General features: G+C 44.7%; 120 protein-coding genes (2 of these 120 running past the window's edge). 75 read left to right on the top strand and 45 right to left on the bottom strand.

Going from position 1 to position 113,904, the window contains the following annotated elements; all coding sequences use genetic code 11:
• The 3 genes in view from LJ707_RS16095 to LJ707_RS16085 are tightly spaced (at most 8 nt apart) and all read right to left on the bottom strand, a layout consistent with a single transcriptional unit that may run on beyond the window.
• Positions 1–369, bottom strand: partial view of a TolC family protein gene (locus LJ707_RS16095; protein WP_228952885.1) — the 5' end (the start) only. It extends 945 nt beyond the left edge of the window; the window shows 369 of its 1,314 coding nt (coding positions 1–369); the start codon lies at positions 367–369; its stop codon lies beyond the left edge, outside the window.
• 8 nt (positions 370–377) lie between these two features.
• Positions 378–3,506: an efflux RND transporter permease subunit gene (locus LJ707_RS16090; protein WP_228952884.1), complete on the bottom strand. Its 3,129-nt coding sequence runs from the start codon at positions 3,504–3,506 to the stop codon at positions 378–380.
• Positions 3,503–4,582, bottom strand: a complete 1,080-nt coding sequence (locus LJ707_RS16085) for an efflux RND transporter periplasmic adaptor subunit (RefSeq protein WP_228952883.1) — start codon at positions 4,580–4,582, stop codon at positions 3,503–3,505. Before LJ707_RS16085 ends, LJ707_RS16090 begins: the two co-directional genes overlap by 4 nt.
• Positions 4,583–4,760: 178 nt before the next feature.
• Here LJ707_RS16085 and LJ707_RS16080 point away from each other — a divergent pair, with 178 nt between their 5' ends.
• The gene (locus LJ707_RS16080; protein WP_228952882.1) at positions 4,761–6,557 is read left to right on the top strand and encodes a M61 family metallopeptidase; all 1,797 of its coding nucleotides are present in this window, start codon (positions 4,761–4,763) and stop codon (positions 6,555–6,557) included.
• Positions 6,558–6,702: 145 nt separating this feature from the next.
• Positions 6,703–6,858, top strand: coding sequence for a lmo0937 family membrane protein (locus tag LJ707_RS16075; protein WP_228952881.1), 156 nt, complete (start codon positions 6,703–6,705; stop codon positions 6,856–6,858).
• Between the two features lie 145 nt (positions 6,859–7,003).
• On the opposite strand, the gene LJ707_RS16070 is transcribed toward LJ707_RS16075, so the two are convergent.
• The 3 genes from LJ707_RS16070 to LJ707_RS16060 all read right to left on the bottom strand — a co-directional run bounded on the left by LJ707_RS16070 (position 7,004) and on the right by LJ707_RS16060 (position 9,975).
• Positions 7,004–7,555, bottom strand: a complete 552-nt coding sequence (locus tag LJ707_RS16070; RefSeq protein WP_228952880.1) for a ferritin-like domain-containing protein — start codon at positions 7,553–7,555, stop codon at positions 7,004–7,006.
• Between the two features lie 188 nt (positions 7,556–7,743).
• Positions 7,744–8,514: a Ku protein gene (locus tag LJ707_RS16065; protein ID WP_228952879.1), complete on the bottom strand. Its 771-nt coding sequence runs from the start codon at positions 8,512–8,514 to the stop codon at positions 7,744–7,746.
• A 60-nt stretch (positions 8,515–8,574) separates the two neighbouring features.
• A complete protein-coding gene (locus tag LJ707_RS16060) occupies positions 8,575–9,975 on the bottom strand; it encodes a glycosyl hydrolase 53 family protein (protein ID WP_228952878.1) in 1,401 nt (466 codons plus the stop codon).
• A 205-nt stretch (positions 9,976–10,180) separates the two neighbouring features.
• Here LJ707_RS16060 and LJ707_RS16055 point away from each other — a divergent pair, with 205 nt between their 5' ends.
• The gene (locus tag LJ707_RS16055; protein WP_228952877.1) at positions 10,181–10,978 is read left to right on the top strand and encodes a prolyl oligopeptidase family serine peptidase; all 798 of its coding nucleotides are present in this window, start codon (positions 10,181–10,183) and stop codon (positions 10,976–10,978) included.
• 2 nt (positions 10,979–10,980) lie between these two features.
• Here the strand turns inward: LJ707_RS16055 and LJ707_RS16050 are convergent, their stop codons facing one another.
• Positions 10,981–11,361 carry a VOC family protein gene (locus LJ707_RS16050; protein ID WP_228952874.1) on the bottom strand — a complete coding sequence of 127 codons (381 nt, stop codon included), beginning with the start codon at positions 11,359–11,361 and terminating at the stop codon, positions 10,981–10,983.
• Between the two features lie 181 nt (positions 11,362–11,542).
• On the opposite strand from LJ707_RS16050, the gene LJ707_RS16045 reads away from it, so the two are divergent.
• On the top strand, positions 11,543–14,404 hold the full coding sequence (locus tag LJ707_RS16045) for a pitrilysin family protein (RefSeq protein ID WP_228952872.1): 2,862 nt from the start codon (positions 11,543–11,545) through the stop codon (positions 14,402–14,404).
• Positions 14,405–14,458: 54 nt separating this feature from the next.
• On the opposite strand, the gene LJ707_RS16040 is transcribed toward LJ707_RS16045, so the two are convergent.
• Positions 14,459–15,043 (bottom strand): hypothetical protein, encoded by a 585-nt coding sequence (locus LJ707_RS16040; protein ID WP_228952864.1) that lies wholly within the window; start codon positions 15,041–15,043, stop codon positions 14,459–14,461.
• A gap of 57 nt (positions 15,044–15,100) precedes the next feature.
• On the opposite strand from LJ707_RS16040, the gene LJ707_RS16035 reads away from it, so the two are divergent.
• From LJ707_RS16035 to LJ707_RS16020, 4 genes are all read left to right on the top strand, one after another.
• A complete protein-coding gene (locus LJ707_RS16035; protein ID WP_228952863.1) occupies positions 15,101–17,713 on the top strand; it encodes a ligase-associated DNA damage response DEXH box helicase in 2,613 nt (870 codons plus the stop codon).
• A gap of 321 nt (positions 17,714–18,034) precedes the next feature.
• Positions 18,035–20,449: a TonB-dependent receptor gene (locus tag LJ707_RS16030; RefSeq protein WP_228952862.1), complete on the top strand. Its 2,415-nt coding sequence runs from the start codon at positions 18,035–18,037 to the stop codon at positions 20,447–20,449.
• A 375-nt stretch (positions 20,450–20,824) separates the two neighbouring features.
• Positions 20,825–21,442, top strand: a complete 618-nt coding sequence (gene pnuC / locus LJ707_RS16025; RefSeq protein WP_228952861.1) for a nicotinamide riboside transporter PnuC — start codon at positions 20,825–20,827, stop codon at positions 21,440–21,442.
• Positions 21,443–21,451: 9 nt separating this feature from the next.
• On the top strand, positions 21,452–22,543 hold the full coding sequence (locus tag LJ707_RS16020; RefSeq protein ID WP_228952855.1) for an acyl-CoA dehydrogenase: 1,092 nt from the start codon (positions 21,452–21,454) through the stop codon (positions 22,541–22,543).
• Positions 22,544–22,568: 25 nt separating this feature from the next.
• On the opposite strand, the gene LJ707_RS16015 is transcribed toward LJ707_RS16020, so the two are convergent.
• The 7 genes from LJ707_RS16015 to rpmB all read right to left on the bottom strand — a co-directional run bounded on the left by LJ707_RS16015 (position 22,569) and on the right by rpmB (position 28,288).
• A complete protein-coding gene (locus tag LJ707_RS16015) occupies positions 22,569–23,045 on the bottom strand; it encodes a hypothetical protein (RefSeq protein WP_228952853.1) in 477 nt (158 codons plus the stop codon).
• A gap of 60 nt (positions 23,046–23,105) precedes the next feature.
• Complete coding sequence (gene bshC, locus LJ707_RS16010; protein WP_228952850.1) at positions 23,106–24,707, bottom strand: bacillithiol biosynthesis cysteine-adding enzyme BshC; 1,602 nt, start codon at positions 24,705–24,707, stop codon at positions 23,106–23,108.
• A gap of 45 nt (positions 24,708–24,752) precedes the next feature.
• Positions 24,753–26,090, bottom strand: a complete 1,338-nt coding sequence (gene rimO / locus LJ707_RS16005; RefSeq protein WP_228952847.1) for a 30S ribosomal protein S12 methylthiotransferase RimO — start codon at positions 26,088–26,090, stop codon at positions 24,753–24,755.
• A 111-nt stretch (positions 26,091–26,201) separates the two neighbouring features.
• On the bottom strand, positions 26,202–27,167 hold the full coding sequence (gene ftsY / locus LJ707_RS16000) for a signal recognition particle-docking protein FtsY (RefSeq protein WP_228952845.1): 966 nt from the start codon (positions 27,165–27,167) through the stop codon (positions 26,202–26,204).
• A 409-nt stretch (positions 27,168–27,576) separates the two neighbouring features.
• Positions 27,577–27,738 carry a DUF4295 domain-containing protein gene (locus LJ707_RS15995; RefSeq protein ID WP_228952843.1) on the bottom strand — a complete coding sequence of 54 codons (162 nt, stop codon included), beginning with the start codon at positions 27,736–27,738 and terminating at the stop codon, positions 27,577–27,579.
• 64 nt (positions 27,739–27,802) lie between these two features.
• A complete protein-coding gene (rpmG, locus tag LJ707_RS15990; protein WP_228952841.1) occupies positions 27,803–27,985 on the bottom strand; it encodes a 50S ribosomal protein L33 in 183 nt (60 codons plus the stop codon).
• 69 nt (positions 27,986–28,054) lie between these two features.
• Complete coding sequence (gene rpmB / locus LJ707_RS15985; RefSeq protein WP_194101732.1) at positions 28,055–28,288, bottom strand: 50S ribosomal protein L28; 234 nt, start codon at positions 28,286–28,288, stop codon at positions 28,055–28,057.
• 201 nt (positions 28,289–28,489) lie between these two features.
• Between rpmB and acs the strand changes: the two genes are divergently transcribed.
• Positions 28,490–30,394 carry an acetate--CoA ligase gene (gene acs, locus LJ707_RS15980; RefSeq protein WP_228952839.1) on the top strand — a complete coding sequence of 635 codons (1,905 nt, stop codon included), beginning with the start codon at positions 28,490–28,492 and terminating at the stop codon, positions 30,392–30,394.
• A 604-nt stretch (positions 30,395–30,998) separates the two neighbouring features.
• Here the strand turns inward: acs and LJ707_RS15975 are convergent.
• Positions 30,999–31,469 carry a DUF4293 domain-containing protein gene (locus LJ707_RS15975; RefSeq protein WP_228952837.1) on the bottom strand — a complete coding sequence of 157 codons (471 nt, stop codon included), beginning with the start codon at positions 31,467–31,469 and terminating at the stop codon, positions 30,999–31,001.
• Positions 31,470–31,606: 137 nt separating this feature from the next.
• Between LJ707_RS15975 and truA the strand changes: the two genes are divergently transcribed.
• The gene (gene truA / locus LJ707_RS15970; protein WP_228952836.1) at positions 31,607–32,377 is read left to right on the top strand and encodes a tRNA pseudouridine(38-40) synthase TruA; all 771 of its coding nucleotides are present in this window, start codon (positions 31,607–31,609) and stop codon (positions 32,375–32,377) included.
• A gap of 31 nt (positions 32,378–32,408) precedes the next feature.
• Positions 32,409–34,268 carry an ABC transporter ATP-binding protein gene (locus LJ707_RS15965; RefSeq protein WP_228952835.1) on the top strand — a complete coding sequence of 620 codons (1,860 nt, stop codon included), beginning with the start codon at positions 32,409–32,411 and terminating at the stop codon, positions 34,266–34,268.
• Positions 34,269–34,277: 9 nt separating this feature from the next.
• Here the strand turns inward: LJ707_RS15965 and LJ707_RS15960 are convergent, their stop codons facing one another.
• Positions 34,278–34,514 carry a hypothetical protein gene (locus LJ707_RS15960; RefSeq protein ID WP_228952834.1) on the bottom strand — a complete coding sequence of 79 codons (237 nt, stop codon included), beginning with the start codon at positions 34,512–34,514 and terminating at the stop codon, positions 34,278–34,280.
• 225 nt (positions 34,515–34,739) lie between these two features.
• Between LJ707_RS15960 and LJ707_RS15955 the strand changes: the two genes are divergently transcribed.
• The 6 genes from LJ707_RS15955 (at position 34,740) to LJ707_RS15930 (ending at position 39,662) form a co-directional block, all read left to right on the top strand.
• The gene (locus tag LJ707_RS15955) at positions 34,740–35,618 is read left to right on the top strand and encodes an ABC transporter permease (RefSeq protein ID WP_228952833.1); all 879 of its coding nucleotides are present in this window, start codon (positions 34,740–34,742) and stop codon (positions 35,616–35,618) included.
• Positions 35,619–35,659: 41 nt separating this feature from the next.
• On the top strand, positions 35,660–35,929 hold the full coding sequence (locus LJ707_RS15950) for a DUF3098 domain-containing protein (protein WP_228952832.1): 270 nt from the start codon (positions 35,660–35,662) through the stop codon (positions 35,927–35,929).
• The gene (locus LJ707_RS15945) at positions 35,929–36,723 is read left to right on the top strand and encodes an undecaprenyl-diphosphate phosphatase (protein ID WP_228953154.1); all 795 of its coding nucleotides are present in this window, start codon (positions 35,929–35,931) and stop codon (positions 36,721–36,723) included. Before LJ707_RS15950 ends, LJ707_RS15945 begins: the two co-directional genes overlap by 1 nt.
• Before the next feature lie 72 nt (positions 36,724–36,795).
• The gene (gene truB, locus LJ707_RS15940; protein ID WP_228952830.1) at positions 36,796–37,512 is read left to right on the top strand and encodes a tRNA pseudouridine(55) synthase TruB; all 717 of its coding nucleotides are present in this window, start codon (positions 36,796–36,798) and stop codon (positions 37,510–37,512) included.
• A 69-nt stretch (positions 37,513–37,581) separates the two neighbouring features.
• Complete coding sequence (locus tag LJ707_RS15935; RefSeq protein ID WP_228952828.1) at positions 37,582–38,508, top strand: bifunctional riboflavin kinase/FAD synthetase; 927 nt, start codon at positions 37,582–37,584, stop codon at positions 38,506–38,508.
• 80 nt (positions 38,509–38,588) lie between these two features.
• Complete coding sequence (locus LJ707_RS15930; RefSeq protein ID WP_228952825.1) at positions 38,589–39,662, top strand: DUF2157 domain-containing protein; 1,074 nt, start codon at positions 38,589–38,591, stop codon at positions 39,660–39,662.
• Positions 39,663–39,715: 53 nt separating this feature from the next.
• Here the strand turns inward: LJ707_RS15930 and LJ707_RS15925 are convergent, their stop codons facing one another.
• Positions 39,716–40,279, bottom strand: coding sequence for a type 1 glutamine amidotransferase domain-containing protein (locus tag LJ707_RS15925; protein ID WP_228952823.1), 564 nt, complete (start codon positions 40,277–40,279; stop codon positions 39,716–39,718).
• Positions 40,280–40,392: 113 nt separating this feature from the next.
• On the opposite strand from LJ707_RS15925, the gene LJ707_RS15920 reads away from it, so the two are divergent.
• On the top strand, positions 40,393–40,575 hold the full coding sequence (locus tag LJ707_RS15920) for a hypothetical protein (RefSeq protein ID WP_228952817.1): 183 nt from the start codon (positions 40,393–40,395) through the stop codon (positions 40,573–40,575).
• 74 nt (positions 40,576–40,649) lie between these two features.
• Here LJ707_RS15920 and LJ707_RS15915 read toward each other — a convergent pair whose 3' ends face one another.
• Complete coding sequence (locus tag LJ707_RS15915) at positions 40,650–41,657, bottom strand: aspartate-semialdehyde dehydrogenase (protein WP_228952815.1); 1,008 nt, start codon at positions 41,655–41,657, stop codon at positions 40,650–40,652.
• 213 nt (positions 41,658–41,870) lie between these two features.
• Here LJ707_RS15915 and LJ707_RS15910 point away from each other — a divergent pair, with 213 nt between their 5' ends.
• The 3 genes from LJ707_RS15910 (at position 41,871) to LJ707_RS15900 (ending at position 47,009) form a co-directional block, all read left to right on the top strand.
• The gene (locus LJ707_RS15910; RefSeq protein ID WP_228952812.1) at positions 41,871–42,818 is read left to right on the top strand and encodes an NAD-dependent epimerase/dehydratase family protein; all 948 of its coding nucleotides are present in this window, start codon (positions 41,871–41,873) and stop codon (positions 42,816–42,818) included.
• 128 nt (positions 42,819–42,946) lie between these two features.
• A complete protein-coding gene (locus LJ707_RS15905; protein ID WP_228953151.1) occupies positions 42,947–44,749 on the top strand; it encodes a DEAD/DEAH box helicase in 1,803 nt (600 codons plus the stop codon).
• A 220-nt stretch (positions 44,750–44,969) separates the two neighbouring features.
• Complete coding sequence (locus LJ707_RS15900) at positions 44,970–47,009, top strand: S8/S53 family peptidase (RefSeq protein WP_228952811.1); 2,040 nt, start codon at positions 44,970–44,972, stop codon at positions 47,007–47,009.
• Here the strand turns inward: LJ707_RS15900 and LJ707_RS15895 are convergent.
• A complete protein-coding gene (locus LJ707_RS15895; RefSeq protein WP_228952809.1) occupies positions 47,006–47,494 on the bottom strand; it encodes a hypothetical protein in 489 nt (162 codons plus the stop codon). The two genes, LJ707_RS15900 and LJ707_RS15895, sit on opposite strands and share 4 nt — an antisense overlap.
• 102 nt (positions 47,495–47,596) lie before the next feature.
• Here LJ707_RS15895 and ggt point away from each other — a divergent pair, with 102 nt between their 5' ends.
• On the top strand, positions 47,597–49,273 hold the full coding sequence (gene ggt / locus LJ707_RS15890; RefSeq protein WP_370632409.1) for a gamma-glutamyltransferase: 1,677 nt from the start codon (positions 47,597–47,599) through the stop codon (positions 49,271–49,273).
• On the opposite strand, the gene LJ707_RS15885 is transcribed toward ggt, so the two are convergent.
• On the bottom strand, positions 49,274–50,854 hold the full coding sequence (locus tag LJ707_RS15885; RefSeq protein ID WP_228952808.1) for a hypothetical protein: 1,581 nt from the start codon (positions 50,852–50,854) through the stop codon (positions 49,274–49,276).
• 341 nt (positions 50,855–51,195) lie between these two features.
• Here LJ707_RS15885 and LJ707_RS15880 point away from each other — a divergent pair, with 341 nt between their 5' ends.
• From LJ707_RS15880 to LJ707_RS15870, 3 genes are read left to right on the top strand one after another with little or no spacing between them, the layout of a single operon-like run.
• Positions 51,196–51,384 (top strand): hypothetical protein, encoded by a 189-nt coding sequence (locus tag LJ707_RS15880; RefSeq protein WP_228952806.1) that lies wholly within the window; start codon positions 51,196–51,198, stop codon positions 51,382–51,384.
• A 30-nt stretch (positions 51,385–51,414) separates the two neighbouring features.
• Positions 51,415–51,567 carry a hypothetical protein gene (locus LJ707_RS15875; RefSeq protein WP_228952804.1) on the top strand — a complete coding sequence of 51 codons (153 nt, stop codon included), beginning with the start codon at positions 51,415–51,417 and terminating at the stop codon, positions 51,565–51,567.
• Between the two features lie 34 nt (positions 51,568–51,601).
• A complete protein-coding gene (locus LJ707_RS15870) occupies positions 51,602–51,763 on the top strand; it encodes a hypothetical protein (protein ID WP_228952801.1) in 162 nt (53 codons plus the stop codon).
• A 79-nt stretch (positions 51,764–51,842) separates the two neighbouring features.
• On the opposite strand, the gene lpxB is transcribed toward LJ707_RS15870, so the two are convergent.
• Together lpxB and surE are read right to left on the bottom strand one after the other, a co-directional pair.
• Positions 51,843–52,955, bottom strand: a complete 1,113-nt coding sequence (gene lpxB / locus LJ707_RS15865; protein WP_228952795.1) for a lipid-A-disaccharide synthase — start codon at positions 52,953–52,955, stop codon at positions 51,843–51,845.
• Positions 52,956–52,972: 17 nt separating this feature from the next.
• Positions 52,973–53,743: a 5'/3'-nucleotidase SurE gene (gene surE / locus LJ707_RS15860; RefSeq protein WP_228952793.1), complete on the bottom strand. Its 771-nt coding sequence runs from the start codon at positions 53,741–53,743 to the stop codon at positions 52,973–52,975.
• A 90-nt stretch (positions 53,744–53,833) separates the two neighbouring features.
• Between surE and hisS the strand changes: the two genes are divergently transcribed.
• The gene (hisS, locus tag LJ707_RS15855; RefSeq protein ID WP_228952791.1) at positions 53,834–55,210 is read left to right on the top strand and encodes a histidine--tRNA ligase; all 1,377 of its coding nucleotides are present in this window, start codon (positions 53,834–53,836) and stop codon (positions 55,208–55,210) included.
• A gap of 18 nt (positions 55,211–55,228) precedes the next feature.
• On the opposite strand, the gene LJ707_RS15850 is transcribed toward hisS, so the two are convergent.
• Positions 55,229–56,410, bottom strand: coding sequence for a TlpA disulfide reductase family protein (locus LJ707_RS15850; protein ID WP_228952789.1), 1,182 nt, complete (start codon positions 56,408–56,410; stop codon positions 55,229–55,231).
• Positions 56,411–56,445: 35 nt separating this feature from the next.
• Positions 56,446–57,627, bottom strand: a complete 1,182-nt coding sequence (locus LJ707_RS15845) for a formimidoylglutamase (protein WP_228952787.1) — start codon at positions 57,625–57,627, stop codon at positions 56,446–56,448.
• A gap of 86 nt (positions 57,628–57,713) precedes the next feature.
• On the opposite strand from LJ707_RS15845, the gene LJ707_RS15840 reads away from it, so the two are divergent.
• The 5 genes from LJ707_RS15840 to rpsJ all read left to right on the top strand — a co-directional run bounded on the left by LJ707_RS15840 (position 57,714) and on the right by rpsJ (position 62,386).
• Positions 57,714–58,676 carry an NAD-dependent epimerase/dehydratase family protein gene (locus tag LJ707_RS15840; RefSeq protein ID WP_228952785.1) on the top strand — a complete coding sequence of 321 codons (963 nt, stop codon included), beginning with the start codon at positions 57,714–57,716 and terminating at the stop codon, positions 58,674–58,676.
• 138 nt (positions 58,677–58,814) lie between these two features.
• Complete coding sequence (rpsL, locus tag LJ707_RS15835) at positions 58,815–59,228, top strand: 30S ribosomal protein S12 (protein ID WP_079717716.1); 414 nt, start codon at positions 58,815–58,817, stop codon at positions 59,226–59,228.
• An 18-nt stretch (positions 59,229–59,246) separates the two neighbouring features.
• Positions 59,247–59,714, top strand: a complete 468-nt coding sequence (rpsG, locus tag LJ707_RS15830) for a 30S ribosomal protein S7 (RefSeq protein ID WP_194101706.1) — start codon at positions 59,247–59,249, stop codon at positions 59,712–59,714.
• A gap of 94 nt (positions 59,715–59,808) precedes the next feature.
• The gene (gene fusA / locus LJ707_RS15825) at positions 59,809–61,920 is read left to right on the top strand and encodes an elongation factor G (protein ID WP_228952782.1); all 2,112 of its coding nucleotides are present in this window, start codon (positions 59,809–59,811) and stop codon (positions 61,918–61,920) included.
• 160 nt (positions 61,921–62,080) lie between these two features.
• A complete protein-coding gene (gene rpsJ, locus LJ707_RS15820; protein WP_022830652.1) occupies positions 62,081–62,386 on the top strand; it encodes a 30S ribosomal protein S10 in 306 nt (101 codons plus the stop codon).
• Positions 62,387–62,467: 81 nt separating this feature from the next.
• On the opposite strand, the gene LJ707_RS15815 is transcribed toward rpsJ, so the two are convergent.
• Entirely contained in the window at positions 62,468–62,665 is a 198-nt protein-coding gene (locus LJ707_RS15815) for a hypothetical protein (RefSeq protein ID WP_228952780.1), read from the bottom strand.
• Between the two features lie 163 nt (positions 62,666–62,828).
• Here LJ707_RS15815 and LJ707_RS15810 point away from each other — a divergent pair, with 163 nt between their 5' ends.
• Positions 62,829–62,996 carry a hypothetical protein gene (locus LJ707_RS15810; RefSeq protein WP_228952778.1) on the top strand — a complete coding sequence of 56 codons (168 nt, stop codon included), beginning with the start codon at positions 62,829–62,831 and terminating at the stop codon, positions 62,994–62,996.
• A 14-nt stretch (positions 62,997–63,010) separates the two neighbouring features.
• Here the strand turns inward: LJ707_RS15810 and LJ707_RS15805 are convergent, their stop codons facing one another.
• Together LJ707_RS15805 and LJ707_RS15800 are read right to left on the bottom strand one after the other, a co-directional pair.
• On the bottom strand, positions 63,011–64,156 hold the full coding sequence (locus tag LJ707_RS15805; protein ID WP_228952776.1) for a family 20 glycosylhydrolase: 1,146 nt from the start codon (positions 64,154–64,156) through the stop codon (positions 63,011–63,013).
• Between the two features lie 93 nt (positions 64,157–64,249).
• A complete protein-coding gene (locus LJ707_RS15800; protein WP_228952774.1) occupies positions 64,250–64,876 on the bottom strand; it encodes a hypothetical protein in 627 nt (208 codons plus the stop codon).
• Positions 64,877–65,008: 132 nt separating this feature from the next.
• On the opposite strand from LJ707_RS15800, the gene LJ707_RS15795 reads away from it, so the two are divergent.
• Both LJ707_RS15795 and LJ707_RS15790 read left to right on the top strand, forming a co-directional pair.
• Positions 65,009–66,268 (top strand): prephenate dehydrogenase, encoded by a 1,260-nt coding sequence (locus LJ707_RS15795; RefSeq protein ID WP_228952772.1) that lies wholly within the window; start codon positions 65,009–65,011, stop codon positions 66,266–66,268.
• A gap of 290 nt (positions 66,269–66,558) precedes the next feature.
• Positions 66,559–68,166 carry a rhomboid family intramembrane serine protease gene (locus tag LJ707_RS15790; protein ID WP_228952770.1) on the top strand — a complete coding sequence of 536 codons (1,608 nt, stop codon included), beginning with the start codon at positions 66,559–66,561 and terminating at the stop codon, positions 68,164–68,166.
• Positions 68,167–68,168: 2 nt separating this feature from the next.
• Here LJ707_RS15790 and LJ707_RS15785 read toward each other — a convergent pair whose 3' ends face one another.
• Positions 68,169–68,774: an energy transducer TonB gene (locus tag LJ707_RS15785; RefSeq protein WP_228952769.1), complete on the bottom strand. Its 606-nt coding sequence runs from the start codon at positions 68,772–68,774 to the stop codon at positions 68,169–68,171.
• A 235-nt stretch (positions 68,775–69,009) separates the two neighbouring features.
• Between LJ707_RS15785 and rplC the strand changes: the two genes are divergently transcribed.
• The 30 genes from rplC to dnaK all read left to right on the top strand — a co-directional run bounded on the left by rplC (position 69,010) and on the right by dnaK (position 86,478).
• Entirely contained in the window at positions 69,010–69,627 is a 618-nt protein-coding gene (gene rplC, locus LJ707_RS15780) for a 50S ribosomal protein L3 (protein WP_228952768.1), read from the top strand.
• Position 69,628: 1 nt separating this feature from the next.
• On the top strand, positions 69,629–70,258 hold the full coding sequence (gene rplD / locus LJ707_RS15775; protein WP_228952767.1) for a 50S ribosomal protein L4: 630 nt from the start codon (positions 69,629–69,631) through the stop codon (positions 70,256–70,258).
• 2 nt (positions 70,259–70,260) lie between these two features.
• A complete protein-coding gene (gene rplW / locus LJ707_RS15770; RefSeq protein WP_228952765.1) occupies positions 70,261–70,551 on the top strand; it encodes a 50S ribosomal protein L23 in 291 nt (96 codons plus the stop codon).
• An 8-nt stretch (positions 70,552–70,559) separates the two neighbouring features.
• A complete protein-coding gene (gene rplB / locus LJ707_RS15765; protein ID WP_228952763.1) occupies positions 70,560–71,384 on the top strand; it encodes a 50S ribosomal protein L2 in 825 nt (274 codons plus the stop codon).
• The gene (gene rpsS, locus LJ707_RS15760) at positions 71,384–71,650 is read left to right on the top strand and encodes a 30S ribosomal protein S19 (RefSeq protein WP_166586580.1); all 267 of its coding nucleotides are present in this window, start codon (positions 71,384–71,386) and stop codon (positions 71,648–71,650) included. The genes rplB and rpsS overlap by 1 nt, the downstream gene beginning before the upstream one ends.
• Before the next feature lie 6 nt (positions 71,651–71,656).
• Positions 71,657–72,085 (top strand): 50S ribosomal protein L22, encoded by a 429-nt coding sequence (rplV, locus tag LJ707_RS15755; protein ID WP_228952762.1) that lies wholly within the window; start codon positions 71,657–71,659, stop codon positions 72,083–72,085.
• Positions 72,086–72,091: 6 nt separating this feature from the next.
• Positions 72,092–72,976, top strand: coding sequence for a 30S ribosomal protein S3 (gene rpsC / locus LJ707_RS15750; RefSeq protein ID WP_228952760.1), 885 nt, complete (start codon positions 72,092–72,094; stop codon positions 72,974–72,976).
• Positions 72,977–73,026: 50 nt separating this feature from the next.
• A complete protein-coding gene (rplP, locus tag LJ707_RS15745) occupies positions 73,027–73,449 on the top strand; it encodes a 50S ribosomal protein L16 (protein WP_228952758.1) in 423 nt (140 codons plus the stop codon).
• A gap of 130 nt (positions 73,450–73,579) precedes the next feature.
• Entirely contained in the window at positions 73,580–73,792 is a 213-nt protein-coding gene (gene rpmC, locus LJ707_RS15740; protein ID WP_194101690.1) for a 50S ribosomal protein L29, read from the top strand.
• A gap of 19 nt (positions 73,793–73,811) precedes the next feature.
• Complete coding sequence (gene rpsQ / locus LJ707_RS15735; protein WP_127704050.1) at positions 73,812–74,066, top strand: 30S ribosomal protein S17; 255 nt, start codon at positions 73,812–73,814, stop codon at positions 74,064–74,066.
• A 1-nt stretch (position 74,067) separates the two neighbouring features.
• Entirely contained in the window at positions 74,068–74,436 is a 369-nt protein-coding gene (gene rplN, locus LJ707_RS15730; RefSeq protein ID WP_067059744.1) for a 50S ribosomal protein L14, read from the top strand.
• A 1-nt stretch (position 74,437) separates the two neighbouring features.
• The gene (gene rplX, locus LJ707_RS15725; RefSeq protein ID WP_228085011.1) at positions 74,438–74,785 is read left to right on the top strand and encodes a 50S ribosomal protein L24; all 348 of its coding nucleotides are present in this window, start codon (positions 74,438–74,440) and stop codon (positions 74,783–74,785) included.
• Complete coding sequence (gene rplE / locus LJ707_RS15720) at positions 74,785–75,345, top strand: 50S ribosomal protein L5 (RefSeq protein ID WP_194101689.1); 561 nt, start codon at positions 74,785–74,787, stop codon at positions 75,343–75,345. Before rplX ends, rplE begins: the two co-directional genes overlap by 1 nt.
• On the top strand, positions 75,338–75,607 hold the full coding sequence (gene rpsN / locus LJ707_RS15715; protein WP_228952756.1) for a 30S ribosomal protein S14: 270 nt from the start codon (positions 75,338–75,340) through the stop codon (positions 75,605–75,607). Before rplE ends, rpsN begins: the two co-directional genes overlap by 8 nt.
• Positions 75,608–75,769: 162 nt before the next feature.
• Entirely contained in the window at positions 75,770–76,168 is a 399-nt protein-coding gene (gene rpsH / locus LJ707_RS15710) for a 30S ribosomal protein S8 (RefSeq protein WP_228952754.1), read from the top strand.
• A gap of 17 nt (positions 76,169–76,185) precedes the next feature.
• Positions 76,186–76,743 (top strand): 50S ribosomal protein L6, encoded by a 558-nt coding sequence (gene rplF / locus LJ707_RS15705; RefSeq protein ID WP_228952751.1) that lies wholly within the window; start codon positions 76,186–76,188, stop codon positions 76,741–76,743.
• Complete coding sequence (gene rplR / locus LJ707_RS15700) at positions 76,740–77,099, top strand: 50S ribosomal protein L18 (RefSeq protein WP_370632410.1); 360 nt, start codon at positions 76,740–76,742, stop codon at positions 77,097–77,099. Before rplF ends, rplR begins: the two co-directional genes overlap by 4 nt.
• Positions 77,100–77,111: 12 nt before the next feature.
• The gene (rpsE, locus tag LJ707_RS15695; RefSeq protein WP_194101685.1) at positions 77,112–77,630 is read left to right on the top strand and encodes a 30S ribosomal protein S5; all 519 of its coding nucleotides are present in this window, start codon (positions 77,112–77,114) and stop codon (positions 77,628–77,630) included.
• Positions 77,631–77,635: 5 nt separating this feature from the next.
• On the top strand, positions 77,636–77,815 hold the full coding sequence (gene rpmD / locus LJ707_RS15690; RefSeq protein ID WP_194101684.1) for a 50S ribosomal protein L30: 180 nt from the start codon (positions 77,636–77,638) through the stop codon (positions 77,813–77,815).
• A 4-nt stretch (positions 77,816–77,819) separates the two neighbouring features.
• Positions 77,820–78,266: a 50S ribosomal protein L15 gene (gene rplO, locus LJ707_RS15685; RefSeq protein WP_228952749.1), complete on the top strand. Its 447-nt coding sequence runs from the start codon at positions 77,820–77,822 to the stop codon at positions 78,264–78,266.
• Positions 78,267–78,272: 6 nt separating this feature from the next.
• Entirely contained in the window at positions 78,273–79,616 is a 1,344-nt protein-coding gene (gene secY, locus LJ707_RS15680; protein ID WP_228952748.1) for a preprotein translocase subunit SecY, read from the top strand.
• Positions 79,617–79,622: 6 nt separating this feature from the next.
• Entirely contained in the window at positions 79,623–80,414 is a 792-nt protein-coding gene (gene map / locus LJ707_RS15675; RefSeq protein WP_228952747.1) for a type I methionyl aminopeptidase, read from the top strand.
• A 63-nt stretch (positions 80,415–80,477) separates the two neighbouring features.
• Positions 80,478–80,696: a translation initiation factor IF-1 gene (gene infA / locus LJ707_RS15670; protein ID WP_074487406.1), complete on the top strand. Its 219-nt coding sequence runs from the start codon at positions 80,478–80,480 to the stop codon at positions 80,694–80,696.
• A gap of 13 nt (positions 80,697–80,709) precedes the next feature.
• Positions 80,710–80,826 (top strand): 50S ribosomal protein L36, encoded by a 117-nt coding sequence (rpmJ, locus tag LJ707_RS15665; RefSeq protein ID WP_074487407.1) that lies wholly within the window; start codon positions 80,710–80,712, stop codon positions 80,824–80,826.
• Between the two features lie 73 nt (positions 80,827–80,899).
• Positions 80,900–81,277: a 30S ribosomal protein S13 gene (rpsM, locus tag LJ707_RS15660; protein WP_228952746.1), complete on the top strand. Its 378-nt coding sequence runs from the start codon at positions 80,900–80,902 to the stop codon at positions 81,275–81,277.
• A gap of 145 nt (positions 81,278–81,422) precedes the next feature.
• Complete coding sequence (gene rpsK / locus LJ707_RS15655; RefSeq protein WP_194101679.1) at positions 81,423–81,812, top strand: 30S ribosomal protein S11; 390 nt, start codon at positions 81,423–81,425, stop codon at positions 81,810–81,812.
• Between the two features lie 67 nt (positions 81,813–81,879).
• On the top strand, positions 81,880–82,488 hold the full coding sequence (rpsD, locus tag LJ707_RS15650; RefSeq protein ID WP_228952743.1) for a 30S ribosomal protein S4: 609 nt from the start codon (positions 81,880–81,882) through the stop codon (positions 82,486–82,488).
• A 116-nt stretch (positions 82,489–82,604) separates the two neighbouring features.
• Entirely contained in the window at positions 82,605–83,597 is a 993-nt protein-coding gene (locus LJ707_RS15645; RefSeq protein WP_228952741.1) for a DNA-directed RNA polymerase subunit alpha, read from the top strand.
• Positions 83,598–83,750: 153 nt separating this feature from the next.
• Entirely contained in the window at positions 83,751–84,314 is a 564-nt protein-coding gene (rplQ, locus tag LJ707_RS15640; protein WP_228952739.1) for a 50S ribosomal protein L17, read from the top strand.
• Between the two features lie 253 nt (positions 84,315–84,567).
• Complete coding sequence (gene dnaK / locus LJ707_RS15635) at positions 84,568–86,478, top strand: molecular chaperone DnaK (protein ID WP_228952733.1); 1,911 nt, start codon at positions 84,568–84,570, stop codon at positions 86,476–86,478.
• Between the two features lie 75 nt (positions 86,479–86,553).
• Here the strand turns inward: dnaK and LJ707_RS15630 are convergent, their stop codons facing one another.
• On the bottom strand, positions 86,554–88,815 hold the full coding sequence (locus LJ707_RS15630) for a glycoside hydrolase family 31 protein (protein ID WP_228952731.1): 2,262 nt from the start codon (positions 88,813–88,815) through the stop codon (positions 86,554–86,556).
• A 200-nt stretch (positions 88,816–89,015) separates the two neighbouring features.
• On the opposite strand from LJ707_RS15630, the gene LJ707_RS15625 reads away from it, so the two are divergent.
• The 3 genes from LJ707_RS15625 to hflX all read left to right on the top strand — a co-directional run bounded on the left by LJ707_RS15625 (position 89,016) and on the right by hflX (position 92,177).
• On the top strand, positions 89,016–89,396 hold the full coding sequence (locus LJ707_RS15625) for a VOC family protein (protein ID WP_228952729.1): 381 nt from the start codon (positions 89,016–89,018) through the stop codon (positions 89,394–89,396).
• A 36-nt stretch (positions 89,397–89,432) separates the two neighbouring features.
• Positions 89,433–90,602: a Na+/H+ antiporter NhaA gene (gene nhaA / locus LJ707_RS15620; protein WP_228952722.1), complete on the top strand. Its 1,170-nt coding sequence runs from the start codon at positions 89,433–89,435 to the stop codon at positions 90,600–90,602.
• A gap of 390 nt (positions 90,603–90,992) precedes the next feature.
• Positions 90,993–92,177, top strand: coding sequence for a GTPase HflX (hflX, locus tag LJ707_RS15615; RefSeq protein ID WP_228952720.1), 1,185 nt, complete (start codon positions 90,993–90,995; stop codon positions 92,175–92,177).
• Positions 92,178–92,225: 48 nt separating this feature from the next.
• Here the strand turns inward: hflX and LJ707_RS15610 are convergent, their stop codons facing one another.
• Positions 92,226–92,780, bottom strand: coding sequence for a hypothetical protein (locus LJ707_RS15610; protein WP_228952717.1), 555 nt, complete (start codon positions 92,778–92,780; stop codon positions 92,226–92,228).
• A 16-nt stretch (positions 92,781–92,796) separates the two neighbouring features.
• Complete coding sequence (locus LJ707_RS15605; protein ID WP_228952715.1) at positions 92,797–93,735, bottom strand: SPFH domain-containing protein; 939 nt, start codon at positions 93,733–93,735, stop codon at positions 92,797–92,799.
• An 85-nt stretch (positions 93,736–93,820) separates the two neighbouring features.
• Here LJ707_RS15605 and LJ707_RS15600 point away from each other — a divergent pair, with 85 nt between their 5' ends.
• The gene (locus LJ707_RS15600) at positions 93,821–94,009 is read left to right on the top strand and encodes a hypothetical protein (RefSeq protein ID WP_228952713.1); all 189 of its coding nucleotides are present in this window, start codon (positions 93,821–93,823) and stop codon (positions 94,007–94,009) included.
• On the opposite strand, the gene LJ707_RS15595 is transcribed toward LJ707_RS15600, so the two are convergent.
• The 5 genes from LJ707_RS15595 to LJ707_RS15575 all read right to left on the bottom strand — a co-directional run bounded on the left by LJ707_RS15595 (position 94,006) and on the right by LJ707_RS15575 (position 98,750).
• Positions 94,006–95,163: a CapA family protein gene (locus tag LJ707_RS15595; RefSeq protein WP_228952711.1), complete on the bottom strand. Its 1,158-nt coding sequence runs from the start codon at positions 95,161–95,163 to the stop codon at positions 94,006–94,008. The genes LJ707_RS15600 and LJ707_RS15595 overlap by 4 nt on opposite strands.
• Positions 95,164–95,180: 17 nt before the next feature.
• Positions 95,181–95,756 (bottom strand): C40 family peptidase, encoded by a 576-nt coding sequence (locus LJ707_RS15590; protein ID WP_228952709.1) that lies wholly within the window; start codon positions 95,754–95,756, stop codon positions 95,181–95,183.
• Between the two features lie 289 nt (positions 95,757–96,045).
• Positions 96,046–96,741 (bottom strand): PAS domain S-box protein, encoded by a 696-nt coding sequence (locus tag LJ707_RS15585; RefSeq protein ID WP_228952707.1) that lies wholly within the window; start codon positions 96,739–96,741, stop codon positions 96,046–96,048.
• 86 nt (positions 96,742–96,827) lie between these two features.
• A complete protein-coding gene (locus LJ707_RS15580; protein WP_228952705.1) occupies positions 96,828–97,517 on the bottom strand; it encodes a pseudouridine synthase in 690 nt (229 codons plus the stop codon).
• Between the two features lie 30 nt (positions 97,518–97,547).
• Positions 97,548–98,750 carry a hypothetical protein gene (locus tag LJ707_RS15575; protein WP_228952703.1) on the bottom strand — a complete coding sequence of 401 codons (1,203 nt, stop codon included), beginning with the start codon at positions 98,748–98,750 and terminating at the stop codon, positions 97,548–97,550.
• Between the two features lie 136 nt (positions 98,751–98,886).
• On the opposite strand from LJ707_RS15575, the gene LJ707_RS15570 reads away from it, so the two are divergent.
• Positions 98,887–99,891, top strand: a complete 1,005-nt coding sequence (locus LJ707_RS15570) for a hypothetical protein (RefSeq protein WP_228952701.1) — start codon at positions 98,887–98,889, stop codon at positions 99,889–99,891.
• Between the two features lie 2 nt (positions 99,892–99,893).
• Positions 99,894–100,505 carry a DUF1684 domain-containing protein gene (locus LJ707_RS15565; protein ID WP_228952699.1) on the top strand — a complete coding sequence of 204 codons (612 nt, stop codon included), beginning with the start codon at positions 99,894–99,896 and terminating at the stop codon, positions 100,503–100,505.
• Here LJ707_RS15565 and dinB read toward each other — a convergent pair whose 3' ends face one another.
• Both dinB and pepT read right to left on the bottom strand, forming a co-directional pair.
• A complete protein-coding gene (gene dinB / locus LJ707_RS15560) occupies positions 100,506–101,606 on the bottom strand; it encodes a DNA polymerase IV (RefSeq protein ID WP_228952697.1) in 1,101 nt (366 codons plus the stop codon).
• Between the two features lie 10 nt (positions 101,607–101,616).
• Positions 101,617–102,864, bottom strand: a complete 1,248-nt coding sequence (gene pepT / locus LJ707_RS15555; protein WP_228952695.1) for a peptidase T — start codon at positions 102,862–102,864, stop codon at positions 101,617–101,619.
• Between the two features lie 79 nt (positions 102,865–102,943).
• Here pepT and LJ707_RS15550 point away from each other — a divergent pair, with 79 nt between their 5' ends.
• Entirely contained in the window at positions 102,944–103,297 is a 354-nt protein-coding gene (locus LJ707_RS15550) for an MmcQ/YjbR family DNA-binding protein (protein ID WP_228952689.1), read from the top strand.
• A 13-nt stretch (positions 103,298–103,310) separates the two neighbouring features.
• Here the strand turns inward: LJ707_RS15550 and LJ707_RS15545 are convergent, their stop codons facing one another.
• The 3 genes from LJ707_RS15545 to LJ707_RS15535 all read right to left on the bottom strand — a co-directional run bounded on the left by LJ707_RS15545 (position 103,311) and on the right by LJ707_RS15535 (position 107,736).
• Positions 103,311–104,609, bottom strand: coding sequence for a M20/M25/M40 family metallo-hydrolase (locus tag LJ707_RS15545; RefSeq protein WP_228952688.1), 1,299 nt, complete (start codon positions 104,607–104,609; stop codon positions 103,311–103,313).
• Positions 104,610–104,613: 4 nt separating this feature from the next.
• Positions 104,614–106,518, bottom strand: coding sequence for a M61 family metallopeptidase (locus tag LJ707_RS15540; RefSeq protein ID WP_228952686.1), 1,905 nt, complete (start codon positions 106,516–106,518; stop codon positions 104,614–104,616).
• A gap of 99 nt (positions 106,519–106,617) precedes the next feature.
• Positions 106,618–107,736, bottom strand: a complete 1,119-nt coding sequence (locus LJ707_RS15535) for a DUF4407 domain-containing protein (protein ID WP_228952678.1) — start codon at positions 107,734–107,736, stop codon at positions 106,618–106,620.
• Between the two features lie 255 nt (positions 107,737–107,991).
• Here LJ707_RS15535 and LJ707_RS15530 point away from each other — a divergent pair, with 255 nt between their 5' ends.
• Together LJ707_RS15530 and LJ707_RS15525 are read left to right on the top strand one after the other, a co-directional pair.
• Positions 107,992–108,306, top strand: a complete 315-nt coding sequence (locus LJ707_RS15530; protein WP_228952676.1) for a rhodanese-like domain-containing protein — start codon at positions 107,992–107,994, stop codon at positions 108,304–108,306.
• A gap of 2 nt (positions 108,307–108,308) precedes the next feature.
• Complete coding sequence (locus LJ707_RS15525) at positions 108,309–108,497, top strand: DUF6358 family protein (RefSeq protein ID WP_228952673.1); 189 nt, start codon at positions 108,309–108,311, stop codon at positions 108,495–108,497.
• 2 nt (positions 108,498–108,499) lie between these two features.
• Here LJ707_RS15525 and LJ707_RS15520 read toward each other — a convergent pair whose 3' ends face one another.
• Positions 108,500–109,507, bottom strand: coding sequence for a dipeptide epimerase (locus LJ707_RS15520; protein ID WP_228952672.1), 1,008 nt, complete (start codon positions 109,505–109,507; stop codon positions 108,500–108,502).
• 55 nt (positions 109,508–109,562) lie between these two features.
• Here LJ707_RS15520 and LJ707_RS15515 point away from each other — a divergent pair, with 55 nt between their 5' ends.
• A complete protein-coding gene (locus LJ707_RS15515) occupies positions 109,563–110,552 on the top strand; it encodes a hypothetical protein (RefSeq protein WP_228952669.1) in 990 nt (329 codons plus the stop codon).
• Here the strand turns inward: LJ707_RS15515 and LJ707_RS15510 are convergent.
• The gene (locus LJ707_RS15510) at positions 110,549–111,166 is read right to left on the bottom strand and encodes a rhomboid family intramembrane serine protease (RefSeq protein WP_228952667.1); all 618 of its coding nucleotides are present in this window, start codon (positions 111,164–111,166) and stop codon (positions 110,549–110,551) included. The two genes, LJ707_RS15515 and LJ707_RS15510, sit on opposite strands and share 4 nt — an antisense overlap.
• Positions 111,167–111,240: 74 nt before the next feature.
• On the opposite strand from LJ707_RS15510, the gene crtD reads away from it, so the two are divergent.
• Positions 111,241–112,725, top strand: a complete 1,485-nt coding sequence (crtD, locus tag LJ707_RS15505) for a 1-hydroxycarotenoid 3,4-desaturase CrtD (RefSeq protein WP_228952665.1) — start codon at positions 111,241–111,243, stop codon at positions 112,723–112,725.
• A 226-nt stretch (positions 112,726–112,951) separates the two neighbouring features.
• Here crtD and LJ707_RS15500 read toward each other — a convergent pair whose 3' ends face one another.
• Positions 112,952–113,904 carry the 3' portion of a M20/M25/M40 family metallo-hydrolase gene (locus LJ707_RS15500; RefSeq protein WP_228952663.1) on the bottom strand. 610 nt of this gene lie beyond the right edge of the window, so the window shows 953 of its 1,563 coding nt (coding positions 611–1,563); the start codon falls outside the window, past its right edge; the stop codon is at positions 112,952–112,954.

Raw genomic sequence — 113,904 nt, 5'->3', positions numbered from 1 at the left:
TAACTGATCGTAATTGGCAAACATGGCAAAACCGTCAAAAATGGTCCAATCAAGGTTTACACCATAGGTAATGCCGGTGTTTTTGGCATTGGTGATATTGTTTATCGTACCATCCGCACGGGTTTGGCGGGTGGTTTGTATGCTGTTGCTTGAGGTAACATCACCGGTTAAATAAGGCAGCATACCGGCATTGCCCAGGCTTACATTATTTTTAGCTATGGTAGCGTTATTTTGTGATAGCTTGATGTTAAAATTATTTTGCAGCGCCAACTCAACCGCCTCCTGCAAGGTAAGGCGGGGCGGGGTTTGCTGCGCATGTAAACTGCCTGCAAAAAGTATATATAACAAAAATATGCCTAATCTCTTCATCGTTATCATTACAGGTTCTCTATCAGTTTAGGTTTATGCACTTCGGGCTCATCTTCGGGTTCATGGTCAGGGTCGCGGCGTTTTTTAGGCGCCATCAGCAGGTACATGGTAGGAATAACATACAGCGTAAGTATGAGCGAGAACAGCATACCACCCATAATTACTATACCCAGTGAAACACGGCTTTTAGCACCCGCGCCCAGCGCGAAGGCTATTGGCACTACACCTAAAACTACGGCAAGGCTCGTCATCAATATGGGGCGCAGGCGCGAAGTTGCCGCCTCAACAATGGCCTCGTATTTTGACAGGCCGTGCTCCATACGCTGGTTGGCGAATTCCACAATCAGGATACCGTTCTTGGTAACCAAACCAACCAGGGTGATGATACCTATCTGCCCGAAGATGTTGTACGTTTGGTTAAACAGCCACAGGCATAGCATGGCGCCGGCCAAAGCCATTGGCACGGTGAACATCACAATAAGCGGATCAAGGAAGCTCTCGAACTGCGCGGCAAGCACCAGGTAAATAAGTACCAGCGCAAAGCCGAACGCGAATATAATGCCCGAGCCCCCCTCGGCATAATCCCGTGATGGGCCGCTAAGTGCAGTGCTGAATGTAGGGTCGAGGTATTTTTTGGCGATGCGGTCCATCTCATCCAAACCATCGCCAATGGTTTTGCCCGGCGCTAAGCCTGCCTGTACCGTGGCCGACTTATAACGGTTAAAGTGATACATGGCCGGTGGTGCCGAGCTTTCAGCCACCTTTACCACGTTATCCAACTGTACCAAATTGCCGCGTGTGCCGCGAACATATATCGATTTCATATCCAGCGGCTGGTCGCGGTTGGCGCGGTCAACCTGGGCTATGATCTCGTATTGCTTGCCGTTCATCAAAAAATAATCGAGCCTGCCGGCACTGTAATAAAGCTGCAAGGTTTGCGCTATATCAGCAACAGATACACCCAGATCACGGGCGCGGTCACGGTCGGTAGTTACGCGCAGTTCGGGCTTGGTAAATTTCAGGTTAACATCTGTGCCCTGAAAAACGGGACTGCGCTGTACTTCGCTAAAAAAGTCGGGCAGTACCTTACGTATCTTTTCAAAATCCTGGTTTTGGATAACATATTGTACGGGCAGTGAGTTACGAGCACCGCTGCCGCCGCCGCTTATGGTTTGCTCCTGCGATACCAATGCACGGGCATCAGGCATTTTGGCCAGCTTGGCATTCAGCCAGTCGGCAATTTCCTGCTGCGATCGTTGCCGTTCATCAGGCAACACCAAACCAATTCTGCCAAAACCTGAGTTGGCTGAACCTGCACCGCCACGCGAGGGCGAAATGATCTCCAGGTTTACATTAGCCTCGGGTATTGAGTCTGTGATGATCTGGGCAACTTGATCCATGTAGTGCGTCATGTATTCGTAGGTAGCACCCTCAACGCCGGTAACATTGTAGCGGAGCATGCTGCGGTCATCCAAAGGGGCAAGCTCTGAGGGGATGGTTTTCGAGGTGAAAAAGAATGTCGCTATTCCTACTGATACCACCAAAATAACTACGGCTACCCACTTGCGCTTCATAAAGTTGATAAGCGTTTCGGTATAGCCGCTGGTCATCTTCACAAAAAATGGCTCGGTCTTTAAATAAAAGTTTGATTTTTTCTGATCCTTACGTATCATAATCACGCTCAGCATCGGCGTTAATGATAGCGATACGAAGGCCGATATCAATACCGCGCAAGCTACCACTACCGCAAACTCACGGAACAGTCGCCCTGTAAAGCCCTGTAAAAATATGATGGGTAAAAAAACCGCGGCTAAAGTGATAGATGTTGAAATAACCGCGAACAATATCTCTGCTGATCCCTCAAACGCGGCCTTACGCACCGCCATGCCCTCCTCTATCTTTTTAAAGATGTTTTCAGTTACTACAATACCGTCATCCACCACCAAGCCGGTTGCCAGTACAATACCCAGCAAGGTTAGGATGTTTACCGAGTAACCCAGGGTATACATTACAAAAAAAGTACCTACTAATGATACCGGAATATCAATCAGCGGGCGGAAAGCGATCAGCCAGTCGCGGAAGAAAAGATAGATAATGATTACCACCAGTATGAACGACAGGATCAGCGTTTCCTCCACCTCTTTGATGGATTGCTTGATGAACTTGGTATTATCCATCGTAACCTTGAGCTGGATATCGGGCGGTACATCTTTTTTTATCTGCTCTAAACGGCGGTAAAACTCGTCGGCTATCTCCACATAGTTAGCGCCGGGCTGCGGTACCAGGCCAAGGCCCACCTTAGGTACGCCATCCTCTTTCAAGGCGGTTTGCTCATTGGCCGATCCTAATACGGCGTAGCCAATATCACGCAAGCGTATTACCCTGTTGCTATCGGCACGAATGATCATGTTGTTAAAATCATCCTGCGTGCGTAATTTACCAATGGCACGTATGGTAACCTCGGTGTTATTGCCCTCAAGTTTACCGGCGGGCAGCTCCACGTTCTCCTGTGCGAGTGCGGTGCTGATATCAGTAGCGGCAAGGCCCATCGCGGTAAGCTTGTTAGGATCAATCCACAAGCGCATGGCGTACTGGCGCTGGCCCAGTATGTTAATGGAGCTTACACCGGGTATAGTTTGTAAAGCTTCCTGAAGGTCGTTCTCCGCATAATCATTTATCTGCATAATGTTACGCGTGTTGCTGCTCACAATCAGGGTAATGATATTGTCGGCATTAGCATCGGCTTTGGTAACAACCGGCGGGGCGTTAATATCCTGCGGTAGCTGGCGCTGGGCTTGCGATACCTTGTCGCGCACATCATTGGCGGCAGTTTCCAGGTCGGCATCCAGGTCAAATTCCACCGTGATATTACTTGAACCTACCGAACTGGTTGATGATATGTTACGGATGCCCTGCACGCCGTTGATGGCTTTCTCGAGCGGCTCGGTGATCTGCGATTCAATAACATCCGAGTTGGCACCCGAGTAAGAGGTAGATACCGATATGATCGGCGGATCAACCGAAGGAAAATCGCGCACGCCCAGGTAACGATAGCCTACAATACCGAATATTACAATGGTTACCGACATTACGGCCGCCAGTACGGGCCTTTTAATACTTACCGACGATAAACTCATTTCCTGCTCACCTTTTGTACCTTAACAGGCGCTTTTTGCCTTAATTGTATAATACCCGATACGATCACGCTGTCGCCATTTTTCAAGCCCTCCGTTATCTCAATCTGCGTATCGGTACGCAGCCCGGTTTTTACTTCGCGCTGCACGGCCATGCCGCTGTCAACCACAAAAACGTAATTGGTTTTTATATCAGGTATTACGCTTTGCGTAGGTACCATAATGGTTTTGGGTATCTGATCGAGCGCGAGGCTTATTTTAGCGAAGCTGCCCGCGGTAAGTTCATTATTGGGGTTGGCGGCACGGGCACGCACGGTAATAGTACGCGAGTTAACATCAACCGATGGTTCAATGGCGTATACCGTAGCGCTGAATTTTTTGGACGAACTCTCGGTAGTGAAATTTACCCTGCCACCCGCCTTGATCAGCGAGAGGTATTTTTCAGGAACAGCAAAAGTTAGTTTAGCCGGATCAATATTTACCAGCGTAGCGATAGGCGTTTGCGGAGATATATAACCACCCGGACTAATATTGCGTAAACCAATAGTGCCCGAAAACGGCGCGCGAACTTCGGTACGGGTTATTTGTGCCTTAACCGCGTTGCTTTGGGCTTTTAAAGCATTGTATGATGCCAGAGAGGTTTGGTATTCCTGCTTACTGATGGCTTCTTTCTCCAGCAACTGGCGGTTGCGGTTCTCGTTCTCTTTGGCCAGCGCCACATTATATTCGTTTTGAGCTAATGAGGCTTGCAGGTCCTGGTTATAAATTTTTACCAGCAGTTGCCCTTTCTTTACACGGCTGCCCTCGTTAAAGTATATGCCTGTAATATCGCCTGATGCCTGGCTTACCAGGTTAACCTGCTCATTGGCGCTGATGGTGCCGGTAATATCAATCACAGTATTCAGTGTAGTATCATGCGCAAGTAGTACATTAACAGGTACCGGTCCGCCTCTGCGGCCGCCCTTACCTCCACCGCCTGCGGCATCGTTCTTAGTTGCGCCTTCGCCAAAAAATTTGTTGTACAAAAGGTACCCTACCAGCAGTACCAGCAGGGTGTAAATAATATATCTGATCTTCATAATTTACAATATGCCTCAAAGGCTTAGCGAAAGCTACAGGATGTGTATTTGATACCTGTAATATCTGCAACAAAATAATCGTAATTGGCTCACAAAAGGTTTTATGTATCAACCATTTTACATCTTATTTGTGTTACAAAAACTTTATTGCTCAGGGCAAATTTTTATAAATTGCCGGATGAAAAAATTTCTATCATTAGTTTATACTTTTTTAACACTGAATTTAATGAGCATTACGGCCAACGCGGCACCCGCTGCCAGGATCAGCTACACGGTAACTTTCCCTGAAGCGCAGGCGCACTACGTTGATATTGAGATGAAACTCAGCGGACTGACGCAAAAAACAACCAACCTTAAAATGCCTGTTTGGACACCCGGATCATACCTGGTGCGCGAGTTTGCTAAAAACGTTGAGGGTTTTACCGCATGGAATAACGGCAAGGCTATTGACGCGGGTAAGGTTAATAAAAACACCTGGCGCATAAATACTACCGGCATAAGTGAGCTTACGGTTAAATACCGCGTTTATGCTAATGAGATATCGGTACGTACCGCTTTTATTGACGCGTCGCACGCGTTCCTGTCAACATCGGGTTTGTTTTTGTACCCGCAGGGTATGCTCGATCAGGCATCAACTATCAAGATTGTACCTTACAAAGGCTGGACGACCGTATCAACCAGCCTTAACCCGGTAGGTGGCGACCAGTTTACAGTTACCGCGCCTAACTATGATATTTTGTTTGACTCGCCTATTGAAGTAGGTACGCAGGACGTTTTCGGCTTTAAGGCAGCCGGTGTTAACTACGAGGTGGCCATGTACGGCGGCGGAAATTACGATAAGGAACGCCTTAAAGCGGATATGCCGAAGGTAATTGAACAGCATACCAAAATATTTGGTGAAAACCCTAACAAGCGTTATGTATTCATCGTGCATAACTTTTTGCGTGGAGGCGGGGGCCTGGAGCACCTTAGCTCTACTGTATTAGGCGCTTCGCGCGATGGTTATGGTACCGAGCGTGGTTACCTGGGCTTTTTAGAGCTGGTATCGCATGAGCATTTTCACCTGTGGAATGTAAAGCGCCTGCGCCCGATAGCGCTTGGTCCGTTTGATTATGAGAACGAGAACTACACCACCAACCTGTGGATAGCCGAAGGCTTTACCGCTTATTACGAAGCAAAAGCAATGCGCCATGCCGGTTTGTTACCTGCGGACGGATATGTAAATACATTGGCAGGCAGCCTGAGCAACCATGATAATCAGCCGGGCAGCAAAATACAATCAGCCGCCGAATCAAGCTTTGATGCCTGGATCAAGTTTTATCGCCCTAACGAAAACTCGAATAACTCAACCATTTCATACTACGGCAAAGGCGCCATCATAGCCTATATGCTCGACCTGGAGATCATTAACAGCTCAAACGCCAAATACTCGTTGGATGATGTAATGAAGCACATGTATAACGAGTACTACAAGGTAAAAAAGCGCGGTTACACCGATGCCGAGTTTAAGCTTGGCCTGGAAAAGTTCGCAGGCAAAAAGCTTGACGATTTTTATAAGAAATATGTAACCGGGGTTGAATTTCCGGACAACGAAACTTATTTAGGTTATGCCGGATATAAGGTAAGCGATGAGTTAGCGGGAAGCAATACGCCATCATTAGGCATTGCTACATCAAACGCCGGTAACCGCATCATAGTAACGGCCGTAAGCCGCAATAGCTCGGCCTGGGTTGATGGTATTAATGTAAACGACGAGATTACCGCTGTTGACGGTAACCCGGTTACTGATCCGGCCAACCTGATTGTAAATAAAAACGCGGGCGACAAAATAAACGTTACAGTTATACGCGATGGCAAGCAACTGGTGCTACCAGTTACCCTGCTTAAAAGCACACGCGTAAAATACAAAATTGAACAGGCTGATAACGCTACCGATAAACAGTTAGCTGTACGTAAGAAATGGCTCAACCTGTAATTCAGGGCAAATATGTTTGCTAAAAAGGCCGTTAACCATAGGTTGGCGGCCTTTTTTAATTTATATATCAGTGTAATGTCACTTTCGGCACAGTTTATGGTATGTAAGGGTATCTATCAATGTTTAACTATAAAATAAAAAAACTATGAGATCTCTACTGTATATTATTGCTGTGATCATGATAATTGGTTGGGCAATTGGCGTATTCGCTTACACTGCAACAGGTTTAATCCACGCGTTACTGGTAATTGCTATTATAGCATTGTTACTGGGTATTCTCCGCAGAGATACGGCGGTATAAATTATTTATATCCATACTAAGGGGAACAGCAATGTTCCCCTTTTTTGTTGTAGGCTATTTAATTTGGATAGGTAATAAGCACTAAATAAAAAAACCGCCCCTGTTACGGGAGCGGTTCACTCACAAATTGAATTAATCGCTAAAACTATTTCTTTTCGCTTTTGGCATTCTGGTTAATGCCGGCTTCAGCAAGCTCGGTCAGTAAACCATCGGTTTTCTTTTCTTCCTGTAGGGTTGCATCAAGCAAGTCAGCAGCTTCGGTATAACCTAAAGTTGCCGCAAGGGTTTTTAGGGTACCATAGGATGCGATCTCGTAATGCTCAATTTTTTGAGCTGCTGAGATCAGGCCTGCATCACGGGTTATGCTGCCATCTTCGGTATCTTCAATAATTGATTCGCCTTCTTTAAGCAAACCTTCCATTGCCTCGCATTTTTTAGCTGATGCTTTTTCGTCTATTGATTCAAATACTGATTCAAGACGGGTGATCTGATTTTCAGTTTCTTCACGGTGCGTTTCAATAGCCGCGCGCAATTCATCTGAGGTAGCCGCTTTTGCCATTTTAGGCAATGCTTTAGCCAGGTGTTTCTCAGCCCAGTAAATATCCTTTAACTCGTCAATAAATAACTCGTTCAATGCTGATTCTTCCGCGATCTCAGTAGTTTCGGTTTCAGCCTTTTTTGCTTTTGTAGTTGCCATAGTGGTAAATGTGTTTACCCATTATAGCCAAAACGTATGCCAGTAATTTAATTATTAGGGTAAATATTAAATTATTATTTAAATATACTATCATGAGCATCCTACTCAAGATTTAATAAATACCGGTTAAAAACGTAAACAGTTGATGTAGGTTTTATTCTACATAGTTGTAAACATAGTGTCTATTATTAAGCGCCCTTTTTGGCTTTAAGGCTACCCATTAACTGCTCATACAAATCGGTACCTTTGGAGGTATGTGGTTTAAGTTTTTTAATGGTGGGCCTTTTACCTTTCGCCTTCGCTTGTATGATCTTTAAAAGCTCATCGTGATATTCATCCTTAAATTTAGATACATCAAAATCCTCGGCATATTGGTTAATAAGGGCCAGGCCTACATCCAGCTCCTTTTTACTGATTTTTACATCATCGGCAATGTTAAGGTCTTCCGTGCTGCGTATCTCCTGCCCGAAACGTATTTTAGTTACTACTAATACATTTTCAACCGGGTGAACGATACACAGTGTTTCGGTACTGCGCAGCACAAAGCGGGCGAGCCCGGCCTTTTTTGATTTAATGAGCGCCTGCATAAGCAAGGCGTAAGCTTTATTGTTTTTGGTATCGGGCTCGGTGTAATACGATGTTTCGTAAAACATCGGGTTTACGTCAGCAATATCCACAAAGCTTTCTATCTCTATCACCTTGCTTTTCTCGGGTGCGGCATCCTCAAAATCGCGCTCCTCAAGTACAATGTAATCTTCGTCAAGCTTATAGCCTTTTACTATTTTATCGTAAGGTACTTCCTTGTGGGTTTTCTCGTTAACGCGCTGATATTTTATGCGCGAGTGATCGCGCCCATCGAGCATATCCAGATCAAGCGAACTGCTTTGCACGGCCGAATATAATTTAACAGGGATACTTACCAGCCCGAACCCTATTGAGCCTTTCCATATTGATCTCATAACAAAGCGATTAATGCTTAGTTATAACTATCGTAATGCACAAAGGGTTTGAGGGTATGCTTATTTCATTACACCGGGCAATAGGGTAATATGGTATTTCTTAGCTATCTCCGGGTATACCCTGATCAAATCATTGGCTTTGCCATCCTTTTCAAATATTGCCTCCCAGGTACTCAATGGTTCCCAAATGAATGAACCTATGCCTTTGCCATTGGGTACATTAAAAGCGAGGTCATTTACTTCGCGTTTAAGCATGGTGTATTCGGCTACCATAATTTGCTTGTTGTATTTTTTAGAGAGCAGGGCAAGATTGTTCTTCAGGTCGGCAAGGGTGCCGTGCCATTTTGGGTAGTATGACAGGCCGATAACATCATAAGGTACATTACGGTCGCGCATGGCATCATAAAAAAACTGCGATTCCAGTTCTTGTCCGCCAAGTGCCACATGCAGCATAATAATGGATTGAGGGCTTACCTGCTGCACACCTTTTATGCCGGAGTATAGCAACTGTGCCAGTGTATCAAGATTACCTATATGCGCATCGGGCCATATCATGCCGTGGTTTATTTCATTCCCTACTTGTACCATATCGGGCGTAGTGCCCTGGGCTTTAAGTTGCTGCATCACGTCAACCGTAAAATCATGTACGGCGGTTTTCAGTTCTTCAAAGTTTTTGCCTTCCCAGGCTTTGGGTTTGTATTGCTGCTGCGGATCGGCCCAGTAATCGCTGTAATGAAAATCAAGTAAAAGTTTTAGTCCGGCGGCTTTTACACGTTTGGCCATTTGTTTGGTATGTTCCAGATCGCAAAAGCCAGCGTTAGGCGAGTATCCCTTCGGCTGCGCCGGATCATTAAAAATACGCAGGCGGATGTAATTAAAACCATGCTCTTTCAAAATGGTGATAGCATCCTTCTCCACTCCATCAACTGAAAATTTAACGCCTTTGGCTTCCAGTTGTGGTAAAAAAGATATATCGGCCCCTAAAATTTTATCGGTAGTGGTTTTGGCAGTATATACAGCAGCAATAACCTTATGGGGCTTGCCCGGCTTAACAGCATGTATCTCGGTAGCACCAGGTAACAGGCCTTCAGCTTTCGCCTCAAATTTTATATGCTCTATGTTGTTGCCGGCTTTAAGGATGATGCGCGTAACACCACGCAAATTGGTTTTCCAGGTACTATCGCTTGTGCGCAGCTTGTTAATACCGGTATTGCCGTTTATGCTGGCTATACGGGCATCGCCAACAACTTTATACACAACAGGTAAATTCGCGGCTGGCTGATAGTTGCCATTTTTATCAATGATCTTTACTACCAGCACGGCCTCATCCTTACCGTTGGCTATAAAGGTAGTTTTGTATGGCGTTACCTGAACTTCGGTAGGTTTTGCATCCTGCGCCAGGCTGCTAAAGGCAGGAAGCAGGAGCGCGATAGATGTAATATATTTTAGTAAATTCATCATGAGGCAAAATGATTAATGACTGTAAATGTACCATCATCAAACCTATATTAAACACACTATCGTTGTAAAATTATTTTGTGGCATTGGCGATGGCAAACCAATTTTGCTATGGCATGTTAAGCAGTATCGTTTGCTAATAGCAATTTTATTTACCATTATTACGTTTACCTGTTGATCTCCGGATCATCCAACTTAATACCATAACATGATCAAAAAACTAAGTACGCTATTATTTATATTGACCGTATTAACTGCCGCCATTGGCCGGGCGCAGGATAAAACAGCGTTTGATAAAGGCTTGTATGCCGAAAAGGGCGATACCCTTAAATACCGCATATTATTCCCCGTACAGTTTGACCCGAATACAAAATACCCGTTGATAATAGTATTGCATGGTGCTGGCGAGCGCGGCAATAATAACGAGGCGCAACTGGCGTATGGTACTAATTTGTTTTTGTCGCAGGAGGTGAGGCAGCAGTACCAGGCTATTGTGGTGTATCCGCAATGCCCGGCAGATAGCTATTGGTCAAACGTTGATATTCAAAAGGATTCATTATCCGGCAAGCGTAAGTTCTATTTTCAGGAAGCTAAGGCCGAACCTACCAAGGCCATGAAGGCCCTGATGGGTTTAACCCAGGAATTGCTGGATAAGCCTTATGTAAATAAAAAGCAGGTATATATCGGCGGCCTGTCTATGGGCGGTATGGGTACATATGAGATGCTGCGTCGCAAAACCAAGGTATTTGCCGCGGCATTTGCTATTTGCGGTGGCGATAATACGCTTAACGCTAAAATATACGCTAAAAAAGTGCCGCTATGGATATTTCATGGTGCCAAGGATAATGTAGTGCCTGTTGATCACTCAGAGGTAATGGTAGCCGCCATACGCGAAGCAGGCGGCGACCCACGCTATACCGTATATCCTAAAGCATTGCATGACAGTTGGACCCAGGCCTTTGCCGAGCCCGACCTGCTGCCCTGGCTATTCTCACACAAAAAATAATTTTACAGGGCTGATGTTATCCACCAGGTATTGCCAAACGGATCGGTAACGCCCGCGCTGCGGCCATAGCTTTGGTCGGCCGGAGGCATTATACTTTGTGAACCTGCATCAAGTGCCAGTTGGTAGGCATTGTCGCAATCGGCAACGTACACAAACATGCCTGCATTTTGCACTTTGTATTCTTCGGTAGCTTCGGCAAACATAATGGTGCTGCCTACAATGCTTACCTCGCCATGCATCAGCGTTTGGTCATCGCGCAGGGTGCGGGTCTTCTTTTCAGCATTAAAAACAGCCGAGGCAAAATCGAAAAATTTTAAGGCATCCTTTAAGATCAGATAAGGCATAACAGCCTGGTAGCCTTCGGGCATATTTACTTCTTTCATAACAGGTGGTTTATAAGGTTTAACAGCGGTAGTGGTATACTGTTGTGTTAAATTTTTATGAGCAATGTGTTTTAGGTTTGTTAAAAGGTAACTTTTTTGGTTTTCGTTTCAATATAGCGTTTAATTTACTAATTTTCGGAACTAAGTTTTTCGTTGTTAGATACATGTCCCTTAATTAAATATGCGTATTGATTTTAAACTATCGGTTGCGGCGCTGGCCCTATGCGTTGCTTCAACCGGAGCCTTTGCACAGGTAAAGAAAAAGCCTGCGCCATCGCCCAAACAAAAACCCGCCGACCCCGCCGCACAGGTAAAAGCAAGTACCCTGCCTATTGATAAAGATGTTATTATAGGTAAGCTGCCAAACGGGCTAACCTATTACATCAGGCAAAACAGCCAGCCGCAAAACCGGGCTGAGTTATACCTGGTTAACAAAGCCGGATCAATTTTAGAGGCTGATAACCAGCAAGGCTTGGCACACTTTACCGAGCATATGGCCTTTAATGGCACGCGCGATTTTCCGAAGAACGCGCTGGTAAATTACCTGCAAAGCTCGGGTGTAAAGTTTGGTGCCGACCTGAACGCCTTTACCTCGTTTGATGAAACTGTTTATCAATTACCCCTGCCTACTGACAGCGCCAAGGTGTTTGAGCGCGGGTTTGATATTTTGGCTAACTGGGCAGGTTATGTATCGTTCGATCAAACTGAACTGGATAAAGAGCGCGGTGTGATACTGGAAGAGCTGCGCCTGCGTGGTAAAAACGCGCAGGAGCGCCTGCAACAGCAGGTATTGCCAACCATGCTGAGCAACTCGCGCTATGCTACCCGTTTGCCAAAGGGCAAGGAGGATATCATCAAGAATTTTAACCTGGCTACCATCAAAAGTTTTTATGACGATTGGTACCGCCCCAACCTACAAGCGGTAATTGCCGTGGGAGATTTTGATCCGAAACGTGTTGAACAGCTTATTAAAGAAAAATTTTCACCGCTTAAAAATCCGGCATCGCCAAAACCACGCGTTGAATATCCTGTGGCCAGCACACCGGGTACCAGTGTGAAATTCGCTACCGACCCGGAGTTTCCGTACACTGTAGCCCAGATTATTGTAAAGTTACCGGGTACCGAAGTCCGTACCACAACTGATTATATGCAAAGCATGCGTACCGGCTTATTTAACCAAATGCTGAACGCGAGGTTAAACGAGCTGCTGCAAAAATCAAATCCGCCGTTTTTGTACGGCAGCGCCAGTTATGGCAATTTTATCGGCAAACAGGATGCCTTTACATCTGTAGTAGTGGCCCGCCCCGGGGAGTTGGAAGTTGCCGTTAAAACCCTGGTGGGCGAAACAGAGCGCGCCCGCAAGTTCGGCTTTACACTTACAGAGTTTGAGCGTGCTAAGCAAAATGCACTGGTGCAAATGGGCGATGCCTACAAGGAACGCGACAAAACCCGTTCATCAAACTTTGTGAGCGAATACCAGCAAAACTTTTTAAATGGTACCGGTATTCCCGGTATAGCATGGGAGTACCAGTTTTACCTGGATAACCTGGATAAGATCACCCTGCAGCAAATGAATGCCATGGCCGCCAGGTATATTGCCGGCCAAAGTCGCGCGGTAGTTGTACAGGCCCCGGATAACGAAAAGCCAAAATTGCCAACCGAAGCCGTTTTATTAGGCTGGATAGCCGAGGCCGGCAAAACCGTTACAGCTTATGTGGATAACGTGAGCACCAAACCGCTTATTGACAAAATTCCGGAAGCTGGTGAGATCGTGGACGAAACCCGTGACGATTCTATCGGCGTAACAACACTTACCTTTAAAAACGGTATAAAAGCCATATTAAAGCCTACCGATTTTAAAAACAACCAGGTGATATTAACTGGTTACAGCTATGGAGGTACCTCGCTGGTAAGCGATGCCGATTATACCTCGGCTAATATGGCATCAGGCGTAGTAGGCAGCAGTGGTGTAAGCGAGTTTAACCAGATCCAACTGCAAAAAATGATGACCGGCAAAAGCGTATCCGTTGAACCATACATAAGTGATTATACACAAGGTTTTAGCGGTAACGCCACTACTAAGGATCTGGGTACGGCTATGGAACTGGTTTACCTGTATTTTACCCAGCCACGTAAGGATAAGGATATATGGGAATCAACCATGAGCCAATGGCGGTCGTTATTAGTTAACCGCAATTTGGATCCTAACAGCGTATTTCAGGATACCGTATCTGCCGTGCTTAACCGCTACAACACAAGGGCCATGGTGCCAACAACGGAGCGCTTGAACGCGGCTTCGCTTGATAAGGCTTACGATTTTTACAAAAGCAGCTTTGGTAATGCCAATGGCTTTGTGTTTACATTGGTGGGCAGCTTTGATATTGATGCTGTTAAGCCGCTGCTGGCCACTTACCTGGGCAGCCTGCCATCATCCGAAACTAAGAAAACGTATAAAGACCTTGGCCTTTACCCGCCCGCGGGTGTAGTAACCAAAACGGTTAACAAAGGCATCGGCGAAAAAAGCACGGTACAACTGGTGTTTAGCGGCGATTATGAGTATACCGAATCAAACAACATGCAGCTTGATGCCCTGGAGGAAGTATTGAACATTAAACTGATAGAGCGCCTGCGTGAACAGGAAAGCGGTGTTTACGCGCCGGGTGTACGCTCTATGTATCAAAAAATACCTACAGGCCGCTATACCTTTACCGTAAGCTTTGGCTGCGCGCCTGAGAATGTGGATAAGCTGATAGCCGCCACGATGGACGAGATCAATAAGATCAAAACAACCGGTGCGCAGGCTACCGATATCCAGAAATTCAAGGCGGAGGATATGCGCTCAAAACAAGTGCAACTGCGCGAAAACTATTTTTGGGCAGGATACCTGGCCAGCGGGTCGCAATACCAGCTTGACCCTCACCGTATATTACGCTACCCTAAAACAGCCGAAACGGTTACCGTACAAAGCACTAAGGATGCTGCCAATAAATACCTGAGCGGTAAAAACCTGGTGAAACTAATACTGATGCCTGAAAAGAAATAAGGCTTCGATACAGATAAAAAAAGCGGCAGATCTATAAGTCTGCCGCTTTTTTTATTAGTGGATATCGAGGTATGATCCTGATCCGTCATTAGCCGGATGCACTGTGATGGCGACACATTTTTTGCTGGTGCTGTCAATATCAAAGGTTATGCCTTTGGTGTTATCATCAAATACAAGCAATCCCTTTTTTGCGGCGGTGGTATTTTCAACAGGTTTTAACTGATAGCTTTTTTCTATATCAGCAAGTGTTGTACCCGTTGCAACGCCATCCCCGGTTTTAAACCATGGCGAGCTCACCATAATCAGCTTAATGCGGCTCACCTCGTCGTTACCCATATTGCGGCGGGCAAAAACAGCGGTACGGTACTTGTTCGCGTCTTTACTATACCAGGCCATCAGCGCGCTGCCCATTGCCGCGTCAGACGAATCGGGCTTGCCAAGTTTGGCAATGGCGCTATCTGCCGGCAGGCCAATGGTAAGTTGCCCAATACCTTTTCCGGGGCTGATCAGTTGGTCAGGCTTTATCTCAGGCGCATCAGTAAAAGTATCTGTTGCTGTGCTGTCGGTAGCTTTTTTATCTGCCGGACTGTTGCAGGCAAACAGCAGCGGTACGATCAACATTAAAAACGTTTTCTTCATAAAACAATCGAATTGGTGTATAGCTAATAACCATTTACCACTTATTTTGTTATTTGCATGGATATGAGCACGCCCGGCCAAAAGGTAATACAGCAATGGTACAAACAGAAGAACTGGAAACAGTTTCCGTTTCAGAAAGAGATGGAGGCCGTTTACCTTGATGGCTATTCGGGCTTGCTGAACGCCCCTACGGGCAGCGGTAAAACATACGCCTTGTTTTTACCTTTTTTGGCCGGTTATATTAATCAATACCCCCAAACGTGGCAAACCCGTAAGGACAATGGCCTGTTAATGATGTGGATAACACCACTGCGCGCACTTACTAACGATATACGTAAAGCCATGCAGGAGGCCTGTGACGAGATCGGCCTGCCCTGGAAGATAGCCACCCGCACGGGTGATACATCAGCCGCCGAAAAACAGGCCCTCAAAAAAAAGCTGCCCGAAGTACTGCTCACTACCCCCGAAAGCCTGCACCTGATGCTGGCCCAAAAGGAGTATCCTAAAATATTTAAAAGCCTGCAGGTGGTAGTGGTTGATGAATGGCACGAACTGCTGGGCACGAAACGCGGTGTGCAGGTGGAGTTGGGGCTGAGCAGGTTGAAGAACCTTGGCAGTTTGCAATTAGCAGGGGGCATTGAAAATGAGGCATCGAAGAATGTAAATAATACGAGCCAACTGCCAACTGCCAACCGCCAACTGAAAATTTGGGGCATCAGTGCAACCATAGGTAACCTGGAACAGGCCGCCGAAGTACTGTTAGGCAATAGCTTCCCGAAGGAGAACATCCGCATGGTGCGGGCTAATATTGAGAAGAAGCTGGACATACGTTCTGTGATCCCGGAGAATATTGAAAATTACTCGTGGACGGGCCACATCGGCGTAAAGCTGTTGCCGCAGGTGATGGATATTGTAGCCAAGAGCAAAACAACACTGATATTTTGTAATACCCGTTCGCAATCGGAGATATGGTACCATGCCATTTTAGATAATTACCCGGAGTATGCCGGTGTTATGGCAATGCACCACGGCTCGCTGGATAATGAGTTGCGCAACTGGGTAGAGCAGGCCCTGCATGCCGAGGCTTTAAAGCTGGTGGTATGTACTTCAAGTTTAGATTTGGGGGTGGATTTTCGTCCGGTGGATACCGTGGTACAGGTAGGCAGCCCTAAAGGTGTTGCGCGTTTTATGCAGCGGGCGGGCCGCAGCGGGCACCACCCTGGCGCGGTATCAAGGGCTTATTTTGTGCCAACCCATTCATTAGAGTTGTTAGAAGGCGCTGCTTTAAAAGAGGCCATCAAGCGTGGCGTGTTTGAAAGCCGCGACCCGATGTTGCTCACTATGGATGTGCTGGTGCAGTACATGGTCACCCTTGCTGTGTCCGACGGTTTTCGTGCCGATGAATTGTTTGAGGAGGTAAAAACCACCTATGCCTTTGCCGATCTATCACAAAACGAATACGGGCAATTGCTTGACTTTATAACCCGCGGCGGCAAAACTTTGGCCCAGTATGATGAATTTTTAAAAGTAGAGGTAGAAAACGGATTGTACAAAGTTAACAGCAGGCGCGTAGCTATGCGCCACCGGCTAAGCATCGGCACCATTACCAGCGAGATGACGATACGGGTGAGTTGGCTGAGCGGCGGTTCGCTGGGTACTATTGAGGAGGGCTTTATAGCTAAGTTGAAACCGGGCAATACCTTTTGGTTTGCGGGGCGTAGCCTGGAATTTGTGCGGGTTAAGGAGATGACGGCCTACGTCAAAAAATCGAACGCCAAAAAAGGATTGATACCCAGTTGGGCAGGCGGCCGTATGCCGCTATCGTCGCAGTTGTCTGCCGTGTTTCGGGATAAGCTGGATGAGGTATCGCACGGTGTAGAAAAAGATGTAGAGGTAAAAGCGTTGAAACCTTTGTTCGAGCTGCAAAACAAAATATCGCACCTGCCGCAAAGCAATGAGTTTTTGATCGAGTCGTTCAAATCGCGGGAGGGCCATCACCTTATATTTTATCCCTTCGAGGGCAGGCTGGTGCATGAGGGTATGGCCTCTATTTTAGCCTATCGCATCACCAAGGTAAAACCTGCCAGCTTCTCCATCGCCATGAATGATTATGGCTTTGAGCTGCTGGCCGATGAGGATATCGCTATTGAAGAAATACTGGAGGATGCTGATTTTTTCTCCTTAGATAACCTGATGGATGATATTCACAGCAGTTTGAACGCTAACGAAATGGCACGCCGCAAGTTTAGGGACATTGCCCACATTGGCGGCCTGGTGTTTACCGGCTATCCCGGTCAGCAGATCAAGAACAAACATTTGCAGGCATCAACCTCATTGCTGTTCGAGGTATTTACCGAGTATGAGCCGGATAACCTGCTGGTGCGGCAGGCATACAACGAGGCACTTTCCTTCCAGTTAGAGGAATTTCGTTTACGTGCCGCCCTGCAACGCATCGCCGGGCAAAACATCATACTAAAACATATTGACAGGCCAACACCTTTCGCCTTCCCCATCATGGTAGATAACCTGAGCCGTGATAAGCTGACTACCGAAACCCTGGAAGAACGTGTAGCTAAAATGGCCCGCAGGTATGATCTGAGTGGCGATGATGAGCCGCAGGCTAAACGCCCCTCGCGCAGGCAGGGCATCGTCCGTAAAAAAGGCTTTTAGGCGCTCAATAATTCAGTATAGCTGATTTTTGATATAAAAAACTATATTTGCCGCATAAAGAATTCTCAAGGGGTGCCTTGCTTTGGTCAAATAAACTATCTGCAGATAGTTTGCCAAACTGAAAGACAGGCTGAGATCATACCCGTGCCCCGGCCCTGAAGGGAGTTATTGCTGAACTATCAGTTATAACTCACCCCTTCAGGGGCCGGGGGCAGCACCTGATCCGGATAATGCCGGCGTAGGGAGAGGTAATAAGTTAAGTGTACTGCATGTTCGCCCTGACTTGCGGATGGTTTAACGCAATATTTGTACTAAAACACATTGAAAAATTTATTTGTGGCAATCATCGCCCTGCTGTTGCCCTTTGCGGCATCGGCCCAGTTTTCCGTATCCGGAAAAGTAACCAATCAAAACGGCGAGGTATTGCCCGGCGCAACCGTAAGCATTGCCTCTGCACAACAAAACACCGTAACTGATGCGTCCGGCCAGTATAAGGTAAACCTGGCAACAGGTACTTACGCGGTAGTTGTTAATTACATCGGTTATCAGCAAACTACTAAAAGCATTGCGGTTCGCGGTAACCAAACGCTCAATTTTAGTCTGTTGCCATCAAACTATACTACCGAAGAGGTAACGGTTACAGCAACCCGTGCAAGTAAAAACTCGCCTACGGCATTTACCAATTTGAGTAAAAAGGATCTCGAAAAGAACAACTTCGGCCAGGATCTGCCTTTCTTGCTTAATCAAACGCCATCGGTAGTGGTAACGTCTGACGCCGGCGCGGGCGTAGGTTATACCGGCATACGTATCCGTGGGTCTGATCCGTCGCGTATCAATGTAACTATCAACGGCATCCCGTATAATGATTCGGAAAGCCAGGGATCTTTTTTTGTAGACATTCCGGATATCGCCTCATCAGTGAATAACATCCAGGTACAGCGTGGTGTAGGTACCTCAACCAACGGCGCGGGTGCCTTTGGCGGCAGCATCAATGTACAAACCGCCACCCGCCGCGATACTGCCTATGCCGAACTGAATAACTCCGCAGGCTCGTTTAATACCGTTAAAAATACCGTTAGTGTAGGTACAGGCTTGCTGGGCAACCATTTCAGTTTTGACGGCCGCTTATCGCGCATCCATTCTGACGGATATGTTGACCGGGCTTTTTCTAACCTGAAATCGTACTTTTTAAGTGGGGCTTACTATGGCAAAAATACCACCGTGCGTGCCAATGTATTTACCGGTTACGAACGTACTTACCAAGCCTGGAACGGTGTGCCCGATTATGAGATACTGAATAACCGTAAGTACAATGAGTATACCTATAAAGATCAGGTGGATAACTACACCCAAAACCATTACCAGTTACTGGTAGATCAGCGTATATCTGATAAATTATCATTCAGCGGAGCGTTGCACTACACCAAGGGCAAGGGTTATTATGAGGAATTTAAGGAAGCGGATTCGGTAAAGAATTATGGTTTAACGCCGGTTATATACGGTGCCGATACGCTGAGTACCAGCGATATTGTTCGTCGCCGTTGGCTGGATAATGATTTTTATGGGGTTACTTACGCCCTTAAATACTTGCCCACCGATCAGTTGAACATGACGTTGGGCGGTGCCTATAACGAATACAAGGGCGGGCATTACGGCAACATCATTAACAGCAGCAATACCATCAACGTGCCGTATAATTATGAGTACTATCGTGATGATGCCAAGAAGAACGACTTTAACATCTTCGCCCGTGCGGAGTGGAACCTGGATAAATGGTTGTTGTATGCCGATATGCAGTACCGTTATATTTATTACTCATTTTTTGGTTTTGACCGTAACCTGAATAATGTACAGCAAAGCGCTACATTGAATTTCTTTAATCCGAAGGCCGGTGTTACTTATAAGATCAATGATCAAAGCAATGTATACGCCTCTTTTGCAGTAGGTAACCGTGAACCCAATCGCGATGATTATACCAATTCATCACCCCAAAGCCGCCCGAAACACGAAAACCTGAAAGATTTTGAAGCCGGGTATCGTATAGCTACCCCACGGTTTACCGGAGGTATAAATGGGTTTTATATGCTGTATAATAATCAGTTAATTGTTACCGGGCAACTTAATGATGTAGGCTCCGCCATTCGCCGCAACGTGAAGGACAGTTACCGTGCCGGTGTTGAATTTGATGGCCGTGTAAAAATAACCGATCAATTAGCCTGGGGTGCAACAGCTACCGTAAGCACCAATAAGATAAAAAACTACGGCCAGTTCTTCACCAATTATGATGACAATAGCCTGGTTGAATTACAGCTAAAGAAAACCACCATCGCGTTCTCGCCATCGTTTATTGGCTCGAGTGAGATCAGCTATTCGCCAATAAAAGGCGGCGAAATAGCCTTGTTAAGCAAATATATCAGCAGTCAGTTTTTGGATAATACCATGAATACCAACCCGGCGGGCTATACGGTTGACGACGAAAGTGCTTTAAACCCTTATGCTGCCAACCGCCGGATCAGCGGCTACTTTGTAAACGATGTGCGTTTACGCTATAATTTCAGCACAAAAGCGGTAAAAAATATCGGCATCGGCTTGCTGGTGAATAATGTACTTAACAAAAAGTACGAAGCCAGCGGCGCAACCTATCCGGGTTTGAGCGGCAGCAATATTTATAATTATAACTATTACTACGTACAGGCCACCAGGAATTTCCTGGCATCGTTGAGTTTGGCGTTTTAGTAATCCCTCAAGCCCTCCTAAATCCTCCCCGAGGGGGAGGGCTTGGGTTTAGCCTTCTTAGGAGGATGGGGGAGTAAAAAAGTTAAATAAAACCCGTCATTGCGAGGTACGAAGCAATCTGATAAACTAATTCCCTCCTCGGGGAGGGCTTCGCAAACCATCCATCTCCTAAAGAGATTGCTTCGTACCTCGCAATGACGATGTTGATAATTAAAGTCCTCCCTTTGGGGAGGGTTGGGTATTTAGTACTTGTCATTCCGAACGATAGAGAGGAATCTGTCTGCGTTCATAACCGAGCGACAGATTTCTCCTCGTTCGAAATGACAACGATTTTCATAAAAGTCCTCCCCCTCGGGGAGGATTTAGGAGGGGTATATGCAACATTGGATTGAACTATTCATCACACAAATAAAGGAAACCGGCCCGCTGCAATGGATAGCCACCATATTCGGTATGGCCGAGGTGCTGCTGGCTAAGCGTAATAACATATTGCTTTATCCGGCGGGTATCATCGGCATTGTACTTTCACTGTATTTGCTGGTGGATGTGAGGCTGTATGCTGAGGCTGCATTAAATATGTATTACCTGGTAATGAGCATTTACGGTTGGGTGTACTGGATGAAAAAGCGTGATGAACCACCTGTGGAAATTAGCTACGCTAACCGTAATGAGTGGTACGTAACCCTTGCCATAAGTTTAGGTGGATGGGCGGTACTGTACCTGCTGTTAAAATACTTTACACCTTCGGATGTGCCCATATTGGATTCCTTTGTATCGTCAACCGCGTGGGCGGGTATGTGGCTTTTGGCCAGGCGAAAGATTGAGAACTGGGTATTGCTCAACATCAGCAACTTTGTGGCGGTGCCTCTGTTGTTTTATAAGGGATTGCCATTATTTGCCTGCCTTACCATCTTTTTGTTTGTGGTGGCTATCTTCGGTTATTTCGACTGGAAGAAGAAACTGGACGGTAAACTCAACGTAGCTGCTCATTAAACATTGCCTATGCATCCATCTAACTTATTAAAACCCGAATGGGTTGGTATTATACGCCGCCATGTTCCGGAAGCTGAGAAAACCGGCAAACTGCATCCTAATCAGTTAGCGCTGGTGCATGAGCAGGGCTGGTTCAAATTTTTGGTTCCCGCTGTTTATGCAGGCCTCGAACTTAACCTGCCTGACCAGGTACGTTTAGAGGAAAGCCTGGCCTGGGCCAATGGTAGTTTAGGTTGGGTGGTTACCCTGTGCAGCGGCGCGGGTTGGTTCGGTGGTTTTATTGAGCCGGACGCCGCTAAGGGAATATTCGCTCATCCGCAACTTTGCCTGGCAGGTAGCGGCGCGCCAAGTGGTACGGCAACAATTACGGAAGGTGGCTATATTATCAATGGGGAATGGAAATATGCCAGCGGTATTCAGCACGCCACACATGTAACCGCTAATTGCGTAATAAAGCAAGGCGATGAAACTGTTTTGAATGGGGACGGCTCGCCGCTGATACTCCCCTTTGTGTTCAACCGGGAGGATGTTACCATACAATCGGCATGGAAATATGTGGGCATGATGGGTACCGGCAGCGATGCTTACCGGGTGGATAACTTGTTTGTACCATCCAACCGTTGTTTTAAAATAGATGCTTCGGCAGCTAAGGTTGATGGTACGTTGTATTACTATCCCTTTATGCAATTAGCCGAGGCCACCCTTACCGCCAACATGAGCGGCATGGCCATACATTTTACTGATCTGTGCGAAACGCTGTTTGCTGATAAACCCTTTCGTGGCCGATATAATGCCGGGCAGCAGCAAAAGGTTCAGCAGCTACTGAATGATAGTATTGATAAGCTAAATCAATCCCGCGTTGATTTTTACCAGTCGGTTGATGCATCATGGCAGGCGGTAAGCCAAAAAGCAGACAGTGCCGTAGCGTTGAAAGCAGTAAGCACAACATCGCATACCTTAGCTACTCTTGCCCGGAATATAGTAGACGAGTTATATCCTTACTGCGGATTGATAGCCGCCAACCCCGATACTGAAATCAACCAGGTATGGCGCGATCTGCATACGGCCAGTCAGCATAGCTTGTTTGCATTTGCTGAATGAAATTATCGTGATCGAGCTGTATCAATTATTGGAAATTAAATCTAATTATTAAATAAACCTTAAATAAACGATAAATTATCCAAGCTGCAATAACAAAAGAACTTGCAAGTGATATTATAAATATAACATAATAGGTATAATAAAGAATAGAAATTTTATGAGCACCGTTATAAGCTAATAAGAAAAAATATTTCGATCCTGAGCCTATTAAAAATAATATTGCAGCAATTATTGAGTCTAATGCAATCCCCATCACTTTTTTACTATTAATAGTGTCATTGGTTGTATCTAATGCTCGCACCCAGCTAAAACATAGGTTTGATACAGCAATAAAAACCACAAATCCAACACTTGTTAAAGTTGTAGTTTCTATGTCTTTATCACAAAATCTTACGATTGCCGCAACTACGGAAACATATAAGGCTAAAAATATTATAGTTTCAAATACACTTGAAAGAATTACATCTTTAACAAATTTTTTTAGCCAAAAGTATCGCTTCATTTTTGTTTGTAAACTTATCTAACATTTTAGTATAAATATACATCAATAATGTTGGTGTAGTTATTCGGAAAGCACGGTAAACTTAAAATCAAGCGGTTCAAAGTGTTTGATGAGCTCATCAATAAACTGCTGACCCCACTTTACGTAGAATAAACCGAAGTTTTCGGCACGCTCCTGTAAGCTGTTTTTAGGGAATAGCTCCGCCTTGATCTGCTCTATCTGTTCCAGCCGGGTTTGGTAGTTTGATCTTTCGGCTTTTACCAGCTTTTTCTCCAGGTTGTCAATAGCGTGTTTAAGCCTTGAGCTTACCGCCTCGGTTGATGGGGCAAGAGTAGGATCAATCTTTTGCGCGCGTTGTTTGATCTTGTCAAAAACAGCCTGTAGTTCCTGCCATTCCCCGTTAAGGGAGAGGGTATGGTCGCTGTGTTTTTTCACCCAGTCGTTCTTGATCAGGTCGGCAGGTTTAAACAGATCTACCGGCGAAAGCTCCATCTGTTCAATTTTGGCCGATGTTTTTTTAGAGATCACAAGGCCGGAGTTACGCAGTATCAGTATCGGGAAATCAACCCCGTAATGTTCAAAGTTTGATTTTAATTCGAGCCAGTAAACCACTTCGGCACCACCGCCAATGTAGGCAATGTTAGGTAAAATGCATTCCTGGTAAAGCGTGCGCATCACCACATTCGGACTAAAACGTTCAGGATGCAGCGCTATTTCGGCCTTTAGTTCGTCCTCAGTAAACCGTATTTCGGTATTAAGTATTTGATAACTGCTATTTTCAAAAACTATCCGTTCGCGCAAGCCATCCAACAGGTAAAAAAAGTTGATCTCGCGCGGGTTAACTTGTATGCTTACACCCAATTTCTGTAACTCGCTGTTGGTGGCGCTTATCTTATTAAAGCTGTTCTGCTCAATGATGTCGTGCTCAATTATCGGCGCGAATTGTTTTTTAAAGGCAATATCATCAGCATCAATAACCACTAAGCCATATTGCCCGAACAAGGCGTTCACCAGGTAACGGGTAGCATCGGCCAGTTTATCAAAACCGGTGTAGGCTTTTTCAACTATCTGTGCCAGGGGCAAGGCATGGTTTTCTAAACCCAGTACACCTTTATACTGGTTAAGGGCCTGGCGCATACTGTCCGGGTTAATACGCCCGGTAGCGCCCGATGCCTCATACCACCAGTGTACCTTTTTGCCGCCTATGTTGGTATAGTTTATCTCGGCAAAATCATGGTCTTCACTGGCCATCCAGTAAACGGGCACAAAGTTATGAGCCGGAAATTTGGCTTTTAGTTGCTGGGTGAGCTTAATGGCCGTTACTATCTTATAAATAAAGTAAAGCGGGCCGGCAAATATATTAAGCTGATGGCCGGTAGTAACGGTATAGGTATCTGCCGATAAAAGTTCCTTTATACGTTCAAGCGGGGCTTTGGTCAGTTCGCCATCAATATGCGTAATGGCATTGTACTGCTGGTTAAGTACATCAACCAGCACCTGCCTGTCGGCAAGTACATTCTTAGCGGCCAGCAATTGTGCAAAGCCATCCATATCCGGGCGGTAGCCATAAAACGGTCGAAGCGCCGGGGCATCGTCCACGTAATCAATAACCGTTTGCGAAAAAAAACCGGTATCCTTATAGCTGATACAATTTGCATCCATCAGCCCAAAAGTAATTGATTAGGTTAAAAGAACCGAACGTTTAATTTATTTTACAATTTGTCCATAAAGGTCAAAGTCTTCGGCATTGTCAATTTTAACGTTAACAAAGCCGCCTACGGTAGCGTAATCAACGTTGGCATCTATCAATACCTCGTTATCTACCTCGGGCGAATCAAACTCGGTACGGCCAACAAAGTAGCCGCCATCTTTTTTGTCTATAAGTACTTTGTAGGTATTGCCTATCTTTTCCTGATTCTTCTCAAACGAGATACCCTGCTGTATTTCCATAATGGCATCGGCGCGCTCCTGCTTTACTTCATCAGGAACATCATCGATCAGGCTATGGGCATGGGTTTTTTCCTCGTGCGAGTAGGTGAAGCAGCCCAGGCGGTCAAAACGGGTATTTTCAACCCATTGCGCCATTTCTTCAAAGTCCTGCACGGTTTCACCGGGATAGCCGGTTATTAAGGTGGTACGCAAAGCGATATTCGGCACTCTGTCGCGTATCTCGTTCACCAAATCAATGGTTTTTTGTTTGGTAATACCACGACGCATTGATTTTAGCATGTTATCCGTTATATGCTGCAATGGCATATCAAGGTACTTGCAAACGTTCTCACGCTCGTTCATTACGTCAAGCACTTCCATCGGGAAGCCTGATGGGTAAGCATATTGCAGCCTGATCCACTCCACACCATTCACGTCAGACAAGCGGCGGATCAATTCATCCAGGTTGCGCTTGCCATAAAGGTCAAGGCCATAATAGGTCAGATCCTGCGCGATCAGGATCAGTTCCTTGGTGCCATTTCTTACTAATGTTTGGGCTTCGGCAACCAACTCCTCCATCGGTTTGGTTACGTGCTTGCCACGCATCAGCGGGATGGCGCAAAATGAGCACGGACGGTTACAGCCCTCTGCAATTTTAAAGTAAGCGAAATGCGAAGGGGTAGTCAGCAAGCGTTCGCCAATCAGCTCATGGCGGTAATTAGCCCCTATGGTACTCAATACATCCTGCAGATCGTTGGTGCCAAAATAGGCATCAATATTAGGTATCTCGGCTTGCAGCTCGGGTTTATAACGTTCAGACAAGCATCCGGTAACGATAACCTTGCCCACCTTGCCCTGCTCTTTCAGCTCGCTGTATTGTAATATCGTGTCGATTGATTCCTGCTTGGCATTATCAATAAAACCGCAGGTGTTAATCACCACTATATCATTACTGCTTACCTTATCGGCCTCGTGCACCACATCAAAAGCATTGCCTTTTAGCTGCCCCATTAGCACCTCCGAATCGTAGATGTTTTTTGAGCAGCCCAGCGTCACTACGTTTACACGGGGTTTACTTATTGATGGTATCGATCTGTTAATTTCCTTAGTCTTCATATTTCCAACCCGTCATTGCGAGGAACGAAGCAATCTCTTTTACTACTTGTCATTTAGTGCGGGGCTGAGATTGCTTCGTCGTACCTCCTCGCAATGACGTTATATTATTATTTAGCTTTTAAATAAGCTGTCAACGAATGATTTACGATCAAACAGTTGCAAGTGGTCAACACCTTCGCCTACGCCTATGTATTTAACCGGTATCTTGAACTGGTCGGATATACCGATAACCACACCGCCTTTGGCTGTGCCATCGAGCTTGGTGAGGGCTAAGGCGTTTACTGCCGTAGCCTCGGTAAACTGCTTGCATTGTTCAATGGCGTTTTGGCCGGTTGAGGCATCCAATACCAGCAATATTTCGTGCGGAGCACCGGGAACCACCTTTTGCATCACGTTCTTGATCTTGGTAAGCTCGTTCATCAGGCCTACCTTGTTGTGTAAACGGCCCGCGGTATCAATTATAGCCACATCGTCGCCGTTTGATACTGCCGAACGCAGGGTATCATAAGCTACCGAAGCCGGGTCAGACCCCATGGCCTGTGCCACTACCTTTACGCCAACGCGTTCACCCCAAAGCTTAATTTGGTCAACCGCGGCGGCACGAAAGGTATCCGCAGCGCCTAATACTACCTGGTTGCCTGCCTGTTTAAGCTTATGGGCAAGCTTGCCTATGGTGGTGGTTTTGCCTACGCCGTTAACGCCAACCACCATAATTACATAAGGCTTATGGCTGCCGTATTCAAAGCTGGCAAAATCGTTACTGTTGTTTTCGGCCAGCAGTTGTTGTATCTCATCGCGCAGCAGGGTATTAAGTTCAGAAGTGCTTACATATTTATCGCGCGCTACACGTGCCTGTATACGGTCAATAATTTTAAGGGTTGTACTAACACCTACGTCTGATGTAACGAGCACTTCTTCCAAGTCATCAAGTACATCGTCATCAACGGTTGATTTACCGGCGATGGCCTTGGTTATCTTGGAAAAAAAGTTGTCCTTGGTTTTTTCGAGCCCGGTGTCAAGCGCTTCCTGTTCCTGTACGGTATTTTCTTTTTTCTTGAAGAAATCAAATAAACCCATAGTTATGTGCAGATATTGATTATGTGCAAATATGCAGATATGTAAATGTGCAGATTAAAAGCTAAAAATGCGAAACCGGCAAACATCTTTACATTACAGCCATATATTATATACTTTCGAGTATGTCATGCTGAGCCTGTCGAAGCGTTAGCAGACTATTTTCCCATCACACACATCCTTCGACAAGCTCAGGATGACACCGATGCTATTGCCTTTGCTGCTAATTTATTGTCTGAATGTCATGCTGAGTCTGACCAAGCATTAGCGGACTATTCCCTACTACATCCTTCGACAAGCTCAGGATGACACCGATGCTATGGTTTACAAGTCCGCCTCCGGCACAACAAAAAAAGCCCTCTCGTTATATACAAGACGGCTTCTAATAGCTTATCAGAACGAAAGGAGCTAATTAAGCTTTAGCTTCGCTGATAGCGTCCTTAACGTGATCGTTATGAACGATAAGTTCTTTAAAAGTGTAAGCACCTGTTTTTGGTGATTTAACCGCGGTGATCACTTTAGAATATTCTTTGCCTTTACCTGTTTTAAGGGTTGCAACTACTTTCTTTGCCATCTCTTTAAATTTTTATGCTGATGTATGAATGTGGCCTAAAAAGCCTTATCAAACAATAAGCTAATTACTTAATTTCTTTGTGAACTGTTGTTTTACGCAGAACAGGGTTGAATTTTTTTAATTCAAGCCTTTCAGTTGTATTTTTTTTGTTCTTGGTGGTAATGTAGCGAGACATGCCTGGCAAGCCGCTTTCTTTGTGCTCAGTGCACTCCAGTATTACCTGAACTCTGTTGCCTTTTTTAGCCATGGTATTTTTATATTTTGGTTTTTAGCAGCGGCAAATACATGCAGCAGGCTTACTTACCAGTTCAATCTATTAAATGTAACCTTTTTTAACAAACTTGTTTATACAAGCGGTTATACCATTTTTGCTGATGGTTTTAACAGCAGAAGTAGATACCTTTAAGGTTATCCATTTATCTTCTTCAGGGATGTAAAACTTTTTAAGTTTTAAGTTAGGATAAAATTTACGCTTGGTTTTAACGTTCGAGTTTGAAACGTTATTACCGTTCATATATCCTTTACCTGTTAAATCACAAATTCTTGACATGACAATTCGTATTAATTACAACCTCTGTTTTAAAGAGGAGTGCAAATATCAGAATTTTTTGACTAACAGACAATAGTGATGTGGAAAATTTTTAAAAATCTTTATTATCAACACAAAAGCATGTTGAAAACTGTATTTTAGGCGAGTTAGTTAACCCCACGGCTGATAATATTTTATAACCAATTTTAACTTTTTAAATCAATGAAGATCACTTCGTTTGAGCAATACGAACAAGCGTACAAGCAAAGCGTTGAACAACCTGAACAATTTTGGGCTGATGTTGCCGGGAATTTTACCTGGAAAGCTAAATGGGATAAAGTACTGGAATGGAACTTTAAGGACCCGGATGTTAAATGGTTTAGTGGGGCCAAACTTAACATTACCGAGAACTGCCTTGACCGCCATTTGGAGCATAACGCTGATACCCCGGCCATTATTTGGGAACCAAATGACCCGGGCGAAGATTTCAGGATACTTACCTATAAACAATTGCACGATAAGGTTTGCCAGTTTGCCAATGTGCTAAAAAATAATGGGGCCAAAAAAGGCGACCGTATTTGCATATATATGCCTATGGTGCCTGAACTGGCCATTGCCGTTTTGGCCTGTGCCCGTATTGGCTGTATACATTCGGTAGTATTCGGCGGATTTTCAGCCCAATCCATTGCCGACAGGATAAAGGATGCCGATTGTAACATCGTGATCACATCTGACGGGGCTTACCGCGGGAATAAAGATATACAAATGAAAAACGTGATAGACGATGCGCTGGTGCAGTGCCCGTCTGTTAAGCGTACCATTGTACTTACCCGCAGCCGTACCGCCGTATCTATGATAAAAGGCCGTGACGTATGGTGGGAAGATGAGATTAAAAAAGTGGAAACACAAGGTAATCCGGAATGCCCGGCCGAAGAAATGGATGCCGAGGATATGCTGTTCATCCTGTATACATCAGGTTCAACCGGCAAGCCTAAAGGTGTGGTGCATACCTGCGGTGGTTACATGGTTTACGCGGGTTATACGTTTGCCAACGTGTTTCAGTACAACCCCGGTGAGGTGTATTTTTGTACGGCTGATATCGGCTGGATAACGGGGCACTCATATATAGTTTATGGTCCGCTATCGCAAGGCGCTACTACGCTGATGTTTGAGGGCGTGCCAACCTACCCTGATGCCGGCAGGCTTTGGGATATTGTAGAGAAGCATAAGGTCAATATTGTATATACCGCCCCAACAGCCATCCGCTCTTTGATGAGTTTCGGGCTCGATTTTGTGAAGGATAAAGATCTGAGTACGCTCAAAAAGCTGGGCTCGGTAGGTGAGCCTATTAACGAGGAGGCCTGGCACTGGCTTGATGACAACATAGGCCACAATAAATGCCCGATAGTTGATACCTGGTGGCAAACAGAAACAGGTGGCATAATGATAACGCCAATTGCGGGTGTTACACCAACCAAACCGGGCTACGCCACCCTCCCACTGCCGGGTATACAGCCGGTATTGGTTGACGAGAACGGGCAGGAGATAGAAGGCAATGGTGTAAGCGGTAACCTGTGTATCAAATTCCCTTGGCCGGGTATACTGCGTACCACCTATGGCGACCACGAGCGTTGCCGCACCACTTATTTTGCTACATACGATAACCTGTACTTTACCGGCGATGGCTGCCTGCGCGATGAGGATGGTTATTACCGCATTACCGGCAGGGTTGATGATGTGCTCAATGTATCCGGCCACCGTATAGGTACCGCCGAGGTAGAGAACGCTATCAATATGCACAGCAGCGTGGTGGAGTCAGCCGTTGTAGGTTATCCGCATGACATTAAAGGACAGGGTGTTTATGCTTACGTGGTGAGCCCTGATATGCACGAAAATCCTGAGCTTACCCGTAAGGATATTATCATGACTGTATCGCGCATTATCGGCCCTATTGCCAAGCCCGATAAAATTCAGTTTGTGAGCGGATTGCCAAAAACAAGGTCAGGTAAGATCATGCGCCGCATTTTGCGCAAAATAGCTGAGGGCGATACATCCAATCTGGGTGATACCTCAACGCTGCTTGACCCGGCAATTGTGGAAGAAATAAAACAGGGAGCTTTAAAGTAACCCCTTATAAATCTTCCCGAGGAGGAGGACTTATACATTTGCGTCATTGCGAGGTACGAAGCAATCCTCGAGCGATTTCGATAGGATTATCCTAAAGAGATTGCTTCGTACCTCGCAATGACGCGTCTTTTCAATAATAATCCAAAATAAAAAGCGCGCGGGCCTGCCGGAAAACCGGGCCAGGGAGTATGGCCTGTGGGTGGAAGGTTTTTTCCGGCTTGATGTTTGGTTACTTTGCATCTAAGGTAAAGTAACTGGCCTCTGCGGCCAAGAGCAGAATGACGATAGTTAAAGCATAATATCTCAACTACAGTACTTTACTCAAATCGCTTCATCCTGTCCTAAATTTCTTTTGAGTGATCAAAAGAAACAAAACTTAGCGTTAGCGATCTCATGAGCTCAACTAAAAAAAATAACAGCGAATAAATCGCCGGCTGTTTAATTTTCTATAAAAGGTAGTGCATCATCAGTGCTACCCGAAAATTAAGAGGCCGGATTGTAGGGTATTATTGGGTGTGCTTTTCGTGATGATATTAGGTGATGGCTTAAAAACAGAAAAGGCGGGAATTATTCCCGCCTTTTCTGTTTTTATGAGTTTCAGTATTTATCTCAACCTATCTGCCGAGCGTACCAGCTTTTCATCTCGCTGTATGGCACGTGCCGCCAGTATAACCAGTATAATAGCTATCGAGCTTAAAAACATGCCGATGCCCATGTTGCCAAATTCTAATTGCAAGCCGCCTTCAACAACACCCTTTACGGTTTGTGCCATCCAAAAGCTAAAGCCGATAATAACCAGTATGGTGCTATAGCACAATGCTATTTGCTGCTTGCGCTTCTTGTAAAAAAATATCACTACCGTGGGTAAAATAGCTACAGGTACAGCCAGTATTTTAAGGGCGGTAAACACAATGGTGTATGTTTTGCCATCAGTTAATTGCTGATAAACACCCTGTATATTCACGTTTGATATGGTGCCGTTAATATTAACATTATTAATAAGCGGAAAAACATACAGGCCCAGCAATATCAGTGTGGCCAGAAAGAGGTAAACAGTTTGTATTCTTTGTAACATAATGTAAATGGAATGTGCAATTTAACTTACGCAGCAAAGATAGAATTGTTTAAATAATAGGTTAAGATTTATTTGTAAACAAGAGTTTACTTCGTGCAGGTCAATATCCGCATAAACAAATTGCTACCTTTGCCTGCGTGACCACCCAACGTTACTTTATTGAACTGGCTTATGATGGTACGCGTTATCATGGCTGGCAAATACAGCCCAACGCGTTAACCGTACAAGAGCTTTTGAATAAGGCGCTCAGTACCGTGTTGCGCCAGCCTGTTGAAACCACCGGCTGCGGCCGTACCGATACCGGCGTGCATGCCACAGCGTTTTTCGCGCATTTTACACCCCAGTCTCCTGAAGGCAGAGCGGTTAATACACCCACTTCAGGGAGTTGGGGGGCTCGACTTAACGCCATCCTGCCAAGTGATATCGCTATAAAGAATATAATATCTGTACATACTGATGCCCATGCGAGGTTTGATGCCACGCTGCGTTCATATGAGTATCACATACATTTTAATAAAGATCCGTTCAGGCATAATTATTCGTGGCTGATTAAGGACAAGCCGGACGTAAAACTGATGAATGAAGCGGCCGCGACTATTATGGAGTATGTTGATTTTAGCTGTTTCAGTAAATCAAACACACAGGTAAAAACCAATAATTGCAGAATCAGCAGGGCCGAATGGGTAGAAACAGATGGCGGCCTCATATTCCATATATCAGCCGACAGGTTTTTACGTAACATGGTGCGTGCTATTGTTGGTACGCTGATGCAGGTTGGCCGTAAGGCGATACAGCCGGAAGCAGTACGCGCCATTATTGAAAGTAAAAACCGAAGCGAAGCCGGAACATCCGTGCCTGCATGCGGGTTATATTTAACAGAAGTAAAGTATCCGTTTTTGAGCCCCTAACCCCCTGAAGGGGAATGTATTGAACCACAATATGAAATTATTTAAGATCTTCAAATCATCAAAGGCCACCCCTTCAGGGGGCGGGGGGGGCGTTACCGGAAAAGCGCTTGATTGGAAACTGCTTGGCAGGGTGATGGGTTATGTGCGGCCTTATCGTGCTACGTTTGTAATATCGGTGGTGCTCACTGTTTTTTTAGCGGTAATAGCGCTGGCACAGCCTATCCTGATCGAAAAAACGCTGGATAATAACATTGTTACCGGCGATTATAACGGGCTGGTATTTATGGTTGGGCTTATGCTGGCGCAGTTAGTGGTGCAAACGGTGGCGCAGTATTATCAAACTTATTTAACCAACACGTTGGGGCAGTCAGTAATTCGCGATTTGCGGATTGATGTTTTTAACCATATCAGCACACTGCGATTAAAGTATTTTGACCGTACGCCTATCGGTATGCTCATTACCCGTACCGTATCTGACCTGGAAACTATTGCCGATATTTTTGCCGAGGGGCTGATCTCTATCATGGGTGATATGCTGTTGCTGATCGCCATTATTGCTTACATGTTCTCGCAGGACTGGAAACTGGCATTGATAACCTTGCTGCCTATGCCTTTATTAATGTTAGCTACCTCAATTTTTCAGGCGGCAATTAAATCAGCCTTTCAGGATGTGCGTACGCAGGTAGCGCAGTTGAATACCTTTTTGCAGGAGCATATATCAGGCATAAGTGTGATACAATATTTTGCCCGCGAAGACCAGGAATTCCGCAAGTTTAACGAGGTGAACGAAAAACATCGCGACGCGCATATCCGCAGCAACTGGTCGTACTCCATATTCTTTCCGGTTATTGAGATATTGTTTGCTGTATGTATAGGCCTGCTGGTTTGGTATGGCTGCAAACGTATTTTAACAGATGAGCAGATCAACGCGTTATCAGCATCAAAACACGGTATCACCACCGGTACCATTGTTGCCTTTATTACGCTGCTTAACTTATTATTCAGGCCAATCAGGCAACTGGCCGATAAATTTAACACCCTGCAAATGGGCATGGTAGGTGCCGACCGTATTTTTAAGGTGCTGGATACTGACGAAGTAGCCGAGAACAAGGGCTTGCTTAAACCGGCCGTGTTAAAAGGAGATATCCGTTTTGATAAGGTATGGTTTGCTTATAATGATGATAACTGGGTACTCAAGGATATCAGCTTTCATGTTAAACCCGGCGAAACGCTGGCGCTGGTTGGCGCTACCGGCGCGGGTAAATCATCAACCATAAATATCCTCAACCGCTTTTATGAGATAGGTAACGGCGAAGTAACTATTGACGGGCAGGATCTAAAGGATTACGAAGTGAACTATCTGCGTTCGCGTATTGCTACCGTAATTCAGGATGTGTTTTTATTTAGCGATACCATTGCCAATAACATCAGCTTAAACAATCCGGGTATTACACGTGAACAGGTTATAGCCGCGGCTAAGGATGTTGGCGCGCATGAATTTATTGAGCGCCTGCCGGGTGGGTATGATTATAATGTACAGGAGCGTGGCGCCACGCTTTCGGCGGGGCAGGCGCAACTCATCTCGTTTATCCGGGCTTTGGTGTATGATCCGGCTATATTAGTGCTTGACGAGGCCACCTCATCTGTAGATACCGAAACCGAGCACCTGATACAAAGCGCTATACAAAAGCTTATGCAGGGCCGCACCGCTATTGTAATAGCCCACCGCCTGTCAACCATACAAAATGCCGATCATATTATCGTGCTCGATCATGGAGAGATCAAGGAGATGGGTACCCACCAGCAACTGCTGCGCATTGAGGGTGGATATTACCGTAAGCTTTACGATCTGCAGCTCAACTCAACAGGCATCACCCGGGATGTTTCCTAACGGGATTATTTAGTCGGGCTGAACCTGGCCTTTATCTGCACCCTCTTCGGCAGGCGGGTTTTTAATGGGGTCAACAGGCTGTTCCTCATTTTCATGCTGTTTGGCTATGTTTTCCTGTTCGGGCTCGTTGGCTTTATAAACTTTATCTTCCTTTTTCTTCACGCTTTCGTGCCCGTTATCAGCGGGCCTGTCGGTAGGCGTGTCTGACGGGGAAGGTTTTTGATGATCGTTAGCTGGCTTTGTCATGTAACAATAAACAGGTGTTGCAGTATATTGTTTATAAGGCTAAGGGTAATTAAAAGGCATTGCCAGCGTTAATTTTTGTTAAACACAGGCAGTTGTACAGTTAAAAGGATATTTAATAACATATAAACTTTTACCTTTATAGCGGGTTTGTTAATTTCGCCAATACGGCTTTATGTAATTACTTAAAGCCCTTATGTAAAACATCTCAAAATCTGTTAGCAATAAATGGAAGAATTTGAAGCAAGCGCATCGGCACAAAAAACCAAATCGATATATATATCAACCGTGTTTGGTTTGGCCATGGTATTATTGATGATAGGTTTGCTGGGCCTTATACTGGTACACGCCAATAACCTTTCGCGCTATGTGAAAGAAAATATTGTACTCAATATATTTGTTGACGACTCGGCCCACGAGCCCGATGTGCTTGAGCTGCAAAAACAGCTCGAAAGCAATGTAATGGTTAAGCAAACGCAATACGTAAGTAAAGAGCTTGCCGCCATGCACCTTAAAGATGATCTGGGCGAGGATTTTGTGAAATTCCTTGGCTATAACCCGCTTTCGCAATCGCTGGATGTGTACCTCAAGGCTGATTATACCAACAATGCGAGCATTGAAAAATTTAAGGCCACACTGCTTAAAAATCCTTTGGTAAAAGAGGTAAAATACCAGCAATCACTGGTTGATGATATGAATAACAATATCACTTCTATCAGTTTAGTGATACTGGCCTTTGCGGGCATCTTTATCGTAGTATCGGTAGCGCTCATCAATAATACCATCAGGCTGGCCATCTACTCGCAAAGGTTCCTGATCAAATCAATGCAGTTGGTAGGGGCTACAAAATCATTCATCCGTAAGCCTTTTATTGCTTATGGCATATGGCATGGTTTGCTGGGCGGCCTTATTGCCATTATTATTTTGATGGGTACGCTTTACTTTGCCCAAATGCAGATACCTGACCTGGTAGTGCTGCAAAACTATACCGAATTTGGTTTGGTATTTTTAGGCGTTATAGGCATCGGCGTTTTCATTTCGGGGTTAAGCACTTACCTGGCTGTTAACAGGTTTTTACGTTTAAAGATCTATCAGCTATACCGTTAATCAACAAAAATCTATCACTCAGTAAAATAATTACATATAGCATGGCACAACAACCAGCAAAACCGGTTACCACCTTCAGGACGGCTGCAAAAACCGCCCAGCCCGAAACACCAGTTAACTTTATTTTCAATAAGGATAACTATAAGCTATTCATTATCGCTATTGCCATTGTGGCTTTAGGCTTTGTGTTGATGGCCGGTACTACCGACATTTACAGCACTACCAAAATTGTTATAGCGCCCGTAGTTGTGCTTGCAGGTTTTGGAGTTGGGTTTTACGCCATATTACGTAAACCGTCGGCTAAGGCATGATCAATATGGTGCATGTCATAATCCTCGCTATTATTGAGGGGCTGACAGAGTTTTTACCCGTATCATCAACCGGGCACATGATCATCGCTTCATCAGCCATGGGCATCGCGTCCGATCCTTTTATCAAGCTGTTCACCATCGCTATACAATTAGGGGCTATCCTGTCAGTAGTGGTGTTATATTTTAAACGCTTTTTTCAGTCAACCCGCTTTTATTTTAAGCTGCTTGTAGCCTTTATACCGGCTGCTGTGTTTGGCTTTTTGTTAAGCGATGCCATTGATAAATTGCTTGAAAGCGCGTTAACCGTAGGTATAACCCTGTTTTTAGGCGGCATTGTTTTATTATTTGTTGATAAATGGTTTAACAAGCCGTTAATTAATAAAGAAGAAGATATCACCTTCCCGATAGCGTTGAAGATCGGTTTTTTTCAATGCCTGGCCATGATTCCAGGTATGTCGCGCTCGGCATCAACCATTATTGGCGGCATGACGCAGAAGCTTAGCCGTACCGCCGCGGCCGAGTTCTCGTTCTTTTTAGCCGTGCCTACCATGTTTGCGGCAACAGGTAAAAAACTGCTCGACTACTACAAGGATGGCCACACCTTTACTGGAGAAGAAATGAAATTTATGCTGGTAGGTAACGTGGTTGCCTTTATAGTTGCGCTGTTGGCCATACGTACTTTTATCAGTTTTTTGGAGCGCAAAGGCTTCAGGTTATTTGGCTGGTACCGTATTGTTGTGGGCGGCATTATTATAGCCCTGTATCTGAGCGGCCACAACCTGGAAGTGATTTAAAATAAAATAACGATATTTGTATTAATAGCGATGGGTGTTTAGTCCATCGCTATTTTTGTTACATAGTATTACGTGAAAGATAATTATACCAACATACAGGAATTTGCCGAAGGGCAACTGCTGCTCATTAACAAGCCCTACCAATGGACGAGCTTTGATGTGGTGGGCAAACTGCGCAACGCCTTTAAGCCCCTAAAATTAAAAGTAGGCCATGCCGGTACGCTTGATCCGCTGGCTACGGGGCTGCTCATCATCTGCACTGGTAAAATGACCAAGCAGATCGACACTTTTCAGGCGGAAGAAAAGGAATATACCGGTACTATGGTGTTGGGTGCCACCACCCCATCGTACGATATGGAAACCGGGGTTGACCAGACTTTTGACCTGAGCAATATATCTGTTGAAGGAATGCGTGCCGCTCTTACACAATTTACAGGCACCATACAGCAATACCCACCGGCGCATTCGGCTATTAAAATTGACGGAGAGCGATTATATGAAAAAGCCCGCCGTGGCGAAGAGGTGGAGCGCCGTGCCCGAGAAGTTACCATAGCCGAGTTTGAACTTACCCGCATTGAACTGCCCGAAGTTGATTTCAGGGTGGTATGCAGCAAGGGTACCTACATCCGTTCGCTTGTGCATGATTTTGGTGCGGCCCTGGGCAATGGTGCTTACCTGTCGCGCCTGCGCCGTACCCGCAGCGGTAACTTTAAAATTGAAGATGCCCGCGAGGTGATGGAGATGGTGAACATTGTCAGGGATTTGAAAAATCAGGAATCCGTAGCCTGAAAGTAATATTGCAGTTATGTTACTTGTAAAAGCATCTACCTGTAAGGCTATCAATTACATTTGTGCGCAATGAAAATCTACCATCATATTGATGAATTTACCGCTATCAACAATGCCGTGGTTACCATTGGCACATTTGATGGCGTACATATAGGCCACCGGAAAATTATTACAGGTTTAAAAGAGTTGGCAGCAACATCGGGCGGCGAAACGGTTATACTTACCTTCTTCCCGCATCCGCGGATGATATTGCATCCGGAGGATGAGGGTTTAAAGCTCATCAACACCATTAATGAAAAGGCTGAACTGCTGGAGCAGTTGGGTATCGACCACCTGATCATTACACCATTCTCCCGCGATTTCTCTAATCAAACCGCAGAGGAATACATACGGGATATACTGGTAAATAAGATAGGTACCCGCAAGATCGTGATCGGCTATGACCACCGCTTTGGTAAGGATCGCCAGGGTAGCCTGGCCGACCTGCTGCGCATGGGGCCGGTTTACGGTTTTGATGTGGAGGAGATACCCGAGCAGGATATTGATGATATTGCCGTAAGCTCAACCCGCATACGCACAGCGCTGCTTAATAATGATATTGAACATGCCAATTCATTTTTGGGCTATCAATTTTTTATAACGGGCAAGGTAATGCGTGGCGACCAGATTGGCCGTACTATAGGCTATCCAACGGCAAACATCCTGATTGAAGAACATTATAAGCTGATACCTGCTGATGGTATATTCGCTGTGAAGGTTAAGCTAAAGGATAAGGAATATAAAGGTATGGCCTATATTGGCCAGCGACCAACCATCAATGGCATTACCCGCAATATTGAGGTAAACATATTTAATTTTAATACCGAAATATACGGCGAACAATTGCGCATGGAGTTTTATCATTACGTACGCGGCGATATTAAATTTGCTTCCCTTGATGAGCTTACCGCCCAGTTGGCTAAGGATCAGGAAGCGGTGTTAAAATTGCTTGAATAGAAGCAGTTGCATATTAATTAATTTTATAATACATTTAACATGATGGCCAATGTAAAGCCGGTATGTTGAAATAAAAAACAATGCCCAAGTTAAATCTCGATAAACAGGAAAGTGAGTTTCTGAACAGCACCATCTCTCATTGGGAAAAAGAAGGCCTGCTGGATAATACCTACGCCCAAAAGCTCCGTTCATCATACGAGGTTAAGGGTTTTGACTGGATGCGCCTTGCCAAATATTCCTTTTGGATAGCGTTGGCCTGTGGTGTTATCGCCATTGGGTCGCTTATAATAAATGATGCGGTTATTGAGTGGCTGCAGCAACTATATTATACGCCCGATATTGTAATCAGCATTATTGCCGGTGTAGCCGCCGCCATATTTTATTACCAGGGCCGCAAGCGCGAACGTTTATTTCCCGAACAGGTTTTTAGTAACGAGGCACTGATATTTACAGGCGTGCTTTTTACGGCATGTTGTATAGCCTACCTGGGCAAAAGTTTTGATAACGGATCGGGGCATTATTCGCTGCTCTTTCTGCTTTCGGTATTTGTATATGGCTTTTTGGCCTGGCGTATGGATTCCAGCCTGATATGGTTGTTCGCGCTTATCTCGCTGGGTAGCTGGTTCGGTACCGAAACAGGCTACCAAACCCGGTGGGCCAATTACTTTTTAGGCATGAACTACCCGCTGCGCTTTGTAGTTTTTGGAATAGTGCTGGTATCCGTAGTTTACCTGCTTCGCTCAAAAAAATGGTTCGAGCGGTTTTGGGAACTCACCTACGTAGTGGGCCTGCTGTACTTATTTTTATCCTTGTGGATGCTAAGCATATTTGGCAATTACGGCAGTGTGGATGCCTGGTACCAGATCAAGCAGATCAGTTTGTATTACTGGGGTATAATATCGGCCGCTGTAGCGGGCTGCTTTTTATGGCTGGGCCTTAAAACAAAGGATGCCATAGCCCGCGAATTTGGTATTACCTTTTTGCTGATATTCATCTATACCAAATATGTTGAGTACTTGTGGGATCATATTGACCATACCATATTCTTTACCATCCTGGCTCTTTCGTTTTGGTTTATCGGCCGTAAAGCCGAACGCATTTGGAATATCCGAAGTGCTAAGGATAGTAATCATGATGGTGTGATAAACGCATAAACAAAAGGGGCGCAATTTGCGCCCCTTTTGTTTACTTAACGTGCGGATGTTTGTTAGCTTTGGATAGCATCTTCATGTATGCCCTCGGCTATTTCCTCAATGGTTTTGCGGTTAAAGGCTTCCAGGTCGTCAGGTGTGCGGCTGGTTACTAAACCTTTGTCTGTAACTACTTCCTGGTCTACCCATTCGGCACCTGCATTCTTTAAATCAGTTTCCAATGATGGATATGAGGTAAGCGTGCGGCCTTTTATCATGCCTGTTTCAATCAGTAATTGCGGGCCGTGGCAAATGGCTGCCACCGGTTTTCCTTCATCCAAAAACGCCGAAGCAAAGGCCACAGCCTCTTTGTTCAGGCGTAGTTTGTCGGGGTTTAATACGCCGCCGGGTAATACCAGCGCGTCATAATCATCCGGACTGGCCTTGCTCAGTTCAACGTCAACCTCTACCTCAATACCCCAGTCGGTATGGTTCCATGCTTTTATTTTGCCGCTTTTTGGCGATATGATATGCACTGTGGCACCTGCTGCCTCCAATGCTTCTTTAGGGCTGGTTAACTCCACCTGCTCAAAACCTTCTTCGGTAAGGATAGCCACCTTACGATTGCTTAACTTTGCCATAATGTTTGTATTTTTTAATTTTTATTAAACTAAATTAACTACAATAATTACAGGCAAAGGGCGATAATAGTTTTAAACTTTATTAAATTGGCCGCTCCCAAAACTATTGGTTTATGACGAAGCAATACATCATCATGTTTATTATTTACACCGCAATTATGGCAGGTGTTTATATGGTAATATTCAATCAGCAGTTCTCGGTAGCCTTCATTAAAAGCGTAATAGCGGGTATACTGTTTGTAGGTTTGTACCATTTACTGGTACGCTGGTTAGGCAAGCGTAAAACAGGTGAGTAATAAAAAAGGGATAACCAACCGGCTATCCCTTTCATTTATTTTCAAGTCTCCCCTTCGGGGAGATTTAGAGGGTTTTACGCCTCTACACCCTGTCCTATCAAATTCTTAGCAGCCAGATACTCCGCTATTTGCACAGCATTGGTAGCAGCGCCTTTACGCAGATTGTCTGACACTATCCAGCAGTTCAGTGTATTGTCCTGCGTTTCATCACGGCGGATGCGGCCTACAAATACCTCGTCCTTATCGTGCGCGTCAAGCGGCATCGGGTATTTCAGGTTTGCGGTATCATCAACCACAACCACACCGGGTGCAGCGGCTAATAGCTCACGTACTTCGGCCAGGTCAAAATCATGCACAAACTCAATGTTTACTGATTCCGAGTGACCGCCCATAACCGGGATGCGCACCGTGGTAGCAGTTACCTTAATGCTGTCATCGCCCATTATCTTTTTAGTTTCGAGGATCATTTTCATTTCCTCTTTGGTATAACCGTTCTCGGTGAACACGTCAATCTGCGGGATCACGTTCAGGTCGATAGTATACGGGTATGCCATCGGGCCTTCAACGCCATTACGCTCGTTGAATAACTGGTCAACCGCCTTAACGCCTGTACCGGTTACCGATTGGTAGGTTGATACTACCACGCGTTTAATTTTATATTTATCGTGCAGTGGTTTTAAGGCCACCACCATTTGTATGGTTGAGCAATTCGGGTTGGCTATAATTTTATCCTCAGCGGTCAACGTATCGGCGTTTACTTCGGGCACAACCAGCTTTTTGGTGGGGTCCATACGCCATGCTGATGAATTATCAACTACCGTAATACCGGCCTCGGCAAATAAAGGAGCCTGAGCCAGTGATGTGCTGCCGCCTGCTGAAAATAAAGCAAGATCCGGCTTCTGTTTAATCGCATCCTCAACAGAAACCACCTTATACTGCTTACCCTTAAAAGTGATCTCTTTACCAACACTTTTTTCTGAAGCTACGGGGATTAATTCTGTTACCGGGAAGTTGCGTTCATCAAGAACCTGCAACATTTTAGTGCCTACCAAGCCTGTGGCACCTACTACTGCGACTTTCATTGTTTTTAAAAAATTGTTTTTGTGAAGATGATATGGATGCAACACAACATCTTCTGTTTGTTGAATAAATTAATGTAACTGGGTCAGTTAACAAATTCAAATATCAGCAAAAAAACTCAGATATGCTGATTGTTTGGATAATAACATTTGATAATACGTTTTACCAATGTTATCACAATTCTATTTTTTACATTTGCGGCATATTAACAACTGATGACCGAAATGATTTTAGTTATCGGCGCCAATGGGCAAATTGGCACCGAACTGGTAACTGCTTTACGCGCTAAGCATGGCAATAGCCAGGTTGTAGCATCTGACCTTCACGCGCCAAAGAATGCCGGCAGCAGTGGCCCCTTTGAGCAGGCAAGCGTTACAGATGCAGCCGCCGTACGCGCCATATTTGAAAAGTATAAACCAACCCAGGTTTATTTATTAGCCGCTATACTTTCGGCCATAGGCGAGCAAAAACCTAAGCTGGCCTGGGACCTGAACATGAACGGTTTGTTGAATGTGCTTGACCTTGCTGTTGAATTCAAGGTAGCCAAAGTATTTTGGCCAAGCTCCATCGCTGTATTCGGTCCTCATTCGCCTAAACAGAATACACCGCAATATTGCGTAATGGACCCGAACAGTGTTTACGGCTTTAGCAAGCTGGCCGGTGAGCGCTGGTGCGAGTATTATTTTGAAAAATACAGATTGGATGTGCGCAGTATCCGTTACCCTGGGCTAATAGGCTGGAAAGCCGCGCCGGGCGGTGGCACTACCGATTATGCCGTACATATCTTTCACGAGGCATTGGCCAAAGGTGAGTACCAAAGCTTCCTGTCAGCAGGTACCGAATTACCTATGATGCACATGGATGATGCCATCCGCGCAACCATCAGTTTAATGGATGCCCCGGCGGAGAACCTGACCATCCGGTCATCATACAACCTGGCCGGTATTAGCTTTACGCCCGAGCAGTTGAATACAGAGATCAAAAAACATATTCCGGACTTTAAATTGTCCTATTCAGAAAACGACCCGCGCCAGGCCATTGCCGATAGCTGGCCAAAATCTATTGACGATAGCCAGGCTCAAAAAGACTGGGGCTGGAAAGCTGAATTTGACCTGCCTAAGATGGTTGAAGATATGTTGCTGAATTTGAGGAAAATAAAATAAAAGCAGCGTTTTTTAAGCTGTAACATTGTCATTTCGAACTCAATTAAAAATAGGGGTTTGAAATGACAATTTTTATTTATACCTTTGCGCCCGATTTGGCAATGTCGCCAAGTACGTTATTTAAATTCATGAACCCATTTATTCAACTGGGAATCCGTCATGATATTGTTAATGCCATCACTGAGTTAGGATTTGAAAATCCTACGCCAATCCAGGAACAGTCAATTCCGGTATTGTTAACAGGCAGCAACGATTTTGTCGGATTAGCCCAAACCGGGACCGGTAAAACTGCTGCTTTTGGCTTGCCATTATTAGAGTTACTGGACTTCGACGAAAACTATCCGCAAGCGCTTGTTTTATGCCCAACTCGCGAGCTTTGTTTACAAATTACTAACGACATTAAGAACTACGCAAAAAACGTTAAAAACGTTAATGTGGTAGCTGTTTATGGCGGTGCAAGTATTTCTGATCAATTACGTCAGATTAAACGCGGTGTGCAGATTGTTGTTGCCACGCCTGGCCGTATGCTTGACATTATTAACCGTAAGGCGATTGATTTTTCGCAGGTTAAATATGTAGTGCTGGATGAAGCTGATGAAATGCTCAATATGGGCTTTCAGGAAGACATTGACAGTATATTATCGACCACGCCGGACGATAAAAAAACATGGCTGTTTTCAGCAACCATGCCTTCTGAAGTTAGAAGGATTGCAAAAAAATACATGACCGATCCGTTCGAGCTTACCATGGGTACCAAAAATACCGGTAATGCCAACATTGAGCATGAGTATTATGTAGTGCGTGCACGTGATAAATATGCCGCATTTAAACGCATTGTTGATTTTAACCCTGAGATTTTCGGTATCGTATTTTGCCGTACCAAAATTGAAACACAGGAAATTGCCGAAGCGCTTATTAAAGACGGTTACAATGCCGACTCTTTACACGGCGACCTTTCGCAGCAGCAGCGTGATAAGGTAATGAAACGCTACCGCGAGCGCAGCCTGCAATTATTAATTGCTACTGACGTTGCCGCGCGTGGTATTGATGTTAATGATGTTACACACGTTATTAACTACTCATTGCCTGATGAAATAGAAAACTACACTCACCGTAGCGGCCGTACAGCACGTGCCGGTAAAACAGGTGTATCTATCGCTATTATACACGGTAAAGAACTTGGTAAAATTCGCCAGATTGAACGTGTTATTGGTAAAAAGTTTATTAAAGCTGAAATACCAACAGGTTTTGATGTTTGCGAAAAACAATTATTTGCCCTGGTACATAAAGTACATAATGTTGAAGTGAATGAGCAGCAAATTGAGCAGTACATTCCGCGCATTATGGCTGAGTTTGAAGATCTGAGCAAAGAAGATATCATCAAACGTTTTGCTTCGTTAGAGTTTAACCGCTTTTTGGATTACTACAAAAATGCGCCTGACCTTAACGCTGCGTTTGAAGACAGGCCGGCAAGAGATGGCGCGCAAGGCGACCGCTTTAACCGTACCGGTATGCGTTCAGACTTTACCCGTTTGTTCATTAACCTGGGCTCGGTAGATGAGTTTAACCGTGGCGACCTTTTAGGTTACATCTGTAACAACACCAAAATAAGCGGCCGCACTGTAGGTAAGATCGATGTTAAAGGTGTTTACTCATTTTTTGAAGTGAGTAATGACGATGTTGATAAAGTATTTGAAGGATTTAAAAGCGTTGACTTTAACGGTCGTCAGGTACGTATCGAGATATCAGGCGATGGCGGTGGCGAACGTCGTGGCGGCGGTGGCTCAGGCTACAAAAAACGCGAAGGCGGTTTCCGCGAGCGCGGTGGCGAGCGTCGTGAAGGCGGTGGCGGTTCAAGAAATGGCGGTGGTTTCCGCGATTTCTCAGGCAAACGCCGTGAAGACCGTACCGAACGCCGTAAGCGTTTTTAATATTCTTAATAAATAAGATATAACTGCTCAGTTAGTAAAGTGAGTGAGCAGAGTTTTTAGTTGGTTTAGTTTAACAAGCCCTTTCGCTTACGCGAAGGGGCTTTGTTTTTTTAAGGGTTATTAAATTATTGTTAGAGTAAATAATATTCTATATTTTCATTTAAATTGCAAAAGTATTCATAACTGTTTTTTAATCAATTAAAAAGATCGGTATCTCTGCATGAAACGCCTTTTACCGGCAATTGTATATTGCTTTTTATCCGTTTTATTTGCTGGTGAGGCATTGGCACAACGCAACCTGGTAAATGATGTTCAGAAAAAAAACCTCGAAAGTTTTTCTAAACAACTTTCGGCATCATTTGCTGCCGGTAAGCAAAGGGCTTTGGCTTTGGCTCCGTCAAAAAACTGGGTAACCCGTAAAATTACCACAGGCGGCAGGGTGATAGCTTTGCAAGGGGTAAACAGTTTAGGCTTCCCGCGTTTTTTACGTACCAGTAATACTGAAGCTGCTGCAGCTACACGTACCAATGCCGTGCAGCCCGGCGGTGAGTTACAGCTTGATCTATCAGGCACGGGTACCATACTTGCAAACAAATTAGCCATTTGGGATGGTGGCACCGTTTACCGCGATCACCAGGAGTTTGCGGGCAAAACCATTACTTTAGGAGTTAATCAAACCGGGGCTATTGAGCATACCACGCACGTTGCAGGTACCATGATAGCACGCGGTATAAACCCGGTAGCAAAGGGTATGGCTTTTGGTATGAATACCCTGCAATCGTTCGATTTTGATAATGATGTTGCCGAGATAGGCAGCAACGCCGCCGGATTGCTGGTATCAAATCACTCATACGGTGATATTGCCGGTTGGGATTTTGATGGTGGCCGCTGGACATGGTATGGCCTGCCCGGCGATGACGAGGATTACCTTTTTGGTTTTTATGACGAACGCGCACAGGCGTGGGACAAGATAGCTTTTGAAGCGCCTTATTATTTAATTGTTGAGTCGGCCGGTAACAGCCACGCCTATACCGGGCCATCAATAGGCTCAACCTACTATGGTTATGAAAGCCGCACCGATCAAACCATAGTTGAAAAAGGGCCCCGCCCCGCCAGCATCAGCAGTAACGAAGCTTTTGATGTAATATCAACAACGGGCAACGCCAAAAATATACTTACAGTAGGCTCGGTAAATCAATTACCGAACGGCCCGCAAACGGCTGCCGGGGTGCAGGTGTCAAGCTTTAGCAGTTGGGGCCCTACTGATGATGGCCGTGTAAAGCCCGATATTATGGGTATGGGCTCAAGTGTATTATCAACCTCGGCATCAGGGCCTAATTTTTATAGCACACTGTCGGGCACATCAATGGCATCGCCAAACGTGTCGGGTTCAATATTTTTACTGCAGGAGTACTACGCGCAATTACATAACGATAGTGTTATGCGTGCAGCTACCCTTAAAGGCCTGGTGTGCCATACCGCTTTTGATGCGGGTAACGCCGGCCCCGATTATATTTATGGCTGGGGTGTACTTGATATGCGTAAGGCCGCGCAAACCATCACTACAAATGGTACAAATACTTATATACATGAAAGCACGCTGCAACAGGCGCAGGTTGAAAGTTATACCATAACAGCCAACAGCAATGGCCCCTTATGGGCAACCATATCCTGGACGGACCGTGAAGGTACCGTAGCTGCCGTGGGTACGTTAAATGAGCGTACTCCTAAATTAGTTAACGATCTGGATGTGCGCATCAGCAGCAGTGCAACCGGTGTTGTTAACCCCTGGGTGCTTGATCCGGCAAACCCATCATCAATAGCCACACGCGGCGATAATGTGGTTGATAATGTTGAGCAGGTTTATATTCCATCGGCCATAAATGGCGAAACGTACACTGTTTCCATATCTAACAAAGGTATATTACGTACAGGCAGGCAGGATTACTCCCTTATCATATCAGGCGGACGTATTACGCAAACCAGTACAACAACTCCCGGCGAGGGCCTTACCGTATATCCTGTACCGGCAAGTGAATACATAAATGCCATGCTGAACATTAAAACGGCAGGAACCGTACGTATACAACTGATAGATATTGGCGGCCGGATAGTTTATGATAACAGCCGCACCGTACAGGCGGGTAATTTTAATACCCAGATAGGGGTAACAAACCTGGCCTCGGGCACCTATGTATTAAGGTTAATAGCCGGAAGCCAGGTTGAATCAAGAAAAGTGTTAGTAGTACGGTCTAACTAAAAAGTATATTTAATACCGAGGCCCGGGGCAAGGTCAAAAAATGGCCCTGCCAGCTCAACGCGGGGGTTAAGGTCAAGGCTTATACCTATGGGTGAGTTAGGGATAACATACTCTAAACCCAATACACCATCCGCGCCTATCAGCAGCTTGCTGTCCTCAAAAACTTCATCGCCCCCAAGTTTTTTGTACTTGCCCGCGCCAACCGAACCGGCATGCGCGCCAAAGCCATAGTAAAATTTAAGATTGTCGGTATTAAACGCAGGCTGGTGTATTTCATATAAACCGGTTATCACTACCCCGCCTCTCCTGAAACCTAATATGCCCTCAAGCGCCGTGCTTTCGTTAGTAAAATGCTTTACAGAGATGCCATTCTCGTACCCGCCGAATTTAGCGCCAACGGCTGTATTGTAATCCTGTGCTTTGGCAGTGTTAGCAATAAATAATAATGTAAATGCTGAAATAATAAGTAATAGTGTTTTCCTCATGGGATGTTGAATTGTTTCTGCAAATTAACGGCATATTAAATGTTTTATGTTACCGCAAGGCAAAAAACAGCATATTAGCGTAGTTAACAAGGTAAATAACAGATGAAAAGAATAAATACAGCAGCTATATACTTACTGCTGGCGCCGGCTATTATGGTATTGATACACTCATGTACCGAATATAAAAAGGGTATGGTGGTATGTGCTTATCCCGATGCTTCGCAGGTTGGTGTTGATATATTAAAGCGTGGCGGTAACGCTGTTGATGCCGCGGTTGCCGTACAATTCGCCCTTGCTGTAACGCTACCGCAGGCGGGTAATATTGGCGGTGGCGGCTTTATGGTTTACCGGGCATCCGGCGGTGAAACAGCTACGCTTGATTTCAGGGAGAAAGCCCCGGCGGCGGCGGGAGCTGATATGTATCTCGATCCGTCAGGTAATGTAAAACCTGATGAGAGCTTATACACGCACAAGGCATCCGGTGTGCCGGGCTCGGTTGATGGCATGATAGCGGCACATAAAAAATATGGCAAACTAAAATGGGCTGATCTGGTACAGCCGGCCATTGAACTGGCCCGGAAAGGCTTTAAGGTTACCACTCATCTGGCTAAGGACCTAAATAATCAGCAGGAAACATTTAAAAAGCTAAACCCCGGTAAAACTTATTTTATAAAGGATAAGTGGACTAAAGGCGATGTTTTGGTTCAGGAAGATCTGGCAAAAACCCTGGAGCTGATACGTGATAAAGGGCGGGCCGGTTTTTATGAGGGTAAAGTAGCCGCGCAACTGGTTGCCGAAATGCGCTCGGGCAACGGACTAATAACGTTGGCTGACCTGGGTAAATATCATTCCGTTTGGCGAAAACCATTGGTAGGCAAGTATAAGGATTACAAGATCATCACCATGCCGCCACCATCAAGCGGTGGTATAGCATTGTTGCAGTTATTAGGCTCGGTTGAGAAATATCCCTTATCCCGCTGGGGTTTTAATGCTGATTCGACCGTACGGTTGATGGTGGAGGCCGAAAGGCGTGTATATGCCGATCGATCTGAATATCTTGGCGATCCGGATTATTTTAAGGTACCTGCTGATAGTTTGTTAAACAGGGCTTACATTAATAAACGTATGCAAAATTTTAGTTGGAACCACGCTACTTTAAGCACCGCTGTTAAACCCGGAAATTTTGCAGGATACGAGAGCGACCAAACCACGCATTACTCCATAGTTGATAAGGAGGGTAATGCCGTATCCATCACCACTACACTTAATGGCAGCTTCGGCTCAAAAATATTTGTAAAAGGCGCGGGGTTTTTGTTAAACAACGAGATGGATGATTTTAGCTCAAAACCCGGTGTGCCCAATATGTATGGGTTAATAGGTGGCAAGGCCAACGCCATACAGCCGGGCAAACGCATGTTATCATCCATGACGCCCACCATTGTTGAAAAGCAGGGAAAACTGTTCATGGTAGTAGGTACTCCGGGCGGCTCAACCATTATAACGTCAGTGTTTCAAACCATATTGAATGTAGTTGAATTTAGAATGCCGGTACAGGATGCCGTGAGCTCAGCCCGGTTTCATCATCAATGGCTTCCCGATGAGGTTTACAATGAGCCCGACGCTTTTTCAACCGCTGTTAAAGCCGTACTCCGGCAAAAGGGGTATGTGCTTAAAGCGGATAACAGCATCGGCCGTGTTGACGCGGTATTGGTAAATCCCGATGGCAGCTATGATGGTGGTGCCGATCCGCGCGGAGATGATACGGCGGCGGGTTGGTAGTTAAAACCGATCAATAGATTCTATGAGTTTCATTTTTGTTAGATAATAAATTCGCTCATTGCTTGCAAACAGATAAATATCCCTTTGGTGATCATTATGGATAAGCTGTAATAATTGATGGTCTTTATAATCCTTTCGGATGATCTCATTGATGATATAGAAAATGATGCGGTCATTAAACTCGCCATAACTTGCACCAAATTCAACCCGATGGAATGTGCCATTACAACTAAAAGTAATGTCAAAAGTTGTTTCATCTTCAGTATCGTAATATTCAGGAGTGTTGTCGATTACATCAGTTATGTTTAAAACCCCGCGAGATATATTATCCAGAGAAAACAAAAAATCACGATAAGGTTTATGCCCTTTTGTCACAGTGCGCTCTACCGTAATAATAGTATTCGGAAATAGTTTAAGCAGATCTCCGACGTTTACATAAATACCCGTATACAGATGATCGGTTATTAGTTTAGATTGGGTATTGCTTATATGTGATAGCAATCCGCTCTTACTAAAGTGATACAGTGCATACTGAATATTTTTGTAAGATAGCGGCAACCTGAAATTTGCAATCATTGGCTGATTAAACAAAAATCTACGCTGCATATCATAAAAATCAAAGATGTGCGCAGTGTCAGGGTTTATTAGGCAGATAGCAAAGTTCTTTTCATCTTTATGAAAAGTATTATCATCAGCACTGTTTGTAATACCTGTTAACCTGTACAGGCGATTATAAGCGGCTAATAGTTGATTGATGGCTGTTAATAGATTGGTAAGTACTTCCTTTAGAGTGTACGCTGTGTTTGTGCCGGCCTCTTTTAGTGTATATTCATGATGATGAATCTGATCGCCCGTATTTATTGAAATAGCAGCTTTAGCATCATGATAACTGGGATTGCCCTGAAAAGGCTCTTTTGTAAAATCAATGGCAATAATGGTAAAAGCATCAAAGATTATTGCGTTAAGGGGCTTAATAATGTTTTTTAAAAGCTTATCGGGCTTATTGAGATATTGTTTAATATCTATTAGATGACAGGAATGGCAATATTCAAAAAAATCGAAATAGGTGTTCAGCTTACCATTATTTATATCACGTATCAGCCTTTTCTTTTTGCGGGAATCAAGCATGCCGTCTCGTTCAAACCTGTCTTTGCCGGCCAGTATCTTAGCAAATTCTAACTGTTTTTCTACTGTGAATTCATTGTAAAACCGGGTTAGGTTTAATGCAGAATATAATCCGGCGAGGTACCCATACTTATCACCTTTAAAAGGCTTTGAATATAATTTTTGATGAACATTGTTTGATATTAACCCATGGTCAAGCAATAGCTGTAGTAACTCTAAATAACTCTTGCTTTCCTCACGGTCAGTCAGGCCACTGCTTGTGCCTACATTTATTATTAGGCTGAATCCACCAGACCCAGACTGGTGGTTGATATGTATTTTACCCGCAAAATGCTGATATAATAAATTGAGCTTTTGAAAAGATGTTAGTTTGTTGCTTTTAAAGCTTTGGTGCAAAGCTTTTGCATCCTCTTGTGTTAAAATGCCTGCTGCTTCAAGGTCGGTTATTAAGGTCATTGGTTTATTATATTGTGCTAATATAACATTATGGGTTGGTATGCATCTGTCTATACAATTGTACACCTTTTAGGACAATTGTATGACAGTGTATCGTTCAACATCCGCTCGGCTTTTATAACCCTAAAAAAATCCTGAAAATTATTTTTTGACCTTTTGAGGCGACAGGTTGTATCACAAATTTATACAACATTGTATGCTATTAATTGCACTATTTAGCTTCAAAAGGGTGGTTTTAATTGTTTATTGATGGATGGGTTTATCGTTATTGTATATTCGATTTTAACCTTTGGCCTTTTGGCATTGTATTGGAATAACATCAATCACAAAACGTCAGCATTATGGTTGTCACCGATAAAAAAAGTAACGCGAACGCAGATGAGCAGCAAACTTGGGAAAACCCGGCTAACCCTGAAAAGCCGGCCGACTCACGTGACCAGGAACAACTGGAAAGGCAGCTTAAAGAAGCGGAACGCAGAAAAGACAACCTGAGTGATGAAGGCGAAGAAGAACAAACAAAAAAGAACTAATTAACTGACAAAACATAAAAATATTCAACTATGAAAACCTACAGAAAACCATCGATCAGCAAACTGGTAGCTAAGTTTGATAACGAGTTAAAAGCGCTTTTAATGAGTGATTTAAAAGCGATTAAACAAGCAAAAAATCAGTTTGTGAATTCAATGAATAACAACGGCTTATCGGCTGCGTAATTAAATATATTTTTCAACCTATCATCATCTACCCATGAAAAGCATAAACAACAAACCAGCAACCAGCAAATTAGCCGCAAAATTTGATACTCAGCTACGTGATATGTTAATGCAGGATCTGCAGGCTTTCAGAGCTAAGCATCCAAAACTAAGCAACAACCAGGAGGCCGCGCAACGCAACTTGTCGGCTGCCTGATCATCATATACATCTACCTATAAATTGTTTTTTCACATCACCTATGAAAAACGCAGAGCCTTGCAATTGTTGCAGGGCTCTACTTTTTTGCGGTGTATTTAATGATAAGTGCCGCTGTTTTGGCTGATGCGCCGGGCGTACCCATGCGCTCATCCAGCAAGTCGTAATTATTCAGCATCTGCTGACGGTATGGCTTGTCGTTTATCAACCGGTTCAACTCATTATATATTTCGTGCGGATTGCACTGCTGCTGTATCAGCTCACGTAACACCAGTTTATCCATAATCAGGTTCACCAACGATATGAATTTTATTTTGATGACCATGCGGCCAATGGCAATGGTTATGGCGTTGCCTTTATAAACCACTACCTGCGGTACGTTAAACAGGGCGGTTTCTAAAGTAGCCGTGCCCGATGCTACAACAGCAGCTTCGGCATGTTGAAGCAGGTCGTACGTGGCATTGAAAACTATGGGTATGTTTTGGCCTTTTAAATAAGGCTGATAGTAGCTCTCGTTAAATGACGGCGCACCCGCGATAACCAATTGATGGTCAAGAAAGCGGGCCTGCATGGCCACCATATCAGGCAGTAAATGATTGATCTCCTGTTTTCGGCTGCCGGGTAGCAAGGCGATAATGGGTTTTTCGGTAAGTTTATTATCCTGCAAAAAAGTAGCTGATGGTTTAAACGCGGCAGCGGCATCTAATAAAGGATTGCCTACATAGTCAACCTGCATATCCCACTCCTTATAAAAGTCAACCTCAAACGGCAATATACAAAACATGTGGTCAACCACCTTTTTAATGTTGAGCACACGCTTTTGGTTCCAGGCCCAAACCTTTGGCGAGATATAATAGCAAACAAGTAAGCCATGTTTTTTGGCATACCCGGCTATCTTCATGTTAAAGCCCGGGAAATCGATCAGTATAAGTACATCCGGCTGCCAGGCAACAATGTCCTGCTTGCATTGCCTCATGTTTTTGAGGATGGAGCGCAGGTTAAGCGCCACTTCCACAAAACCCATGTAAGCCATATCAGCATAATGTTTTACCAGGGTACCGCCTTCGGCCTGCATCAGGTCGCCGCCAAAATAGCGGAACTCCGCTTGGGCATCCTGCTCTTTAAGCGCCTTCATCAGGTTGGCCCCGTGCAGATCGCCCGAGGCTTCGCCGGCTACCAGGTAATACTTCATGCGGTAAATATCAGCAATTAATTATTAAACTTCCAGCCGTTAAGTACCGGTATGGCGTGGTGGGCGGTCATGTCAAACTGTACAGGTACTACCGATACGTAGCCATTCTCCAATGCCCAAACATCAGTATCCTCACCCTGATCGTTTAGCTGAAAAACACCGGTTAGCCAGTAGTACGGGCGTTTGTGCGGGTCCATACGCTCATCAAACTCCTCGGCCCACTTGGCATTAGCCTGGCGGCATATCTTGATACCTTTTAACGGTGTAGCCGGAAAGTTAACGTTAAGCAGGGTAGCGGTTGGCAAACCGTGTTCCAATACTTGCAGGGCAATCTGTTTTACGTATTTAACACAGGGCTCAAAATCGGCTTGTTGGGTATAATCATCCAGCGAAAAACCTATGGATGGGATGCTTTCGATAGCTCCCTCAACAGCGGCCGACATGGTGCCGGAGTACAATACGTTTATAGAATTATTTAACCCATGATTGATACCCGAAACACACAGATCAGGCTTTTTGCCTTTAAAAACCAGGTTTACTGCCAGCTTAACACAATCAACCGGGGTGCCCGAGCATTTGTACATCTCGATGCCCTCGTACAATTCTTCCTTGTCAAAACGCAGTGGTTTGCCAATGGTAATGGCATGCCCCATGCCTGATTGCGGACTATCGGGCGCTACAACTACTACACGGCCAATATCATTCATGGCGTAAATAAGTGCCTTAATGCCCGGTGCGGTAATGCCATCGTCGTTCACTACCAATATGGTTGGCTTGTTCCTTTTCATAGGCTGCAAAGCTACTATTTAATTAGGATATGGGTTTAGCGTTACGCTTCAAGCTCAACTCAGTCAGCGGAATTTTTTTACCTTTGCCGCATGGCATCCATCAAACCATCAGTACCAAAGGGTACCCGCGATTTTTCTCCGGCCGAAATGGCAAAGCGTAACTTTATTTTTGATACCATTAAGGCTGTTTTTCGCAAATATGGCTATCAGCAGATAGAAACCCCCGCTATGGAGAACCTGAGCACCCTTACCGGAAAGTATGGTGATGAGGGGGATAAGCTAATGTTTAAAATATTGAACAGTGGCGATTACCTTTCAAAAGTAAAGCCTGAAAAATTAGCCGCTGCTGATTCAAACACGCTGGTATCCGACATCTCCGAAAAAGCCTTACGTTACGATCTCACCGTGCCTTTCGCGCGTTACGTAGTACAGCATCAAAATGATATTACGTTCCCCTTTAAGCGTTTCCAGGTGCAGCCGGTTTGGCGCGCCGACAGGCCGCAAAAAGGCCGTTACCGCGAATTTTACCAGTGTGATGCCGATGTAGTGGGTTCTGATTCGCTGCTTAACGAGGCGGAGTTTGTACAGATATATGATGAGGCTTTGAGTAAGCTCGGACTGAAAGATTTTACTGTAAAAATTAACAATAGAAAAATACTATCAGGCATTGCCGAGGTTATCAATAAAAGCGATAGTATCATTGACCTTACCGTAGCCATTGATAAACTGGACAAAATAGGCCTGGATGGGGTTACTGCCGAACTGATCACCAAAGGATTTACCGAAGAAGATATTGAAAAGCTAAAGCCGGTTATCCTGCTGCAAGGCTCAAATACCGAAAAGCTGGCCAGCCTGCGCGATGCATTGGCAACATCAGTTACCGGGTTAAAGGGTTGTGATGAGATAGAAACGGTTTTGAACTATATCAACGCCGCGCCTTTACAAAAGGCTGTTTTAGAACTGGATATTACCCTTGCCCGCGGCTTGAACTATTACACAGGTGCCATATTCGAGGTGAAAACCAACGAGGTACAAATGGGTAGTATAGGCGGTGGTGGTCGTTATGATGACCTGACCGGCATGTTTGGTTTGAAAAACCTTACCGGCGCAGGCATCAGCTTTGGTGCCGATAGGATTTATGATGTAATGGAGGAGCTTAACCTGTTCCCTACCGAGGCGGTGCAAAGTACTAAAGCCCTGATATGTTGTTTTGACAAGGAAGCCGAAGCCTACGCCTGGCCATTGCTGCAACGCCTGCGTGCACAGGATATTAAGGCCGAGCTTTACCCTGCCGGAGCCAAGATCAAAAAGCAAATGGATTATGCCAATAATAAGCAGATAGCTTACACCATATTAATTGGCAGCGAAGAAATACAAAGCGGTGAGCTTGCCTTTAAAAACATGATTACCGGCGAACAGCAAAAGCTAACCGCCGGCCAAATTATTGAAGCGTTAAAACAGGCCTAAGCCTGTTTTAACTGTTTATCACGATTTCTTTTTGCCACTCAATAGTTCGGCAAGCTTTTCGTCGAGGTCGTCGCCGCGCAGGTTTTTGGCGATGATCTTGCCATCAGGCCCAATCAAAAAGTTTTGTGGTATGGAGCGAACACCGTAAAGTGCCGCGGCTTCGTTATTCCAGTATTTCAGGTCAGATACCTGTGTCCATACTAAGCCATCCTGCTTTATAGCTTCCAGCCATGATGCTTTGGCGCTTTGAGGATCTAATGATACACCTAATACCGTAAAGTTTTTATCCTTATACAAATAATAAGCTTTTACCACGTTGGGGTTTTCCATGCGGCAGGGCTTACACCATGCGGCCCAAAAATCTATCAATACATATTTACCCCTGAAGGATGAAAGACTAACCGGTTTGCCGTTCACATCGTTCTGTGTAAAATCGGGTGCTACGGCACCAATAGCTGTGCTGCGCAAACCTTCTAAAGCATGCTGAATAGCCTTGCCGCCGCTTGAGTTTTTCAAATCGTCGCTTAGTTTGCTGAATAACGGTTCAATTTCCGAAGGCTCGGGCGATGGGCCGCCCATTGAGCTTACCGCCAGCAAACTGATAAAGCTATCGGGATTATCAGCAATAAAATTCTTCATTACCGCTTTTTGCTCGGTTTGCAGTGCTTTGTATTTAGCCTGCATACTGTTTTGATACGATGCTGAACTTTTTTGCTGGGCTGTTGCCGCCGCGGCTTCAGCATTTATTTTTTTGGCCTTTTCGTTGATCGGTTTAAGCAAGTCAACCAGTTTTTTATTGTCATCGTTTATCCTGGAGCCGTTGATGGTGGCCTTGCTGATCGAGTCGGTACCGGTGATGGTAAAGTTTTCTTTGCCAATAAAAAATGGCAGCATTTCGGCTGTTTTTGATTGGCCGCCATCCGGAAAGTTCAGATCAACATAACGCTCAAAACCTAAACCACGGCGATCAATAAACAGCGTAGCATTGGTAGGCTCAATAATGCGGCCGTTAAACTCAAAGGTGCCGTTAGTAAATATAGCCGAATCGGTAATATTATTATCGCCTACGCGGTAAGCCAGGTAAGCTTTGGCGGGCGCGTTCAGTTTGCCCAGTTTTCCGTTTATTTTAAATGGCGCATCGCTTTGCGCAAAAGCCATTGCCGGTAATAACAGGGCAGCGGCCAAAGTAATTTTTTTCATTAACTGATTAACGTGTAAATAACTACCTAATTGTATCAGGCCAGTTTTTGATAAGTGCGCCACCAAAGGTCGGGCATTTCGCCGGATACGGCGGTTTTATAATCCTCATAACGGCAGGGCACCAGGTGGAAGCGCTCGTTCATGGAGCCGTGCGTAGGGTAGGGTACCTGCATCCACCAACGGTCGGATTTTTTGCTTTTTACAAACACCAGTTCATGGTCGTCATGCTTTAAACTGGTTTTGTAGATCAGGTATTGCGACTTGGGGTTGAGCGGAAAATCACGTTTGCGGTTATAAAATCCGTCAACAAAACACCACACCATCTGCGCCAGCAGCATAGCGGTTTGGCCATTACTGTCATAAGCAGGATTGTACTCGTAAAAGCCTATCGAGGTCAGCTTATCATTAAAACCTGCATACCGGCATAGCTGGCAAGCCTCTTCGCCATAAAAGCCGTTTGGTGTAGCATTAGCATTACCCATAGCCTCCGCCGAACGTATGGCCGAAACGTCAAAACTGATCATGTTGGCATTGCGGATGATGGGTTCGGTAACAGCAACCTGTCCACTCAGTTCACCCAAACGGTGCACGTCAAAGTATAGTTTCTCCATTACGCGCAGGCTTTCCTGGCTGGCAAAATAGGTTTGGTAACCCAGGTTGCTAAAGTTGAAAAGGTAATTTGGCTCGTGCAAAAATATTTTACTGAGGTAAGATGCCGATGTGGTTTCAATACTGCCGTGATGGGCGTCGTCCTCGATATCAAAGTGCGAGTCGATCACCACCAGGTCCACCTTTTGTTCCAGGTTTTCGTAACCGAGATACTGCGCATAGGTCAGATCCTGGCTGCCGCCGATAATGAGCGGAAAGATGTCCTGTTTGATCAGTTCTTCAACTACGGTTTTAAGGGCATAGTAGGTATCCGTAACCGTAGCGCCCTGCCTTATATTGCCCAGGTCTACAATCTTGGTATTGTAGTTACCCTCATTAAGTATGTACAACTTCTCGCGCACATGATCCGGCCCGTGCGAGCAGCCGTCGTTATTATCAGCGTTGCGGCCTTCCTGCACACCAATAATAGCAATGTCAACTTTTTGCTCCAGGTCAGGAAAATCAACCGAGTAATGCTCTATTTTTTGCCCTAACTGACTGGTGTAATAGCCTTTTTTAGGGGTTATACGTTTCAGGTCTATCGGTGTAAAAAAATCAGCTAATGACATGTTGATGCGCAGATATGTTGAAGTGCAAATGTGCGAATATTTCTGAACTATAAATTCCGGTTCAGAAATATTCGCACATTTGCAATATGATCTTAATAACAGGGGCAACAGGTTTTTTGGGGGCTGAGGTAGCCTTGCAATTGGTAAAGCAGGGCGAGCATGTGCGTTGTATCAAACGCGCGTCGTCGGTTATTCCTGAAATCCTGAAGCCGCATTCAGCCTTTATTGAGTGGTTTGATGCCGACATGCTGGATGTGTTTGCCCTGGAAGATGCCTTTGCCGGTGTAAAGCAGGTGTATCATGCCGCGGCATGGGTATCATTAAAGCAAAAGGATAAAAACCCCATGATTGCCGCTAATGTTACAGGTACGGCCAATATAGTAAACCTGTGCCTTGATAATAATTGCAAGCTGGTGCATGTGAGTTCCATTGCGGCGTTGGGTTTAGCTAAGCCCGGTGAGGTTATTACGGAGAATACCCATTTGGATGTAAGTATTGAAACCGATGGTTATGCCATATCAAAGCTGGAAAGTGAGATGGAAGTGTGGCGCGGTATTGCCGAGGGATTGGATGCCGTGATAGTGAACCCATCACTCATTATCGGCGTAAATGCCGGTGATGAAGGCACCGGGCAGATATTTAATACCGTACGTAAAGGATTGAAATTTTATACCAGTGGTACCGCCGGATTGGTTGATGTGCAGGATGTAGCCAAAAGCATGATCGCGCTGATGAATAGCGATATTACCGCCGAACGCTTTATCATCAACGCCGAAAACCTTGCTTATAAACAGTTAGTTGAAGAAATAGCCGAGGGCTATGGCATACCCGCACCCGCCAAAGAGGCCAAGCCCTGGATGATGAACCTGGCCTGGCGCGCCGCCGCCTTTGTTGCCGCCATTACAGGTAAAGATCCATTTTTGGATAAAATAGCCGCCCAATCGGCTGTTACCACCAAGTACTTTGATAACTCCAAGATCAAGAAAGCCATCGGCATTGAGTTTAAGCCGGTGAGCGAGAGTATCAGGGAGATTTGTGCGTTAAAATAGCGCCGCAATCTGCTTGCTTTAAGGGTAGCTTTGACGGCTACTAAAATATTTTCAATCAAGTACTTGAAAATCAAAAATTACTCCGTACTTTTGCAGTCCTTAAAATAGGAATAAAACTGTAAAGAAACAAAGCAAGAAATGCCTACTATTCAGCAATTAGTTAGAAAAGGTAGAGTAGCTCTGGAAGACAAGAGTAAGTCACCAGCGTTGGACAGCTGTCCACAGCGAAGAGGCGTGTGCACCCGTGTGTACACCACTACCCCTAAAAAACCAAACTCAGCAATGCGTAAAGTTGCCCGTGTGCGCCTTACTAACGGTAAAGAGGTTAACGCCTACATTCCGGGTGAAGGTCACAACTTACAGGAGCACTCTATCGTGTTAATCCGTGGTGGCCGTGTTAAGGATTTACCTGGTGTACGTTACCACATCATCCGTGGTGCGTTAGATACTTCAGGTGTTGCCGGTCGTAACCAGCGCCGTTCAAAATATGGTACCAAGCGTCCTAAACCAGGTCAGGCAGCAGCCGCACCTGCAAAAGGTAAAAAGAAATAATAAGGAGGATAATAGAAAATGAGAAAGTCGAAACCAAAAAAGAGAATTATCCTTCCTGATCCAAGGTTCAATGATACTTTGGTAACAAGATTTGTAAACAACATGATGTATGATGGTAAAAAATCTACCGCGTACTCAATTTTTTACAACGCTGTTGATATCGTTGAAAAGAAAACCAGCGAAAGCGGTTTAGATACCTGGAAAAAAGCTTTGAACAATGTAATGCCTGCTGTTGAAGTTAAATCACGCCGTGTGGGTGGTGCTAACTTCCAGGTTCCTACTGAGGTTCGTCCGGAGCGTAAAATTGCTTTGGGTATGAAATGGCTGATCAGCTATGCTCGTAAACGTGGCGAAAAAACCATGATGGAGAAATTAGCCGGTGAGATCATCTCAGCTTCAAAAGGCGAAGGTGCAGCGGTTAAAAAGAAGGAAGATACGCACAAAATGGCTGAAGCTAACAAAGCGTTCTCACACTTCAGGTTCTAAAAAAATACTGATGGATTGAATTACTGAATTATTGATTAAGTAACATATTAGTAATCATTAATTCAGTAATTCAACAAATCAATAAATAAAAAAGATGTCAAGAGATCTTAAATATACAAGAAACATTGGTATTGCCGCTCACATTGATGCCGGTAAAACCACCACTACCGAGCGTATACTTTACTACGCCGGTGTGAGCCACAAGATTGGTGAGGTGCACGAAGGTGCAGCTACGATGGACTGGATGGCGCAAGAGCAGGAGCGTGGTATCACCATCACTTCGGCAGCTACTACCGTGTTCTGGAACTACCGCAGCAACAAATACCAGGTAAACGTAATTGATACCCCGGGTCACGTGGATTTTACCGTAGAGGTAAACCGTTCATTACGTGTGCTTGATGGTCTGGTATTCCTTTTCTCAGCAGTTGATGGTGTTGAGCCACAGTCAGAAACTAACTGGCGTTTGGCTAACAACTACAACGTACCCCGCATCGGTTTCGTTAATAAAATGGACCGTTCAGGTGCTGACTTTTTAAAGGTTGTTAAACAAGTTAGAGAGATGCTGGGCAGCCACGCTGTGCCACTGCAGATTCCTATCGGTGCTGAAGATGGTTTTAAAGGTGTGGTTGATCTGATCAACTTCCGTGGTATTGTTTGGAACGAGCACGATAAAGGTATGACCTTTACTGAAGTGCCGATTCCTGACGATCTGATTGACGAAGCTAACGAGTGGAGAGAAAAATTACTTGAAGCTGTTGCCGAGTTTGACGATACGCTGATGGAGAAATTCTTTGACGACCCTACCACCATTACTGAGCGTGAAGTTCTTGACGCTTTACGTCAGGCTACCCTGGCCGGTAAGATCGTGCCGATGACTTGCGGTTCATCATTCAAAAACAAAGGTGTACAAACCATGCTTGATTATGTAATGGAGTTGTTGCCTTCGCCGCTTGATGTTGAAGCTATCACCGGTACTAACCCTGATACAGGCGAAGAAATTACCCGCCAGCCGGATGTTAAAGAGCCGTTTTCAGCCCTTGCATTTAAGATCGCTACCGACCCATTCGTAGGTCGTTTATGCTTCATCCGCGTTTACTCAGGTAACCTGGATGCCGGTTCATATGTATACAACATGCGTTCAGAGAACAAAGAGCGTATCTCCCGTATATTCCAAATGCACGCTAACAAGCAAAACCCGATCCCTAACGTAGGTGCCGGTGATATTGCCGCGGTAGTAGGCTTTAAGGATATTAAAACAGGTGATACCCTTTGCGACGAAAAACACCCTATCGTATTAGAGTCAATGCAGTTCCCTGAGCCGGTTATCGGTTTGGCTATTGAGCCTAAAACTCAGGCTGACGTTGATAAATTAGGTATCGCGCTTGGTAAACTGGCTGAAGAAGATCCAACCTTCCGCGTACAAACTGACCAGGACACTGGCCAAACTGTAATTTCAGGTATGGGTGAGCTTCACCTTGATATCATCATGGACCGTTTGAAACGTGAGTTTAAAGTTGAGGTTAACCAGGGTGCGCCGCAGGTAGCTTACAAAGAGGCTATCACAGGTACTACCCAACACCGCGAAACTTACAAGAAACAAACCGGTGGTCGTGGTAAATTCGCTGATATTCAGGTTATCATCTCTCCTGCTGATGACGAGAAAGAAGGCTTGCAATTTATTAACGAGATCGTTGGTGGTTCAATCCCTCGCGAGTTTATCCCATCTGTTGAAAAAGGTTTCAAATCAGCAATGGATAATGGTGTACTTGCAGGTTTCCCGCTTACAAGCTTAAAAGTTCGTTTGATAGATGGTTCATTCCACGCTGTCGATTCGGATGCGTTATCTTTCGAGATCGCCGGCCGTTCAGCTTACCGTGAGGCATTGCCAAAATGTAAACCGGTATTACTTGAGCCAATCATGAAAATCGAGATCTTAACCCCTGAAGAAAACATGGGTGACGTTATCGGTGACATGAACCGTCGTCGTGGTCAACTGCAAGGTATGGATACACGTAACGGTTCACAAGTGATCAAAGCTATGGTGCCACTTTCTGAGATGTTCGGTTACGTAACCCAATTACGTACTATCACTTCAGGCCGTGCAACTTCAACCATGGAGTTTGACCACTATGAAGAAGCTCCTCGTAACGTACAGGAAGAAGTTGTTGCTAAAAACAAAGGTCGTAGAAAAGGCGAAGAAGAATAATATCTTATATGATTGCACTGATTTGTTTGTGATTTCACAGATGAATTAGTGCAATTATCAATAAACAGATCATTGCCTAATAAATAGCTCTTAGGGATGATCAATCAATAAATCGGTGAAATCACTCTATAATCAGTGAAATCCCAAAAGTAAAATTAAAATGAGCCAAAGAATCAGGATCAAATTAAAATCGTACGATTACAACCTGGTTGACAAGTCAGCCGAGAAGATCGTAAAAACAGTAAAGCCAACTGGCGCTGTAGTTAGCGGACCACTTCCGTTACCAACTGAAAAGAAAATTTTCACTGTATTACGTTCACCACACGTAAACAAAAAAGCTCGTGAGCAATTTCAACTTTGCTCATACAAGCGTTTGTTGGACATCTACAGCTCAAACTCAAAAACTGTTGATGCTTTAATGAAGCTTGAATTGCCAAGCGGTGTTGAAGTAGAGATCAAAGTGTGATAGTACCGGAAGATCCGAAAATAAAAACAGCCATTTGCCCAAAGCAAATGGCTGTTTTGTTTTAAAGCCGGGTTAGCGTGTTTACCTGATGCAATGATCATGATCCTGCCAGTAAATAAGCTCCAGGTATAGTTGTTTGTTTATCGCCAGCTCGGTTTTCTTTTTGGCAAGTTCGTGCTCCAGTTCGGGGCCGTTAAGTGAAGCGGGTAGCGATATGTGCGAAATTACATTACCTGTTTGCAGGTTAATGAACTCATAATGCTTTAGTTCCTGTTCCATAACATTACAATTTAAGTTTAACCAGGAAGTTTAGGCCGGGTATCGGTTAGATACGAGGATATAAATATAACTAATTTATATTTCAGATAGTTTCTTGTTGATTAATTTATTTTCTTATAAACAATGGGGCTTTGCAAGCGGTTAGTATATAAAACACCAAGTTATGGCAAAGCAACATCACACCGAAAGTGAAGAAAATAAAGAGCTTCAAACCGATAATCCCATCAGCGAAAAGGATGAGGTAAAAGAAGCTGAAGAGCGTACAGCAAAACAACAAAAAAATGCAGACAGCAGTGTAGCTGCTGATTTGAAGAACCGCGAAAATAAATAGCCAGCAGTGTACTATTAAAGACTGTTTATTTTGGCAAACAGTTGCCTGAAGGTTTCGGCCTGCGAAAGCCCCTCATGTTTGTCCTGTTTAAACTCATCCAAAAACTGATCATTGCGAGACCATATAGTCAGTATCATTCCCCTGAAATGGTCTTTCATTTCAGGCGTTGAATTTTTGCGGAAGCGCAGTATATCGTCAGTTTGTTGCAGGGCAATTTGCGGGCTGCGCCAGGTGCAGGTAGCAACATCCATACCTTTGAGGGCAAACAGCACGGCCGTTTGGTCGGGGCGGTCATAGTGCCAGTCGCAAATAAAAACGTCCTTCGGTATAAGGTCAATGGCGCGGTCGGTATTGTTCATGCTGGCTTCCCATATACCCAGCCCGGTTAAGCGGGCATCCAGCAGGCGGTCGCCCCATATCCATAACGAGCGGCCTTTTTGCGCCAGATGGTCGCGGATCAGTTTTACCTCACCGGCATACAGGGCAGCCTTATCCTTGCCGCTACAACGCGGGCATTGCGGGTGACCGATGTAAAATACCTCATCCATACCGGCATGGAAGGCCTTGGTTTCAAAAACATCGCATATCTCATCCACCACATCAAATACAACTTTATGTACATCAGGGTGCAGCGGGCAATAGCTTTTGCAGTACAGGCTATCGGCATTGGGCCATTTATAATTTGCAGGTGGTATAATGCCCGGCGTTTCATCAAACTGCGGATAAGCTTTTAACAGCTTACCAACCTTGTTAGCCCATGATTGATGGCCGAGCAGGTTTATCTGGCAAACAATGTCGATCCTGTTATCGCGGCAAGCTTTAACAATTTTTTTAACCTCGTTTTTTGACAGGGCAAAGCTATCCACCAGTTCCGGGTGCGATTTAAACTGATAGGCATAATCAACACGTAATATCAACGTATTTACATGCCGTGGCCCAAGCTCGTTGTTAATAAACTTTATAAAATCATCAAGGCCTTTCGGCCGTGGCGCGCCTATGGCAAAGCCGCGTACGGGCATAACCGTGCCAAGCCTTTGTACCTTGCGCGTAGTATCGGCAACAGGCGTTAAGGTGTAAGCGTTGCAAACAGAGTAGTTTACAAGGGTTAATGCACCCAGCAGGAAAGCAAAAATTTTGAAATACCTTGATAACGATGGCATACAGTTGATCATTAGGTTGATAATACTTAAATATATTCACTCCCTTATAATTAAGCAAGCGTATGCCTTTAACAATGCAAATAAAGTTACCTTTTACCTGCCGGATAGTTCATCAAGCTTGTTACGTTCGGTTTGCAGCTCGCGGGCAAGCTTTTTCTCTTTCTCGTTAGCCTTGGTTTTATAGGTCTGAAATTCCTCGGATAACTCGTTATAAAGTTTTATACGGTATTTAGCCTCGTGCCTGAAACGGGTAGTGGTGATAATAACAATGGCCAGCGCAATGCCGAAACCCAGCACCAGCCCCCACATTAATGTATTATAGGCCGCTTTGGTAAAGCCAATGCCCAGCAGGTTTATCTGGTCCATTTTGGCATTTGATGCCGATATGGTTTCATCCTTAATGGTAACATCAACATTAAGCTTTTTAATGGTTGCCGCCTGGCTGTTAACCGTAGCTTGCGCTTTACGCAAGGCAGCGCGCTCGGTTTTGATGGTATCCATTACGTTACGGTAAAACGCGCCGATAACCGGTTGCTGGTAGTTGTACGTTTTGGTAAGCAGGTAGCGATACTGGCCGTTAAGACTGCGATCGGTATTTTGCGGGGCGGCAGTTTGGGTGCGCGCTTGCGGTTGAGTAGCTTTTTTAGTAGAATCCTGCGCCTGGGCAAGGTTAAAAAACGCTATAAAAATAATTATCGGGGTAAAAAATAATTTCTTCATAGGTGTAGTTTCAGATGGTTTAATTGTAAAAAATAACTGATACGGTTAAATATTATAAACTGTATCAATATCCGCAATAAACGAAAATAATGTTTCATTCCAAAATATGGCGCTCATACTTATATTAGCAGCATGTTAATAGGCATTATAGGTTTGGGCGATATGGGGCGTTTATACGCCAAGGCATTCGCAAAGGCGGGCTACGAGGTGTATGGTTGCGATATGCCCGAGAACAGGGAAAAGCTGGAGGCCGACCTTGCGCCGCATGGCGTAAAATTACTGGATAGCGGCAGGGAGATCGCCCACCGCTGCGACCTGATCATTTACTCGGTAGAGGCCGAAAAAATAATGCAGGTTGTGGCCGAGTACGGGCCGATCACCAAGTATGGCGCCATAGTAGCCGGGCAAACCTCGGTAAAGCATCCCGAGATAACCGCCTTTGAAAAGCACCTGCCTGCTGATGCCAACATCATTACCTTCCATGCCATGCACGGGCCGGGTTTTGCGCCGCAAGGGCAAAAGCTGATACTGATCAATCACCGGTCTGATGCGGACGCGTATAAGCGCATGCTCGATTTGTTCACGGCAATCGACTCAGATGTGGTGGAGTTAAAAGATTATCACGAGCACGACCGCATTGTAGCCGATACCCAGGCCGTAACCCACGTAGGTTTTGAAAGCATGGGCACGGCATGGAGCAACGCCGGGTTTTTCCCCTGGGATAATGGCTCCTACCATGGCGGTATTGATAATGTGAAGATATTAACCACCCTGCGCATATTCAGCTACAAGGCGCACGTGTATGCAGGTTTGGCTATCATGAACCCGTATGCCCGGCAGCAGGTAAAGCGCTACGCGCAATCCGAATCGGAATTGTTTAAACTAATGATCATGGAGGAGGAGCAAAAGTTTCGCGACAGGTTGTACCGCGCCCGCGATTTTGTTTTTCATGAAAGCCGCAAGCCCATTATGTTTAATGATGCCGTGATGAAGGAGTTTTCGTTAGCTGATGGCCCCGCCCAGCGTAAGCCCAACTCGCACTTGAGTATATTAAGTATGGTTGATGCCTGGTATCACCTGGGTGTTAGCCCGTATGATAACCTGATCGCGCAAACCCCGCCGTTTCGGTTACGGTTGGGTATTGCCGAATACCTGTTTAAGAATGAGGAACTATTGGAAGAATCCATTGAAACTGCCCTGTACGATAAATCCATCCGTGGCGACGATCTGGAATTCCATTCAGCCGTGCGCGAGTGGTCGTCCATTATAGGCTACGGCGATATGGAAGGCTACAAAAAGCACTTTAACCAGGTGCAGGCCTTTTTTAAGGACAGACTGGACGAAGGCAACAAACAAAGCGCCGAACTGATCAGGCGGTTAACGATGGAATAGTAATATCAATAACCAAACCTTATAACAGTATAATGAATCGATTTTTAGCAAAGCTGAGGCATGTTTTTCTGCCTTTTTTATTTATCTCCGTAACTATTGTATTTACATATACACTGTTACATTGGTTGGTATACATTAAGTTTGAGCTTTTCGAATTAGATGATTTATGGCAAAATTTTATTATTCCTGGAGCTGTAGCGGTAATAGTGGCATATGTTTTTGTACCCCCAATTATTAAAAAATTAGATTTTACCGCAAGAAAAAAGAAGTCTGGTGATCCGGTAAACGGCATGATGATTATTGTCATTTTTGCAATATTGGCATCTTTATACATAGCCTTAAACTATTTTGAAACAGCAACGGGTAAACTTACTACTCTCGAGCATATCAGCGCTATAAATAAACAACCGCTTACTAAGTATTACAAGTTAAATGAGCTTTACCTTGATAAGCAGGCTGTACGTGTACATTCGGCGTTTAAAACTTCAGGCAAATACGATCAACACTTTGATATGACGATTTATTGTTCCGTGCCGATACAGAATGCTAAAATAGCAGATACAGTTGCTGACCGTTCTGTAGATCGCCTTTTGTCATCGCTGAACAATAAGGATAATTTGAACCTTAAAAAAGCTTTATTGATTGTAAACGGTCGCGAAGCTTCTAAGGAAGAGATAAGCAGAATACCTCGCGACAGAATTGCATCTATGGAGACTATAGATATTCAAAGGTCAACTTTAATGTATGGCGAAAATGGTAAATATGGTGTTATACATTTTGAAGTAATAACAGGTAGCGATAATCAAGGGCGATCATTAATTATTGAGCAGCCCGATGCCTGGCTTGCTGTTTCATACAAAAAAACGATCTCAAATGATCTGTCGCCCCAAGAGAAAGAGAAGGCTTATAATGAATTTGCTGAAGCAACCCAAACAGAGTTTGAAACTGCTGACCATAGCATGTTTACTTACCTTGAAAAAGTGCCAAAAAGCGACGACTTAGATAATTACCGCACTGCAATTACCCAAACCGATACAACCCTATCGGCTGATGATGCTATATTATTAAAACCTGTTTATGAGCCCTTTGAAGATCGCGTAGGAAGCAGTTTCGGGTGGATATTTGGATCATTCGCCATTGGTGCATTTATCTTTTTTATTATCATTCAGTTTTTCCCGCTACGTAAAAATCATCAGCGTAAGTTAAACTCAAAAAAATTCAGATGGTTATGGCTCAATGATGTTAAAACCATTTTGTGGCCGAGGCAAGGTTATGCCGTTACCCCAATACTTATATTATTAAACGTATCGATATTTTTTGTTATGGTGATTGCCGGCTTGGGTTTTATATCATTCAGTTCAACCGATCTGCTGAACTGGGGAGCTGATTATCGCCCCGCAGTTATGGAAGGCGATTACTGGCGCTTGTTTACCGCCATGTTTTTACATGGTGGGGTAATGCACCTGTTTTTAAATATGTATGGCCTCATGTTTATAGGCATTATGCTTGAGCCGGTAATTGGTAGCAAAAGGTTTGCATCAGCATACCTCATTTCAAGCCTTGCCGGAAGCGCGGCAAGCCTATGGTGGCACCCCGCAACCGTGGGTGTAGGTGCTTCGGGAGCTATATTCGGTATGTACGGCGTTTACCTGGCGTTGTTAACCACCAATATGTACACATCAGCCCAACGAAAAACACTGCTTACCAACATGGTGGTATTTATTGGTATTAATTTGTTGATAGGTATAAGGGGATCTGTTGATAATGCCGCGCACATAGGTGGCCTGGTAGCAGGTATAATTGCCGGGTATGTTACTTATCCGTTCATTAAAGACAACATATATATTAGTAAAAAAGAGAAAGAATTATTACATGAACCGGAGGAGAATGCTGTGTGAGATTAACCATCTATCTTCAATAAATACGTAGCCTTTTTACCGGCAACTTTGTGCTCTTCGTCATGCTGTTCTTCGGCGATGATAATGCTGTTTGACAGGAATTCTTTGCCAAGTACTTCTTCAGCCTGATCAATACTGTATTCTTTGTCCTTTATCAGGAATAGAAAACCGTAATCAGATTTACGGAGCTCTTTCATTGAAATTAATGCCTTACTTATATTAAAATTAATAGGTATTGTATATTGTACCCTTACTGCTTTGCCGTTTTGTAAACCGGGGTTCCATTTAGGCGAATTAATTAAAACCTTGCTTGCTTCAGCTTCACATCCTGCACCAATGCAGTTAACCGGCAGTGCTTCAATAATACTGCCATCCTTTTCAACGATAAATTGCATTTTTAGCTTTCCGCTTATGCCAATGAGTTGTGCTACTTCAGGATATTTTAGATTTTTTGCAATGTATGAATAGAACCCCCGAAGTCCACCTTTAAACTTAGGCGGAATGTCTTGGTCGATAGCAATTTGTAATGATGTAGTATCTGTAGTTTGCTGCCCGTAGCAAGCAAAACAGGTAAGCGTTATAATAATAAAGATATAAATAGGTTTCATGTAGGTTTAGTTTATCAATCTAATCTATACAAATATCAACTTGTAGTCAAGCCTGATATGTGTTTTATTGAGGCTGATGACGTAACTGCATGACACCTAAATAAATATTTTAAAAATAACTTCGTAACTATTTGACAATTAAAGTAAAATTTCTAACTTTGCCGTCCCTTAAAAGGGAATAATATGCCTTGAACGAAGCCCTACTGCTTCGATGGGCAAAAATAAATTAATAGAAATGTCAGGAATTATTGGTAAAAAAGTAGGAATGACCAGCATTTTCGACGAGTCTGGGAAAAACATCCCATGTACTGTGATCGAGGCTGGCCCTTGCGTTGTAACGCAAGTGAAGTCTGTTGAAACAGACGGGTATGCTGCTGTACAGTTGGCATACGGCGAAAAAAAGGAAAAAAACACTACTGCTCCTTTAAAAGGCCATTTCCAAAAAGCCGGTACTGCTCCAAAAAGCAAACTGGTTGAGTTCAAATCTTTCGAAGATCAAAAAACATTAGGCGACACCGTTACTGTCGACATTTTTGAGATCGGCGATTTTGTGGACGTGGTTGGTACCTCAAAAGGTAAAGGTTTTCAGGGTGTTGTAAAGCGTCATGGTTTTGGCGGTGTGGGTATGCAAACTCACGGTCAGCACAACCGTTTACGCGCTCCGGGTTCATTAGGTGCCTCATCATGGCCTTCACGCGTATTTAAAGGTATGCGCATGGCCGGCCAAATGGGTAACGTTCGCGTTAAGGTACAGAACCTTGAAGTAGTAAAGGTATTTGCTGAGCAAAACCTGTTAGTTGTTAAAGGTTCCGTTCCGGGAGCTAAGGGTTCATTCGTAATAGTGGATAAATAAGATGGAAGTTAATGTATTGAACATCTCAGGTAAAGAAACAGGTGCCAAGGTGCAGCTTCCTGAGTCCGTATTCGGAATTGAGCCAAACGACCACGCTATCTATCTTGACGTTAAGCAGTATTTAGCTAACCAACGTCAGGGTACGCACAAAGCAAAGCAGCGTAATGAAATTGCAGGTTCAACCCGCAAGCTATACAAACAAAAAGGTACAGGCGGTGCCCGTGCGGGTAGCGTTAAGTCGCCATTGTTTAACGGTGGTGGCCGTGTATTCGGTCCGCAGCCGCGCGATTACAGCTTTAAGCTGAACAAAAAGCTTAAATCACTGGCACGTAAGTCAGCCCTGTCATACAAAGCTCAGGACAACAACATCGTTGTTTTGGAAGACTTTAACTTTGACAGCATCAAAACCGCTAACTACGTAAAGCTGGTAGCCGATCTTAACGTTACTGACGTTAAAACATTGCTGGTATTGCCTGCTGCAAATAACAATGTATACTTATCAAGCAGAAACCTGAAAAAAGCGAAAGTTATCACTGCTGACCAGTTAAACACTTATGATGTGCTTAACGCCGGCAAGCTTTTGTTAACCGCAGGTACTGTAAAAACTTTGGAGGAAGCGTTAGCTAAGTAATTATGGAAATTTTAAAGAAACCCTTACTTACTGAAAAAGTAGCTCAATTAACTGAGAAGCTTAACCGTTATGCTTTCAAAGTTGATCACAGAGCTAATAAGATTCAGATCAAGGCAGCAATTGAGCAAATGTATGGCGTTACCGTAACTGCGGTAAACACCATGAAATACGTTGGAAAACTGAAAACCCGCAACACTAAGGCTGGTGCCGTTCAAGGCCGCTCAGCTACTTACAAAAAAGCGGTTATTACGTTGAAAGACGGCGAAGTAATAGATTTTTATAGCACAATATAAAAACAGAGATGGCAGTAAAAAGATTTAAACCGGTTACTCCGGGTACCCGCTTCAGAGTAGGTGCTGATTACTCGGACGTTACTACCAATGTGCCTGAAAAGTCACTGGTTGTATCGCACAAGAAATCAGGTGGACGTAACAGTTCCGGTAAAATGACCATGCGTTATATCGGTGGGGGACATAAGAAATCATACCGATTGATCGACTTTAAACGTAACAAATTTGACATCCCCGCAAAGGTTGCGACTATTGAGTACGATCCAAACCGTTCAGCACGTATCGCTTTATTAGTATACGCTGACGGTGAAAAGAGATACATCATTGCGCCGGAAGGCTTAACAGTTGGTTTAACTGTACTTTCAGGCGAGAGCGTAGCTCCTGAAGTTGGTAACACATTACCATTAAAAAGCATCCCGCTGGGTTCAATCATTCACAACATTGAACTTAACCCGGGCCAGGGTGGTACCATTGCCCGTTCAGCAGGTACATATGCCCAGCTTTCAGCACGTGATGGTAAATATGCTATCATTAAATTACCTTCAGGCGAAACCCGTATGATCCTGTCAACCTGCTTAGCCACTATCGGTACCGTTTCAAACTCTGAAAAGGCAAATGAAGTGTTAGGTAAAGCCGGCCGCAAGCGCTGGTTAGGTCGCAGGCCACGCGTCCGTGGTGTTGCCATGAACCCTGTCGATCACCCTATGGGTGGTGGTGAAGGCCGTTCATCAGGTGGTCACCCACGTTCACGCAAAGGTTTGTTAGCTAAAGGCTACAAAACCCGCGACAAAAAGAAAACATCGGATCGCTACATCATTGAAAGAAGGAAGAAATAATGGCACGTTCAATTAAAAAAGGACCTTATATTGATTTTAACCTGGAAAGAAAAGTTCTTGTCCTGAATGAATCAAATAAAAAATCAGTGGTTAAAACATGGTCACGCCGTTCCATGATCTCTCCTGATTTCGTTGGTCACACATTCGCAGTACACAACGGCAACAAGTTTATACCGGTGTACGTAACAGAAAACATGGTTGGTCACAAGCTGGGAGAGTTTGCCCCAACCCGTACATTCCGCGGTCACGCAGAAAAGAAAAAATAACAGGCAATGGAAGCAACAACAAAAATTAAAAAGTCTGTACTGATCAGGCAACAAAAAGAAGCTGCGAAAGCTCAACAAGGAGGTGCTTCTGTTGCTAAGTTACAAGACTGCCCTACCTCACCACGCAAAATGCGTTTGGTAGTTGACTTAGTACGCGGAAAAAACGTATTCGAGGCTTTAAACATCTTAAAGTTCACTAATAAAGAAGCGGCTATTCGTGTTGAGAAATTACTGGTATCAGCAATTACCAACTGGGAAGCTAAAAACGAAGGCAAAAAGGCTGAAGAAGCCGGCTTGTTCGTTAAAGAGATCTCAGTAGGTGGCGGCCGCCAGCTTAAAAGATTGCGCCCTGCACCGCAAGGTAGAGGTTACCGCATCCGCAAGCGCTCAAACCACGTAACCCTTATTGTGGATAGTAAAAACGAAAACAATTAATTTGAAATGGGACAGAAAGCACATCCAATAGGTAACAGATTAGGAATCATCAGAGGCTGGGATTCTAACTGGTTCGGTGGCAACAACTACTCCGACAAATTAGTTGAGGACGAAAAAATCCGCAAATATCTTTCAGCACGTATCAACAAAGGTGGCGTATCAAAAGTAGTTATTGAACGTACTTTAAAACGCATCACCGTTACTATACACACTGCCCGTCCGGGTATCGTTATCGGTAAAGGTGGCCAGGAAGTTGATAAAATCAAAGAAGAGTTGAAAAAACTTACCAAAAAGGAAGTTCAGATCAACATCTTCGAGATCAAACGTCCTGAGCTTGACGCGCAATTAGTAGCTGAAGGCATAGCAAAACAATTAGAAGCACGTATATCTTTCCGTCGTGCCATGAAAACCACCATCGCGTCAACCATGAGAATGGGTGCCGAAGGTATCAAGGTAATGACTTCAGGCCGTTTAGGCGGTGCTGAGATGGCTCGTTCTGAACAATACAAAGAAGGAAGAATTCCTCTGCACACTTTCCGTGCTGATATTGACTACGCTTTAGGCGAAGCTTTAACTACTTATGGTAAAATAGGTGTTAAAGTTTGGATCTGCAAAGGCGAAGTTTACGGAAAACGCGATCTTTCTCCAAACATTGGCAGCAACAGCGGCCCAAGCGGTAAAGGCGGACGTCCGGAAGGTGGTTCACAATTTGGTGACCGTAACCAGAGAGGCGGCGAGCGCGGTGGCGAACGTCGTGACAATCGTGGTGGCGGTAATAACCGTGGCGGTAACAACCGCGGTGGCCAGGGTGGTAACAACCGTGGCGGCCAGGGCGGCAACAACCGTGGTGGCGGCAATCGCCCGGGCGGACAAGGTCAAGGTAGAAGATAATTATTAACAAAGTCGAGACAGACATCGTTTAGATATAAAAGCTTAAAAAAATGCTACAGCCAAAAAGAACGAAGTTCAGAAAGATGCAAAAAGGCAGGATGAAAGGTTTAGCCACCCGTGGTGCTGAGCTTTCATTCGGATCTTTCGGTATAAAATCACTCGAGCCGGCCTGGATTACCAGCCGCCAGATCGAGGCAGCCCGTATCGCTGTAACACGTTTCATGAAACGTGAAGGCCAGGTATGGATCAGGATTTTCCCTGACAAGCCTGTAACTAAAAAGCCTGCAGAGGTACGTATGGGTAAAGGTAAAGGTGCCCCTGAATACTGGGTAGCGGTAGTACGCCCCGGCAGGATCATCTTTGAAGCAGAAGGTGTGCCTTTAGAAATTGCTAAAGAAGCATTACGCCTTGCAGCACAGAAATTACCTGTACAAACAAAATTCATAGTGCGTAGAGATTACGCCGAAGCATAAACGTGGTAGCTACAGGTGGTAAACAACATTAATTGAATACCTGTAGTGTGGGATAAACATTGTAAGTTGAAAAGTTGTGAGTTACATACTGCTTGCAACTCACAACTTACAGCATACAACAAATTATAAAATGAAGAACTCAGAAATTTTAGAGCTTTCGACCGAGGATTTGGTTGCGAAGATCGGTGAGGAAAAAAACAACCTTACCAAACTGAAATTTGCGCACGCGGTATCGGCTATTGAAAATCCAAGCCGTATAACAAAGGTACGTAAGGACATCGCTCGTTTGAATACCGAATTAACAAAACGTAAAGCAGCGGCGTCAGCTTCTGAAACGAATTAATTTTTAACGTCGGGAAAAAATGGAAAGAAATTTAAGAAAAACACGTACCGGTTTGGTAGTTAGCAATAAAATGGAGAAATCTATTGTAGTTGCCGTGGAGCGTAAAGTAAAGCACCCAATCTATGGTAAGTTCGTAAAAAAAACTACCAAGTTTATGGCTCATGATGAAACGAATACCTGTGGTATTGGCGATACCGTATTAATTATGGAAACCCGCCCCCTGAGCAAAAATAAGAACTGGAGATTAGTTGAAATTTTAGAAAGGGCTAAATAACATGGTACAACAGGAATCAAGATTAAACGTAGCCGATAATAGCGGCGCTAAAGAAGTTTTAGTGATCCGCGTATTAGGTGGTACCGGTAAAAGATATGCCTCAATTGGTGACAAGATCGTTGTTACCGTTAAAAGCGCAATTCCGTCAGGAAACGTAAAAAAAGGCACCGTATCAAAAGCCGTAGTAGTAAGAACTAAAAAAGAGATCCGTCGTAAAGATGGTTCATATATCCGTTTCGACGATAACGCAGCTGTTTTGTTAAATAACCAGGACGAGCCAAGAGGTACCCGTATCTTTGGCCCGGTTGCAAGAGAACTGCGTGAGAAACAATTTATGAAAATTGTATCATTAGCACCGGAGGTATTGTAACATGGCATATAATAAAGTAAAAGCACAAACCGGCAAAATAAAGCTCCGCAAGGGCGACCTGGTAAAGGTTATAGCCGGTGATTCAAAAGGATCACAAGGTAAAATCGTTGAAGTGATTACAGCAAAAAACAGGGCTGTGGTTGAAGGTGCCAACATGGTGTCAAAACACACAAAACCTAATGCTGCTAATCCAAACGGCGGTATCGTTAAACAAGAAGCTGCAATTCATATCTCAAACCTGGCGCTGGTTGACCCTAAAACAGGCAACACCACCCGCGTAGGCCGTAAGCTTAATGACGCAGGCAAACTGGTTAGGGTAGCAAAAAAATCAGGGGAGGAAATTAAGTAATGACTTACACACCGAGATTAAAATCAAAATATAAAGAGGAGATCCGTACCGCGCTGAAAGATAAATTTCAGTACAAAAGCGTTATGCAGGTTCCTAAGCTGCAAAAAATTGCTATTAACCAGGGTGTTGGTGGTGCTACAACCGATAAAAAACTTATCGAGAACACCATCACTGAGTTAACTACCATTACCGGCCAGCAGGCAGTATCTTCAAAATCAAAAAAGGATATCTCGAACTTTAAATTACGTAAAGGTATGCCGGTAGGTGTACGTGTAACTTTACGTGATAACACCATGTACGAGTTTCTGGATCGTTTAATTGCCGTTGCTTTACCGCGTATCCGCGATTTCAAAGGCATCAACGATAAAGGTTTTGACGGTAAAGGCAACTACACTTTAGGTATTACCGAGCAAATTATCTTCCCTGAGATCAATATTGACAAAATCAATAAAATCCAAGGTATGGATATTACCTTTGTAACCTCAGCTACCAACGATGTTGAAGCGCTGGAGTTGCTGAAACAATTTGGATTACCATTTAAAAATCAAAATAATGGCTAAAGAAGGTGTAAAAGCGCGTGAAGTTAAACGTGCTAAATTAGTAGCTAAATACGCTGAAAAAAGGGCTGCTTTGAAAGAAGCAGGTGATTGGACCGCTTTAGATAAATTACCTAAAGCATCATCACCGGTAAAACTGCACAACCGTTGCAAGCTAACCGGCCGCCCTCGTGGTTATATGCGCCAGTTCGGCATTTCACGTGTAACATTCCGTGAAATGGCATTAGCAGGCCAGATACCGGGTGTTAAAAAAGCAAGCTGGTAAGAAATTAGGAATATCGAATTTCGAAAGTTCAATTTCGGAATTCGATATTTTATGTGATAAGAAAAATTCGATATTGAACATTCGATATCCGAAATAAAGACTAACCGATGGAAGGTCGCCAGCCACGGTGGCTGAAGGAAACCACCATCATAACAAACAAAAATGAATACAGATCCAATCGCAGATTATCTTACAAGAGTAAGGAATGCTATCAAAGCCAACCATAGGGTTGTTGAAATTCCTGCATCAAATCTGAAAAAGGAAATCACGAAAGTGCTTTTCGACAAAGGTTACATCGCTAATTACAAGTTTGAGGAAGTTGGTCCTCAGGGCACTATCAAAGTTGCTTTGAAATACCACCCGATCACTAAAATCCCTGCTATCCGCAGCATTCAGCGTATCAGTAAACCAGGTTTGAGAAAATACGCAGGTACATCAAGTATGCCACGTGTATTAAATGGTTTAGGTATCGCTATCCTGTCAACATCAAAAGGTGTGATGACAGATAAGGAAGCCCGTCAGCACAACGTTGGTGGCGAAGTTTTATGCTACGTTTATTAATAGGAGGAAATTAAGCAATGTCAAGAGTAGGAAAAGCACCTATAGCATTAGCCTCTGGCGTAACAGTAACCGTATCGGCAGATAACGTTGTTACTGTAAAAGGCCCTAAAGGTGAATTGCAGCAGGCAGTTGATAAAGATATCACTGTTGAGCAGGAAGACGGACAGTTACTGGTTAAACGCCCGTCTGACCAAAAACGTCACAAAGCATTACACGGTTTATACCGCGCGCTTTTAAATAACATGGTTGTTGGTGTAACCACTGGTTACAAAATTGAGCAGGAATTAGTGGGTGTGGGTTACCGTGCCACCAACACAGGTAATACTTTAGATTTAGTATTGGGTTATTCTCACCACTACATCTTTGAGTTACCACAAGAAATTAAGGTTACAACCACCGCTGAAAAGGGTAAAAACCCTACCATCATCCTTGAGTCTATCGATAAACAATTGATCGGCCAGGTTGCAGCAAAAATACGTTCGTTACGTGCACCGGAACCATACAAAGGTAAAGGTATCAAGTTTGTAGGCGAAGTATTACGCAGAAAAGCAGGTAAATCAGCATCTAAAAAATAATCGTCATGGCAGGTAAATTATCAAGAAGAGACAGAATAAAAAGAGGAATCAGAAAACGTATTTCAGGTTCTTCAGCGCGTCCGCGCTTGTCAGTGTACAGAAGCAACAAAGGTATTTACGCTCAGATCATTGACGATGTAACCGGTAAAACACTTGTATCAGCATCATCTTTATCAAAAGATTTTTCAGCTAACGGTACAAAATCAGATCAATCAGCCGCTGTAGGTAAATTAGTTGCCGAAAAAGCAGTTGCCGCTGGTATTAAAGATGTAGTGTTTGACAGAAATGGTTACTTGTACCATGGCCGTGTTAAATCACTGGCTGAAGGTGCACGTGAAGGTGGTTTAAACTTTTAATACAAACGAGAGATGTCAACAATCAACATAAAAAGAGTAAAAACCAGCGAGATCGAATTAAAAGATCGCCTGGTAAGCATACAACGTGTGGCCAAAGTAACCAAAGGTGGCCGTACTTTCAGCTTCAGTGCCATTGTGGTAGTGGGCGATGAGAACGGTGTTGTAGGTTACGGCTTAGGTAAAGCAAAAGAGGTTACCGAGGCTATTGCCAAAGGCATTGATGATGCTAAAAAGAACCTGGTAAAAGTGCCTATCATCAACGGTACTGTACCTCATGAGCAAATAGGTAAATTCTCTGGCGGTTTTGTTTTCATAAAACCTGCTGCTAACGGTACCGGTGTTATTGCCGGTGGTGCGATGCGTGCAGTATTGGAAAGCGCCGGTGTACATAACGTATTGGCAAAATCAAAAGGTTCATCAAACCCGCACAACGTGGTTAAAGCAACCGTATCGGCATTAGCGCAACTGCGCGACGCTTATACCGTAGCTCAGCACCGTGGTGTTAATTTAGGTAAAGTATTTAACGGATAATCATCATGGCAAAAATCAAAATTACACAGATTAAGAGCGTGATCGATAGAAGTGAGCGCCAAAAAAGGACCATTGAAGCATTGGGCTTGAAAAAAATTAACCATAGCGTTGAGGTTGAAGCTACTCCGGCTATCATCGGCATGGTTCGAAAAGTTAATCATTTGGTAGCAATAGAAAGCATTTAATATCATGAATTTAAGTAATCTTAAACCTGCTGATGGTTCTACCAAAAGCAGAAAGAGAATAGGCAGGGGTACTGGTTCAGGCCGTGGTGGTACCTCAACTCGCGGGCACAAAGGTGCCGGTTCACGTTCAGGCACCAGCACTAAAGTTGGTTTTGAAGGTGGCCAGATGCCGTTACAACGCCGTGTACCTAAGGTAGGTTTTAAAAACCCTAACCGTGTAGAGTATGTGAGCATTAACCTTGATGCATTGCAAGGTTTAACTGAAAAGTATTCAATTTCAACTATTGATTTTGATACTTTGAAAGAGCATGGTTTAGTTTCAAAAAATGACCTGGTGAAAATTCTTGGTCGTGGCGAACTTAAAGCCAAAGTAGAAGTTAAAGCGCATGCATTTTCTGCCTCTGCCCAAAAAGCTATCGAAGCAGCAGGCGGTACAATCGTTAAGTTGTAAATTTCAATGAAGAAATTATTCACCACACTTTCCAATATCTGGAAAATTGAAGATCTAAGAGTGCGTATTATAAACACGCTCTTATTTCTTTTGATATACCGTGTAGGTTCTTTTATCATCCTTCCGGGGGTTGACGCGGCTGCTATCAGCAACGAAACCGCTAAAGAAGGTTTGTTAGGCTTATTGAATATGTTTGCGGGAGGCTCGTTCTCCCGCTCATCTATTTTTGCATTGGGTGTGATGCCGTATATATCGGCCTCTATCGTGGTGCAATTGTTGGGTATAGCGGTACCGTACTTCGCAAAAATGCAAAAGGAAGGTGAAAGCGGCCGTAACAAGATCAACCAGTGGACCCGTTACCTAACCATCGGTATCACCGCTTTACAGGCTATCGGCTATGTTAAATCACAGATCAACCAGGAAGCAAAGCTTTTAGAAGAGCCTTACTTTACGCTGATCAGTGTATTTGTACTTACTGCTGGTACTTTGTTTGTAATGTGGCTTGGTGAAAAAATTACCGATAAAGGTATTGGTAATGGTATATCATTGATCATTATGGTGGGTATTATAGCCCAATTGCCTGGCGCTTTTGGTACAGAGTTTAACTCACGTACTACCGGTGCAGGTGGTTTGGTAACCTTCATTATTGAGATAGTTGCGCTGATACTGGTAGTAATGTTTACTATCCTTATAGTGCAGGGTACACGTAAAATTGCGGTACAATACGCTAAACGTATTGTGGGTAACAAACAGTATGGCGGCGTACGTCAGTATATACCGTTAAAGGTAAATGCTGCCGGTGTTATGCCAATCATCTTTGCCCAGGCACTGATGTTTATACCTGCTACTATCCCGCAGTTTTTTCCGAGCACAGCAACCAATGGCGTTTTAATGTCATTGGCCAACTACAACTCATGGTCGCACAATATATTGTTCGCGGTACTGATCATCCTGTTCACTTACTTCTATACAGCTATAACGGTTAATCCTAACCAAATGGCGGATGATATGAAGAAGAACGGAGGTTTTATACCTGGTGTTAAACCGGGCAAAACCACGGCCGACTATATTGATGATGTAATTTCAAAGATCACGCTTCCGGGTTCGGTATTCCTGGCTATCATAGCCATTATACCGGCGCTTGCAAGCAGCGTAGGTGTAAACAGCTTATTCGCGCGTTTCTTTGGCGGTACATCGCTTATCATATTAGTAGGTGTTGTATTGGATACCCTGCAACAAGTAGAAAGCCATTTACTAATGCGCCATTACGATGGCCTGATGAAAACAGGACGTATTAAGGGCCGTTCGGCAGTACCTGCCGCACCTGGCACTGTGCCTCCGGCTATTTAATTACTGATGCCTAAGATCCATTACAAGTCTGCTGAGGAAATAGAGCTTATACGCGCAAGTGCGCAGATGGTATCTAAAACCCTTGCTGAAGTAGCAAAGGTGATAGGCCCGGGAGTAACTACGCTTGAGCTTAACAACCTTGCTGAAACATACATTCGTGATAACGGCGGTATCCCCGCCTTCCTTAACTTTCACGGTTTTCCGTATTCGTTGTGTATCTCGCTGAATGATCAGGTGGTGCATGGCTTTCCGGGTAAGCATGTGCTTGTTGAAGGCGATCTGGTATCGGTTGATTGTGGTGTGATCCTGAACAAATACTATGGCGACTCGGCCTTTACCTTTGCAATTGGTGAGGTTGATGAACCCACCAAAACACTGATGCGTGTTACACGTGAGTGTTTGGATAAGGGTATTGAGAAAGCAGTTACCGGTATGCGTATAGGTGATATAGCCTATGCCGTGCAGGAACATGCCGAGAAGCACAAGTTTGGCGTAGTAAAGGAATTGGTAGGGCATGGAGTGGGCCTTGAGCTGCACGAAAAACCCGAAGTGCCTAACTATGGTAAACGTGGCTCAGGCATCAAGCTTGAAGAAGGAATGGTGATCGCTATTGAACCGATGATCAATGCCGGCCGTGCCGGTATTAAATTCTGGGATGATGGCTGGACGGTATCAACGGTAGATGGTAAAGCATCGGCACATTACGAGCATACAGTGGCTGTAAAGAAGGGCCAGGCAGATGTACTTTCAACATTTTCATACATTGATGATGTTTTGAAAGAAAAAAACAATAATTAAAAAAATTTTATTAATTTTGCGTCCCGCTTTTAGGGCGGGTAATTAAGTAGAAATCAATAAAGTATGGCTAAACAATCGTCGATCGAGCAGGACGGCACAATAAAAGAGGCATTGTCAAACGCAATGTTTAGGGTTGAATTGGAAAACGGTCACGAGATTATAGCGCATATATCAGGCAAAATGCGTATGCACTACATCAAAATTCTACCTGGCGACAGGGTGAAACTGGAGATGAGCCCGTACGATTTGACCAAAGGCAGGATTACTTACAGATATAAATAAAAAAGCATAAGCGATGAAGGTTAGAGCATCAATTAAAAAGCGTAGTGCTGATTGCAAAATCATCCGCCGCAACGGTAAACTTTACGTTATCAACAAAAAGAACCCTAAGTACAAACAACGTCAGGGTTAATAAAAAAGAATTGGCAACAATTGTACATCGGTAGCCGCCGATCGGTTGTTGCGTAAAAAGGAAAATTACAAATATGGCAAGGATTTCAGGTATTGATTTACCAAAAAACAAAAGAGGCGTTATCGGTCTTACCTACATTTATGGTATCGGTCGTTCAACTGCCCAGGATATCTTGGATCAGGCAGGTATCGATGTAAATATCAAAGTACAGGATTGGACTGACGATCAGTTAGCCGCTATCCGTGGTATCATCAATGACCAGATCAAGGTAGAAGGTGCTCTTCGTTCAGAAGTACAACTTAACATCAAGCGTTTAATGGATATCGGTTGTTACCGTGGTACCCGTCACCGTAAAGGTTTACCTCTGCGTGGTCAGCGTACTAAAAACAACTCACGTACCCGTAAAGGTAAACGTAAGACTGTTGCTAACAAGAAAAAAGCTACTAAATAATAAACAGAATTAAGATGTTAGATGTGAGAGATGAAATTTTTTCACACACGCACATCTAATGGATAAAGAATAGGGTAGGATTGATTTGAAATGAGGCAACAGGCTTCACATCTCAAATCTCCATATCTAAAAACTTAAAAATAAAATGGCTAAAGGCAAAAAAGTAACCAAAAAGCGTATTGTAGTTGTTGAGCCGGTTGGCGAGGCGCACATCAATGCAACTTTCAACAACATCATTATAACCCTTACCAATAAAAATGGTCAGGCTGTATCATGGTCATCAGCAGGTAAAATGGGTTTCAAAGGTTCAAAAAAGAACACTCCATACGCTGCGTCACAAGCTGCTGCCGATTGCGGTAAAGTTGCTTATGACTTAGGTTTACGTAAGGTAGAAGTATTTGTAAAAGGCCCGGGTTCTGGTCGTGAATCAGCTATCCGTACCCTGCAAACTACAGGTATCGAAGTAACTACCATAAAAGATATTACACCGCTTCCGCACAACGGTTGCCGTCCTTCAAAAAGAAGAAGAGTTTAATTAACACGATTTTTAAAGCTAAGATTCTGCAGTTTAAGGCTGCATGATACTTTAAAACAACAACACAATGGCAAGGTATACAGGACCAAAATCCAAAATTGCGCGCCGTTTCCGTGAGCCGATCTTCGGTCCGGATAAAGCGTTAGAAAGAAAGAACTATCCTCCGGGCATGCACGGTGCCTCAAAAAGAAGAGGAAAACAATCTGAGTACTCTACTCAGTTGCAGGAAAAACAAAAGGTAAAATACACTTACGGTGTATTAGAGCGTCAGTTCGAGAACCTTTTTCACCGCGCTTCAGCTAAAGAAGGTATCACCGGTGAAAACCTGTTGAAATTCCTGGAAGCACGTTTAGATAACGCTGTATACCGTTTAGGTATCGCACCTACACGTTCGGCTGCACGCCAGTTAGTAGGCCACAAACACATCACTGTTAACGGTGAGGTTGTGAACATCGCTTCATACTCATTAAGAGCAGGTGACGTTATTGCCGTACGCGAAAAATCAAAATCTCTTGAGGCTATCACTAATTCAGTTGCAGGCCGCAGGATCAATAAATATAGCTGGTTAGAGTGGGATGCTAACGAATTAGTTGGTAAATTCCTTACCTATCCAAACCGCGACGAAATTCCTGAGAACATCAAAGAGAATTTGATCGTCGAGTTATACTCTAAATAAGACATAGGATTTGAGATATATAGTATGAGATATGGGTTTTTAATTAATTACTCATATCTCATACTGTATATCTCACGTCTGTTTAAATACAATTAGAAACTAAAAAAAGGATATAAATGGCAATTTTAGCATTTCAGAAACCGGATAAGGTTATCATGCAAAAATCGACTGATTTTGAAGGTACGTTTGAATTCCGTCCCTTGGAACCAGGTTTCGGTATAACCATAGGTAATGCTCTGCGTCGTATATTACTTTCATCGTTAGAAGGTTTTGCTATCACTTCTGTTCGTTTTTCAGGAGTTACGCACGAATTTTCAACTATAAAAGGAGTTGTTGAAGATGTAACCGAGATCATCCTTAACCTGAAACAAGTAAGGTTCAAGAAAACCGGTGAATCTGGCGACAGCGAAAAAATATTTGTGATCATCAATGGTCAGGATAGCTTTAAGGCTGGCGATATCACTAAATTCTCAAATAATTTTACTGTACTTAATCCTGACCTGGTTTTAGCCAATATGGATTCATCAGTAACACTTGAAGTGGAACTGACCGTAGGTAAAGGCCGTGGTTATATACCAAGCGAAGAGAATAAAAACCCGGATGCTAACGTAGGTGTTATCGCTATCGACTCGATCTACACCCCGATCAAGAATGTTAAGTATACTATCGAGAACTATCGTGTTGAGCAAAAAACCGACTACGAGAAACTGGTTCTTGACATTGCTACTGACGGTTCTATCCACCCGGAAGACGCGCTTAAAGAAGCTGCCAAGATCCTGATCCAACACTTCATGCTGTTCTCTGATGAGAACATGATGCTGGAGGCTCAGGCTAAAGAAGAAACAAAAGAAGTTGACGAAGAGATACTGCACATGCGCAAGATCCTGAAAACTGAATTGGTTGATCTTGATCTTTCAGTACGTGCCCTGAACTGCCTTAAAGCTGCTGACATCCGCAGCCTGGCTGACCTGGTATCATATGACGTGGCTGATATGCTTAAGTTCCGCAACTTCGGTAAAAAATCATTAACCGAAATTCAGGACCTGGTTAAATCAAAAGGTCTTTCTTTTGGCATGAACCTGGCTAAATACAAGCTGGACGAAGAATAATATTAAAGTGATCAGATGTTGGTTGTTAGTGATTAGTCACTAATCTCTGACCTCTGTTCACTAATTACTAACAATTAAACAATAGGCATAATTCCGAGGGCTTGACGATAACACGCCGCCCAACGGTATGCACGTGCCACAACAAACAAAACAATGAGACACGGTAAAAAAGTTAATCACTTAGGCCGCACCGACAGTCATCGCAAAGCGATGATGAGCAACATGGCCTCTTCGCTTATCCTGCATAAGCGCATTACTACAACATTGGCAAAAGCAAAAGCACTGCGTGTTTATGTTGAGCCTTTGATCACCAAATCAAAAAGCGATACTACGCACTCACGTCGTACAGTGTTCGCTTACCTTAAAAGCAAAGACGCGGTTACTGAACTGTTTCGTGATGTTGCTTCAAAAGTGGCAAACCGTCCGGGTGGTTACACTCGTATCATCAAAATGGAAAACCGTTTAGGTGATAACGCTGAAGTAGCCATCATTGAGCTGGTTGATTACAACACAGTTTACGGTGCTGAAGCTGCTCCTGCCGCTAAAAAATCAACACGTCGTCGTGGTGGTGCAGGCAAGGCAAAAACTGCCGCTGTAGCTGAAGAAGCTGTAGTAGTTGAAGAAACTCCAAAAGCTGAGGCTGCTGTTGAGGAAACTCTGGCTACCGAAGCACCTGCAACTCCTGAGAAAGAAGAAAACGCTGAAAAAGGCGAATAATTCATAACAGAATTTAAAAGGTAAAAACGCCCGGCTGATATTTTCAGTCGGGCGTTTTTTTTAGTATAATTTGATGCTGGATATGGCATTTTTTCTGCCATCCTGTCACCAGTTTGTCTTCTTTTGCTGACGAAATATATCCATCAAATCGTGATAAACTGACGCATTACTGCCATTTACTATTTGGCACACGCATTGATAAATAGCTGTGGGTAATTAATATTTACAAACAAAGAAATAACAATCATACAATATGTCTAAAATTATCGGAATCGACTTAGGGACAACAAACTCATGCGTGGCTGTAATGGAGGGTAACGAGCCTGTGGTTATTGCCAACAGCGAGGGTAAGCGCACTACGCCATCGGTAGTTGCTTTTGTTGACAACGGCGAACGTAAAGTGGGTGACCCGGCAAAGCGCCAGGCGATCACCAATCCCCGCAAAACAATCTACTCTATCAAGCGCTTTATGGGTAACCAATTTGCTGAAGTAAGCAAAGAGAAAGAGCGCGTTCCATATAACGTGGTTAGCGAAGGTAATACCCCGCGTGTTGCTATTGATGACCGTAACTATACCCCGCAGGAAATTTCGGCCATGATTCTTCAAAAAATGAAGAAAACCGCCGAGGATTTCTTAGGGACTGAAGTGAGTGAAGCGGTTATTACCGTACCTGCTTACTTTAACGATGCACAACGCCAGGCTACTAAAGAAGCCGGTGAAATTGCAGGCTTAAAAGTACGCCGTATCATCAACGAGCCTACTGCCGCCGCCCTTGCATATGGTTTGGACAAAGCACACAAGGACATGAAGATCGTGGTGTTTGACTGCGGTGGTGGTACGCATGACGTATCAGTACTTGAGTTGGGCGATGGCGTGTTCGAAGTAAAATCAACCGATGGTGATACGCACCTTGGTGGTGATGACTTTGATCAGGCTATTATTGACTGGCTGGCCGACGAATTCAAGAGCGACGAAGGCATCGATCTGCGTAAAGACCCTATGGCTTTACAACGTTTAAAAGAAGCTGCTGAGAAAGCTAAAATTGAGCTTTCAAGCACTACGCAAACCGAGATCAACCTGCCATACATCACCGCTGTTGACGGTATGCCTAAACACCTGGTTAAAACCTTGAGCCGTGCTAAATTTGAGCAATTGGTTGATAGCCTTGTAAAACGTACTATTGAGCCTTGCCGTACAGCATTGAAAAATGCCGGTTACAGTACTTCAGATATTGACGAGATCATCCTGGTAGGTGGTTCAACCCGTATCCCTGCTATTCAGGAAGCCGTGCAATCATTCTTTGGCAAAGCCCCTTCAAAAGGTGTAAACCCTGACGAAGTGGTAGCTATCGGTGCCGCTATTCAAGGTGGTGTATTAACCGGTGAGGTTAAAGATGTGTTATTGCTTGACGTTACCCCGCTTTCATTAGGTATTGAAACCATGGGCGGTGTAATGACCAAACTGATCGAGGCTAATACTACTATCCCGAGCAAAAAATCAGAAACATTCTCAACCGCGTCTGACAGCCAGCCATCGGTAGAGATCCACATTTTGCAAGGCGAGCGCCCAATGGCCGCGCAAAACCGCACCATAGGCCGTTTCCACCTGGATGGTATTCCACCAGCACCTCGTGGTGTGCCTCAAATTGAAGTAACCTTTGATATTGATGCCAACGGTATTTTACATGTATCTGCAAAAGATAAAGCTACCGGGAAAGAGCAAAAGATCCGTATCGAGGCTTCATCAGGCTTGACAGACGAAGAGATCAAAAAGATGAAAGCTGAAGCAGAAGCTAATGCTGAATCAGATAAATTGGCTAAAGAAGAAGTTGAAAAACTGAATGCTGCCGATGCTTTGATCTTCTCGACCGAGAAACAGTTGAAAGAGTATGGCGATAAGATACCTGCTGACAAAAAAGCACCTATCGAAGAAGGCCTTACCAAGTTGAAAGCCGCACATGCCTCTAAAAACCTGGCCGACATTGAAGTTGCCCAAGGTGAATTGGATAATGCATGGAAAGCCGCGTCAGAGGATATGTACAAAGCTGCTGCCGAAGCCGGTGAGCAACCGGGTGCAGACGCCGGTGCTGCCGGTGCGCAAGCCGACAACTCAGACACCGTAACTGACGTTGATTATGAAGAGGTAAAAGACGATAAAAAGTAATAATTCCTGATAATTTGAAAGGCCCTGTAACCACAAGTTGCAGGGCCTTTCGTTTTTTTTATGTGTTGATATTGCTTACAGGCTGATCTCTATCACACCGGAATGATAAAGCGCCTCTTTCTCTTTTATAGATTTATCAAAGCCATGCGATATCAGTTTTAATGTATTGAATTTTGAGGTGTAACTGCCCTCTGCTACGGCAAGCATTACGGTATTACTTTCAGCATGGTAGCTGATCTCTCTTTTATGAAAGATGCCGCGCTCGTTATCATACGTTACGCCGTCATCCTCATAGTAAATAAAGGTTGAATCTTGTATGCCTTTCCAGATGTGCAGGTAAAGTATACCGTCGCCCGCTTCATTGGTGCTTTGAATAACACTTTGCATCGGGATGATGCCTCCGCCCTTTACAAATACCGGCAGATCATTTAACGGCGCAGGTACGGTGTGCGCCATGCCTCCCTCATATGCCTTATCATTACCAAAGCGGTACCACTCGCCCTCAGGTAAGTAAACTTCGGCGGTAAGTTTGGTGCTTTCAACCGGTGCCACTAATAGGGAATTGCCAAACAGAAACTGGTTTTGATAGCGAACATCAAACACATTTTCATCCGGCGTATAATCAATCGCTAAAGTACGGCTCAAGGGTAATCCGTTTTGTGAGGATTCATAAAAACCGGAATAAATATAAGGCAGTAACCGGTAACGCAGCTCAATATCCTTACGGATGATGGCCATATTTTCCTGGCCCCATTCCCATGGTTCGCGCATGGCAGTACCTATTTCAGCATGGTTACGGTACATCGGGATGTAAACACCCAGCGAGTTCCAGCGCAGCATCAGTTCAGGGGTAGGGTTGCCGGTATAGCCCCCAATATCAACCCCGGTGAATGACATGCCCACCAAGCCGAGGCTGTTCACCAGGCGCTGCCCGTAAAGCATGTGCTCATCAGTAGCGGTGTTATCACCCGTCCACACCGCCGAAAAGCGTTGTGTGCCGCAATAAGCCGCACGGGTAAGCATAAATGGGCGTTTGTTGCCTAATATTTGACGCGTACCATTATAAGTAGCTTTGGTCATTTCCATACCGTAGGCGTTGCGTACCTCGGCCATGTACCGGTCGCCGAATTTTACCAGGTAGGGGATGTTTTGTCCCCAGGCGGCAGGCTCGTTCATGTCGTTCCAAAAACCCTCTACGCCCGGTTCGGTAAGTGCCGTAAAGGCTGCACCCCACCACTCTTTCACCTCGTCATCAAAAAAGTTAGGGAAGTGGCAGCGGCCCGGCCATACGCTGGCTATGTAATTGTCGCCATTGGTATATGTGGCAAAATAGTTTTTGGCGACACCTTCGTCATATTGTTTATACCCCTCCTCAACTTTAATGCCCGGGTCAACAATACAAACCGTGCGAAAATCGAGTGCTTTCAATTTATCTATCATCCCTTTAGGGTCAGGAAAAGCTTCGTCATTCCAGGTGAATATCTTGTAATTGTCCATGTAATCTATATCGCAATAAATTACGTCGGCAGGTATATTATGCTCCCTGAACTTTTGGGCGATGCTAAGTACTTCATCAGCACTCATGTAGCTGTAGCGGCATTGCTGGTAGCCAATGCTCCACAGCGGCGGCATTTCCATACGCCCGGTAAGCCAGGTATAATCTTTAATAATATCGGCTACACCCTGCGCCCCGAAAAAATAATAGTTCATGTCGCCGCCATCTGCACCAAACCAGCTCATTTCATCATCAGTAGTAGCACCGAAGTCGAAATAGCTTTTGTGTGTATTGTCAAAGAATAAACCATACGTTAACCCGCTATGCAGCCCGATAAAGAACGGGAAAGTTTTATAAAGCGGATCGGTGTAAATGGTATGTTTTGAGGCATCGGTATTCCAATTAACGTAATGTGTACCGCGGCGGTTAAGGTCGCCTGTTTTTTCGCCCAGGCCTATAAACTTTTCATCAGCGTAAAGTTTACGGTAATTAACCACCCGTTCGTTTTGCCAGTTAACGCCAAAGCGGGCATCGTCCTCACTCAACACCTTGCCTTCGGCTGTGTAAAAACTAAATCGTAGCGGAGTTTTATTTACTTTGAGTATCAGTTGGCCGGTAGTAATGGTGAGCTCATTATCAGCCTCAGTAAATTTGATGCCGGTTTCCGGCTGCTGTATCACCGCGAATGAGGCATCGGGCTTATCAGGTGTCTGCGTAATATTTACCCGGATGATAGCCGGGGCATACACCCATATTTTGGCCGTTGCTTCGGCCGTTTGTATAATAATATGATCGTTTTGCGTGGTTACCTGTTTTGCGTTGCCTAATAGCTGGGTTTGCATACTGTTGGTTTTTGCTTGTTGATGATGCCAATTTACACTTCCTGTGTTGCTTATTAAACTTTAAACGGGCATATATTGTTGTTTAGTGGCGGCAAAGCGAAAAATCAGGCGGATACACCGCCTTTATATGTCCTGTTTGCACCCTATATAAATTGCTTACTGGCAAACAGTTTGTTGTACATAAGCTAAAAATAAATACCATGTTTAAACCAAATAGTGCATTTGCAGGCTTTTCTGTAAACAATATAGAAAAGGCCAAAGAGTTTTACGGTACCACGCTGGGTTTAGAAGTAAATTTAAATGAAATGGGTGTGCTCGATATAAAATTACCGGGCGGTGGCTCGGCTATTATATACCCTAAGCCAAACCATCAGCCGGCCACTTTTACCGTACTCAATTTTACGGTGAGCAGTATAGAGGATACCGTTAAAGAGTTGAAGGAAAAAGGAGTACAATTTGAAAGCTATAACATGCCCGAGCTTAAAACGGACGATGATAATATTATGCGCGGCAACGGCCCTACCATTGCCTGGTTTACTGATCCGGCGGGAAATATCTTATCGGTGATACAGGAGGATTAGACTGTCTGGTAGTGGTTGTTTAAGTATATTCGCCGTATGGCGAAATTCAGACGATTAAAGAAAGCGGTAGAGTTTATTGAGCATCCATCGGCGGGCGGTATATTGCTGTTAAGCTGTGTAGTGCTTTCGCTTGTTTTGGCTAACTCGCCTGTTAATGATGCTTTTGCCGGTTTGCTTGGCACCAGAGTCGCGGGCGATGCGCTTGGGCCTGAATTTACCGTGGCTTCATTCATCAATGATGCACTGATGGCCATATTCTTCCTGATGGCGGGGTTAGAGATCAAACGGGAGATGGTTGAGGGAGAACTCTCTGAAGTAAAAAAGGCGGCGCTGCCTGTGTTGAGTGCTATAGGTGGGATGCTATTCCCGGCGTTGATCTATTTTATATTTAATTATAACGCCAGCAGCACTTCCGCAGGCTGGGGAATACCCATGGCTACCGATATTGCTTTCGCTATAGCCATATTAAATGTATTGCGAAAGTTTATTCCGGTTGGAGCAAAGGTGTTTTTAACAGCCTTGGCCATTGTTGATGATCTTGGGGCTATTGTGGTGATCGCCTTGTTTTATACGCATGGATTGGAAATAAACTATTTGTTTTATGCCCTGGCTTTTTTCGCCCTGGCTTTAGTGTTTAATTATTTCGATCTTAAAAACGCCTGGTTTTACCTGGTGCCCGGCATGTTTATGTGGTACTTTATTCATCACTCGGGCATTCATGCTACGGTGGCCGGGGTGTTAACGGCCTTTGCGGTTCCGGTAAAAACCAAGTCAGGCTATTCTCCGTTAACTGAAATGGAACATAAGCTATCAGTGCCGGTCAATTTTATAATACTGCCTTTATTTGCTTTAGCCAATACCAATATTACCTATGAGCCAGGGATGCTTGGCAGTTTGTTAACCCCGCTTGGTTTAGGCATAATATTCGGCCTGGTGGTTGGCAAGCCTTTGGGTATATTTTTAATGACGTTTGCCGCCGTTAAAACCAAGCTCAGCAAATTGCCCGAAGGTATTAATTGGGCGCACCTTCTCGGCATTGGTACGCTTGCCGGTATTGGTTTTACCATGTCGATATTTATCTCCCTGCTATCATTCAGTGAGCCCGGGTTGCAAAGCAGTGCTAAGTTCGCAATCCTTACCGCGTCGGTTGTTGCCGCGTTGGCCGGCTTTGTTGGGTTGAGGGCGTATTCAAAAAGGGTGGGTTGATTATTGCTTTGCATTTCTCATTACGTCATTGCGAGGTACGAAGCAATCTCTAAAGCGACTTGTTGGATTTGATTAAAGGGATCGCTTCGTACCTCGCAATGAGTTGCTTATTATAATCTACCAAACGGCATAATCTCATCTTGTAAAAATTTATTACCTTTGTATCATCATGGAAATTACTACCGTATTTGCTTAATGCTTTGGTTCCCAGGTAAAGCTATTGCCCGATAGCCGGACCGGAGTATGTTAATTAATCTTATTTTTACTACTTGATCATTATTGCCGGGTTAATGCCCTATTAATGTATTGCCGTATGTTATTTTGGCATGTGCATGAGTAAAACAATGCCTTTTAGTAACTTGGCATTTTGATTGTTAATCATTTTATTGAATGAAACAAAAGTATTATGATACTGCTGTGAAGCAGGAAAAAGCGATTTTGGTTGGCGTAATTACTGCCGACGAAACCGAAGAACTGGAAAAAGAATATTTGGAAGAGCTGGAGTTTTTAGTGGAAACCGCAGGCGGAAAAACCGTTAAGCATTTCACCCAAAAACTCTCGCGCCCTGAGCGTGCTACCTATGTAGGTACCGGTAAGCTCGAAGAAATAAAGGAATATGTAATAGCCGAAGAAATTGATATTGTTGTATTTGATGATGAGCTGTCGCCATCGCAATTGCGTAATATTGAGAACGAGCTGAAGGTGAAGATACTTGACCGTAACAACCTTATCCTCGATATTTTTGCAGGCCGTGCCCAAACCGCGCAGGCAAAAACCCAGGTTGAGCTGGCACAGTTGCAATACATGCTGCCCCGCCTTACCCGTTTATGGACTCACCTTGAGCGCCAAAAGGGTGGTATTGGTATGCGCGGCCCGGGCGAGTCGCAGATAGAAACCGACCGCAGGCTGATCCTGAACAAAATATCGCTGTTAAAGGAAAAGCTGAAGGATATTGATCGCCAAAACGAAACGCAGCGCAAAAACCGCCACCAACTGGTGCGCGCGGCATTGGTGGGTTATACCAACGTAGGTAAATCAACCATTATGAACATGCTTTCAAAATCGGATGTTTTTGCTGAGAATAAGCTGTTTGCCACACTGGATACAACGGTGCGCAAAGTAGTGATAGAGAATGCGCCGTTTCTGCTGTCAGACACGGTTGGGTTTATCCGCAAGCTGCCTCACCATTTGGTAGAGTGCTTTAAATCAACCCTGGACGAAGTACGCGAGGCCGATATACTGATCCATGTGGTTGATATATCGCACCCTAACTTTGAGGACCAGATACGTACGGTTAATGAAACGCTGAAGGATCTGGGCGCGGTGGATAAGGATAACATCACCGTATTCAATAAAATTGACGCTTACCAGCCTGCGGAAACCTTTGAAGGCGAGGAACTGAAACCGCTAACGCTTGAAGATTTTAAGCAAAGCTGGATGGCCCGTCACAACAGCCCGGCCATATTTATATCCGCCGCCAAGCGTGAAAATATCGACGAGTTCCGCCAGTTATTGTACGATAAGGTAAAGGCTATACATACAGCCAGGTATCCGTACGATCATTTGTTGTATTAAAAATCATTACCCCAAAAAAGCGCTGCCATTAATGGCAGCGCTTTTTATTTACATCGCTGCCGTAAGCGGCGGCATATTACTTACCTTTTTTTGCAGGTACCTGTCCCAAACGGCTTGTTGGGCGCGGTTTTGCATATGGTTGGTATCATCCTCATAATCCTTGTTCATCTGCTGGTATTTGGCATCAATGCGGTTAAAAATATCGGCTATCACCATACTGTAATCGCGCCCGAACTGTGTGCGGTTAAAGGTTCGCAAAACTTCCTGCTGCTGCAGGTAGGCAATATCGTAATGGCCCTGTTCATGCCGTAATACCTCGGCCAGCATTTCGGGTGTTTTAACGCGGGTGCGGTCAAGCCATGATCTGTCCCGGTTCATAACCATACCCACCTCAAAATCAATCCTGAATACACCTTTTATGCGTTTTACACTGTAATTATAGCTTATACTGCAATTAGTATAAGCTACCGCGGCAAAGTTGCTGCGGCGCGGCGTGCCCTGAAAATCATTAACGGTAAGTGTTTTGTAGCCTTGTTGTGCAAAGCTGTTAGTGATGGTACAAAGCACAGCCACCAATGTCAATCTCAAAAATATTGATACCATACAGTCAAAAAGTTTTTTACTTTTTGACCTGATCGCTCTTTAAAAGGTTTAACCCCATTGTTTCTTTCATGGTACGCTGCATACCATCTACCGATCCATCAAGAAAGATAACGTTGCCCTTTGAGTTCTCGCCAAAGTGTTTGATGGATTCTGTCCACATAGTAAACAATATCACCGAGGTATCCATATTGGCTTCCTGCATTTCTTTGGCGGCCACCGTCATACCCTTAGCTACCTCTTCGCGAAAGAGGGCTATACCCTGTCCGCGTAGCTGCGCCGCCTGGCGCTCGGCCTCGGCGGAGATCTTGATGGCATTACCCTCAGCTTCGGCAGCCTTGGTTTTGGTGATCAGCAGTGCCTGGCCTTCATTCTCGGCAGCGGCTTTCAGGTTGTTTGATGCCACTACCTGGCTCATTGATTTCATGATGATGTCATCAAAGGTAATATCGTTTAATTGCAGGTCCTGCAGGTGATAGCCCCAGCCTTCAAGAATGTTATCCAGTTGCTCTTTTACGTGCTCTACAATGTCGCGGCGCAGTATCAGTACATCTGCCTGGCGTTTGGTGGCTACAAAGGCGCGTATAGAGCCTTCAACGGTGCGCACCAACGCCTGCATCAGGTTACGCTCGTCAACAAACTTAAAGGCCACGTTTTTGATGGTTTCTTCCTGCTGATCTAATACGGAGTATAGCAGCATTGCCTTAAAATATACATTAGCCTGATCGTAAGTTACGGCCTGAAACTCCAGCTCAACCGAGCGGTTTTGTATCGAGATGCGCGATTGTATCAGCTCAATAAGCGGTATCTTAAAATTAAGGCCCGGCGTAAGTATACGGCGGTATTTGCCAAATATGGTAACTACAGCTATAGTGCCCTGTTTTACGGTCACAAATGAACTGAACAATACAATAAGCAACAATATAAAAACAACGGCTAATGATATAGAAACATCCATAATTGAAGATTAAAGGTTTAAATAAAGATAGAATTAAATATTGGTGTGCAATTTGTTTTATTAAAGCAAAACACTAAAAACAACCATGAACTTAAAACGCACATTTGGAACCATACTTACCGTATTAGGTATTGTTGGTTTAATTTATACCGGTGTTGGTATTATACAAAAAAGCGCCGAAATGACCACCCTTGTAGTAGTTGGCGTTATTGGTATCATTTTCTTTTTTACAGGAGTTGGCCTGGTACGCAATACGGCTGATAAGGCAGTTTAACGCGACAGGGTTATTGCCCCGTTATTACTTATGTTCAGGTTAGATTCCGGAAAATCAGATGCTGATAATGCTTTAATGCGTTTAATAACCCGGTTTGCGGTATCAATATGAATACCTTTGGGATAGATTTGCCTGGTAGCGATAATTTGCGCGCAGGCAAACTCGCCCTTTTTATTTATTTTTAATTTGAGGAGCGGTGCAAGCCCGCACAAACCGGTGGTATTTACACCGCGATAGGTGCAAAAGTTGCCCATGCTGTAGGCAATAAAGCGTTTATTATACAACTCCACTGCGCGGGTAAGATGCGGACCATGGCCTAAAACCACATCGGCACCGGCATCAATGGCGTTATGGGCAAAAGCGTAAACATCGCCTCGGTTCTCGCCCTTATAGCTTTCGTTTTTACGGGTTACATGTTCAAATTCGGTACCCTCGCCGCCGCCGTGAAAGGATACGATCACAATATCTGTTTGCTGCTTTAACTCGCTGATGATCTTTGCCGCATTGGGCAGGTCAAGCAGCGATAAGGTTTGGCTGTTAGGGGAGAAAGCGCAAAAACCTACAGTTATATCCTTTACTTTTAATATGGCGGTTGGTTTGCTGCGCAGGCCCGCGTTTGCTATCTGCAATGAATCCAGTATCCGCATGGTGCTTTTACGCCCGGCCGGCCCAAAATCATTAGAGTGATTGTTACCCAGGCTGATCAGGTCAAAACCCGCTTCTTTAAGTAAGCCGCCATAGCTCTCCGGCATCCTGAAAAGGTAGGCTTTGCTGCGCTGGTGTAATTTAAAATCGGCTGCGGCACCGGTATCTAACAATACCCCTTCAAGGTTGCCAAATGTTATATCAGCATCCTGCAAGTGTGCCAATACAGGTTTAAAGCTATTTTTTCCGCTGTCGCGGGGCAGGGTTGATCTGTCAGGATATGAAGTGCCCAGCATAATATCGCCAACCGCGGCAATGCTGATGGTATCACCGGGGGGTATTACCACTTGTTCTGAGGTATCTTGTTCAGGCAAGGTGCTCTGGTGGTTAGCCGAACGGTTATCCGCAGGCATACACCCTGCAATAATCAGCAATATAAATAAGTAAAGGAGAAGGTTACGGTACATGGCAAAAAAAAATCCTTCCGTAGTTACGAAAGGATCTGGCATTTAGTATAAATAAGTTTTTAATTAGTTTCTTCTTCTAACGGAATTTCAAGCTCATCCTGATACTCGGCTGTTAAACGGCCGCCTTTGTAAAAATAACGGCTGTAGTAACGATCTTCAAGGTTTGAAATGGCAACACCTTTTGATGAAGCGTGGGCAAAGCGGCCTCCGCCTAAATAAACACCAACGTGTGATATACGGCGGCTGCGAATTTTAAAGAAAACCAGATCGCCTTCTTTTAACTCATTACGGCGAACAGGGCTCACCATGCTGAATATATCGCGTGAGTTACGTTTGATGGTAAGGTTAAACACCTTGCTGTACACCTCTTTGGTAAAGCCTGAGCAATCAATGCCTTTGCGGCTGCTGCCGCCAAAACGGTACGGAGTGCCTATCCAATCATGTACTACTTCAAAAAGTTTAAGGTTTGAGGTTGCTGATAATGCAACACCCATAATTTGCGAAAGGTATGTTTTAGCTAAGCTTTCCTGTTCATCACCTGCATTTTCAGCAGTGTTAGCGGTAGCGGTTTTTGTTTGAGCCTGAACACTTAGTACACTGATGAACAATGCGATAGCAATAGTAAATTTCTTCATTTAATCCTTTTATCTTGTTGAATAGGGGTACAACAAACTGTTTATTAAATTATACAATATGTCTATTGTTAACTACAAATCTATCCATTCATTTTAAAATTGCAAATAAATGATACATTTTTTTGTAAAAAGTTGAACGCCCGGGGCAACTTTAACACAAAAAAGTGTAGATAGTAACAATAGTTTGAATACCTGTATATGCTTAGTAAACAGAATTTTGAAACTTATACGTAGCAAGATATGGTGAAGTTTCACCTGCTGAAAAATAATTTCAAATCAGTTAACTTATTTAAATCTCTCCGCTTTCGCGTGATTCCTTTTCTTCGCGTAAATTTCGCATGATCTTTGTGAAGCCACGATGCTTGTGTGCTTCATCATATAAAGGGAACACCAGGCCGGTGCCCCAAAACTTTGAGCCATCCTTGCGTACATGGTTGCGCTCGTCAATGGCCCGGCCCTCTCTTAATGCCGTACCCAGTTCCACTGCGGGCATACTACGGGCAACATCCTCAGTAGTAAAAAATATTGACGCGCTGTAACCCAATACCTCATTCTCGGTATAGCCTAAAACTTTTTGCGCGCCTGTGTTCCAACTGTTAACATTACCCAAATTATCTGTTGTAAACACGGCATAATCCTCCAGGCTGTCAAGCACCTGTCTAAAAAAACCCTCACTCATCCTAAAATAACTGTCGTTATACACATCTTCAGTATCGGATGGTTCATCGTATATCCCTACCTCGTAATCCACCAATATTTGTGTTCCGCTAATGCCGCAGCACATCTGCATAGGCTCGCGGGTTATGCGGTAATAGGTTTGGTAGCCATCGGGCAATTGCTGTAAAATGGGAGTGGTTTTAATTGGCTTTAATACAATTGGGGCGTTACGGTCGGCATCGGGTTCATAAACCTCGCTTGCCAGCATATAGGTAAACCCTTTTTCTATCAGATCGCCAAGCAATTGTGGGGTGAGTGCTACTTTCATTTGGTGTTGTATTTGCTAAAACTTTATACAGAGTATTTATAACCACCAGAAGCACTTACTGTTTGCCGTATGGCAAAATAGCTTAACTAAAAATTAAAATCCATTGCCATTAGTTTTAATACCTCTTTAAACTCGGGTTGTAAACCGGCATTAATGCTAATAGCCTTATTAGTAACAGGATGCGTAAATGATACATTTGCCGCATGCAAAAACATGGTTTCAATAGCCCAGCGCTCTTTAAACAATTTATTTTGCTTGTTGCAGCCATGGGTGCGGTCGCCAATAATAGGGTAAAATATATGCGCCAGGTGTTTGCGTATCTGGTGCATACGGCCGGTGCGTGGCTTTACTTCAAGCAGCGAATACCGCGATGTTTGGTGTTTGCCCAAAGGTATATCCAACTCTGCACGTTGCAGGGTGGTGTAGGCGGTAAAAGCATCCTGCAGTGTGCCGTTCTCCTTGCGCAGCGCATAGTCTATCTCACCCGCATCAGGTGCGTAGCCACGTACCAGCGCAAGGTAGGTTTTGCTTACCTGGTTATTGGCAAACTGCTTTTGCATGGCTATCTCAGTATCCTTATCAAGCGCGAAGAGGAGCAGGCCACCCGTTTTGCGGTCAATGCGGTGGGCGGGGTATACCTTTTGGCCTAATTGATCGCGCAGTATTTGCAGGGCAAACTCGCTGGCATCATTAGCGATGGATGAGCGGTGTACCAGCAAACCGTGCGGTTTGTTTATAGCCACCAGGTATTCGTCCTGATAAAGTATTTCGAGCATCGGGGGTAAAGGTAAGCATCATTATAACACTTAGCGGATAGAATTTGATGGTGTGTAGCTGTACACCACCTGGTAGGCCTGTTTTTTAAGCTTTGATGATAGCTGCCCTATCTTCAGATCCTCGGGTTGCAGGGTAGGCTCGCATACCGAATACGAGCGGCCTTCGTAAACTATGGGTTTGCCCACCGGCTTATCAAACTGTACGGCTATGGTGATGTGGGTTGGGTACAGCATGGCGATCATCGGCAGATCATAGATCTCCTTCACGAGGTAAAAAAACAGGGCGGCGCGGTCGTCGCAATCACTATATTCTGAAAAAAGGGTTTCCTCGGGCGACATGCGTTTTTCCTTACCAAAATTCTGCTCGTCATCTTCATACAAAAACGCGTAACGGGTAAAGCGCATCAGGTAATCGATCCCCTTTTTTTGCGACATGCCTTTTACATTTTTACGCAGTGCGGGTATCAGCGAGCCATAGGTTTCTTTGCTGAGCGGAATGTTAAAATAGTAGCTGAAATCAACCCCGGGATAGTTGGCGAAAATATTTTTGACCTCGCTATTGAGTTTAACATCAAAGTGATAGGTGGTTTTGCCGTATTTAAATTGTATTTGTTTGGCAACATAGCTTTCGGGCTTAAAATCGGGCAGCCTGGTTACCAGGTATGAGAACGCATGTGTTGCCCCCGGTACTTTTAACTGTACAGGCAGCGGCGCATCCTGATGCAGATCAGCATGGGCGTAATCATGGTAATTAAGGCACATGTATTTTTTGCCATCTACCATAAAAAATGGAATATCAGCTATATCCTCATTGTTGTACACATAAAAAATAATACGATTGCCGGGCGTAATGGCCAGCCTTGCATCAAACCCGGAGGCGGTAAGCAAATACCATTTGTATAAGGTATACCTGCCATAGTTGGTATTTTTAGGGCTAAGCTGTTCGGCGGTTTTTCGTACCAGTTGGTAGTAAAGCCAGTCGTTTAGCTTATGCTCATTACGATAGGCCTGCATGGCGGCTACCAGGGGTTTATAATTCAGTGCGGTAATGCCGGTATAAAAATCTTTAATGTTCTGTGTTGATATTTCTTGCGGGATGTTGCCGTTTAGTGATGTATCAGCCTCGGCACAAAAGGTGTTGCCATAAAAATCGAAGCAAAATGATGCCTGTTTGCCTTGCCCATGCACCGCAACCGAAAATAATAAAACAACAAATAAAACAAGCGACCTCATCACTACACCTCCTTCGCCTAAATTGGAATTTATAACCGGTAGATTAAATGTACGTATTTTTCAGGTAGCTATCAATACGTTATTTTTAATAATACAAATAAGCGCAGTGTTTTGATTTTGTATATTTATCCCTGTTATGAAACCCCTATTATTGCTTAAACCATCACGATTGATCATCGCGCTGCTGGCGCTTGCCATGCTTACTCAAAGCTGCAAAAAAAAGGAACCCGGATATTGGAAAAACGAACAGATACCGGCCTCGGATAAAGAGCGTTTTGATGAGCTGAACGATGAACTTATCAAAGCCATGCGAAAGGATGATAAGCAAACGCTGGAGAACATGCTGTCTAAAGAGTTGCTGGATGATCCGTCAACCAAGAGGGAGATAGAGCTGGTGGCCAATCGTTTAAAGGCAGATACCAGTTACGCTATTATGAACGAGTATTATGTTGTTAATAAGTATAACGACCGTGATACCATCATCGCTAATAAAAATGGTGTAGAGGCTTACGAATTGAACTATCCGGCATTTGCCGAAGAGATGTATATCGCATTTTTATCGCCCGCCAAAGGCCCTAATAAGGAGCTGGTAACCATTATGTATGCTAATTACGTTTACGGGTGGAAGTTGTGTAAGATTGATGTGGGGCCTTATACTATTAATAATAAAACCGCGCCGCAGCTTTACAGCTATGCCAAAGATAGCTATGCCCAAGGGCAGATAGTAGAGGCGCTTAATACACTTGCGCTTACCATGAGTTGCCTGCACCCAAGCCAAATATGGCAATACACGTCTGAACAGCCTATGGCAGAGATATATGCCGCTGTAGGTAATGATGCTAATAAGCGTTATCCGTTTCCGTATGCCATTACAGCCGTAACCACCAGGCCGCAAATTTTTGGCGTGTTTAACAAAACTACACCCGAAGGCAGCTTTCCGCAGATATGCTATCAATCAAAAATAAACCTGAAGGATACCGCCGCTTTAAAGGCCGAGAACCTGGCCATACGCAAAGCCCTGCCTGCCATAATGCCGGGAGTTGACCAAAATAAGGCTTATGTTTATTATTTGGCTTATAACGAGCGCCCGACTGTTAAAAAGCAGGTTAAATATTTTGAAATGGTGCAAAAGCTTAAATAATAATGAAGAGGATATTTTTAGTGGCTGTACTGCTGATAACGGCAGTTAACAATTATGCGCAAACCTTTAAAGAGCTGATAGCCGCCCACCGGCAAAAGTACATGGACGATTTTTTGGCCGAGCAACGCTCGCCGTTAAAAAAGGACGACCTGCCTAACCTGCGCTTTTTTGATGCCGACAGCACCTGCAGCGTAATGGCCAAAGTGGAGCTGCTACAAAATCAGCCACTTATTAACCTCACTACATTTGATGGCTCAAGCAAGGAGTATGTACGCTTTGCTAAACTTACATTTACGCTTAAAGGCAAGGCTTTGCAACTTACTTTATTTAAGAGCCCCGCGCTTGCTGCCATGCCGCAATATAAGGATTACCTTTTTTTGCCGTTTACCGATCAAACCAACGGTGCTGATACTTACCCGGGCGGGCGTTATATTGATTTGAATGCTAATGATATTAAGGATGGCAGCATAAGTATCGATTTTAACAAGGCTTATAACCCGTATTGTGCTTACAGCGATGGCTACCGATGCCCGGTACCGCCGTTGGAGAATAAATTGGCGGTAAAAATAAAAGCGGGTGAAAAGTTATTTGCCGGAGAAAAGAAACACCAATAGTCAAAATAATCGTAATTGATCGGTATGCGGATCGGCTTTGCGCTGCGGTTCGCCAAAGTTTGATACCGAGATACCTAACAGGCGTACCTTCATATCATCAGTAGCAGCTACGGCTAACAATTGTTTAGCGATCTGCGCGATCTCGTTAGCGCTGTAAACGGGCGTAATAACCGATTGATTACGGGTGATCTGCCTGAAATCGTGATATTTTACCTTGAGCGTTACCGTGCGGCCTTTAAGCTCGTATCGTTCCAGGCGGGTGGCTACGGTTTCGGCAATGCGGTCAAGCTCGGGGTTCATTTCATCTAATTGGGTAAGGTCATAAGCAAAGGTATCTTCAGCGCCTACTGATTTGGTTTCGCGGTGCGGCTGTACCGCCCGGTTATCAATACCGCGTACTATCTGGTAATAAAACCGCCCGGCCTTGCCAAAGGCTTTGGTCATTTCATCTTCGGTAAGCCGTTTCAGGTCGGCACCGGTATGCAGGCCCATATTCTTCATTTTAGTGGCCGTTACTTTACCCACGCCAAAGAATTTCTCTACCGGCAGTTTTTCCATAAAGGCCGCTATTTGCGAGGGGCCGATAAAGGTGAGCCCATCGGGCTTATTCATGTCCGATGCTATTTTAGCCACGAACTTATTGATTGATACCCCTGCCGAAGCGGTTAGCTGCAATTCGGTTTTAATAGCGTCCTTAATTTGTTTGGCTATCTCAATGGCCGAGCCGACCTGCAGTTTATCGGTGGTTACGTCGAGGTATGCTTCATCAAGCGACAATGGTTCGATCAAATCAGTATACCTGCGAAATATCTCCCTTATCTTTTGCGATACCTCCTTATATGCCGCGAACCGTGGCCGCACAAAAATAGCATGAGGACACAATTGCAGCGCCTGTTTTGATGGCATGGCCGAGCGTACACCAAACTTGCGCGCCTCGTAGCTTGCCGTGGCCACCACGCCGCCCCGCCCTTCGGGCAGGCCACCTACTACCAAGGCCTTGCCGCGATACTCCGGGTGATCACGCTGCTCAACCGACGCGTAAAAGGCATCCATATCAATATGGATGATCTTTCGAGGGGTACGCTGAGCATCATCGGCCATGATTAACGTATTAGGCTTTTTCTTCCCAGATGGCGCAAAGGTGCAAAATGGTATCAACCGCTTTTTGCATATCCTGTACCGATACCCACTCCTGTTTGCTATGGAATGCATGCTCACCCGCGAAAATATTTGGGCAGGGCAAACCCATAAACGACAGCCGCGAACCATCCGTACCACCGCGGATACTGCAAAGTTTGGCTTCCATGCCCGCACGGCGAATAGCCTCCAGCCCGTATTCCGTTATTTCAGGATGCTGATCCAGCACCGCCTTCATGTTGCGGTATTGTTCGGTTATTTTAAGGGAGTAGGATGATGCCGGGTATTTTTCTAAAACCTCATCGGCAATCCGCTTTAATGTTTCGGCATGGGCATGTAGCTTCTCCTCATCAAAATCACGTAGTATAAATTCAATGGTAGCGGTTTCCACATGGCCCTGTATGCCTACCGGGTGAATAAATCCCTCCATCTCCTCCGTGCCCTCCGGCGAAAGCTCGAAAGGAAGGGCGGCAATTATCTCACCGGTTATTTTGATGGCGCTTTCCATTTTGCCTTTGGCAAAACCGGGGTGTGCGCTCACGCCGTTAATGGTTAGCTTAGCACCATCGGCCGAGAAGGTTTCGTTCTCCAGGTTACCCGCGCTTTCACCATCCATGGTGTAGGCGGCATAGGCTCCTACCTTTTCAATATCTGCCTTATCTACCCCACGGCCAATTTCCTCATCAGGTGTAAACAGTATTTTAATGGTGCCGTGTTTGATCTGCGGGTTATTCATCAACTGGTAACAGGCATCCATTATCTCGGCCACACCAGCCTTGTTATCGGCACCCAACAGGGTATTGCCGCTGGCGGTGATCACATCATTACCCAATTGGTTTTTCAGGTCAGTATGATCAGCCAGGCGAATCACCTGCGTATCATCATCGGGCAATACAATGTCAGCACCGGTATAATTTTGATGTACTATCGGCTTTACCCCTGTTCCGCTGCAATCGGGCGCGGTATCCATGTGCGAGCAAAAACAGATCACCGGCACATCCTTATCCGTATTCGAGGGGATGGTGGCATAAACATAACCATACTCGTCTATATGGGCATCGGTTAGGCCAATTTCAAGCAATTCGGCAACGAGCACCCGGCCCAGATCCTTTTGCTTTTCGGTTGATGGGCAGGTGGGCGATTCCGGGTCCGACTGGGTATCGATAGTTACATAACGCAAAAAACGTTCGGTAACGGTATATGTAAGGGCTGACAGATTCATAGTTACAATAATAATTATCCGTTTAACAATTGAAACCTAAAAAGGTATTTTTGACAATCAGTATAAAATACCTTTTGCCATGAATATTGAAGAACTGCGCGACTACTGCCTTACCAAACCCGCTGCCGACGAAAGTTTTCCGTTTGGCGATGACACGCTGGTATTTAAGATAGGCGGCAAAATATTTTTATTAGCCGGTATTGACGGTAACAGCTTTAACGCCAAGTGCGACCCAGAACTGGCCGTTGAACTGCGCGAACAGCACCCCGAAGTACAGCCCGGTTACCACATGAACAAAACACACTGGAACACCGTGCAGATGGATGGCAGCCTCACCATAAAACAAATCCACCAGATGATTGACCACTCGTATGAACTGATACTAAAAAGCCTGCCGAAAAAACAGCAGGCCGAAATAGTGTCTGAAAAATAAGGTCGATATAATATTAATCGTCCATTTTAGGGATGCGGGTAGGTGTATCCTTGCCGGCTACAATACTGCGCGAGCTAAGGGCGATGGCACGTATGGTTGAGGTAATGTTGTTTACATCCAACGAGCTGTATTCATCCTTCACCGTGTGATACAGCTTATCAATATCAATCTGATCGGTTGAGATGGTGTGTGCCGGTACGCCATGCCTTGCCAATGTGGCGTTGTCGCTGCGGTAAAACAACTGCTGCTCTGGGTATGGGTCAGGATGGAACTTAAATGCGGTACCCTCCAGGTTTTTTTGCAGGATGGTGCCAAAATCCGACCGCTCATAACCCGTAATAAATGCCGAGTTGGTGCCGAATTTTGATGCCTTGCCAATCATCTCAATATTAAACATGGCTACCGTTTTATCCGGGTCAACCTTATTTGAGAAATATTGCGAACCGTAGCCGCCGATTTCCTCGGCCGTAAAGGCTACAAAGATCAGGGTACGGGCATTGTTGTTTAGTTTTTTATAGTATTTAGCTAATGCGATAACCGCTGTTGTACCCGACGCGTCATCATCAGCGCCGTTGGCAATGCTATCCTTGTCAGTTGGTTTAATGATGCCCAGGTGATCGTAATGGCCTGAGAAAACCACGTACTCCTCGGGTTTGGTTTTTCCCTTGATCATACCTGCTACGTTAAACAGCGGCGCAGGCTCGTTCTTTACCTCGTAATTTACTTCGTAGTTTGATGTATTATCAAACTTGCCCAGCACAAAAACCAATGACTTGGCACTGTCAACCTTCAGGCTAACATTGCCGCCCATGGCACGGCCACGCAGCCTGCCAAAAATATCTGCGAATGATGGATCAACCAAAATAAGCATGTTCTTGTCCGATGCCATGTACTTGCGGTATTCGGTACGAAAATCCTGCCCGGCAGCCAATGTTACAACCTCAGCACCGCTGGCGGCAGTCCATTTAAATGATGCGCCTGCCATAGCAAAGGCGTTTTCGGTAATCACCGGTTTGCCGTTAATGTTTACCTGTATACTTACCGGGGTTGAGCGTATTACACTGAACGACTGGCGGAAATCCTTTTCGCCGGTAAGGGGTTTAAGGCCTGCTTTTTTAAACTCGCCCTCAATAAACTTGGCGGCCTTGTCAATACCCGGCGTAAAGCTGCCGCGCCCCTGCATATCATCTGCTGATAGGGTTTTGATGATCTTACCTACATCTTCCTGAACTATGAGTTTGTTCACATCCTGCGCGTAGGTACCGGCCGTTGCGGTAAGCAGCAACCCTGCTACTAAAAATTTCTTTATCATGTTGTTATTTTACTTTTGATTGTAACCAGTTATTCCTGAATGTTTCCTGCTCCTTAGTAAGCGTTTTGCCTGCCTTTTCAAAGGTTACTACCTCAAAATACGGACTGGCCTCTAACGTTACATTGGCCTCGTGCTGGCCGGCACGGTTGCGGTATTTTACCGCCAGCTTGTCGCCGGGCTTTTTGGTGTTGATGATCTTTTCAATATCATCCCAGGCTTTTACGGCCTGCCCGTCAACAGTTAGTACCACATCGCCGGCATCAAGCCCTGCTTTGTACCAAGGTGTGTTTTGTACGGTTGGTATAGCAATTAACACCCCATCCGCAGCGTATGAGGCATGTGCCTGGCCTGATTTATTGCGCCCATTGGCCGAGGCCAACCTGCCTGCCCAGGCTTTATCGGCACTCTCTTTACGTACCAAAAAACCGGCGTTGGCTAACAGGGCTTCGTAATTATTCTTTTCGATACCGTAAATATACTGCCTGAAAAAGTCTGACGCGAAGGCCGGTTCTTTAGTAAACTGCGCCAGCGCCAACTGCAGCATAGGCACGGTATATGGTTTTTCGGTTTTGCCAAACTTTTTCCATACAAAACGCATGTAATCATCTAATGTAAGGTTGAACTCGGCGCGCAGGCGCAGATCGAGCGCCAGGGCGGTAGCCCCGCCATACACATAGTATGAGGTAAAGATGTTTGAGTTGTTATTCATGTCGATAGACACGCCCGCGTCCGCAAAAACAGCGTAGCGGCTCATCTGCACCGGCGGATATTTTTTAGCGCCCGGTGTGTTCAGTACGGAGTTAACCAGGCCATCTAACACCTGCGCGTAATTGTCCATTGTATAAAAGCCCGCACGCTTTAACAGCATTTCGCCGTAGTATTGGGTAAAGCCCTCGGCAAACCATAATTCGCTGCTTTGGTTGGCGTGTGTAAAATCAAACGGTTCTAATGATTTGGGGCGGATGCGCTCCACATTCCAACTATGGAAATATTCGTGCGAGAAAGTGCCCAGCACCTGTACCTCATTTCCTTCAATCTTATCAATCGGATCGGTAATAATGGTAGAGTTACGGTGTTCCATGCCATCGCCGTTAACCGTGGAGTGCACGTTATTGATAAAGGTATATTCGCCATAATCATAATCGGGCAGTTCGCCAAAAACGGCCTGCTCTTCCAGCACCACTTTTTGCACCATTTGCGAAAAGCTGTTTACAAATTGCTGGCTATCGTCTGAATATACATTCAGGTTTATTTTTTGCCTTTTACCCGTTGGGTTAGTCACCTCCCAACTTGCCTGCTTATAGCCGGATAGTTCAGTCGGGCTATCCATCATGTACTGCAGGTTTGGCGCGGTATAGGTGGCGTTGCCCTCGTATTTTAGTTGTGATGATACCTTCCACTGGTGCTTATCCAGATCAATAAACTGGATTTTTACCGGGCGGCGGTCAAACCCAACGGCCCACATAAACGAGGCGGGCATGTTTAGGTGTGCCTGCCCGGCATCAATACCGGCATAGGTGCCATCAACCCAGTTGCCAAAAAGCGTGTAGCTAATGTTAACTACGGATTGATGCGACGGGATCTCATACACATCGCCCTCAATTTGTTTGATAGGCAATTCAGAACCTTTGTTGGTATAGGCTTTTACGTTATAAATATTTTTTCCAAACTCGTGCGTGGCATACCTGCCCGGCGATGAGCGGCTCATGCGTACACGCAAAGGGCCTTGCGGCACGGCGGTCAGCGTCATTACAATTTCGGCTTCGTGGTGTACCGCGTTTGGGAATGATACGGTATAATAAACCGGGCTGCTGCTATAAACCGGGCGCGAACGGTGGCGCTTGCCGCGCTGACCAAACGTTGCTGACACACCCAGACACATAACCGCGATAAGTATTAATTTTTTCATGAAGTGCAGTTAAATAAATGGCCCGAAAAATACGAGTTTATAACATAACAAACATGTAAATTATTGATTACCGCGCCTATACATTACCATAGCCCGCTGTTAATCATAACTATGGCGGCCCAGGTCATATTCGGATTGGCCGGTGATGATGCGCTTTCGCTTGTCTACATCGGTTTCAAGGTGATGGTCATACACATTATCGGTAACGGCAATATCACGTTCCTTATCACGCTCGGCAAGGTGAACATTGGCTTCGGCAATTTTTGCCACGGCCACATCATAAGGCCCTTTAGGCGACATCAGCTTAACAAATACCGGTAAACACTCAAACAGGATGAACAGGTAACCGATGAATGATATGGCCAGGTAAGTATCCAGGTCGCGCTCGCCTTTTTCATTATAGGATAACTGCCCCAGCGCCCAGTTACGGTCAGAGAAACCGGCAACGTTGGCCAGGCTGTCCAGTTGCTTGTCCGAAAATAGTTTGGTACTGTTCAGCCCCTCGTAGTTTTTGCGCGCGCTCAGGTATTCTTCCATATTGGCCATATCGCCGGTAACGGTTTTCAGCCTGTCCTGCTTCTCTTTCAGCACGGCTTCCTTTTGCTTGGCGTAGGTGCCGTAGCCGGTTATGCCCGATGTTTGGTTGGTTTTATCGCCAAAAACCTCCTGGTTAAGCTGAAAGCGGGAGCGGTTAATATCCCTTTCTAACGAATCCTTTTCCTTTTTTAGTTCAGCGTTTTTGCCAAGTTCCATGGCGTATTTGCCCTGGTAGGTTTTTTGTAACGTATCTATTTTGCGCTGCTGCCCCTTCAGGTATGATGTTTTGAGCTTACCGCGGATCTCCTTATCAAATATTTTCAACTCCAGCGGGCGTGATATAACGATGCCTATCATTATCGCCAGTAAAATACGTGGCGATGCCTGTAATATCTGCTGGTTGGTGCTGCCCTCTTTGTTAATGCTTGATACAATGTAGCGGTCCATATTAAAAATGGCGGTACCCCACAGCAAGCCAAACAATATGGCGAAGCCAACCGCGAATGCGCTGCCGCTAAACACAAAATACATGGCATAACCGCCGGAGAGGGCGGCAAACAGCGCGGTAAAAAATATGGTTGCACCAATGCCTATATACTTATTATGCTCAATAGGATATTTTTTAAGCGTATCTATATGCGCTCCTGAACAGAACCAAAAGAAGCGTGTAACTTTTTTCATGAATGTGAGTGTCTACGTAAACTTTATATAAAACGCCCGTGGGTTGCTATTGTTACAGTTACCGGTAAAACATTTATGCAACGGCAGCAATTATTAACAGCAGGCATAAAACCATCAGATGCGTTTAACCATCAATAGTTTAGCGAAGTTATTAGTTATAATGACAGCATATTGTAAAGAATTAAGTGCCCATGGCCGGGCAAACGGTTGCTGTTTACAGAAAAGTCATACATTTGAAAACATATTTTAAATATCATGAACGAGATAACCGTACAGGAGCTAAAAGAAAAAATTGACCGCGGCGAGGACTTTCAACTGATTGATGTGAGGGAAGATTTTGAATATCAAACCTCAAACATTGGCGGGCAGCATATTCCGCTGGGCGGCATTTTAATTGAAACTGATAAATTATATACAGATAAACCGGTTGTGGTAATGTGCCGCAGCGGCAAACGCAGCGCGGCAGCCATTATGCAATTGGAGCAGCAGGGCTTTACCAACCTGTATAACCTGCAAGGCGGTATACTGGCATGGCAGGCCGAAATTGACCCAACCATTGAGGTGTATTAATTATGGGCAAAAAGGTAGCACTTAACGTGCTTTACAATGTAGGCATTATAGTATGCCTTTTTATTGCCTACGAGGGGTATTTGCAAAAGCATTGGAGCTGGGTGCTGGGTGCCGTATTTGTAGCCGTAATGCTGATTGTTTTAAAGGTACGCCTGATAAAGGAGGTACGCCAGCTTACCAAAAAGCCGTAAAACTATATTACTCCCAGGCCCGGTTGGCTGCTTAATTGCCATCGCCCGTTATTTAAACCGGGCATGACATACGGATTGTTGGTAGTTAACAAAGGCCCATCCAGATCGGCCCAGTCACATTGCGGAGCGAGGGCGGCGGCAGCTAAAGTGGCACAGCTTGTTTCGCTCATACTGCCTATCAAAATTTTGAGCCCGAGTGATCGGGCTTTTTTTATGATCTGCAAGCTTTCATACATCCCTGCTGATTTCATTAATTTGATGTTGATGCCATGATAAATACCCGCAGCCAAAGCTACATCGGGGAGGCGCTGCACGGCCTCGTCGCCAATAACGGGGATGGGGCTTTGTTCGGTAAGCCAGGCGTTGCCGTCCACATCAAGTTTGTTCATGGGTTGCTCAATCAGTTGTACGCCCTGGCCATGCAGCCAAAGTATCATATCCAAAGCCTGTTGTCTGTCCGTCCAGCCCTGGTTGGCATCGGCATACAAAGGTAAATTACTTACCGAGCGTATGGCTTCGATCAGTTCCCTGTCATTCTCCCGCCCTAATTTTACTTTTAATACTTTAACATCAGGCGCGGTAAGTACTTTTTGGCGCACCACATCGGGCGTATCAATGCCAATGGTGTAGCTGGTAGGCGGCATCAACGCAGGCTCGCTGCCTAATAACTGCCAGCATGGCGTTTGGCGCAGTTTGCCATCCAGATCGTGCAGGGCAATATCAATAGCGGCTTTAATGGCCGGGTTGCCGGGAGCAATATCATCAAGGTAATTAATGATCGCCCCGAAATCAAACGGATAAATCAATCGGCTTACATCAACCTTACTTAAAAAAGCGGCCGCGGTTTCGTGGCTCTCGCCCATATAAGGCACCATTGATGCTTCGCCGTGGCCGGTATAACCCTCATGCTCAATTGTAACCAGCATAACGGGCGTGGCCGTACGGGTAAATTTAGCAATGGTGAACGGGTGCTTTAATTGCAGATGGTATGGGCGGTAAGTCAGTTGCATGTTATAAAATCAAAGCTAAAGTTTTGCAATCAAAAACGTGCTTATCTTTGCCGTTATGCCGCAACAACTTTATAACCCGTTCAGCAAATTTAACTTTAGCAACCGCAATTGTTTTTTAACCGGCGAGGCGTTAAGCACCACCGAAGAAAAGATACAGGTGTTCCCCCAATGGCTAATGAGCGCTTACATGCTGGAAGACAAGCCATTTAAGCTGCTTGATGAAAGCATGGCCACTTACAAGGATTTGAAACTACCTTGCTCAGCTACCGTGAACGAGAATTACCTGGAACCATTGGAGAGCGAAATTGCCGCCGCTTTTGAGCAGGGTTACGAAGGGGTTAGCCGGTTAGATGATGTAAAGCTTTTTCAATGGGCGGGCAAGTTACTGTATGGCATTATTTTTAATGAGATACAGGCAGGCATCAGGCAGCAACACGCGCAGGGCGAGGAGTTCAGCATGTCGCACGCTATCATCCATAAATTTACCCAGTTACACATGATGCTGCAAAGCATCAATTTGCCGCTGGAGTTTGATGAGTTTAAGCCATTCAGTTTGATGCTTTTTAAGGTAAATAATGCTGATGATGTATTTGGTTATCGGGATGAGATCAATACGCTCACCTTTTCTTTGCGGATAAAGGATTTTGGCATCATTATTTGCCTGCAGGATAACGGCACCAATGCCAACTACCACAAGGAGGTATTGGATAAAATAGCCGGGCAGCCGTTGCACCCTGTACAGTTTGAGGAGTTAAACGCACGCTTTTTTTACTCAGCTTACCTATTTAACCGTTTGCCCGAGTATAACATTTTACCTGTTAACGATGCCATTTATCTGGAAGCCATGCCCCTACGCGGTATGAGCAGTAAGCCGTTGTTTGACCATTGGGTGGTTAAAACCTATGGCCAGGTACTGGAAAACTTCTGGAAAAACTGGGGTTTCCTGTTGTTCGAGATCATCAGGAACCCGGAGGAGCCCATGAGCTTTTTGTTTGATGCCGACGGTAACTTTGTACCGGCGGACAGCATAGAGCTACCGGCTTAAACGCTTATCCCAAACGCTGCTAAAAACAGTTTTATCACCTGCGGATAGACCATAATGGTGAGCAATATGCCGCTTAACGCGCCATAAAAGTGCGCATCGTGGTTAATGCCATCCTGCGCGTAGCGCGATGAATAAGTACAATACACCAGGTATAGTATACCAAAAATATAGGCGGGGATACTGATGGGGATCATCATTAAGTACATACCGGCCTTGGGGTAAAATAATATAAAGCTAAATACCACGGCGCTTATAGCACCTGATGCGCCAAGACTGTAATACCACTGGTTATGGCGGTGTTTTGCTACGGTTGGCAGGTCGCTCAGTACCAAACTTACCAGGTAAATTAACCCGAACTGCCAGTGCCCTACTGTAGCTTCTAACGTAAACGCGAAGAAAAAGAACGACAGCATATTGAAGAACAGGTGGCCCCAATCCTTATGGATCAATCCGCTGGTGATGAGGGTGTACAGTTCCCGTCCTCTTGAAACACTGTACGGATGCAGGGTGAATTTTCGGTAAACGGTTTCGTTAGAGAATGCGTAAAGCGAGGTTACCAGCGTAATTATAAATATCATACTGGCCACGGGGGCCATCTCAATATATTCCTTCATTTCAAAACAAATATTAATGCCGCGGGTTATCGGCACGTGAACGAAGATATGTTTTTAATACTACTTTTGCCCACATGCCTCAGCCAAAAGCAATAATTATAGGTGCCGGTATTGCAGGTATTGCTACGGCTATCCGTTTGGCAATAAAAGGCTATGCGGTGGCTATTTATGAGGCAAACGCCTATCCGGGTGGCAAATTAGCTGAATTTGAACAGCAGGGCTACCGCTTTGATGCCGGGCCAAGCCTGTTTACCATGCCGCAGTATATTGATGAGCTTTTTGTACTGGCCGGTAAAGATCCGCGCCGGTATTTTAATTATCAGCAACTCGATACCGTTTGTAACTATTTTTATGAGGATGGCACCCGCTTATCGGCTTATGCTGATAGCGGGAAATTCGTTGACGAGCTATCTGCCAGAACAGGCGAACAAGCGGCAAACATCCGCAAGTATGCTGCAAACAGCCGCCGCATTTATGATATTACCAACCATGTTTTTTTAGAGCGGTCGTTACACCGGCTGAGCACTTACCTGCGCTGGCCTACGCTGAAATCAATTCTGCGCTTGCCGGGTATCGATTCGATGCGAAACATGCACAAAGCCAACGCAACCTTTTTTAAAGATAAACGCCTGGTGCAGTTTCATGACCGCTATGCCACCTACAATGGCTCAAACCCTTATAAGGCCCCCGCTACACTAAACGTTATCCCTTATTTTGAGCAGCACTTCGGTGCTTACTTTCCGGAGGGTGGTATGTACAGCATCACATCATCGCTGGTTAAACTTGCGGATGAATTGGGTATAAAATTCCATTACAATAGTCCGGTTGAACAAATAGTAATTGAGGATAATAAAGCCAGCGGTATAAAGGTAAACGGAGATGTAATTAATGGCGATATAGTTGTATCAAACATGGATGTGTGGTTCACCTACAAAAAGCTGCTTAATCATTTACCCGGCATCCACCCCCAAAAAATACTACAACAGGAGCGTAGCAGTTCGGCATTGATATTTTACTGGGGCATCAGCAAGCATTTTGCGCAGCTCGATCTGCATAATATATTTTTTAGTGCCGATTACGAGGCGGAGTTTAACAGCATCTGGAATAGTCAAACCATCGGGCCCGACCCGACCGTTTACCTCAACATCAGCTCAAAGCTAAAACCGGATGATGCTCCGGAAGGCCATGAAAACTGGTTTGTAATGATCAACGTACCAGCCAACAAAGGGCAGGATTGGGACGCGCTTATTAACTCCGCCCGCGCCAGCATTGTTGAAAAGCTAAGCCGTTTATTAGGTGAAGATATATCTCCTCTTATACAATGCGAAAGCATACTCGACCCTCGCACAATTGAAAGCCGCACCTCATCCTACCAGGGGTCGCTGTACGGCACAAGCTCCAACAACCAGTTCGCGGCATTTTTACGACATGCCAACCGGTCGTCAAAAATAAAAAACCTGTATTTCTGCGGAGGCAGCGTGCACCCGGGCGGGGGCATACCTTTGTGTTTGCTATCGGCTAAAATTGTGAGTGACCTTACACCCTCGCCCCAACTATAGGAGAGGGAGCTTTAAGGATTTTGCATTATTGTGGGTAACAATGTCCTGAAGAGATTGCTTCGTGCCTTGCAATTACGTGATGAAAACATTGAATAGCAGGTTGAAGCACTGCCTTTAAAGTAAAATTTAAACAGCCGGCGAATTATTCACAGTGCTTTGTTCTTTATCTGATAGCTATAAACATAAAGAGCTGCATAATTGCAGCTCTTTATGTTTTATACAGAAGTTAATTTGCCGGTTGCGGTTTTGGCTGCTCCTTGCGTGGTATCATATCGGTACGCTGGGCAGTGTGGTAAACAAACGATGCTACTATGGTAGCGGCTTGTTTCAGGTCATCTTCAACCAGGCGGTCATAAGTATCCTGATTACTGTGATGGGTACGGCTGCCGTAATCCATTGGGTCCTGGATGAACTGGAAGCCCGGGATGCCCACCGCGTCAAACGCCAGGTGGTCGGTACCACCGGTGTTGCCAACGGTAACTGTGCCGGCACCCAGATCTTTAAACGGATCAAGCCACGCCTGGAATATCGGGCCTGCGGCGCTGTCGCCCTGCAGGTATATACCGCGTATTTTACCGGTACCGTTATCCAGGTTATAGTAAGCTGATATTTTCTTTTGATCAGGCTTTAGCTCCATTGTTTTAGGGTCGCCCAGGTGGTTAAGCACGTAATTGCGCGAGCCATGTAAGCCCTGCTCCTCGGCACTCCATAAAGCAATGCGGATGGTACGTTTTGGTTTAAAGCCAACAGCCTTTAATATGCGCATGGCCTCCATCATTACGGCGCTGCCCGCGGCATTATCGGTAGCACCGGTAGCGGCATGCCATGAGTCAAGGTGACCGCCTATCATCACTACCTGGTCCTTCAGTTTTTTATCAGTACCCGGAATTTCGGCAACAACATTGTATTCCTGCATATCCTCGGTAAAAAACTGGGTCTTGATGTCAGCTTCCAGCTCAACTTTCTGTCCGCCTTTTATCAGGCGCAGAATGCGCAGGTAATCCTCGCCGCTGGTTTCCAGTTCAGGCGCAACGGCTTTGGCCGTATCAGCGTATGATGCGCCGTTGGTGGTAAATACCGTGCCATCAGTACCGCGTGCCATGCTTAATATCAGGCCTACGTTTTCGGCTTTTAAAAACTCGTTGATGGCGGTACGCATGGCCCTTGCACGGCGCATAG

Origin of the sequence: Mucilaginibacter sp. UR6-1 (genome assembly GCF_020880975.1) — a bacterium.
GTDB lineage: Bacteria > Bacteroidota > Bacteroidia > Sphingobacteriales > Sphingobacteriaceae > Mucilaginibacter.
Note: the sequence above shows the minus strand (reverse complement) of the source record. Positions and strands in the feature narration are given on the sequence as shown.

What these genes read in the sequence shown, in the direction of transcription:
- LJ707_RS16090 (WP_228952884.1), bottom strand. Translation starts at nt 3,506, where the DNA reads ATGAGTTTATCGTCGGTAAGTATTAAAAGGCCCGTACTGGCGGCCGTA.
- LJ707_RS16085 (WP_228952883.1), bottom strand. Translation starts at nt 4,582, where the DNA reads ATGAAGATCAGATATATTATTTACACCCTGCTGGTACTGCTGGTAGGG.
- LJ707_RS16080 (WP_228952882.1), top strand. Translation starts at nt 4,761, where the DNA reads ATGAAAAAATTTCTATCATTAGTTTATACTTTTTTAACACTGAATTTA.
- LJ707_RS16075 (WP_228952881.1), top strand. Translation starts at nt 6,703, where the DNA reads ATGAGATCTCTACTGTATATTATTGCTGTGATCATGATAATTGGTTGG.
- LJ707_RS16070 (WP_228952880.1), bottom strand. Translation starts at nt 7,555, where the DNA reads ATGGCAACTACAAAAGCAAAAAAGGCTGAAACCGAAACTACTGAGATC.
- LJ707_RS16065 (WP_228952879.1), bottom strand. Translation starts at nt 8,514, where the DNA reads ATGAGATCAATATGGAAAGGCTCAATAGGGTTCGGGCTGGTAAGTATC.
- LJ707_RS16060 (WP_228952878.1), bottom strand. Translation starts at nt 9,975, where the DNA reads ATGATGAATTTACTAAAATATATTACATCTATCGCGCTCCTGCTTCCT.
- LJ707_RS16055 (WP_228952877.1), top strand. Translation starts at nt 10,181, where the DNA reads ATGATCAAAAAACTAAGTACGCTATTATTTATATTGACCGTATTAACT.
- LJ707_RS16050 (WP_228952874.1), bottom strand. Translation starts at nt 11,361, where the DNA reads ATGAAAGAAGTAAATATGCCCGAAGGCTACCAGGCTGTTATGCCTTAT.
- LJ707_RS16045 (WP_228952872.1), top strand. Translation starts at nt 11,543, where the DNA reads ATGCGTATTGATTTTAAACTATCGGTTGCGGCGCTGGCCCTATGCGTT.
- LJ707_RS16040 (WP_228952864.1), bottom strand. Translation starts at nt 15,043, where the DNA reads ATGAAGAAAACGTTTTTAATGTTGATCGTACCGCTGCTGTTTGCCTGC.
- LJ707_RS16035 (WP_228952863.1), top strand. Translation starts at nt 15,101, where the DNA reads ATGGATATGAGCACGCCCGGCCAAAAGGTAATACAGCAATGGTACAAA.
- pnuC (WP_228952861.1), top strand. Translation starts at nt 20,825, where the DNA reads ATGCAACATTGGATTGAACTATTCATCACACAAATAAAGGAAACCGGC.
- LJ707_RS16020 (WP_228952855.1), top strand. Translation starts at nt 21,452, where the DNA reads ATGCATCCATCTAACTTATTAAAACCCGAATGGGTTGGTATTATACGC.
- LJ707_RS16015 (WP_228952853.1), bottom strand. Translation starts at nt 23,045, where the DNA reads ATGAAGCGATACTTTTGGCTAAAAAAATTTGTTAAAGATGTAATTCTT.
- bshC (WP_228952850.1), bottom strand. Translation starts at nt 24,707, where the DNA reads ATGGATGCAAATTGTATCAGCTATAAGGATACCGGTTTTTTTTCGCAA.
- rimO (WP_228952847.1), bottom strand. Translation starts at nt 26,090, where the DNA reads ATGAAGACTAAGGAAATTAACAGATCGATACCATCAATAAGTAAACCC.
- ftsY (WP_228952845.1), bottom strand. Translation starts at nt 27,167, where the DNA reads ATGGGTTTATTTGATTTCTTCAAGAAAAAAGAAAATACCGTACAGGAA.
- LJ707_RS15995 (WP_228952843.1), bottom strand. Translation starts at nt 27,738, where the DNA reads ATGGCAAAGAAAGTAGTTGCAACCCTTAAAACAGGTAAAGGCAAAGAA.
- rpmG (WP_228952841.1), bottom strand. Translation starts at nt 27,985, where the DNA reads ATGGCTAAAAAAGGCAACAGAGTTCAGGTAATACTGGAGTGCACTGAG.
- rpmB (WP_194101732.1), bottom strand. Translation starts at nt 28,288, where the DNA reads ATGTCAAGAATTTGTGATTTAACAGGTAAAGGATATATGAACGGTAAT.
- acs (WP_228952839.1), top strand. Translation starts at nt 28,490, where the DNA reads ATGAAGATCACTTCGTTTGAGCAATACGAACAAGCGTACAAGCAAAGC.
- LJ707_RS15975 (WP_228952837.1), bottom strand. Translation starts at nt 31,469, where the DNA reads ATGTTACAAAGAATACAAACTGTTTACCTCTTTCTGGCCACACTGATA.
- LJ707_RS15965 (WP_228952835.1), top strand. Translation starts at nt 32,409, where the DNA reads ATGAAATTATTTAAGATCTTCAAATCATCAAAGGCCACCCCTTCAGGG.
- LJ707_RS15960 (WP_228952834.1), bottom strand. Translation starts at nt 34,514, where the DNA reads ATGACAAAGCCAGCTAACGATCATCAAAAACCTTCCCCGTCAGACACG.
- LJ707_RS15955 (WP_228952833.1), top strand. Translation starts at nt 34,740, where the DNA reads ATGGAAGAATTTGAAGCAAGCGCATCGGCACAAAAAACCAAATCGATA.
- LJ707_RS15950 (WP_228952832.1), top strand. Translation starts at nt 35,660, where the DNA reads ATGGCACAACAACCAGCAAAACCGGTTACCACCTTCAGGACGGCTGCA.
- LJ707_RS15935 (WP_228952828.1), top strand. Translation starts at nt 37,582, where the DNA reads ATGAAAATCTACCATCATATTGATGAATTTACCGCTATCAACAATGCC.
- LJ707_RS15930 (WP_228952825.1), top strand. Translation starts at nt 38,589, where the DNA reads ATGCCCAAGTTAAATCTCGATAAACAGGAAAGTGAGTTTCTGAACAGC.
- LJ707_RS15925 (WP_228952823.1), bottom strand. Translation starts at nt 40,279, where the DNA reads ATGGCAAAGTTAAGCAATCGTAAGGTGGCTATCCTTACCGAAGAAGGT.
- LJ707_RS15920 (WP_228952817.1), top strand. Translation starts at nt 40,393, where the DNA reads ATGACGAAGCAATACATCATCATGTTTATTATTTACACCGCAATTATG.
- LJ707_RS15915 (WP_228952815.1), bottom strand. Translation starts at nt 41,657, where the DNA reads ATGAAAGTCGCAGTAGTAGGTGCCACAGGCTTGGTAGGCACTAAAATG.
- LJ707_RS15910 (WP_228952812.1), top strand. Translation starts at nt 41,871, where the DNA reads ATGACCGAAATGATTTTAGTTATCGGCGCCAATGGGCAAATTGGCACC.
- LJ707_RS15905 (WP_228953151.1), top strand. Translation starts at nt 42,947, where the DNA reads ATGAACCCATTTATTCAACTGGGAATCCGTCATGATATTGTTAATGCC.
- LJ707_RS15900 (WP_228952811.1), top strand. Translation starts at nt 44,970, where the DNA reads ATGAAACGCCTTTTACCGGCAATTGTATATTGCTTTTTATCCGTTTTA.
- LJ707_RS15895 (WP_228952809.1), bottom strand. Translation starts at nt 47,494, where the DNA reads ATGAGGAAAACACTATTACTTATTATTTCAGCATTTACATTATTATTT.
- ggt (WP_370632409.1), top strand. Translation starts at nt 47,597, where the DNA reads ATGAAAAGAATAAATACAGCAGCTATATACTTACTGCTGGCGCCGGCT.
- LJ707_RS15885 (WP_228952808.1), bottom strand. Translation starts at nt 50,854, where the DNA reads ATGACCTTAATAACCGACCTTGAAGCAGCAGGCATTTTAACACAAGAG.
- LJ707_RS15880 (WP_228952806.1), top strand. Translation starts at nt 51,196, where the DNA reads ATGGTTGTCACCGATAAAAAAAGTAACGCGAACGCAGATGAGCAGCAA.
- LJ707_RS15875 (WP_228952804.1), top strand. Translation starts at nt 51,415, where the DNA reads ATGAAAACCTACAGAAAACCATCGATCAGCAAACTGGTAGCTAAGTTT.
- LJ707_RS15870 (WP_228952801.1), top strand. Translation starts at nt 51,602, where the DNA reads ATGAAAAGCATAAACAACAAACCAGCAACCAGCAAATTAGCCGCAAAA.
- lpxB (WP_228952795.1), bottom strand. Translation starts at nt 52,955, where the DNA reads ATGAAGTATTACCTGGTAGCCGGCGAAGCCTCGGGCGATCTGCACGGG.
- surE (WP_228952793.1), bottom strand. Translation starts at nt 53,743, where the DNA reads ATGAAAAGGAACAAGCCAACCATATTGGTAGTGAACGACGATGGCATT.
- hisS (WP_228952791.1), top strand. Translation starts at nt 53,834, where the DNA reads ATGGCATCCATCAAACCATCAGTACCAAAGGGTACCCGCGATTTTTCT.
- LJ707_RS15850 (WP_228952789.1), bottom strand. Translation starts at nt 56,410, where the DNA reads ATGAAAAAAATTACTTTGGCCGCTGCCCTGTTATTACCGGCAATGGCT.
- LJ707_RS15845 (WP_228952787.1), bottom strand. Translation starts at nt 57,627, where the DNA reads ATGTCATTAGCTGATTTTTTTACACCGATAGACCTGAAACGTATAACC.
- LJ707_RS15840 (WP_228952785.1), top strand. Translation starts at nt 57,714, where the DNA reads ATGATCTTAATAACAGGGGCAACAGGTTTTTTGGGGGCTGAGGTAGCC.
- rpsL (WP_079717716.1), top strand. Translation starts at nt 58,815, where the DNA reads ATGCCTACTATTCAGCAATTAGTTAGAAAAGGTAGAGTAGCTCTGGAA.
- rpsG (WP_194101706.1), top strand. Translation starts at nt 59,247, where the DNA reads ATGAGAAAGTCGAAACCAAAAAAGAGAATTATCCTTCCTGATCCAAGG.
- fusA (WP_228952782.1), top strand. Translation starts at nt 59,809, where the DNA reads ATGTCAAGAGATCTTAAATATACAAGAAACATTGGTATTGCCGCTCAC.
- rpsJ (WP_022830652.1), top strand. Translation starts at nt 62,081, where the DNA reads ATGAGCCAAAGAATCAGGATCAAATTAAAATCGTACGATTACAACCTG.
- LJ707_RS15815 (WP_228952780.1), bottom strand. Translation starts at nt 62,665, where the DNA reads ATGGAACAGGAACTAAAGCATTATGAGTTCATTAACCTGCAAACAGGT.
- LJ707_RS15810 (WP_228952778.1), top strand. Translation starts at nt 62,829, where the DNA reads ATGGCAAAGCAACATCACACCGAAAGTGAAGAAAATAAAGAGCTTCAA.
- LJ707_RS15805 (WP_228952776.1), bottom strand. Translation starts at nt 64,156, where the DNA reads ATGCCATCGTTATCAAGGTATTTCAAAATTTTTGCTTTCCTGCTGGGT.
- LJ707_RS15800 (WP_228952774.1), bottom strand. Translation starts at nt 64,876, where the DNA reads ATGAAGAAATTATTTTTTACCCCGATAATTATTTTTATAGCGTTTTTT.
- LJ707_RS15795 (WP_228952772.1), top strand. Translation starts at nt 65,009, where the DNA reads ATGTTAATAGGCATTATAGGTTTGGGCGATATGGGGCGTTTATACGCC.
- LJ707_RS15790 (WP_228952770.1), top strand. Translation starts at nt 66,559, where the DNA reads ATGATGATTATTGTCATTTTTGCAATATTGGCATCTTTATACATAGCC.
- LJ707_RS15785 (WP_228952769.1), bottom strand. Translation starts at nt 68,774, where the DNA reads ATGAAACCTATTTATATCTTTATTATTATAACGCTTACCTGTTTTGCT.
- rplC (WP_228952768.1), top strand. Translation starts at nt 69,010, where the DNA reads ATGTCAGGAATTATTGGTAAAAAAGTAGGAATGACCAGCATTTTCGAC.
- rplD (WP_228952767.1), top strand. Translation starts at nt 69,629, where the DNA reads ATGGAAGTTAATGTATTGAACATCTCAGGTAAAGAAACAGGTGCCAAG.
- rplW (WP_228952765.1), top strand. Translation starts at nt 70,261, where the DNA reads ATGGAAATTTTAAAGAAACCCTTACTTACTGAAAAAGTAGCTCAATTA.
- rplB (WP_228952763.1), top strand. Translation starts at nt 70,560, where the DNA reads ATGGCAGTAAAAAGATTTAAACCGGTTACTCCGGGTACCCGCTTCAGA.
- rpsS (WP_166586580.1), top strand. Translation starts at nt 71,384, where the DNA reads ATGGCACGTTCAATTAAAAAAGGACCTTATATTGATTTTAACCTGGAA.
- rplV (WP_228952762.1), top strand. Translation starts at nt 71,657, where the DNA reads ATGGAAGCAACAACAAAAATTAAAAAGTCTGTACTGATCAGGCAACAA.
- rpsC (WP_228952760.1), top strand. Translation starts at nt 72,092, where the DNA reads ATGGGACAGAAAGCACATCCAATAGGTAACAGATTAGGAATCATCAGA.
- rplP (WP_228952758.1), top strand. Translation starts at nt 73,027, where the DNA reads ATGCTACAGCCAAAAAGAACGAAGTTCAGAAAGATGCAAAAAGGCAGG.
- rpmC (WP_194101690.1), top strand. Translation starts at nt 73,580, where the DNA reads ATGAAGAACTCAGAAATTTTAGAGCTTTCGACCGAGGATTTGGTTGCG.
- rpsQ (WP_127704050.1), top strand. Translation starts at nt 73,812, where the DNA reads ATGGAAAGAAATTTAAGAAAAACACGTACCGGTTTGGTAGTTAGCAAT.
- rplN (WP_067059744.1), top strand. Translation starts at nt 74,068, where the DNA reads ATGGTACAACAGGAATCAAGATTAAACGTAGCCGATAATAGCGGCGCT.
- rplX (WP_228085011.1), top strand. Translation starts at nt 74,438, where the DNA reads ATGGCATATAATAAAGTAAAAGCACAAACCGGCAAAATAAAGCTCCGC.
- rplE (WP_194101689.1), top strand. Translation starts at nt 74,785, where the DNA reads ATGACTTACACACCGAGATTAAAATCAAAATATAAAGAGGAGATCCGT.
- rpsN (WP_228952756.1), top strand. Translation starts at nt 75,338, where the DNA reads ATGGCTAAAGAAGGTGTAAAAGCGCGTGAAGTTAAACGTGCTAAATTA.
- rpsH (WP_228952754.1), top strand. Translation starts at nt 75,770, where the DNA reads ATGAATACAGATCCAATCGCAGATTATCTTACAAGAGTAAGGAATGCT.
- rplF (WP_228952751.1), top strand. Translation starts at nt 76,186, where the DNA reads ATGTCAAGAGTAGGAAAAGCACCTATAGCATTAGCCTCTGGCGTAACA.
- rpsE (WP_194101685.1), top strand. Translation starts at nt 77,112, where the DNA reads ATGTCAACAATCAACATAAAAAGAGTAAAAACCAGCGAGATCGAATTA.
- rpmD (WP_194101684.1), top strand. Translation starts at nt 77,636, where the DNA reads ATGGCAAAAATCAAAATTACACAGATTAAGAGCGTGATCGATAGAAGT.
- rplO (WP_228952749.1), top strand. Translation starts at nt 77,820, where the DNA reads ATGAATTTAAGTAATCTTAAACCTGCTGATGGTTCTACCAAAAGCAGA.
- secY (WP_228952748.1), top strand. Translation starts at nt 78,273, where the DNA reads ATGAAGAAATTATTCACCACACTTTCCAATATCTGGAAAATTGAAGAT.
- map (WP_228952747.1), top strand. Translation starts at nt 79,623, where the DNA reads ATGCCTAAGATCCATTACAAGTCTGCTGAGGAAATAGAGCTTATACGC.
- infA (WP_074487406.1), top strand. Translation starts at nt 80,478, where the DNA reads ATGGCTAAACAATCGTCGATCGAGCAGGACGGCACAATAAAAGAGGCA.
- rpmJ (WP_074487407.1), top strand. Translation starts at nt 80,710, where the DNA reads ATGAAGGTTAGAGCATCAATTAAAAAGCGTAGTGCTGATTGCAAAATC.
- rpsM (WP_228952746.1), top strand. Translation starts at nt 80,900, where the DNA reads ATGGCAAGGATTTCAGGTATTGATTTACCAAAAAACAAAAGAGGCGTT.
- rpsK (WP_194101679.1), top strand. Translation starts at nt 81,423, where the DNA reads ATGGCTAAAGGCAAAAAAGTAACCAAAAAGCGTATTGTAGTTGTTGAG.
- rpsD (WP_228952743.1), top strand. Translation starts at nt 81,880, where the DNA reads ATGGCAAGGTATACAGGACCAAAATCCAAAATTGCGCGCCGTTTCCGT.
- LJ707_RS15645 (WP_228952741.1), top strand. Translation starts at nt 82,605, where the DNA reads ATGGCAATTTTAGCATTTCAGAAACCGGATAAGGTTATCATGCAAAAA.
- rplQ (WP_228952739.1), top strand. Translation starts at nt 83,751, where the DNA reads ATGAGACACGGTAAAAAAGTTAATCACTTAGGCCGCACCGACAGTCAT.
- dnaK (WP_228952733.1), top strand. Translation starts at nt 84,568, where the DNA reads ATGTCTAAAATTATCGGAATCGACTTAGGGACAACAAACTCATGCGTG.
- LJ707_RS15630 (WP_228952731.1), bottom strand. Translation starts at nt 88,815, where the DNA reads ATGCAAACCCAGCTATTAGGCAACGCAAAACAGGTAACCACGCAAAAC.
- LJ707_RS15625 (WP_228952729.1), top strand. Translation starts at nt 89,016, where the DNA reads ATGTTTAAACCAAATAGTGCATTTGCAGGCTTTTCTGTAAACAATATA.
- nhaA (WP_228952722.1), top strand. Translation starts at nt 89,433, where the DNA reads ATGGCGAAATTCAGACGATTAAAGAAAGCGGTAGAGTTTATTGAGCAT.
- hflX (WP_228952720.1), top strand. Translation starts at nt 90,993, where the DNA reads ATGAAACAAAAGTATTATGATACTGCTGTGAAGCAGGAAAAAGCGATT.
- LJ707_RS15610 (WP_228952717.1), bottom strand. Translation starts at nt 92,780, where the DNA reads ATGGTATCAATATTTTTGAGATTGACATTGGTGGCTGTGCTTTGTACC.
- LJ707_RS15605 (WP_228952715.1), bottom strand. Translation starts at nt 93,735, where the DNA reads ATGGATGTTTCTATATCATTAGCCGTTGTTTTTATATTGTTGCTTATT.
- LJ707_RS15600 (WP_228952713.1), top strand. Translation starts at nt 93,821, where the DNA reads ATGAACTTAAAACGCACATTTGGAACCATACTTACCGTATTAGGTATT.
- LJ707_RS15595 (WP_228952711.1), bottom strand. Translation starts at nt 95,163, where the DNA reads ATGCCAGATCCTTTCGTAACTACGGAAGGATTTTTTTTTGCCATGTAC.
- LJ707_RS15590 (WP_228952709.1), bottom strand. Translation starts at nt 95,756, where the DNA reads ATGAAGAAATTTACTATTGCTATCGCATTGTTCATCAGTGTACTAAGT.
- LJ707_RS15585 (WP_228952707.1), bottom strand. Translation starts at nt 96,741, where the DNA reads ATGAAAGTAGCACTCACCCCACAATTGCTTGGCGATCTGATAGAAAAA.
- LJ707_RS15580 (WP_228952705.1), bottom strand. Translation starts at nt 97,517, where the DNA reads ATGCTCGAAATACTTTATCAGGACGAATACCTGGTGGCTATAAACAAA.
- LJ707_RS15575 (WP_228952703.1), bottom strand. Translation starts at nt 98,750, where the DNA reads ATGAGGTCGCTTGTTTTATTTGTTGTTTTATTATTTTCGGTTGCGGTG.
- LJ707_RS15570 (WP_228952701.1), top strand. Translation starts at nt 98,887, where the DNA reads ATGAAACCCCTATTATTGCTTAAACCATCACGATTGATCATCGCGCTG.
- LJ707_RS15565 (WP_228952699.1), top strand. Translation starts at nt 99,894, where the DNA reads ATGAAGAGGATATTTTTAGTGGCTGTACTGCTGATAACGGCAGTTAAC.
- dinB (WP_228952697.1), bottom strand. Translation starts at nt 101,606, where the DNA reads ATGGCCGATGATGCTCAGCGTACCCCTCGAAAGATCATCCATATTGAT.
- pepT (WP_228952695.1), bottom strand. Translation starts at nt 102,864, where the DNA reads ATGAATCTGTCAGCCCTTACATATACCGTTACCGAACGTTTTTTGCGT.
- LJ707_RS15550 (WP_228952689.1), top strand. Translation starts at nt 102,944, where the DNA reads ATGAATATTGAAGAACTGCGCGACTACTGCCTTACCAAACCCGCTGCC.
- LJ707_RS15545 (WP_228952688.1), bottom strand. Translation starts at nt 104,609, where the DNA reads ATGATAAAGAAATTTTTAGTAGCAGGGTTGCTGCTTACCGCAACGGCC.
- LJ707_RS15540 (WP_228952686.1), bottom strand. Translation starts at nt 106,518, where the DNA reads ATGAAAAAATTAATACTTATCGCGGTTATGTGTCTGGGTGTGTCAGCA.
- LJ707_RS15535 (WP_228952678.1), bottom strand. Translation starts at nt 107,736, where the DNA reads ATGAAAAAAGTTACACGCTTCTTTTGGTTCTGTTCAGGAGCGCATATA.
- LJ707_RS15530 (WP_228952676.1), top strand. Translation starts at nt 107,992, where the DNA reads ATGAACGAGATAACCGTACAGGAGCTAAAAGAAAAAATTGACCGCGGC.
- LJ707_RS15525 (WP_228952673.1), top strand. Translation starts at nt 108,309, where the DNA reads ATGGGCAAAAAGGTAGCACTTAACGTGCTTTACAATGTAGGCATTATA.
- LJ707_RS15520 (WP_228952672.1), bottom strand. Translation starts at nt 109,507, where the DNA reads ATGCAACTGACTTACCGCCCATACCATCTGCAATTAAAGCACCCGTTC.
- LJ707_RS15515 (WP_228952669.1), top strand. Translation starts at nt 109,563, where the DNA reads ATGCCGCAACAACTTTATAACCCGTTCAGCAAATTTAACTTTAGCAAC.
- LJ707_RS15510 (WP_228952667.1), bottom strand. Translation starts at nt 111,166, where the DNA reads ATGAAGGAATATATTGAGATGGCCCCCGTGGCCAGTATGATATTTATA.
- crtD (WP_228952665.1), top strand. Translation starts at nt 111,241, where the DNA reads ATGCCTCAGCCAAAAGCAATAATTATAGGTGCCGGTATTGCAGGTATT.